The organism is Mesorhizobium subarcticum (assembly GCF_055456085.1).
The window spans coordinates 5369456-5478540 of record NZ_CM144237.1 but is presented as its reverse complement, the minus strand read 5'-3'; the positions used below and the strand labels follow the sequence as shown (position 1 = coordinate 5478540).

The window sequence follows — 109085 nt, the reverse complement described above, 5'->3', positions numbered from 1 at the left end:
CCGTCATGAACAGCGATGAAGGCCATCGAATTGCGCGCGTCGACCAGTTCACGCGTCTTGCGCAGGATAGCGTTGGACATCGGCCTGAAGATGAACAGCGCCACCAGCAGGATGACGCCGAGCGTGGCGTAGAACAGCGTGCGATGGAGGGAGAGCAGCTTTTCGGAGCGCTCATCGGCTTCGGCGGAGATGCGCTGGCCGAGCGCGGCATAGCCCGACAAGGTGGCATTGGCGACCGAGGCATCAAGGTTGACGCGTTCGGCGCCACCTTTGTAACCCTCATTGTCGAGATTGAGCCGCGATTCGAGGGCTGAGATCAGACGGTCGCCATTGGCGATCAGCCCAACCGAGAAATAGTCCAGATGGAAGGGCTTGGCGAAAAGCACGCTTTCGATCGACTGCGGATCGAGCTTGGCCGGAGATGCCGGATCCGCGCCGGTCTGCTTGAGCAGCAGATCGTAGTTGGTCTCGAACTCCGCAGTGGCCTGCTTCAGCGCGCTGGCCAGCGCCGGCTGCTTGTCGCGCGAGGCGGCACTCGTTTCACTGGCTAGGAAGACGATGCGTTGCGACAACGTCTTCTGCGTGCCGACGATGTCGAGCAAGGTATGGTTATGCTGCTGGGTGGCCATCGTCTGCTGCAGCAGGACGAAGGAGGCCGCGACCATGGCGGCAATGATTAGCAATGCCAGCCAGTAGCCGGCTTTGATCAGCAGTATGAGCTTGCCTGAAACGGTTTGCACCGGCTGCTGCGACATGTTCGGGGGCGGCCTCTCGCCAACGGATTCCTGTATGAGCATCATTGAACTGGAAACGTTAACAGGACCGGAAACCGATAGCCGGCCGGCAAGGGGGAGGCGTGGAAAGATCGCGAAATGGTTATCGGGTCCTTTCGCGGCCGGCCCGCATTTGAACTTTCGTAGCCCGCGTATTTCCGGGTAGTCGCCTGGGCGCTGCCCTTGGCGTCTCGTCTGATGCTGCCCCGCCACCCGATCCGGTCGCTTTTGCGATGGATTTTTTACGCAACCGGGACGACAGTCTGCCCACGTCAAACGGGACCTGATCATGACCGCAGCATTCCTCTCCCACATCGACAGCGAGCTTGCCGGGCTCAAAACGGCCGGCCTCTACAAGTCCGAGCGGGTGATTTCCTCGATGCAGTCGGCGCAGATCGAGGTCGGCGGCGAGAAAGTGCTGAATTTTTGCGCCAACAACTATCTCGGCCTCGCCGACAGCGCCGATTTGCGAGCGGCGGCCACCCAGGCGCTTGACCGTTATGGTTACGGCATGGCGTCAGTGCGCTTCATCTGCGGCACGCAGGAGGAACACAAGCAACTCGAGGCGACGATTTCATCCTTCCTCGGCCTGGAAGACACCATCCTCTACGGCTCCTGTTTCGACGCCAATGGCGGCCTGTTCGAGACGCTGCTTGGCGAGGAAGACGCGATCATCTCGGATGCGCTGAACCACGCCTCGATCATCGATGGCGTCAGGCTGTCTAAGGCCAAACGCTTCCGCTACGCCAACAACGACATGGCCGATCTCGAAGCACGGCTGAAGGAAGCTGGGGATTGCCGCTTCCGGCTGATCGCCACCGACGGCGTGTTCTCGATGGACGGCATCATCGCCAACCTGAAAGGCGTCTGCGACCTTGCCGAGAAATACGACGCCATGGTCATGGTCGATGACAGCCATGCGGTTGGCTTCGTCGGCAAGAATGGTCGCGGCTCGGCCGAGCATTGCGGCGTCGAGGGCAGGGTCGACATCATCACCGGCACGCTGGGCAAGGCGCTCGGCGGCGCTTCCGGCGGCTACACCTCGGGCAAAAGCCAAGTGGTCGACTGGCTGCGCCAGCGCTCGCGGCCCTATCTCTTTTCCAACACGCTGATGCCGGCAATCGCCGGCGCCTCGATCAAGGTGTTCGAGCTGATCCGCAATGGCGACGCCTTGCGCGAGCGCCTATATGCTAATGCGGCGCGTTTCAGATCTGAGATGGGCAAGCTCGGCTTCACATTGGCCGGAGCCGATCATCCGATCATCCCGGTGATGCTGGGCGATGCCAGCCTGGCGCAGGAGATGGCGGCACGCATGCTGAAGCGCGGCATCTATGTCATCGGTTTCTCGTTCCCGGTGGTGCCGAAAGGCCAGGCGCGCATCCGCACCCAGATGTCGGCGGCGCATTCCATTGCCGATATCGACCATGCGGTGGAGGCTTTCGCTGCGGTCGGCAGGGAGCTGGGCGTGGTTTCCTGAACGGCCGGCGCCTAAAAGCGATTCCGGATCAAGAGATTCAAGGGACAAAAGAATGTCGAACATGATGAAGGCGCTGGTGAAGGCCAAGGCCGAGCCGGGCATCTGGATGGAAGAGGTACCGGTGCCGGAGATCGGCCCCAACGACGTGCTGATCAAGATCAAGAAGACGGCGATCTGTGGCACCGACGTGCATATCTACAATTGGGACCAGTGGGCACAAAAGACCGTGCCGGTGCCGATGGTCACCGGCCATGAATTTGTCGGCACCGTCGCCGATTTCGGCGCGGCGGTCACCGAATATAAGGTCGGCCAGCGCGTGTCGGGCGAGGGCCACATCGTCTGCGGCCATTGCCGCAACTGCCGCGCCGGGCGAGGGCATCTCTGCCGCAACACACTCGGCGTCGGCGTCAACCGGCCCGGCGCCTTCGGCGAGTATCTGGCGATCCCCCAGCACAATGTCGTGCCGATCCCCGACGACGTGCCCGACGAGATCGCGGCGATCTTCGATCCCCTGGGCAATGCCGTCCACACGGCATTGTCCTTCGACCTGGTCGGCGAGGACGTTCTGGTCACCGGCGCCGGGCCGATCGGCATCATGGGTGCGCTGGTGGCACAATGCGTCGGCGCGCGAAAGGTGGTCATCACCGACATCAACCCGGTGCGGTTAGCGCTGGCGAAAAAGCTCGGCGTCCAGCATGTCGTCGATGCCTCGAAGGAAAAGCTGCGCGATGTCATGCCGGTGCTCGGCATGACCGAGGGTTTTGACGTCGGCCTCGAAATGTCGGGTGCCGCCCCCGCCTTCCGCGACATGATCGACACCATGAACAATGGCGGCAAGATCGCCATTCTGGGCATCGCGCCGACCGGCTTCGAAATCGACTGGAACAAGGTCATCTTCAAGATGCTGCATCTCAAGGGCATCTATGGCCGCGAGATGTTCGAGACCTGGTACAAGATGATCGCGCTGGTCCAGGGTCCGCTCAATGTGTCGGGACTGATCACGCATCGGATTGGCATCGACGATTATCAGGCCGGGTTCGATGCGATGCGCAGCGGCAGTTCGGGCAAGGTGGTGATGGACTGGTAGGCTGTCGCGCCGAAAGCTAGAGTAATTCCAGAAAAAGTGTGAGCGGTTTTGCCGGGAAAAGCGCATCGCGCTTTCCCTTGGGAATTGCGTAAAAACAAGGAGTTAGAGCAATTCGCCGTTTCGGTGAAACGGTGAAATGCCTAGGGTCGCCTGGCTTTCAACCATTGGACCTGTCGCCAAGCGCGTCGCAGCGCGGTTGCGGCGGCACCGATCGCGATGATGGCAAGCGCGAGCGTCAGGATCTGGTTGTGGCCATTCCAGAGGAACTCCACTGAAGACAGCAGGGCCGCAACGGTTGCAACCGCCATGCGATGTGGTTTGGCCATCGGGCCGGAGAAATCGCTCGGCGCTCCATTGGCCCGTCCTAGTTCCCGCACATAGGCGGTAAGGACCGAAAAACAGGCCGCGGCCCAGCCAAGGCCAGGCATGGCGGTGCCGTAGCCTATTCCGACCATGATGGCGATGTCGGCGATCCTGTCCGGGAACTCGTTCCAGAACGGCCCATCGGCCGATGCCTTGCCGCCTTCAACCGCGACCATGCCATCGAACAGATTGCATAGCAGGCGCAGCTGGCAAAACAACGCAGCGGCCAGCAACAGCAGCAAACGAGCCGTGCCGTCGCTCTGCCCGCCAAGCCAGAAGGCGGCGCCGGCCAGCGCGCCGGCGAGGATGCTGGCCTGCGAAATCTGGTTGGGGGTCACCGAGAGCACGGCGAGGCGTCTGGCCATCGCTTGTGCCCAGCGCGTGTCGCGGCTTGCAAGTGGTCTGCGGTCGCCTGTGTTCATCACTGCCTCATCCCGGCGACCAGAAGTAATGCGTGAGGTGGAAGAAGATCGGAGCGGAGAAAACCACCGAATCCAGCCGATCGATCAGGCCGCCATGGCCGTCGATCAGATTGCCCCAATCCTTCACGCCGCGGTCGCGCTTGATGGCGGACATTACGAGGCCGCCGAAAAACCCCATCAGCGTGATCAGAAACGCCATCGCGCCCGCCTGGAGGGGAGAGAACGGCGTGATCCACCACAGGCCGGCACCAATGAGGCTGGCGCTCGCAACGCCGCCGACGAAACCTTCAAGCGTCTTGGACGGCGAAAGTTTTGGTGCGATCTTCGTACGCCCGATCATCTTTCCCCAGACATATTGCAGCACGTCGCTCAACTGCACGACGATGACAAGGAAGGCTATCAGAAGCACATTGCGGCCCTCGTAGCCTGGAATGTGCAAGGTCAGAAGAGCCGGCACGTGCGAGGCGCAGAAGACACAGATCATCAGCGCCCATTGCACTTCGGCGATTCGGACGAGGAAGTGCTGGGTGTCGCCCCGCACGGCCGAGATGATGGGCATCAACAGGAAGGCGTAGACCGGAATGAAAACGGAGAAGATTTCATAGTCCTCGATCCAGAGCAGGGCATACTGCAACGGCAGCACGACGAAAAACGCGGTCGCCAACGCCCAGTGGTCGGCACGCCGCGTATTGGTCAGCGTCACGAATTCGCGAAGCGCTGCAAAGGAACAGAAGCCGAAGAGGAGCAGAACGCCGATGCGCCCGGCGATGAATGCTATGGCGATGAGAATCGCCATCACCCACCAGGCATTGATACGGGCGTTGAGGTTCTCGATGGCCGGGTTCGAACCGTCTGGCGACAAGCGTCGCTCCAGGACATGACCCACGAAAGAGGCCACGAGCAGGATTCCGAAGACGCCGAGCACGAGAACCATCATGTCGAATTGGGTCGGGCTCATTCCGCTGCCTTTTTCGGCGCCAGCGCGAGTAGCGCCTCCCGTGCCCGCTCGAGAAACATATCTTTGTCCTCGCCATCAGCCAGGTGCATCGGCTCGCCGAACATCACCGTGCAGATCAATGGGATCGGCACGAATTCCCCTTTCGGCATCACCCGGTTCAGATTGGCGATCCATACCGGCACCAATTCGAAATCCGGGTGTAATGCCGCCAGATGGAACAGCCCGGATTTGAATGGCTGCAAGGACGCATCGGACTGGTTGCGCGTGCCTTCCGGGAAGAGGATCAACGAAGAGCCTTCCTTCATCGCTTCCCCCATGCTCTCGACAGGATCCATCGTTCGTCCGTCGCGATTGCGATCGATCAGGACGGCATTGAAAACGTCGCGCCCGATGAAGGCTCGGAGTTTTGATTTTAGCCAGTAGTCGGCGCCCGCTACGGGGCGGACCCGCCGACGCAGGCGCGGCGGCAGAACAGCCCAGATCAGGATGAAATCCCCATGGCTGGAGTGGTTGGCAAAGAAGATCGAGCGACGGCGAGGCAGCCTGCCTTCATGCCAGAACGGCCGGACGGCGGTGATCGCCCGGGCAAACAGCAAGACGATCAAGGCCACCGGCCTCGCGATCAGCGACTTCATCCACCCCCCAATTCGTTCGTGGATCATTCATCAGCTGACATGCAGCGCGGAAGATCCCTACCGGACAGACATGGATCGCGAGACTCAAATCTGTTTGAACGCGTTACCCCTTCGCTGTGGCCGTCTTATGTCTCCTCCGGCAACGGCTGTTGTTTCCTACCCAATGCGATTTCCAGCGACAAGACGCCCTTGACGATGGAGGCCCGTTCGTTGGCGCTCAACTTGGCCAGCAACGCCTGCTCGAACGCCTTCGCCAACGGCACCATCTCACGATAGGCGGCAAGACCCGCTTTGGTAAGCGTCAAATGCTCGACGCGGCGATCGTTCTTATCAGCAGTTCGGATGAGCCAGCGCCGCCTCTCGAGCTCGGCAACGGCACGCGACACCTTGGTCTTGTGCATGGCCGACTGCTCGCCAAGCTCTGTCGCGGTCATCGTCCCATGCTGGCCAAGTCCGGAAAGCGTTCGCCATTCCGGTCGCGTCAGCCCGTGACTGTCCTTGTATATCCGCGAGAACTCGCGGCTGACGGCATCGGCCAGGCGATAGAGCCGGTAGGGCAGGAAGCGTTCGAGTTCCAGGCTCTCCGGTTCCATGGATCATTTTCCTTGCGCGCCATGGTGGCATTGATAGTTACATTTTCGATGGTTACAGATGAAACCAATCTGGTCAATGCGGGAGGAACCGATGGCCTTTTCCTACATGCCTGGCTTCGGCAACGATTTTGAGACCGAAACCTTGCCCGGCTCGCTGCCGCAAGGGCGGAATTCGCCTCAGCGGCCGGCTTACGGCCTCTATGCCGAGCAGCTTTCCGGCTCCCCCTTCACCGCGCCGCGCGGCACCAATGAGCGCTCCTGGCTCTACCGGATCCGGCCGAGCGTCAAGCACACTGGCCGCTTCAAGGCGGCGACCTATCCCCTGTGGAAGACTGCCCCCAATGTCGGCGATCATGAACTGGCGCTTGGCCAGTATCGCTGGAACCCGGTGCCGATGCCGAAGGCGCCGACCGATTTCATTGCCGGCATGCGCAGCATAACCACCGCCGGTGACGTGCTCGGGCAAAGCGGCATGGCTGCCCATGTCTATGTCGCCAACAAATCGATGGTCGACGATCATTTCTTCAACGCCGATGGTGAGTTGCTGGTCGTCCCACAGGTCGGCGCCTTGCGTTTCGTCACAGAGATGGGCGTCATCGAGCTCAGGCCCGGCGAGATCGCCGTTTTGCCGCGCGGCCTGGTCTTCAAGGTCGAACTCGTCGATGCCGAAGTGCGTGGCTATGTCTGCGAGAACTACGGCGCCAAGCTGACCTTGCCTGACCGCGGCCCGATCGGCGCCAATTGCCTGGCGAATCCGCGCGACTTCAAGACGCCTTGCGCCTGGTTCGAGGAGAAGGAGACACCTTGCCGGCTGACGGTGAAATGGTGCGCCAATTTCCATGTCACCGAGATCGGCCATTCGCCGCTCGACGTCGTTGCCTGGCATGGCAATTACGCGCCGTACAAATATGATCTGGCGACCTTTTCGCCGGTTGGCGCGCTGTTGTTCGACCATCCCGACCCGTCGATCTTCACGGTGCTGACCGCGCCGAGCGGCGAGGAAGGCACCGCCAACATCGACTTCGTCATCTTCCCGCCGCGCTGGCTGGTGGCCGAAGATACGTTCCGGCCGCCCTGGTATCACCGCAACATCATGAGCGAGTTCATGGGGCTGATCCACGGCCAGTACGATGCCAAGGAGGAAGGTTTTGTCCCCGGCGGCATCAGCCTGCACAATCTGATGCTGGCCCATGGGCCGGACGCCCCTGGCTTCGAAAAGGCCTCGCGTGCCGACCTGAAACCGGTCAAGCTCGACAACACCATGGCCTTCATGTTCGAGACCCGTTACCCGCAGATGCTGACCCGCTACGGCGCTGAACTCGAAACCCGGCAGGACAATTACATCGACTGCTGGTCCGATCTTAAGAAGCGCTTCAATGGCACGCCCGAGGGCGACTGGTCTTGAGATCAGTTCAATGAGTGATCGCCTTGTGCTTCTGGGCTCCAAGGGTGGTCCGGCGCTGCGGCCAGGCGGACCGTGGCCGAGTTCATCGCTGCTCGAGATCGGCGGTCGAACCATCGTTGTCGATTGCGGGCTTGGCGTGACGCGCGGTCTGGTCGACGCCAGCATCAGCCTGAAGGCGCTCGACCTGGTCTTCATCACGCATCTGCATTCCGACCATGTGCTGGAACTGGGGCCGTTGATCCACACCGCCTGGACAGCGGGGCTGACGACGCCGGTCAATGTGTTCGGCCCACCCGGCACCGGCCACTACTGGCGGCGTTTTTGCCAGGCGATGGAATTCGACATCGAGATCCGCATTGTTGATGAGGGCCGGCCCGATATCCGTGAGTTGGTATCGATCAGCGAGTTCGGCGAAGACCAGGTGGTCGAGCAGCGCGGCCTGAAAGTGACGGCACTGCGTGTCGACCATCCGCCGGTCACAGACTGCTTTGCTCTGCGCTTCGCGCATGGCGGGAAAAGCGTGGTCTTTTCCGCCGACACGGCTTTCTTTCCACCACTCGCCGATTTCGCCGAAGCTACTGACATTCTCGTCCATGAAGCCATGCTGGAAGAAGGTATCGAGCGGCTGGTCGCCAGAACCGGCAATGGCGCTCGGCTCAAGGAGCATCTGCTCGCCAGCCACAGTTTTGCCGAGGAGGCCGGGCGCATCGCCAGCGACGCCGGCGTGAAGAGACTGGTGCTCAACCACCTCATTCCCGCCGACGATCCCGAGATCGGCGAGGCCGACTGGACGGCGGCTGTCAGGAAAACATGGGCCGGCGACTTGACGATCGCCCGCGACGGCCTTGTTGTGGAGCTAGTATGATCCCGAACCGAAGGACCGCGTTCAGCGAAAAGTGGGAACCGGTTTTCGGAAAAGATCATGCGCAAGACAAAAAACCTAAGCAGCGGGAAAGCTGCACAAGGAGAGGAATCGCATGAAGCTTGCCACATTGAAGGACGGGACGCGTGACGGAAAACTCGTCGTCGTCTCGCGCGACCTGACGCAGTACACCGACGCCTCGTTCCTGGCGCGCACACTGCAGGCGGCTCTCGACGACTGGCGCAGGATTTCGCCGCATCTCGGCACAATCGCGGAATCACTGGAGAACAATGCGCTCCCCTCCGCCCGCTTTCATGAGCACGACGCCCATTCGCCGCTGCCGCGCGCCTATCAATGGGCTGACGGGTCGGCCTATGTGAACCATGTCGAACTGGTCCGCAAAGCACGTGGCGTCGAGATGCCGGCGAGCTTCTGGACCGACCCGCTGGTCTACCAGGGCGGTTCGGACTCCTTCATTGCGCCACGCGACCCGATCCGCATGGCTGACGAAGCTTTTGGCATCGACATGGAGGCGGAGGTCGCTGTCATCGTCGACGACGTGCCGATGGGCGCCAGCCTCGATGAAGCCCGCGCCGCGATCCGGCTGGTGATGCTGGTCAATGACGTCACGCTGCGCACGCTCACCGGGCCGGAATTGGCCAAGGGGTTTGGCTTCTTCCAGTCGAAACCGTCCTCGGCCTTTTCGCCGGTCGCGGTGACGCCGGATGAACTGGGCGATGCCTGGGATGGCGGCAAGGTCAGTCTGCCGCTGCTTGCCGATCTCAACGGCAAACCCTTTGGCCGCGCCGATGCCGGCGTCGACATGACCTTCGATTTTCCGGCGCTGATCGTGCACGCCGCCAGGACAAGGCCGCTGGTATCAGGCACCATCATCGGCTCGGGCACGGTCTCCAACAAGCTCGACGGCGGCCCGGGCAAGCCCGTCTCGGCCGGCGGCGCCGGCTATTCCTGCATTGCCGAACTGCGTATGATCGAGACCATCGAGGCGGGCGAGCCCAAGACGCCGTTCCTGCGCTTCGGCGACACGGTGCGCATCGAGATGAAGGACAAGACCGGACATTCGATCTTCGGCGCCATCGAGCAGAAGGTCGAGAAATACCAGGGGTAAGCAGGGGGCAATGGAATGACGGGGGAGGCGTTCTATCTTCTGGCCGGCGTCTGGGCGCTTGGGATTCTGGCGGTCTTCATCCTCGCGATCCGGTTGAGCTACCGCATCGAGGCGCGTTCGCCTGATCTCACCAACCGCAGCGGCTTTCCGCGCAAGGCGATGATGTTTCACACCATCACCAACATGAAGGTCGCTCGAGACGAAGAAACGCAAGCCATGCGCAGGCGCATGAACTGGTTGCTGCTGGTCGCTCTCGCCGGATTCGCGATCATGGGGGCAGGCCTGCATATGGTGCGGGCAGGGGGATGATCTCATGACCCTGCTGGATCATCTGCGCCGCATGGCGGGCAACAATCTCTGGTCGAACGACCGGCTCTATCGTGCCGTATTGGCTCTCGAGCCCGGCGAGTTCGAGGCTGAGCGCACCAGCTTTTTCCCGTCGATCAAGGCGACGCTCAACCACATGCTGGCGGTCGATCATCTCTATCTCGACTTTCTTGAAGAGGGAGGCGTTGGTGCCGCCGCCCATGATGATTTCATGCCTTTCGATGAGCCGCAGGCACTTTACGTCGCTCAGCTTGCGGCCGATCGGAGGCTGATCGCCTTCTGCAATGGCCTGTCGGAAGCCGATCTCGACCGCCGCGTCAGCACTGACCGGCGCGAGGACGGCATGATCTCCGAGCGCATCGGCGACATCCTCGCCCATGCCTTCCTGCACGACATCCACCACCGCGGCCAGGTGCACGCCATGCTGTCCGGCACCTCGGTCGAGCCGCCGCAACTCGACGAGTTCCTGCTCGATTACGATGTGAAGCTGAGGGAGAAAGAGGTCGAGCGGCTAGGATTGTGAGCCGGATCTTTCGTCTATCAGGCCAGAGCGACGCCGTACCGGGCGAAATGCGGGTCGGATGTCAAAATGGTCAGGTTCTCCACCTGTGCTTGCGCAATCAGCAGTCGGTCGAACGGATCACCATGGTGGTGGGGTAGGCCACTGACGGCGTTCGCATGCTGGAGGGTTACGGCGAGCGGATGAAATCGCATCCTTGGAAGCAGCGTTGGCAGATCGTCCGGCGCGTCGAGTTTTCCGATCGAACGTTTGATGGCAATTTCCCAAACACTTGCCGCGCTCGCAAACACCACCGCCTCCGAAACCAGGATAGCGCGGTGCTGCTCGCTGAGACGTCGGTCGTCCGAAATCGACCAGAGGATGATATGCGTGTCGGCGAGAAACGGGCCGACCGTCATTTTACGTACTCGTCCCATTCAGGACCGAGTTCATCAAAATCGTCCGCAATCCAGATCTTGCCTTTCAAGGCGCCGATACGCGGCAGAGGTTCGGCGGCCACCGGCGGTACAATGCGCGCGGCCACTTTGCCGTGGCGTGTAAGTATGATCTCCTCGCCGGCTTCCGCGCGGCTGACGAGTTCCGACAATTTGGCCTTGGCCTCGGCGATGGAAACATTCATAGCTCGATCCTTTATGACCATAATTTAGGTCATAATTGATCGCATCGCAAGAAGGCTGATTGGGTCGGTCCTACGCCGCCTTGCCGCCCATCTTGATCACGCCGCGCTTGATCTGGTCCTGCTCGATCGATTCGAACAGCGCGCGGAAATTGCCTTCACCAAAGCCTTCGTCACCCTTGCGCTGGATGAACTCGAAGAAGATCGGCCCGATCACGGTTTTGGAAAAGATCTGCAGCAGGATCTTGGTCATGCCGCCGTCCACCACGCCTTCGCCGTCGATGAGAATGCCGTGCTTCTTCATCCGCTCGATCGGCTCGTCATGGCCGTTCACCCTGGCATAGGACATGTCGTAATAGGTTTCCGGCGGGCCAGGCATGAACTTCAGCCCGTTGTCGGCGAGCTTGTCGGTGGCGGCGTAGATCTCGTCGGTGCCGACCGCAATGTGCTGGATGCCTTCGCCATTGTACTTCTTCAGGTACTCGGCGATCTGGCTGGTCTCGTCCTTGGATTCATTCAGCGGAATGCGAATCTTGCCGCAGGGCGAGGTAATCGCCCGGCTGACCAGGCCGGTGATCTTGCCGTCAATGTCGAAGAAATGGATCTGCTTGAAGCCGAACAGCTCGCGGTAGAAATCCCACCACTTGTCCATCTGGCCGCGATAGACATTATGGGTCAGGTGGTCGAGGAAATAAAAGCCAACACCCAGCGGCCGCGGATCGCGCGCGCCCAGCCACTCGAACTCGGCATCATAGGCCGAGCCCTTCTTGCCATAGGCTTCGATGAAATAGAGCAGCGAGCCGCCAATGCCGACGATTGCCGGCACGTCGAGCGCCTTGTCGTCGCCTTCATAGGGCGTGGCGCCTTTCGACACGGCATGGTCGAAGGCATGTTTTGCATCGACCACGCGCCAGGCCATCGAGGCAGCGCAGGGGCCGTGCTTGTCTACAAACTTCATCGCATGCGAGCCCGGCTCGGCATTGACGACATAGTTGATGTCGCCCTGGCGCCAGACGGTGATGTCTTTGGTGCGATCCTTGGCCACCGCCACATAGCCCATGCGGGTGAACAGTTCGGCCAGCTTCTGCGGCTCCGGATGCGCGAATTCGACGAACTCGAAACCGTCGGTGCCGGCAGGGTTGTCCTTGCTGATCGTGGCGGGCGGGGCGTCGTGCGGGAAGGGACCCATGGCATTCCTCCAAAAGCTGGCTTGGCCTGAAAAGGCCATCTGACGCCATCATAGCGCGGAGCCGGTGCATGGTGCTTGCATTCAAACGCTTGAAATGGTGATGTCATGCGTGAAACATGCATGATAAGAGACAAAACCATGGATGAGGCGCGCATTGACCAGTTTGACCGCAAGATAATGGCGCTCCTGCAGGGCGATGCGCGGCTGACCAATAGCGACCTTTCGGAGCGGGTGAACCTGTCGGCATCGCAATGCTCGCGCCGTCGCCAGCGGCTCGAGGAGGACGGCTATATCAAGGGCTATCGCGCCGTGCTCGACCGCGACAAGCTCGGCTTCTCGCTGGTCAACGTCATTTCCGTGACCTTGGCCACCCACAACCGCGACAACGCCCGGCGCTTCGGCGAACTGGTGGCGCGGCTGCCGGAAGTGCAGGAGGCGCACGCGCTGACCGGCGAGATGGATTATATCCTGAAAGTGGTGACGCCCGATCTCAAATCACTGTCGGAATTCGTCAACGGCGTGCTCCTGCCGCACGAATCCGTGCAGCATGTGAAGACGGCGATCGTGCTGGAGACGCTGAAGGAAACCGGCGCGCTGCCGATTTGAGTGTAAGCTATGTCCCACTTTCAGTTTGTCGGTATAATCTTTTTTGCCGTGGGGATGGTACCGCTCACCATCGGCGGCCTGATTCACATGGCGTATAATCCCAGGTCGTGGGACGGGCGCATTTCGGAAATGTCCCGGAGGTCTTGGAAGCCTAAAGCTCCAGTGTGGAACCTGAAGGCTTACGACTGGAGCATGTTCACCCATGCGAAGTCGCGCTGGTGGTGCCTCATCGGAGCTCCAGTCAGCATGGCAGGTTTCTTGCTGCTGGTGTTCAGCACGTTTAAGCTAGGCTTTCTCGCGCTGTTCGTTGGTTTGGCGGTAGTTTTCTTCCGCGTGCTCAGCTTGGTCGGCGACAAGCGCCGATGAGTTTAGCGGTGCGCGAACGTGAAGGCGACGTCCGGGCAGCGAAGGTTGTCAGCCCTTTGACTGCTGGATCAGCCCGTACAGATTGGTGCAGCGGGCGCCGGAGCGGCAATAGGCGAACACCGGGCCTTCGAGTGCATCGAGTGCCTCAGCCTGGTCCTCGACATTTTCGGCGGTGATCTGGCCGCTGATGACCGGGATGTAGCGGAAGGCGAGGCCCGCGGCCTCGACCGCCGATCCGATGCTTTTGGCCGAAGGCTGGCCAGGCTGCTCATCGTCAGGCCGGTTGCAGATGACGCTCTTGAAGCCGGCTTCCTTGATGGCGGCGACATCTTCGGCCTGGATCTGGCCAGAGACCGAATAGTCCTCGCTGATTTCGCGGTATTCCATGGCAGCATCCTCGCAATCTGATTTGCAGGGAGTCTTGCCACTCTCCAGCGGAACCGGCAACACCCGTCAGCTAAAATCCGGCCGGGCTTGTCTTGGGCCGACCGGATTGAATGATACCATCAACTGCCGAGGATCGCGCCTTTGATCTGACGGATGTTGTTGTGCATCATGTCGATATAGGTTGAGCCTGGGCCATCGGGCTGCGACAGCGCATCCGAATAGAGCGTGCCGCCCACCTTGATACCGGTCTCGCTGGCGATCTGTTCGATCAGGCGCGGGTTGGTGATGTTCTCGACGAAGATCGCCGAGGCCTTGTCCTGCTTCACCTGCTCGACCAGCCTGGCGACATCGGCGGCCGACGGTTCGGAATCGGTCGAGATGCCTTGCGGGGCAAGGAAGGTCAGGCCGTATTCGTGCTCGAAATAGCCGAAGGCATCATGCGAGGTGATGACGACGCGCTTGGCCTCGGGGATGGACTGGATCGCCGCCTTGACCTCGCCTTCCAGTGCATCGAGCTTCTTGGTGTAGGCGGCGGCATTGGTCTGGTAGCCGACGCAGCCATCGCTGTCGGCCGCGCAGAAGGCCTCGGCTATGTTCTTCACATAGATTTTCGCATTGGCAATCGACTGGAAGGCATGCGGGTCAGTGACGGTCTTGCCGCCGCCGGTGCCGGCACCTTCGGCCGCGTCCGCGTCGGCGAATTCGGGCTTGAAGTCGATCGGCGTCACGCCATTGGTCAAGGTGATAATCGAGGCCTTGGTGGCGCTGGCATCGACCAGCCGCTGCAAGAAACCTTCAAAGTGCAGGCCGTTGACCAGAACGATGTCGGCCCTGGCCATGGCGACCGCGTCGGCCGGGCTCGGCTCATAGACATGGGCATCGCCATCCGGCCCGACTATGGTGGTCAGATCGATGCGGTCGCCACCGACATTCCTGGCGAAATCGGCAATGACCGTGAAACTGGCGACCACTTTCAGCGGCGCGGCAAAGGCCGAGGACGCGCCAAAAGCGATTAATGTTATAACGCTCATCGCCAGAGCGGCACGGATGGATTTCAGCATGGAGGCTCCTTTCGAGGGGCGGGGGATCAGGCCGTTCTGTGACGGTGATGGATGATGCGGGCGCGCAGAATGCCGCGTGTGCCGAGCAGGATCGAGGCGAAATAGACGACGCCGGCCGACAGGATGATGGCCGGGCCGGACGGCAGCGAGGCGTGATAGGACAACAGCAGCCCGGCGATGCAGGAGGCAAAACCGATCAACACCGCCAGCACGCACATCGGCTCGACGCGTGCGGTCCAGAAGCGGGCGGCTGCCGCCGGCAACATCATCAGTCCGACCGATAGCAGCGTGCCGAGCGCCTGGAAGCCGCCGACGAGGTTGAGCACGACGAGGCCAAGGAAAATGAAGTGCACCGGGCTGCCCATCTTGCTGACCGAACGCAGGAACAGCGGATCGAGGCATTCGGCGACCAGGGCCCGCCAGAAGATGGCGAGGCTGACCAGCGTTATCGCGACAATGCCGCCGATCAGGATCAGTGCCTCGTTGTTGAGCGCCAGCACGGTGCCGAACAGCACATGCATGAGATCGACGCTGGAGCCGCGGATCGACACCATCAGCACGCCGATGGCGAGCGAGATCAGATAGAAGGCCGCCATCGAGGCGTCCTCGCGCTGGATTGTGAAGCGCGAGACAGCCCCAGCTCCAAGCGCTACGATGACGCCGGCAATCAGGCCGCCAATGGTCATCGGCAGGATTTCCAGCCCGTAGAACAGGAAGCCGGCGGCCGCACCGGGCAGGATCGCATGCGCCATGGCATCGCCCGACAGGCTCATGCGCCGCAGCATCAGGAAGACACCGATCGGGCAAGCGCCGAGCGACAGCATCAGCGAGCCGAACAGCGCCCGCTGCATGAAGCCAAAATCGGCAAAGGGTGCGATGAAAAGACCGTAGACCCAGTCCATCAGGCGGCCCCCGGGCCGGCGCCGTGATGATGGTCATGATCGTGCTCGTGAGCATGGTCATGATGGTCGTGCCCATGAGCGTTCTCATCGGGCTCGCACCATGGCGCGTTCTCTTCCCAGGCCTCATGAAAACGGCGGGCCCGTAACAGGTTTTCGGGCTTCAGCGTCTCCCGCGTCTCCCCCCAGGCGATCGGCTGGCGGGCCAAAAGCAGCGTCTCCGGAAAGTTCTGCCGCACCAGATCGAGATCATGGACAACGACCATGATGGTGCGTTCCTCGCCATGCCAGCGCTTGATCAGGGCGATCAGGTCGCCAACCGTCTTGGCATCGACGGCGTTGAATGGTTCGTCGAGCAGGATGAGGTCGGCATCCTGCAACAGCACGCGGGCAAACAGCGTGCGTTGCAGCTGGCCGCCCGACAGCGTGTCGATCGGTCGCTTCTCGAAGCCGCCGAGGCCGACCGCCATCAGCGCCTGGCTGACCGCGGCGCGATCCTCTGATGTGTAGCGGCCAAGCATGCCGCGCTTTGGCCAGAGGCCAAGCGAAACCAGATCGACGACGCGCGCCGGAAAGGAGCGGTCGAGTTCTGATTGCTGCGGAAGATAGGCTGCTCGTACGCCCGGGGCGCGAACAACCTCGCCGGCCATCGGCTTCAGCACGCCGACGATACCCTTCATCAGTGTCGATTTGCCGGAGCCGTTGGCACCGACCACGGCCGTCAGCGAACCCTTGCGGATCGTGCCGTCAAGGTGATGGATCGCCGGGTGGCTGCTGTAGCCCAGCGTCAGGTCACGGAATGTCAGGCAGGTCTGGGTCATGTCGTTCCGTGGGGCAGCGAAATCCGGCCGCGGGCAGGGGTCGATTGGATATGTGATGTTATTACATTAGTCAACAAGCCAATCGGGCGGAATTGCGACCGGCGGCTCAACTTGCCGTGACTTCTCGTCTCTCGCTGGTCCAAGGAGATTTGGCCCCGGCGGCCTTGCCCGAAGCCCACGCCAACTCTAAACAGGCGCGACCTCTCAAACGAAGGAAACTCCCATGAGCATTCGTCGCATCGATGTTGGCCCGCGCATGAGCCAGATCGTCATCCACGGCAACACCGTCTATCTGGCCGGCCAGGTCGGCGAGCCCGGCGGCAACGTCGCCTCGCAGACCCGTGATATCCTGGCGACCATCGACGAAATGCTGGCCAAGGCCGGCACCGACAAGACCAAGATCGTTCAGGCGATCATCTGGCTGGCCGACATGGGCACCTTCGCCGAGATGAATTCGGAATGGGACAAGTGGGTGCCGCAGGGCAACACGCCGGCCCGCGCCACAGGCGAAGCCAAGTTGGCTGGTCCGGAATATCTGGTCGAGATTATTATCACGGCGGCGATTTAAGCGGCGGCGCCGGAACTGCCAATCTCCCCCCTCGTGGGGGAGATCACTCATCCCTGCGACGGCGTGAACCTTGCCACCAGCGTGTGGCTTTCCGCCGGATAGACAAACCGTACTTGGGTGACCGGATGCTCGGCACTCCATGTCCGCCGCTCGACCACCAAACAGGGCGCGCCGGGATCAATGTCGAGCGCGTCGGCAACGGCCTCATCGGCGGCCATGGCACGGATGCGATGTTCGGCCTCGCTCCACGGCACGCGGCCGATCAGCCAGGGGCCGGCGGCGATTTCCCTGAACTCTTCGTCTTCGGCTTCCGGAACCGCCGAGAGATTGATCAGGCGCTGCTCGAGTGCGAATGGCCGTTCGCCGGCAAAATGCAGGCCCTCGACCCATAGCAATGACCCCGCGGCGGACAGGCCGAGCAGCGCTCTGTCGTCCGCGTTGCTGCGCCGCTTCAGGCGCTCCAGCCGCTCGTAGCGATAGGGTAGGCCAAGCGCTTCGACCTCGATCCTGATGTCGTGAAGTTCCAGCACCGCTGCCTGCGACTGCGGCTGGCGCACGAAGCTGCCTGAACGGCGGCGGCGTTCGATCAGCCCCGCCTTGGCGAGCTGCGAAAGCGCCTTGTTCACCGTCATGCGCGAGCAATTATACTCGGTCGTCAGCTCGTGCTCGAACGGGATGCGATGGCCGGGCGCCCAGGCACCGGACAGGATTTTTTCGCTGATGTCGGACAGAATGCGCTGGTGCAGCGAGCCGCCACTGTCGGCATCAACTGTCTCGACCGTGCTCATGCCGACAGCGCCGTCATCACATTGCGAAACCGCTCGGCGATGGCTTCACGCCTGGCATGCCGGCCGCCGCTGACCTGTTTTTGCCCATGCACCCAGACGCAGTCGACCTTGCTGCCATTGGCAAAGATCCAGGCGTCGAGGATCGCGTCGCCGGTCTTGCCGGCCAGCGAGGGGGTCTTGGCGTCGAGCGAGACGAGATCGGCGGCCGCACCGACGGCAATCCGCGCCGCGCCGGCGCCGAGCGCGACACTGCCGCCGTCGAGTGCCGCATCGAACAGCGCGCGCCCGGTCGAGCCGCCGGCCACCGCCAGCACATTGCGGGCGCGGTGCGCGAGGCGCTGTGAATATTCGAGCTGGCGCAATTCGTCGGGCAAGCCGATCAGCACGTTGGAATCGGAGCCGACACCGAAGCGGCCGCCATGCTCCCCGAACAATGGCGCGGCAAATGTGCCGTCGCCGAGATTGGCCTCGGTGATTGGGCAAAGGCCGGCAATAGCGCCGCTCCTGGCCATGCCGATGGTTTCCGCATCGGTCATATGGGTGGCGTGGATCAGGCACCAGCGCTGGTCGACCTCGGCGTTGGCCAGCAAGAGTTCGACCGGACGTGCGCCAGACCAGGCAAGGCAGTCCTCGACCTCCTTCACCTGCTCGGCGACGTGGATGTGGACCGGTCCGTGTGGCGCCAAAGCAGCGACCTGGGTCAGTTCCTCTGGTGTCGCTGCGCGCAAACTGTGCGGGGCGACACCAACGACGGCTTGATTCAACGCACGAACCGATCCGCGGCTTTTCTCAACAAGCCGGGAGAACCGATTCACATCGTTGATGAATCGACGCTGGCCTTCGTTCGGCGCGGCGCCCCCGAAAGAGGAATGCGCGTAAAACACCGGCAGCAGTGTCAGGCCGATGCCGGTTTCGCCGGCGGCCGCCGCGATGCGCTCGGCCATCTCAGCTATGTTGGCGTAGGGTTTCCCGTCACGGTCGTGATGCAGATAGTGGAATTCGCCGACACGGGAAAACCCGGCCTCCAGCATCTCGACATAGAGCTGTGCGGCCACCGCCTCGACCTGGTCGGGCGTCATCGACAGCGCGAAACGATACATCACTTCGCGCCAGCTCCAGAAACTGTCGGCGGAAGGGCCGCGAAGCTCGGCCAATCCCGCCATGCCGCGCTGGAAGGCGTGGCTGTGCAGATTGGGCATGCCGGGCACGAGAATCGCGTGGCGTTCGTCGCCGGCCTGCGGAGCTGCGCCCGCTTCGACGGTGGCGATGCGGCCGCCGTCGAGCGCGATCCTGACATTGCCTTGCCAGCCCTCGGGCAGCAGCGCCTGTTCCGCAAAGATCGCCGTCACGTCCGTCTCCAAATCTGCATGCTTGAGCGACGATACCACTTGCGTCGCGTTTCGATATGTATATACATAATCGTCATCCTTTCAAATGGAAAAGATGATGGTCGGAGCAAACGGGAAGAGCGGCCTTAGCCTGTGGCGCAATGCGCGGCTGGCGACCATGGTCGATGGCGCGGCTGGCCTCGGCGTCGTCGAGAAGGGCGCCGTTGCTGCCCGCGACGGGCTTATCGTCTATGCCGGCGCCGAGGCGGACATGCCGGCTTCGGCAGGGCAGGGCGCCGAGACCGTCGATTGCGAGGGCCGCTGGATCACGCCCGGCCTGATCGACTGCCACACGCATCTTGTCTATGCCGGCAACCGCGCCAACGAATTCGAGATGCGGCTGGCCGGCGCCACCTATGAAGAAGTGTCCCGCGCTGGTGGCGGTATTGTTTTCTCGGTCAAGTCGCTGCGCGCGGCAAACGAGGATGAGCTCGTCGCCCAGACGCTGCCACGCCTCGATGCGCTGATCGCCGAAGGCGTCACTACCGTTGAGGTGAAGTCGGGCTATGGCCTCGATCTCGACAATGAGAAGAAGTCGCTGCGTGCCGCCCGCCGGCTGGCCAATGAGCGTCCCGTCACCGTCCGTACGACTTGCCTTGCCGCACACGCGCTGCCGCCCGAAGCCAAGGGCGACAAGGACGCTTTTATCGATCTGGTTGCCAAGCAGATTGTTCCAGCGGTTGCCGCCGAAGGACTGGCCGATGCGGTGGACGGTTTTTGCGAGGGCATCGCCTTCTCGCCGGAGCAGATGGCGCGCGTTTTCGATGCCGCCAAGGCCTTGGGTCTGCCAGTCAAGCTTCACGCCGACCAGCTGTCCAACCTGCACGGCGCAGCACTTGCCGCCAGCTACGGCGCGCTGTCCGCCGATCATCTCGAATATACGGACGAGGCGGGCGCTGCCGCCATGGCGAAGGCCGGCACGGTGGCGACCATCCTGCCCGGCGCTTATTACTTCATCCGCGAAACGAAGAAGCCGCCTGTCGACTTGTTCCGCCGCCATGGTGTGAAGATGGCGGTGGCGACCGACAGCAATCCTGGCACCTCGCCGCTCACCTCGCTGTTGCTCACCATGAATATGGCCGCGACGCTCTTTGGCTTGACCGTCGATGAATGCCTCGCCGGCGTCACCCGCGAGGCCGCGCGTGCGCTTGGCCTTCTCGATAAGGCCGGCACACTGGAAGCCGGCAAATCCGCCGACCTGGCGATCTGGGACATAGAGCGCCCTGCCGAACTCGTTTACCGCATGGGCTTCAATCCGCTCCATGCCCGCATCTGGAGAGGACAATGACCGAACTGACCTTGAAGCCCGGCAATGCGACGCTGGCAGACTGGCGCGCCATCTACCGTGGCGCCGTGCCGAAACTCGATGATGCCTGCCGTCCGAAGATCAAGGCGAGCGCCGAGGCTGTCGCCAGGATCGTCGCCAAGGGCGAGCCGGTCTACGGCATCAACACCGGTTTCGGCAAGCTGGCCAGCGTGCGCATCCCGGCCGAGGATCTCGAGACCTTGCAGCGCAACATCGTGCTGTCGCATGCCGCCGGCGTCGGCGAGCCGATGCCGGTTGCCGTTGCCCGCCTGATGATGGCGCTGAAACTTGCCAGCCTGGCGCAGGGCGCCTCCGGTGTGCGCTCGCAAACCATCGAACTGCTCGAAGCGATGCTCGCCAACGACGTCATCCCCGTGGTGCCGGCGCAGGGCTCCGTTGGCGCTTCCGGCGACCTTGCCCCGCTGTCACATATGACGGCCGCGATGATCGGTGTTGGTGAATGTTTTACGCCGCATGGCCGCGTCCCGGCCAAGGTCGCGTTCGTTTCGCATGGCCTCGAGCCGGTGACGTTGGGCGCCAAGGAAGGCCTGGCGCTGCTCAATGGCACGCAGTTCTCGACCGCCTATGCGCTGGCCGCTTTGTTCGAGGCGGAAGTGCTCTATCAGTCGGCACTGGTTGCCGGTGCACTGTCGACCGATGCCGCCAAGGGTTCCGACGCGCCGTTCGACCCGCGCATTCATCTGCTGCGCAAGCACCGCGGTCAGATCGAGACGGCGGACGCGCTGCGCAATCTGATGGCCGGAAGCGCCATCCGTGAATCGCATCGCGTCGGTGACGAGCGCGTGCAGGACCCGTACTGCCTGCGCTGCCAGCCGCAGGTGATGGGCGCGGCACTCACCGTACTGCGCCAGGCGGCCGATACGCTCGGCACCGAAGCCAATGGCGTCACCGACAACCCGCTGATCTTCGCTGAGGACGACACCGCACTTTCCGGCGGCAATTTCCACGCCGAGCCGGTGGCTTTCGCCGCCGATATGATCGCGCTTGCGGTCTGCGAGATCGGCTCGCTGTCGGAACGCCGCATCGCCATGCTGGTCGACCCCGCGCTGTCAGGCATGCCGGCCTTCCTGACGCCGAAGCCCGGCCTGAATTCAGGCTTCATGATCCCGCAGGTGACGGCCGCCGCCCTTGTTTCGGAAAACAAGCAGAAGGCCTATCCGGCATCAGTCGATTCCATTCCGACCTCGGCCAACCAGGAAGACCATGTTTCGATGGCCGCGCATGGCGCGCGCCGGCTGATCGGCATGGTCGAGAATGCCACGGCGGTGATCGGCATCGAATTGCTGGCCGCGGCGCAAGGCTGTGATTTCCATCAACCGCTGGCGTCGAGCACAGCCCTTGAGGCGGTGCGCAAACTGGTCCGGGCCGAAGTGCCGCATCTCGACAATGACCGGCACTTTCATCCGGACATGGAGAAGGCGATCGCCATGGTGCGCAGTGGCGCAACCATCAAGGCCGCTGGTGCGGTAACACTGCCTTCGATTTCGGGAGCGGCGTGATGGCTGCGACACCTTGGCTCAGCGTTAGCCGAGGCACCGCACCGCTGCTGGTGTCGATCCCGCACACAGGCATCGATCTCGCCGGCTTCGAAAACCGACTGGTCTCGCCCTGGCTCGGCCGCCGCGATTGCGACTGGTGGATCGATAAACTCTATGACTTCGCCGGCAGCCTCGGCGCCACCGTCGTCCACACCGCGATCTCGCGCACCGTCATCGACGTCAACCGCGATCCTTCGGGGGCCTCGCTCTATCCCGGCCAGGCGACGACCGGCCTGTGCCCGACCGAGACCTTTGATGGCGATCCGCTCTACCGCGAAGGCGAAGAGCCGGGACCGTCGGAGGTCGACGAGCGTCGCGAAAAATTCTTCGTGCCGTACCATGCCGCCTTGCAGGCCGAGATCGGCCGGCTGCGTGGCCTGCATGACAAGATCGTCCTCTACGACTGCCACTCGATCCGTTCGGTGCTGCCGCGCCTGTTCGAAGGCACGCTGCCGGTGTTCAATCTCGGCACCAATGACGGCAAGAGCGCCGATCCGAATCTGCAGGCAATGGTCAGCCAGATCATGGTTGAAACCGGCGAAACCTCTGTCGTCAACGGCCGCTTCAAGGGCGGCTGGATCACACGCCATTTTGGCCAGCCGCAACAGGGTGTCCATGCCTTGCAGATGGAACTCTCCAACCGCGGATATATGCGTGAGCCCGAGGAAAAGGGGGAGCCGGACAATTGGCCGGTACCGTATGACGCCGATTTCGCAGCGCCGATCCGCGCAACGCTGGAGACCATTCTGAAAACCGCGATTGCCTGGGCGCACGGTTGAGCAGCAATTTTTCGGAGGAACGCAATGGCCGGACATGTCAGGACATTCCTTCTCGCCGCTGGGCTGCTTTCAGCTGCGATTGTTTCCGCAGCCGCCGCCGAGGTGGCGATGAAGGGTCCGGAAATTCTCGCCGATCTCAGGGGTGCCCATGTCCAGGGCGATGGCTGGTCACAGGACTTCGATGACGGTGGCGCGACCAGCTATACCAAAGGTGACAGCCACCAGATCGGCCGTTGGGACGTGCGTGGCGACCAATACTGCTCCCTGTGGCCGCCCTCCGATGCCTGGGCCTGCTACGCCATGACCATCGATTCCTCCAATCCTGCCCATGAGCAGGTCACCTGGATCAGCGCCGAAGGCTCTCGCAGCACCGCGCATCTCATTCGAAAGGGACAATGATGAACAATCCTCGCCACAACATTCGCGAAGTCCGCGCGCCGCGCGGTGACAAGCTCAACGCCCGCTACTGGACGACCGAGGCGCCGCTGCGCATGCTGATGAACAATCTCGATCCCGAGGTTGCCGAAAACCCCAATGAGTTGGTGGTTTATGGCGGCATTGGCCGGGCGGCGCGTACCTGGAACGATTTTGACAGCATCGTTGCCTCGCTGAAGACGCTTGGTGAGGACGAGACCCTTTTGGTGCAGTCCGGCAAGCCGGTCGGCGTGTTCCGGACGCACGCCGATGCGCCGCGCGTGCTGATCGCCAATTCCAACCTCGTGCCGCACTGGGCAAACTGGGATAAATTCAACGAGCTCGATAGAAAAGGCTTGATGATGTACGGCCAGATGACGGCCGGCTCGTGGATATACATCGGCACGCAAGGCATCGTGCAGGGCACTTACGAAACCTTCGTCGAGGCCGGCCGCCAGCATTATGGCGGCAACCTCAAGGGCAAGTGGATCCTGACCGGCGGCCTCGGCGGCATGGGCGGCGCCCAGCCGCTGGCCGCCGTCATGGCCGGCGCCTGCTGCCTGGCCATCGAGTGCAACCCGGACTCGATCGATTTCCGCTTGCGCACCCGCTATGTCGACGAAAAGGCAGAGACGCTCGACGAAGCGATGGAAATGATCGAGCGCTGGACCAAGGCCGGCGAGGCGAAGTCCGTCGGCCTGCTCGGCAATGCCGCCGAGATCGTGCCCGAAATGTTCAAGCGCGGTATCCGCCCTGATATGGTCACCGACCAGACCTCGGCTCACGACCCCATCAACGGCTACCTGCCGAAGGGCTGGACCATGGCCGAGTGGCGCGAGAAGCGCGTCTCCGATCCCAAGACGGTCGAGAAGGCGGCCCGCGCCTCGATGCGCGAACATGTGGAGGCGATGGTGGCGTTCTGGAACGCCGGCGTGCCGACGCTCGACTATGGCAACAACATCCGCCAAGTCGCCAAGGATGAAGGTTTCGAGAACGCCTTTGCTTTCCCGGGTTTCGTGCCAGCCTATATCCGTCCGCTGTTCTGCCGGGGCATCGGGCCGTTCCGCTGGGCTGCACTCTCCGGCGATCCCGAAGACATCTACAAGACCGACGCCAAGGTGCGCGAACTCACGCCCGGCAACACCCATCTGCACAATTGGCTCGACATGGCGCGCGAGCGCATAGCCTTCCAGGGGCTGCCGGCGCGCATCTGCTGGGTCGGTCTTGGCGATCGCCACCGGCTCGGGCTCGCATTCAACGAAATGGTGGCCAAGGGCGAACTCAAGGCGCCGGTCGTCATCGGCCGTGATCACCTCGATTCCGGCTCGGTCGCTTCGCCCAATCGCGAGACGGAATCAATGAAGGACGGTTCCGACGCCGTATCGGACTGGCCGTTGCTCAACGCACTGCTCAACACCGCTTCGGGCGCCACCTGGGTGTCGCTGCATCATGGCGGCGGCGTCGGTATGGGTTTTTCGCAGCATGCCGGCATGGTCATTGTCGCCGATGGCACGCCGGACGCCGCAAGGCGCCTCGAGCGCGTGCTGTGGAACGACCCGGCAACCGGCGTCATGCGTCACGCCGATGCCGGCTACGACATCGCCATTGAATGCGCCAAGGAGCACCAGCTCAACCTGCCCGGCATTTTAGGGTGATAGGCTAATCTCATGCGCATCCTTCGTGCCGCCGACTACCGTGTCATGCCTTGGAAGAACGGCGGCGGCACGACGACCGAAATCGCCGTCTCGCCTGATGGCGCCGGTCTCGACGAGTTCGACTGGCGAGTCTCGATGGCGCGTGTCGGGAGCAGCGGGCCGTTCTCCAGCTTTGCCGGGATCGAACGCACCCTGTCGGTGCTGGAAGGCGAGGGGATCGTGCTTGATATCGCCGGCCAGCCGCCGGCGCGGCTGACGCCGGCTTCGGCGCCTTTTGCCTTTCCAGCTGATTTGCCCACCAGTGCCGCCCTAATCGCCGGCCCGATCACCGACCTCAACGTCATGACCCGCCGTGGCCGCATGCTGCATTCGGTCGAGCGCCTGACGATCTCGTGGCCTGTGGACATCGCGACTGGGGCCGGTGCGACCCTCATCCTTTGTCACAAGGGCGAAACCGTTTTCCCGGAGGCCGGGCGCATTCGCCTCGGGCCGTTCGACACGCTGTTGCTCGGGCCGGGTGCTCCTGTGCTGTGGGTTGAACCCGCTCTGACCGCGACGCTGTTCGTGATCCGGATAACCATCTCGGCCTGAAGCCTTCGCGTCAACGGTTACCGCTTGTTTCCAAACATGATCGCAGTGCTGGCGAAATATAGCGTAAGCTCTTGCCGGCATCACGAAAAAGCCCGAATCCTCTCCGCCGATCGAACTCGACGGGAAGAGGGGCGCTCGTCTTGGAATTTTTGCCGAGAGATGACGCCCTGTCGCGGTGCGGAAACAAACTTTCGGCAAGTGGGATTATGCAACCAATTGCATTTGAACCGGTTTTAGGGCCATTGCCGTGGCGGTGACGCCGCTCTGTGCCCGCTTACGGAATTTTCAATGAATATTCAGACGAACCCAGCCCAGATCGAAAAGACCAGCGCGAGCTTCCCGGTCATCACGGAAGAGCCGATAAGGTCGACATTCCTGCCCGAGGAACGCCTGCGGCTGCTCGGCGAAAGCCTGGCAAAAGGCGATCTCACCGACCTGTTTGGGCTGACTCCGTTCGATTTCCAGGCTCGCATCCGCGACAGCGCCAAGAAGATCCTCGAAGTCTACCGTTCGACCAATGCGGCGCAGGCCAAGGGTGAAACGATCACACCCGCCGCGCAATGGCTGCTCGACAACAATTATCTGGTCGAGGAGACCATCTTCCAGGTCAAGCGCGACCTGCCGCGCCGCTTCTATCGCCAGCTGCCGACGCTGAAACTGCCCGGTGGCGGCACTGTGCCGCGCGCACTCGCGTTGGCCTGGACCTATGTGGCTCATTCCGACAGTTCCGTCTCCGCGACCATGTTCAAGTCCATCGTCCAGGGGTTTCAGTCTGTCGAGCCGCTGAAGATCGGTGAACTCTGGGCGCTGCCATCGCTTCTACGCTTCGTTCTGATCGAAAATCTCCGCCGGCTGGCCGTCAGGGTCAACCGCACCCGCCAGATGCGCCAGATCGCCAACGACGTGGCTGACAAGGTGCTGGCGACCGATGACAGCGCCGACCGGCAAGTGATCCTAGCCAATTTCGGCGCCCATGCCCAGGACACCACCTTCGCAACCCAACTGCTCTATCGTTTGCGCGATGGGTCGCAGAATGCCGGCAAGGCCCTGGAATGGCTGGAAGGTGAGCTCGAAAAGACCGGCTCCGATGCCGAGGAGATCATCATCTCCGAGCATCACACGCTGTCGAGCGGCAATGTGACGACCGGCAACATCATCCGCGGCCTGCGCGTCATCAACGATGTCGACTGGACGGTGTGGTTCGAAGGCGTCAGCCGCATCGACACAGTGCTGCGCGAGCGCACCGATTTCGCCGCCCTCGACTTCTTCTCGCGTGACCAATACCGCACCGCGATCGAGGAACTGGCGCGCCGCTCGAACCTGTCGGAATACCGTGTCGCCGAAAAGGCCAGTGAATTGGCCGGTCATGTTACCGGTGAGGCAGGGGCGGGCAGCAGTGAAGAGGGGGATGCGTCAACCGCGTCCGCTCACACCGATGTCGGTTTCTATCTCGTCGGCCCGCGCCGGCTGGAACTGGAAAAGGCGATCGGTTATCGGCCCACCATCAGCCAGACTGTCAAGCGGACCTTCGCCAAGACCGGATGGCTTGGCATCGTCCTGCCGGTGTTCGCGTTGACGGCCCTGCTTCTTGTCCTCACCGGCAATGCCTTGGCCAATCTCGGCCTGTCGGTAACCTCGATCGTCCTGATGCTGGCGCTGTTTGCGGTGCCCGCGAGCGAGGGCGCGCTCGCCTTCTTCAACACCGTGGTCTCGCTGTTCCTCAAGCCGACACGCCTGATCGGCTATGACTACCGGCACGGCGTGCCGCCGGAGGCGCGCACGCTGGTGGTTGTGCCGTCGCTGATCGGTTCGCGTGACGATGTCGAGGAAAACATCCGCAACATCGAAGTGCATTACCTTGCCAATCTGGTGGACGAGATCCATTTCGCCCTGCTTTCGGATTGGCCAGACAGCAAGATCGAGATCGATGCGGCCGACACCGAAATCCTTGAATATGCCCGCGCCGAGATCGCTCGTCTCAATGCCCGCTATCCCTCTGAAGGCGCGCCGCGCTTCTACATCCTGCACCGCCGCCGGCTCTTCAACGCAGCGCAAGGGTCCTGGATGGGCTGGGAGCGCAAGCGCGGCAAGCTGCATGAGCTCGACCTTTTGCTGCGTGGTGACAGCGACACCACCTTCCTGCCGCTCGACGTGCCGCTGCCGGAAAAAGTCGTCCATGTGATGACGCTCGACGCCGATACGCGCACCACCCGCGATGCCGTGGCGAGCCTCGTCGGCAAGCTATGCCATCCGCTCAACCGTCCGCATTTCGACGCCACCAAACGCGTCGTCACCGCCGGCTACACAATCCTGCAGCCGCGCATCACCGCGTCGCTGACATCAGGCGACGAAGCCTCGTTCTTCCAGCGCGTGTTCTCGGCCAATCGCGGCCTCGACCCCTATGTCTTCGCCGTGTCGGACCTCTATCAGGACGTCTTCAGCGACGGCTCCTTCACCGGCAAGGGTCTCTACCATGTCGATGCTTTCGAGGCCGCCCTGCAGGGTCGGATCGAGGAAAACACCATCCTCAGCCACGATCTGCTCGAAGGCGCGCTGGCGCGCGCAGCACTGGTCACCGACGTCGAACTGGTCGAGGACTATCCGACCCGCTATTCGGTCGACGCCTCGCGCCACCATCGCTGGGCGCGCGGCGACTGGCAGCTACTGGGCTACATCCTCGATCCTCGCTCCGGCGTTCCGGCCCTGTCGCGCTGGAAGATGGTCGACAATCTGCGCCGTTCGCTGACGCCGATCTTCTGGGTGATGGCGGCGATCGCCGGCTGGACCTTACTGCCGTTCACGCAGGCCGCCCAATGGCAGGCCCTGCTGATCCTCAGCCTGTTCATGGCGCCGACCTTCGACGTGGTCAACGCCATTCTGCCCAAGAGCGGCGACCAGACGCCGCGTGGCCATTTCTCCGCGCTGGCGCGCGATGTCGCCTTCGGCACCGCCATGGTGGCGCTGAAGATCGTGCTGATGGCGCATAATGCCTGGATGATGGGCGATGCCATTGTGCGTACGCTCTACCGGCTGTTCGTCAGCCGCCAGAACCTCCTGGAATGGCGCACCGCCTCGCAGGCGCACAAGGCCGGCGACAACGATGTCGGCTCCTATTACGGCATGATGTACGGCGCCGTTATCATCGGTTTCGTCGGTCTCGCCATTCCGGTGCTGGCCGATTCCACCGGCGCTTTTGTCGCCTTCTTCTTCGCGCTGTTCTGGATCGGATCGCCGGCGATCGCCAGCTGGATCAGCCGCTCGGCCGAAACCGAGGACCGGCTGCGCATATCGCAGGCCGATATCCATGCGCTGCGCACGGTGGCGCGGCGCACCTGGCATTATTTCGAGAGCTTCGTCACGGCGGAGCATCACAATCTGCCGCCTGACAATTTCCAGGAAAGCCCGGCACCGGTCGTGGCGCCGCGCACCTCGCCTACCAATGTCGGTGTCTACCTGCTGTCGGTTGTCTCGGCGCGCGATTTCGGCTGGATCAGCCTGTCGGATGCCATCACCCGCATCGACGCCACCATGACAACCATCGAGAGCATGCCGCGCCACCGCGGCCATCTCTTCAACTGGTACGACACCACGACGCTGAAGCCGCTCTATCCACTCTATATTTCGGCCGTCGACAGCGGCAATCTCGCCGGTCACCTGGTGGCGGTGGCGGCTGCCTGTGCCGAGTGGGCGGAAGCGCCTTCTGTTCACCTCCAGGGCGACTTCGAAGGCATTCTAGACACGGTGACCATCCTCAGCGAAAGCCTGGATGACTTACCTGATGATCGTCGCCAGTTGCGGCCCTTACGCCAGCGTCTCGTTGATCGCCTGGATGGCATGCGGCGCGCCGTCGAGACGATCAAGGCGCAGCCGGAGATGGCCTCGATCCGCACCATCAACCTCGCCGTGCTGGCGGGCGAGATCCGCAAGCTGGCCACGGCCATTCACACCGAGGCCGCCTCCGCTCCGAGCGATGTCATCGTCGACTGGGCGGCGAGGCTGGAAGCGACTTGCGAGGCGCATGTCCACGACGCCCACAGCGACGACAACGCCGTCGAGGCGTTGCGCGCCAAGCTTCTGACCTTGCGCGAGCGCACGCGCCGCTTCGCCTTCGAGATGGAGTTCTCCTTCCTGCTGCGGCCGGAACGCAAGCTGCTGTCGATCGGCTACCGGGTCGAAGAACACCAGCTCGATGAAAGCTGCTACGACCTTCTCGCCTCCGAGGCGCGGCTGACCAGCCTGTTCGCCATCGCCAAGGGCGACCTGCCGACCGAGCACTGGTTCCGGCTCGGCCGCCCGATCGTCGAGATCGGTTTCCAGGGCGCGCTGATGTCCTGGTCGGGCTCGATGTTCGAGTATCTGATGCCGCCGCTGGTGATGAAGGAGCCGCAAGGTTCGATCCTCAACCAGACCAGCAAGCTGATCATCAAGCGCCAGATCCAGTATGGCCGCCAGAAAAACGTGCCGTGGGGCATTTCGGAAGCGGCCTACAACGCGCGAGACCGGGAACTGACCTATCAGTACACCAATTTCGGCGTGCCTGGGCTTGGGCTGAAGCGCGGTCTTGGCCAGAATACGGTCATCGCGCCCTATGCCACCATCCTGGCGGCGCAGTTCAACCCGCGCGAAGCAGTGCAGAATCTGGCCCGGCTGCGCGAGGTCGGCGCGCTTGGCCCTCACGGCTACTACGATGCGGTCGATTTCACGCCGCAGCGCGTGCCTGAAGGCACCAACCACGCTGTCGTGCTGAATTACTATGCGCACCATTCGGGCATGTCGATCGCCGCGGTCGCCGACGCGATCTTCGAGGGTCGCCTGCGTGACCGTTTCCACAGCGATCCGGTCATTGAATCGGCTGAGCTGCTGCTGCAGGAAAGGGCGCCGCGCGACATTCCGACCGCGACCGTCAGGACCGAAGCAGACGAACGGGCCAAAGACGAAACCGAAACCGAGAGCCCCGACACCCGCATCGTGCTCGATCCCCTGCGGGCACTGCGTTCGACCAATGTGATGTCGAACGGCCGTTATTCGGTGATGGTGACCGCGACCGGATCCGGCTACAGCCGCTGGGGCGATCTGTCGGTCACCCGCTGGCAGCCGGATCCCACCGAGGACCGTCTGGGCTCCTACATATTCCTGCGTGACGTCAGCACGGGAGACTGGTGGTCGGCAACGGCGGAGCCGAAGCGCGCGGCCGAGGAAAAGGTGCAGACCCTCTTCTCCGATGACAAGGCGAGCTTCGTCAAATCGGTCGGCACATTGCGCTCCGAGGTCGAATGCATCGTCGTTTCCGAAGGCAATGGCGAAGGCCGTCGCATCACGCTCTACAACGAAAGCACATCCGATCGTCACATCGAGGTGACGTCCTTTGCCGAGCTGGTGCTGGGTACGGAGGCTTCCGACAACGCGCATCCGGCCTTCTCGAAGATGTTCGTGGAGACCGAAATCGCCGCCAACAACGGCGCGATCTTCGCCACGCGCCGCAAGCGGGATACCAGCGAGCCCGATATCACCCTGGCGCATTTCGTCACCGATCCGTCGGGACCTGCGCGCGACGCCGAGGCCGAGACCGACAAGCGCGCGTTCATCGGTCGTGGCCGCTCCATCGCCGATGCCGCCGCCTTTGATCCGGGCGCCAGGTTTGGCGGCCATTCCGGCTTCACGCTCGATCCCATCGCCTCGCTACGCCGCCAGGTGCGCGTGCCCGCCAACAAGAAGATATCGCTGACCTTCTGGACCGTGGTCGGGGCCAACCGCGCCGAGCTCGAAGATGCCATCAGCCGGCTCGACCATCAGGAGAGCTTTGCCCGCCAGGCCATGCTTGCCTGGACGCGCAGCCAGGTGCAGACCCGCCATATGGGTCTCAGCCTGACCGATGCCGCCAATGTGCAGAAACTGGCGCGCTATCTGATCTACCCCGACGCCTTCCTGCGCCTGCCGGCCGAATCCATTGCCTCGGGCCTGGGCAAGCAATCGAGCCTGTGGCCAACCAGCATTTCGGGTGATTTCCCGATCTTCCTGGTCAGGATCGGCGACGTCGCCGATCTGGAAATCGTCGCCCAGGCATTGCGCTTCCAGGAATATATGCGCACCCGCGGCATGATGATCGACTTCGTCGTTGTCAACGAGCAGGCCTCGTCCTACGTTCAGGACCTGCAGCGGGCGGTCGAGACGCTGTGCGAAAACAGCCGTCTGCGCGGCAAGGAACTCGGCCCTCGCCAGCACATTTTCGCGGTGCGCCGCGACCTGATGGAAGAGACCACCTACAAGACGCTGCTCGCGGTCGCGCGGGTGGTGCTGCATACGCGCAACGGCACCATCTTCGATCAGATCGAGCGGGCCGAGGCAGCCGCCTTGCAGGCGCGCGACGCGCTTGTGCCCGCCGGATTGCCGACGCTGCGTGAAATTTCGGCGCCGGCACCAATGACGCATGCATTTGCTTCGCAGGCCGTGGCGAATGTCAGCGCCGATGGCTCTGGTCTCAGCCAATGGAACGGCTTTGGCGGTTTCGACGGCGACGGACGGCACTATGTGGTGCGGCTGGCCGGCCGGCGCACCACGCCGCAGCCCTGGATCAATGTCGTCTCCAACGCCTCGTTCGGCTTCCACACCTCGGCCGAAGGGGCTGCCTTTACCTGGAGCCGCAACAGCCGCGACTACCAGCTGACGCCATGGTCGAATGATCCGGTCTCGAACCGGCCGGGCGAGGGGCTCTACATCTATGATCAGGCCAGCGGCAAGGCGTTCTCGCCCATAGCTGCCGTGGTGCGCGACCCTTCGATGACCTACGAAGCCTGGCATGGCCAAGGCTTCTCGACCTTCCGCGCCAAGCGTGGGCCGTTGTCGATGGACCTCACCCATGTCGTCGACCCGATCGATCCGGTGAAGATTTCGCGGCTGCGCATCCAGAATTCCGGCTCGGTGCCGGCGCGGCTGCGCGTCTATGCCTATGCCGAGTGGGTGCTCGGCGGGCATCGGTCGCGCACGGCGGCCACCATCGTCCCGTCCCGGGATACCGCCACCGGCGCATTGCTCGCGCAAAACCCCTACGGGCTCGATTTCAGTGAGCGCGTGGCCTTCCTCGCCGCCGATGCCAACGTCCATTCGGTGACTTCGGACCGCTCCGAGTTCCTCGGCCGGCATGGCTCCAGCGAGCTGCCGCAGGCGGTGCTGAGTGGGGCGGCCCTCTCGGGTCGCATCGAAGCCGGCGATGACCCTTGCGCGGCGATCGCCCGCGACGTCGAAATCCCGGCCGGCGGCGACGTCACCTTGCTCTGGCTGCTCGGCGACGCCGATTCCGCCGCGCAGGCGAGCGCGCTGGTGAAGGCCCACAGGGGCAAGGATTTCGACCAGCGCCTGGCCGACAATGAGCGCGAGTGGCGCGGTTTCCTCGACACCATCCAGGTCGAGACGCCCGACAAGGGGCTCGACGCCATGGTCAATCACTGGCTGCCCTATCAGAGCCTTGCCTGCCGCATCCGCGCCCGCTCGGCCTTCTATCAGGCCAGTGGTGCGTACGGCTTCCGCGACCAGCTGCAGGACACGCTTGCCTTGCTGGCGCATGACGCAACACTGGCGCGTGACCAGATCCTCAACGCCGCGCGGCGGCAGTTCCCGGAGGGCGACGTGCAGCATTGGTGGCTGCCGCGCACGGGAGCCGGCGTGCGCACCACGATTTCCGACGACGTGGTCTGGCTGGCCCACGCCACGGCGCGCTATCTCAGTGTGACCGGCGACGCCGCTATCTTGAAAGAGCAACTGCCCTTCATCGACGGGCAGGCTCTGGGCGAGGGCGAGCACGATGCCTTCTTCACCCCGGAAATCTCGAAGAAGACCGTGTCGCTCTACGAACATTGCGCGCGCGCGCTCGACCTTGCCATCAAGCGCAGCAGTCCCGCGGGCCTGCCGCTGATCCTTGGCGGCGACTGGAACGACGGCATGAACCGTGTCGGCGAGCACGGCAAGGGCGAGAGCGTGTGGCTGGGCTGGTTCCTGCTGAAGACGCTGGGCGACTTCGCCGCTATCGCCAAGAGCGAAGGCGACGCCAAGCGTGCGCAGGCCTGGGCAAAGCATGCCGAGGCGCTGAAGCGGGCGCTTGAAAGCACGGCATGGGACGGCGAATGGTACCGGCGCGGCAGTTTCGACGACGGCACGCCTCTGGGGTCACGCACATCCGAAGAGTGCAAGATCGACTCCATCGCCCAGTCCTGGAGCGTGCTTTCGGGCGAGGGCGACCCGGCGCGGTCGACTACGGCCATGCAGCATGCGACCAGCCTGCTCGTCGACGACAAGCTCAAGATCGTCAAGCTGTTCACGCCACCGTTCTCAAAAACCGACAAGGACCCCGGCTACATCAAGAGCTATCCGCCGGGCGTGCGCGAGAATGGCGGCCAGTACACCCACGCGTCGACATGGTTCGTCATAGCGCTGGCCGAAATGGGGCTGACCGACGAAGCCTATCGCTGTTTCTCGATGCTGAACCCGGTCAACCACGCATCCGACGAGGCCTCGGCCGAGCACTATCGCGTCGAACCATATGTGGTCGCGGCCGATATCTATGCCGGAGACGACAATTCCGGCAACAACAAGGGGGGACGCGGCGGCTGGACCTGGTACACCGGCTCGGCGGGCTGGCTCTACCGGGCGGCGGTCGAGGGTATCCTAGGCATCGAACGGCGCGGGAAGAAGATCACGTTCCGGCCGAGACTGCCGAGCCACTGGGATGGCTACGAAGCCTCGCTCAAGATGCTTGGCGCCGAGATCAAGGTTCATGTCATTCGCGACAAAAAGACCAAGACGATCTCGCTTGAAGTCGATGGTGCGAAAACAAAGTCGGCGTCCTTCGAGCCAAAAGCGGGTACCCGGACCGAGATCGTGGTCAGGATACCGGCGTAAAATCAATATATTAGGTTGTAGGTCGCGCGTCCTTCTGGGCGCGCGACACCGCGCCTTTGTTACTTGCGCAGGGTCCTTGGCGGCGCCTGCCAAGTGCCTGCGCAACAGGTCCCGCCAGCCTGTTGTGATTAAAAATGTGGCAGTGCTCGGCTGCTGCCATGATTTTGCCGCAACGCTGGCATTTCACCTTTTATCTCAACCCGTTAGGTGATCACGTCAGATTTCGTATCGTCGTCATGTTTTGTTCGCTAAATGGGAACGGAAGCGATAGACGGGCATTGTTTTGCGACGCATCTACCGTTACGTGTCAAGAAATGGTGCGGTGCACAATACTGGTATTGGGCACAATAGAGAGTTGGCGGAGTAGCTGAAGTGTCACTTCTGCAGATCTATTGGAGAGCGCTTGGTTATCTGGCGTCCGACAAAAAGCGCGTCGCGCTGATTTGCGGCGCCAATGTCGCGCTGGCTGCGATTGCGATCATTGAGTCGATCCTGTTCGGTCGGGTGATCGACGCCATCTCCAGCCACGGTCCGGTTTTTTCAATGCTCGCCCTTTGGGCCGCTCTCGGCGCCTTCAGTGTCATTGCCTTTGTGCTGGTGGCGCGCGGCGCCGATCGTTTTGCGCACGCCCGCCGCTCGGAAGTGCTCTGCGAGTCCTTCGAACGCGTGATTACCATGCCGCTCGCCTGGCACCATCAGCGCGGAACGTCCAACGCCTTGCACACGCTGTTGCGCGCCGTCGAGACGCTGTTCAGCCTGTGGCTCGAATTCATGCGCCAGCATTTGTCCACCGCCGTTACACTGGTCCTGTTGATCCCGACGGCTGTCAGCATGGACCTCCGGATGTCGATGGTGCTCTTGGTGCTCGGCGTACTCTATGTCGGTATCGGCCGGCTGGTGATGAAGCGCACCAAGGCAGGCCAGGCCGCCGTGGAGCGTCACTACCACAAGGTGTTCGCGCATGTGACCGACTCGGTCAGCAACGTCGCTGTACTTCAGAGCTACAATCGCCTTGGCCACGAGGCCGAGACGCTGCGCCGCTATGTCAGGAACCTGCTCGATGCGCAGAACCCCGTGCTCGACTGGTGGGCAATCGCCAATGCGCTGCAGCGCCTGTCCTCGACCATATCGATGATGGTCGTGCTGATCATCGGCGCTTATCTCGTCACCCATGGCCAGCTGCGCGTCGGCGACGTCGTTGCCTTCACCGGCTTCGCGACGCTGCTCATCTCGCGCCTCGACCAGCTGTCGGCTTTCGCAAACCAGATTTCGGAGGCCCGCGCCAAGCTCGAGGACTTCTACAAGCTTGAAGACTCGGCGGCCGAAGCCGCCGAGCCGGATGGCCTGCGCGATCTCACCAACGTCACCGGCCATGTCCGGTTCGAGGATGTCGGTTTCGAATTCGCCAATTCGGGGCAGGGCGTCAGTGACGTCTCCTTCGAGGTGCAGGCTGGACAGACCGTTGCCATCGTCGGCCCGACGGGCGCCGGCAAGACCACGCTCATCAATCTCCTGCAGCGCGTCTTCACGCCGTCCAGCGGCCGTATCCTGATCGACGGCATCGATACCCGCACGGTAAGCCGCAAGTCGCTGCGCCATTCGATCGCCACGGTGTTCCAGGACGCGGGGCTTCTCAACCGCTCGATCGAGGACAACATCCGTGTCGGCCGTGCCGATGCGAGCAATGACGAGATCCATGCCGCCGCCACCGCGGCTGCCGCGCAGGACTTCATCCTGGCCAAGAGCAATGGCTATGACACGGTGGTCGGCGAACGTGGCGGCCAGTTGTCGGGCGGCGAGCGCCAGCGCATCGCCATTGCCCGCGCCGTGCTGAAGGATGCGCCGATCCTGGTGCTGGACGAGGCGACCAGCGCGCTCGACGTCGAGACCGAGGATCGCGTCAAGGAAGCGATCGACGAGCTGCGGCGCGATCGCACCACCTTCATCATCGCCCACCGCCTGACCACCGTTCGCGACGCCGATCTGGTAGTGTTCATGGACAAGGGCAGGGTGGTCGAAATGGGAGGCTTTGCCGAACTGTCGCTGCGCAACGGCCGCTTCGCCAGCCTGCTGCGCGCCGGCGGCCTGCTCAACGACGAGGAAGTCCGCCGCCTCAGCCGTTCCGTACAGGGCGAGGCCGCCTGATCATCATTCTTTTACCTTCCCCTTGTGGGGAGGTCGGACCGAAGGTCCGGGTGGGGGCAGCGCCGCACGCAGCCTGCGACACCACCGCTCGATTGCCCCGATCGCGCCGGCGGTCTATGTAAAGTCGCATGAGCGACACGACTTCACGCCTGACCGGCTGGATGGACCTTGCCAACCCGACACGCTTCGTCGCGCTGGCGGACAGGCTCGTGCCGTGGCTGGCGGCGCTCGCCGCACTCATCCTTGCCGTCGGCCTCTATATGAGCTTCGCGGCGCCTGAGGATTTCCAGCAGGGCATCACCGTTCGCATCATGTACATCCACGTGCCTTTCGCCTGGCTCGCCATGATGTGCTACACGCTGATGGCGATCTCAGCCCTTGGCACGCTGGTCTGGCGCCATCCACTGGCCGATGTCGCACTGAAATCGGCGGCACCGATCGGCGCGGTCTTCACAGCCCTTGCGCTGATCACCGGTTCTATCTGGGGCAAGCCGATGTGGGGCACCTGGTGGGTGTGGGATGCACGTCTGACCTCTGTCTTCGTGCTGTTCCTGATGTATCTCGGCATCATCGCGCTGACCCGCGCGCTGGACGATGCCAGCCGCGCGGCCTGGGCCGCCGCCATCATCACGCTGGTCGGCTTCATCAACATCCCGATCATCAAATTCTCGGTCGACTGGTGGAACACGCTGCACCAGCCGGCCTCGGTGTTCCGGCTCGGCGGACCAACCATCGACCCCAGCCTGCTTTGGCCGCTGCTGGTCATGGCTGTCGGCTTCACGGTGCTATTCTTCGCCCTGCACCTGATGGCGATGCGCACCGAAATCCGCCGCCGCCGGGTGATCGCCATGCGGCGGGTGGCGGCGCGGCAGGCTAACTGACGAAAGCCGAGTTTCTTCCCGCCAAGGCTATAAGAAATTCTCTCACCCCATTTTCCCCCGCGCCGCCACCGGCAGCGTCTCCAGCACCGTCTCGCCGTCGATCAGATTGACTTCGTTGAAGAGATTGGTAACGACGCAGCAGTGGTCGGGTACCACGCGCACGCGCTCACCGATACGTAGCTTGGCGTCCCCGGAAAGCGTGACAGTGCCATGTTCTTCGCTAAGTCCTGTGACCCTTGCGTCGGGAGCGCCGAGCAGCTCACCGAAATCTTTTAACCCCAGCGTGTCGCTGGACAGCGCCTTGCTGCCGGCATCGAGAATGGCGCGGCTTGCCGTCGGATGGCTGACCACGGTCGACAGCACCGTCAGCGCGCAATCGTCGAGAGTGCCGACGCCTTTGGCGACCTGGTAGCGGTCGAGATAGATGTATGTGCCCGGGCGATATTCGGTGACGACGGAAGCATCGGCGGAGCGCCACATGTCAGGCGTGCCGCCGCTTGAGACGCGCTCGCAGGCAAGCCCCGAAGCGGCCAGCGCCTGCTTGGCAGCGGCAAGCCAGGCTTCGGCCTCGGCGGCGCGGCCGGCCGCCGGATAAGTCATCAGTCCGCCGAAGGTGAGGCCGCCAGCCTTGTCGATCAGCCTTGCCAGCGCCACCGCTTCATCAGCCGTCTGCACGCCGCAGCGACCCATGCCGGTATCGCATTCTACCAGCACAGACAAAGGATGGCCGGCATCGGTGAAAACCGCCGCGAGTCCTCCCAACGTGTCCATGCTGTCTGCGGTGACCGACAGGGTCACGCGGCCGTGCAGCGCTTTCAGCCGTTCCAGCTTGGCGCGCCCGAGAATGTTGTAGGGGAGAAAAATATCGGCCAGCCCGGCGTCGGCCATCACCTCGGCCTCGCCGATCTTCTGGCAAGTGATGCCGACAGCACCTGCCGCCACCTGTTTCTTGGCCCAATAGGGCAGCTTGTGCGTCTTGATGTGCGGCCTGAGCTTCAGCCCATTTTTGTCGGCATGGGCCTGTGCGCGGGCAATGTTGGCTTCGGCGCGTGCGGCGTCGATCAGGATCGACGGCGTATCAAGGTCGTGGATCGTCGGCATCTTCTATTCCTGTGAAAATTCGCAGGGGTTATGAGCCTGAAAGCCGGCGATGTCACGCAGCCAGCGCACCGGATCGGTGGGCCATCCGCTCGCCATCCAAGGCGCGGCAGGCGGCTGGATGGATCGACACCGAACCCGTGTTCGGGTATGCGATTTGCCAGCCAAATCCATACGAAGGGATCACGATCATGAAACGCTCCGCCATCAACGACATCATCCGCGAAGCCGACGCTTTCATCCGCTCGTTCGGCTACATCATGCCGCCCTTCGCCTACTGGTCACCCGAGGAAATGAAGGCGCGCCAGGTCGACTCCTCGGCTGTGCTGACCTCGCGGCTCGGCTGGGACATCACCGATTACGGCCAGGAGAAGTTCAAGGAACTCGGCCTGTTCCTGTTCACTGTTCGCAACGGCCGCTACGAGGACATGAAGAAGGGCATGGGCATGCTCTATGCGGAGAAGATCATGATCTCGCGCAAGGACCAGCTGTCGCCGATGCACCGCCACAACATCAAGGCCGAGGACATTATCAACCGCGGCGGCGGCAAGCTGGTGCTGGAGCTGTTCATGCACGATCGCGACGGCGGCATCGACCCCAAGGCCGAGGTCACGGTGCCAGTCGACGGCACTATCCACAGGCTGCCGGCGGGCGGGCTCCTGAAGCTCGACCCAGGCCAGAGCGTCACGCTGCTGCCGGGCGTCTGGCACGCCTTCTGGGCCGAGGGCAAGGATGTGCTGATCGGTGAGGTGTCGACCGTCAACGACGATCTTACCGACAATGTGTTCCGCGAGCCGATCGGCCGTTTTTCCAACATCGACGAGGATGTCGCGCCGCTGCACCTGCTGGTGTCCGACTATGAGAAGTGGGTGGGGTAGGGCAGGTTGGATTCGCTTTGGTCTTGCGCTACCGCGCGTGTTTGTCGGCCTTGCGATTCCCGAGCAGCAGCTTGCGCTCCAGATGCGCCCTGAGCTCGCCGTAATAGGCGGTGAGGAAGACCCCGGAATCGATCGGCTCGACCGCCATGCCGATCTTGCCCCCGATCGTCTCGGCAACGGCTTTCATCGCGAAGTAGTCATCGCGGCGCAGCACTTCTTCCAGCTTGTGCAGTTCGGCGATGCCATAGGCGTCGAGTTGCGCCGGGCTGAAATGGAAGCGCCTGGCGATGGGATCCTGCCGCAGTGAAAGATCCTCGACCAGCTTGAGTTTGGGGGATTCGACCACCCAGGTGCCAGCAAGCAGGTCGCCGATGCGCAGGCGGTCGCGGTTGAACAGCGGAAACAGCGAGAAGAGCAGCGCCCAGACCAGGCCGAAGATGGTCGACAGCGTGTCGGCAACGCCGGCGCCGCCACGCGCGGCGATGATCGACAGGGGCAGGAAAACCTCGATCTCGCGCATCAGATTGCGCGCGATGACCTGATCGATCGAGAGGCCCGCGCCACTGCGCGACGCGACCCGCACGCCGACGATCCGCTTGCCCGGCGTCGCTGCCCGCCGCCCCGCCTCGAAGGCGATGAAATAGACGTTGCGCAGCAGGAAGATGAAGATGATCCAGACGATGAAGAGCGGCTCCGCCTCCTTCGCGCCAAGGCCACCGAGGCCGAAGATGACGACAAGGCTCACCACGAGCGCGGCGGTGACGATGATCACCACATCGAGCAGGAAGGCCGCGGCCCGCGTGCCGGCGTCGGCCAGCTTGACCCTGAGATCGACACCCTCCGGCGTGACCAGGGGCCTGATCAGCGCGGCAGGGTTTCTAGCCGTTGCCATGCCGCACCATCCGCAACAGGTAGAAATAGGCGATCCACAGCGCCAGCATGCCGCCGCCAATGGCGTAGCGCGTCGCATCGCTGGTGATCGTCTGCCGGCCGATGCCTTCGAGCAGGCCGGCAAACAGAAGCATGATCATGACACCGACCATGGCGGTCGCCGCCACTCGCCTGGCCTGGGCCGCGGCGGCCATCCGCGTCAGTTCGCCCGGAAAGGCGATGCGCGTGCCGATCCGCATGCCCGCCGCGCCGGCGATCGCGATGGCGAACAATTCGGTGGTGCCGTGGATCGACAGCCAGCCGCCAAGCTCGAAACCCAGTCCCTTGGCCGCGTAGATCTGGAACAGCGCGCCCAGCATGCATCCGTTCATCAGGATGAGCAGCACGCTGGGCACCGCAAAGGCGAAGCCCAGCGCAAAGGCCAGGATCGCCACCTGTGTGTTGTGGGTAAAGAGATAGGCTGCAAAACCGGACAGGAAATGGCTGCTGCCGCTGTCATAGAGCACGCTGCGCAGCACCTCGGCGGATGAATCCGGATTGCGCCCCCCGGCCAGGCTGGGCGCGATGATGGCGTCGTACCAGCGCTTGTCGGAGGCGACCAGCCAGTAGGCAGCAATGGCGCCGATCACCGTCAGCCCGACCGACACCCAGGTCTCGCGCCACAGGTCGCGGATCGCCGCCGGCCAGTCGCGCAGGAAGAAATCGCCGACACGCTGTTTCAGCCCGCGCCGCGCGCCGTAGAGATAAAAATAGCCGCGCAGGCAAAGCGCTTCGAGATAGGCGACGAGCGCACTGTCGAGCGACGTCGCGCGCGCCACCGAGAGTGAGGACAGCGCCGAACGGTAGAGCAGCGGCAGCGACAGCAGCTCGTCCTCCGAAAGCGTGCGCGGCGCGCGTTTCTCGACACGCGCGAGCAGCGCCTCGAACGCCTTCCAGTCGGCTTCGCGCTCCTGGCGGAAGCTCGCCAGCGACTGGCGTATCGCATCGGTGCCGGCGGGCAGCGTCACAACAGGTTCTCCTCCTTGAGCTGGATGTAGCGCTCGACCAGCGCCGGGCCGAGCCGCCGATGTTCGGCCTCGATCACATGCGCGCCGAGCAGCCGCAGCCGGCCGATGACCACTTGCCTTTCCCTCAGCAGGCCACCGGCGATGACCGAGCGCGCGACATCCTCCGGCGTGACGGGCGGCATGTCGGCCAGCGTCTCCAGTTCGACATCCTTCATCAGCATGAACAGCACCAGATGCCGTTCGGTCAGCCGGCCGACGGTGCGCAGCATCAGCTCGGCGCTGATCGGGTCGACGAAATCGGTGAAGACGATCACCAGCGAGCGCCGGTCGAGCCTGGCTGCCAGCGTCGTGAGCGCCAGCGTGAAATTGGTCTCCTCGCTGGAATAGTCGATCTCGGCCGCACGCTTCTGGATCATCATGAAACTCGACGAGCCGCGCACCGCGCCGCTCGAGACGCGCGGCCGGGCGTCGAAGGAGAACAGGCTGACGAGGTCGCCGCCTTTCAGCGCAATGAAGGCCGACAACAATGCTGCCGTTACCGCCCGGTCGACTTTCGGCACGCCGTCGACCGGCTCGCACATCAGCCGCCCGCTGTCGATCGCCAGCACGATGTTGTTGTTCTCCTCGACTCTGAACTCGCGCGCCAGAAGCTTGCCATGGCGCGCGCTGCGCTTCCAGTCGATCATCCGCCGGCCCATGCCCGGCTGGTAATCCTTCAGCGACTCGAACTCGCGGCCCTGGCCGGCCCGCCTCTGCGCATGGCCGTCGGCGAGCGCGGAGCGTTGCAGCAAGGTGATCGCCTCCTCGCGCGCGCTGCTGACATCGGGCAGCACCGCCACTTTCCGCTCCATCGGCAGGACGACCTGGTTCCAGATCAGCCCGAATGGGCCGCGCCAACGCAGCCACAACCGGTCGAAACTGGCAATGCCGCGCCTCAGCGCATCGAATTCGAGGTCGAGCGTGCCGCCATTGGCGGGCAAGGTGCCGCCGGTGCCACCGACCGGCGCCAGCCGCTGATCATGGCCGACGCGCGCCTGCAACATGCGCGCCTGCCCGCCGAGGCTGGCCGCGACATGGAGGGTGAAACGCCCGCCGACACCCACGTGCGGCGGCGCTGAAAGACTGGCGGTGAGCGAGGCGCGTCCGCGCCCGGCGGCCGCATCGACCGCCAGGAAGGCGAGCAGAATGCAGATCCACAACAGGCCGAGATACCAGAAGGAGGGCAGCGCAAGCGCGATCAGGAAGGCGGGAATGGCACCCGCCGCCGCTGCCCAGACCGCTCTGCCGCTTGGGTAGATCAACGCGGCGCCGCCGTCTGGTCGACAAGGTCCGAGACGATCTGCTCCACCAGCCGCCCGTCGATCTGCGCCGCCGGCGACAGGATGACGCGGTGGCGCAGAGCCGGCACGGCCAGCGCCTTGACGTCGTCGGGAATGACATAGGCGCGGCCGTCGAGCGCGGCCTTAGCACGGGCGGCGCGGGCGAGCATAGCGCCGGCGCGCGGACTGGCGCCAACCTCGAGATCCGGGCTTTCGCGTGTGCCGCGCACAAGCGCCGCGATGTAGCCGACGACGTCGTCGACCAGCGTGACATCGCCGACGGTGGCAAGTGCTGCCTCCAGCGTCTTGCGGTCGGCCTGCGCCGTGATGCCATATTGCTTGATGTCGTGCGAGGCGGAGCCGCCGCCGTGATGCACGATAATGGCGCGTTCCTCCTGCGCGTTGGGATAGCTCACCCTGTGCTTGAACAGGAAGCGGTCGAGCTGCGCCTCGGGCAGGGGATAGACGCCCTGATGCTCGATCGGATTCTGCGTCGCCACCACCATGAAGTTTTGGCTGAGCGCATGCGTCGTGCCGTCGAAGGTGACGGCATGTTCCTGCATGGCTTCCAGCAGGGCGGCTTGCGTCTTCGGTGGCGTGCGGTTGATTTCGTCCGCAAGCAGAAGATCGCAGAAGATCGGACCGCGCGTCAGCGTGAACTGCCCGGTCTGGAAATTGTAGATGTTGGAGCCGACGATGTCGCCTGGCATCAGGTCGGGCGTGAACTGGATGCGCCCGTAGACGACACCGAGTGCCTGCGCGAAGCAGCGCGCGGTCATCGTCTTGGCTGTGCCCGGCGGCCCTTCGAGCAATATGTGCCCACCGGCGAACAATGCCGTCAGCATCAGATCGACCGTGTCATGCTGTCCGGTGATCGCTTTCGCCACCTCTTCCCTGATCGCGGTTGCCAGGGCCTTCACATCATCGACGTTCACCGAGCCTCCTTGTCGTCCAGTCATGCAGCTCCTGCGCTGCGTCATGCATTCCAGCCAAATTCCTGGAATCGTTTGCGGCGTTGAAGCGCGTGGTGAAGCCGTGGGCTTCGCCTTTGTCGCGCGAATCGAGCCAGCGGTCGAGCGCTTCGCCCTGCAGGCCCTGCGGCGCGCCGAGCAGTGCCGCGGCACGCGCACGCATCAGCACCGCATAACGGTCGCCGAGTTCCTGCAGCCGGCCAGCGCGCTTGAGCAGCATTGCCGTGGTGTCGACCAGCGCCTGCTTGCCGAAGGCAATCGCCCGGGCCTCGGTGCGCGGCGGCCCGAACCGGCCAAGTCCGTGCAGCAAGGCAAGGGCGGCCGCCGCCAGCACCGACAGCGTTAGCGCCAGGAAGGGGGGCTCGACCAGGAGTTTCGCCAGATCGTATTTCTGCCCCACGCCATGCAGCGTCAGATCGAACATCACCGCGCCCTTGCCGGGTTCCAGCATGGAGATCATGTCGAGTGCCGCCGCCGCCTTTTGCGGATCTTTCAGCGCCGCATTGTTGATGAGATCGGGATCAGTCAGGATGTAGAACGGCTCCTTGTCGAGCTCGGTGAGAACGGCTTTGCCGCCCCCCGCCGCGATCAAGGGGTGATCGTCGGCCACCCATTGCAGCTGGTCTGGCGCTGCGACCGTGCGGCCTTGGACATCAAGTTGTTCGACGGTGCTGTTGCCTTCGCCGAGCTTTGCCTTGGTGATGCGGCCCAGCCAGTCGTTGATGACTGTACCGGGCAGCCGTTCGATCTTCATCTCCCAGCCTTCATGGCCCTGCAGCGGCAAGGTGAACCATTTGGGCAGCACGAAAAGCGTGTCCTTGCCCGAACGCAATTTGACGATCCGCTCGAGTGCGGCCGGATCGCTGCCCGGTGCGATGGTGACGATCAGCAGAAAGCCGGACGCCGGGCCAACGCTCAGAGCCCTTTCGCTGCGCGCCATGGGCGGCGACTGTCCGTTGGCAAGCTTCAGCAATTCGACAAGCCCGGCATAGCCGGAGCCGCCCTTGGAGAGCGGCGTGCCGCCGCCTTCCGCCTGGCGGAAGTCAGGCGCGTAGGTCGACAGCAGGAAAAATCCCGCGGCCGCGAGCAGGCTGGCGAAAATGCCCCAGAACAGGGTTTTTCGGTTGAACGGTTCCTGTGCTGCCTCGATAGCCGGTGCGCTCATGCCCAGGCGTCCCGGAAGGCGAAGCGCTCATAGGCGCCGCGCGCCTGCTGCCATCCCTCGGCGCCCACCGGCCGGCGGGCAAACAGGGCAGCCTCGACGATGCGCGCGATCTCGCTGAAGGCATTGCGTGCCCGCGCCGGCAGCGATGGGGCCGTGGCAATGTCGCGCGACGTCAGCGACGGGCGCAGAAAATCGGGCAGCCGCCCGGCAATGTCGGCGACACTGCGCCGAAGCAGAAGATGCACCGCCTCGTCATAGTCGCCGCGCGCGGCGAGCGCGTCGGCCTCGGACAGCAGGATCTGCGCGGCACTCGCATCGGGCCGCCACGCCTCTTCTGCTTCCATCTCTTTGCTGCCGCGCCGCCACGGCAGCCGCCAGGCTACGCCCTTCGCTTCAAGGGCGACAAGAAGCGCGATCACCGCGACGCCGATGATCACCGCGCCCCAGAACAGGTATATCATGTAGGGGCCGATCTTCGCCAATGCCTCCAGAAAAGGCTTCAGCCATGCCGGCGGCGTGGGCTGCATCAGCGTCGGCAGGTCAAACTGGATCGAATCGTCCGACAGCAGCTGCTTGTGTAGCTTTGCCAGCCATTCGGCGTCCTGCGGCTGTGCTGTCACCCGCTCGCCCCTATGCATCTGCGGTTCGGCGCCGACACTGGCAATACGCCTGGACAATTGCAAGTCCACTGGACGAGGCCTTTTAATCTTGGCAGATTTACTGTCGAGGTCGGCCGTTGGGATGTGGCGGCGACTCGGGGAAAATACCATGACCACTGCGACATTGGGACAACCTGGCCGGTTCGAGATCGGCAGGGTGTTCAACAACACTTTTGCCGTCATTGGCCGCAACATCGGGCTCTGTCTTGGCCTTGCCGCACTGTTCGCCGGCGTGCCGACGCTGCTTATCCGGTTGTGGACCCAGCCGCAGATCGACGCGATGTTGCATGGCGATCCGGGCGCGATGGCGGATCCCCACGAGATGTGGCGCAATTCCTACCTCAGCATTCTCGCCGGGCTGGTTTCTTTCGTTTTCACCCTGCTGCTTCAGTCGTCCTTGGTTCGGGCGACCATCGAGGACCTGAACGGCAGGCGCCCGTCCTTTGGCGACTGCATTCAGATCGCGATCCGCTTTCTGTTGCCTACGCTCGCGATTGGCTTCCTCGTTGCCTTCGGTTCCGCCATTGCCATGCTGGCCCTGATCGTGCCCGGCGTCATCCTGTGGCTCGGATGGTCGATGTCGGTGCCGGTTCTCATCCAGGAGCGGCAGGGCGTGTTCGGTTCGATGTCGCACAGCCGTGCGCTGACCAAGGGCAATCGCTGGTCGCTGTTTGGCCTGTTTCTCATACTGATGATCATTGCGATGGTCATCCAATGGGGGATTTTGCTGATCTTCTTCCTCTTTGGCGGGATTCTGGCCGAGCTGGGCGCAGCCCTGGTGCAGACCGTGGTCTCCATGGTGCTGTCGATCGCCGCCGCAGTCAGCTATGTCGAGTTGCGCCAGGTCAAGGAAGGCGCCAGCATCGACGAACTGGCTGACATATTCTCGTAGAGAGAGCAGCAACCTGACGAGGGAGGCACGCCATGACGTCGGCGGTGATCGAACAGCGCGATCGGTTTCGTATCGGTCGGGTTCTCGGCGACAGCTTTGCGGTCATCGGTCGCAATTTTGTCCTGTGCTTCGGCCTGGCATTGGTCTTTCTAGGCCTGCCGCGTTTCTTGATTAAGTTCACGGCCTGGAAGTGGTTGGCCGGCGTCGAGCAGCATGCGCCTCAACGCATGATCTTTGCCGTCGCTGCTGGCTTGATCGCGATGGTACTTGCTGCCGTCCTGCAGGCGGCTCTGGTGCGTGTCGCCGTCGAGGATTTGAACGGCAAGCGGCCGGCGATCCGCGATTGCGTAGGCACCGCCATCTCTGTCCTGTTACCTGCGATAGGCATTTCACTGCTGGCTACTTTGGGTGCTGCCCTGGGTGTGCTTTTGCTCATCGTTCCTGGGATCATCCTGTTCCTTCGCTGGTCGGCCGCGGCTTCCGTGCTGGTGCAGGAGCGGCGCGGCGTGTTCGCCAGCATGGCGCGCAGCAGCGACCTGACCAAGGGAAGCCGCTGGGCCTTGTTAGGACTTTGGGTGATCGTGATCGTTGCCGCCAGCGCGATGGAACTGGCCATGGCCCGCATCCTTCCAGCCGTTGGCGCGATTGCAGCCCTCTCGCTCGACGCGCTCGACACCACGCTGATCTATATGCTGTCGTCAATTCTGCCGGCTGTGAGCTACGTCGAACTGCGCCGGGTCAAGGAAGGCGCCAGCGTCGATGAACTGGCGGAGATATTCTCCTGAGGGCAACGCCGCCATCATTTTAGTGGCAGCAGCTTGGACCCGATTGCACGCTTGTCCGGCACAGGCATGACGAGCTGATCGCCACATCCGCCTTGACCACCGCGACAGCAAGCTTGGCCTGCAGCCCCGGCAGCTCTTCGCTCTCGCCGCGCCGCCTCAAACATTCCACCAGTCCGTGCAGCGCCCAGACATTGTCCGGGTGCTGGGCGCAGCGCTGCACCTTGCCGCTGAGGCCGAGATCGTCGCGATAGACCTGCTCGGCTTCTTGCGCATGGCCCTGGTCGAGAAGCAGTGCCGCCAGGGCATGGCGCGGCGGATGCATCCACGCCCATGGCTCGGTGTAGGAAAGGTTGTCGTCCAGCTCGACCGCTTGCCGCAAATGGGCGTAGGCCTCGTCGTGGTTACCCTGGTGGTAGGCAAGCTCGCCGTCGAGCAAGGCGGCTCCGACAGCGAGCGAGGCGCGGGTCGGGTTGCTGAGAAAACGCCGCTCGATCGGAATGGTCTCCACGTGACGGTGGAACCGGTCGCGCTCGCGCTCGGCTTCAGCGAACTGCCTCAACGTCGCATGCGCGACACCTTTGGCGTAGTGCTGCAAGGCCGCCGTCAGCACATAGAGGCCGGGCTCTTCGACCGCCGGTTCATCGATGATCTCCTGCCAGCGGCCGAAGCGCACCTGCACATGCGACTTCATCGCATGATAGCCTTCCACGGTCTGGGTGAGCTTTGGCCGGTCAGGGATGGCGACCACGTCGCGCGTGACCAGGCCGCACACCTTGTCGGCGGCCCACAGCGCGGGCTTGTACTGACCAAGGAACATGCAGGTGAACATCATCAGATGCAGGTCGTGGCAGCAGCCTAGCAGGTAATAGGTCGGCTCATCGGCATAGGCGAGATAGAGGTCATTGGCGCGGACCGCCTTCTCGCTGGCGACCTTCGCCTTCTCATAGTCGCCGCACAGCACATGGATATGCCCCGGCATATGGTTCATGTGCCCGGCATCGGGGCACATTTCGCCGAGCAGGTCCGCTGAGCGCATACCGCGTTCCGGCATGGTGGACATCTCCAGGAGATGGATGTGCAGGTGAAGGATCGCCGGGTGTTGTGCCGCACCTGCCTCGTCGGCAAGCCGGATTGACCGCTCGCAAACCTCCAGAGCTTCAAGCACGTCCGAATTCGGCGCCGGTTCCCCTGTCTTGAGGTTCCACAGCCGCCGCACCGTGCGCATCATCAGCGCCTCGACCAGCAGGGCCATCACGTCATGGTCGTCGGGAAACTTTTCATAGACCCTCCGCATCGCGGCGGCATAGGCATCGTCCCACTGTTCGAATTCCTGCGGGCTCACCCGCTGCGGCTTCTGGAAGCGGTGGGCCAGCGCCTCGATCAACTGTCGTTCGACCTCGCTGGCGCCAGCCACATTGGCGCGCGCCAGCTGGACATGCTCGAAGCAGCGCTTCGTCGCGCTGTTGGCCTCGGCCTCGCCATGTTCCTTCCAGGTCAGATTGTAAAACGGTCCGGCGGCATAGGCGATGCCCCAGTGAACCATGGCGCAGCCGGGATCGGTCTCCAGCGCTTTCTCGAAGCACTTGATGCCTTCCTCATGGTTGAAGCCGTAGCACCAGTTGAGCCCGATATCGAACCAGTGCTGGGTCTCGGTGGAATGGGTAGAGATGGGGCGGCGGTAGCTGCCGAGGTTGAAGCGGTCCATGTCTTCCATTCAAAGTCTTGTCGGCCGCGAGCCAAGCCGTGGCCAGATTCTTTCGCCATCCATGTGTGCCGAAATCTCTGTGCATGGCAAATGCCATAAGTGGCACCGCCACTGTTTGACGAGGTAAGGCCCTGACAAGAAAAAGCCGCCCGGCCTAGGTAAGCGCGGACGGCTTTTGAAAATGGAGGTCTGAATGGGAATTGAACCCATTACGTCGGTTTTGCAGACCGATGCGTCACCGTCCCGCCCTCAGACCGCGCTGCTCTTATGGCCACCCCACCAGCACTCGTCAACCTGCCGTAGGTGGCGTCCCGTTGCGCCGTTAGGGCGGCGCTTCGTTTTGCCAACCGGCTAGCTCTGGCAGGTCGTCAAGCCAACTTTTCTCGCTCATCAAACTATCGCTGGCCCGCGGTGCAGCCTCCGTGGCGTTCTGAATGAGCCAGTCCATCCACTTCCGATAGGCAACCGGATCCAGTTGCGGCGGCAGCACCTTTGCCTTCAGCAGCATCCGCTTTCGGAAACTGGTTTGCCGGCGGAGCTTGGTCGTCGTGAATTTGATGACCTTGCCTTGGTAGTCAACCGTCCAGCGGTCGCTGCCCAGGCTGACAAGGCTGTCGATGGCGAAACCGGCATCAACCGGCCTATCCCGCCAGGGAAGCTCGACGGCATTCTTCCTCAGGTCGATGGCCCATCGCTTATAGTCTGCCCCGGCACGATGCGGCGGCAGCACACCGGCCTGTTCGAGCATCTTCCTGCGGAAGGTGGGCTGCTTCTTGAGCTGGCCGGTTGTGAATTCGATGCGATGCCCACGAAACTCGACGTGCCACCGGATTCGCCCATTGCCAAAATACTTCACCAGCCTGTCGATGACGAACTCGTCCTCGACAAGCGTCATGCAGCCTTGGCTGATGCTTTCGAGGATAAACTGGCTATCGGTGGGCATGGCGCGGTCTCGTGGAGTAACCTCAGGAAGCATGGCGATGCAAAATGAACCGAGGCTAAACTACCCACCAAACCATTATTCTTATTGTGGGATTTTGGCTGGGGAACCTGGATTCGAACCAGGACTAACGGAGTCAGAGTCCGTGGGTCTACCGTTAACCTATTCCCCAAAAAGCCTTTGAAATCAAGGCTTTGGCCGAACGAGCGAAAAGCGGTTAGACACTTTTCTTGCGCGGGTTAGCCAAAACCCGTTCTCGTTTCGGGCTGGCTTGTATCACATTCGCCATGTCGATCAAGACCCCTGACACGTCTGCGGACGAAGAATAATGCTCGGCCATCTCGATCGTCTCCTGGCCGAGGAAGTTCTTGATATCCTCCAGCTTGTAGCCGAGCGTCCGCAGTTCCGCTGCGACCGTGTGGCGAAGGCCGTGCATGGTCAGGCCTTCGCCGGCAATGCCTTTGTCGACGCATTTGGCGAAGAATTTCCGAATCGAGGCGGTGAAGCCCATCTCCGTCCAGGGCTGGCGGTCCGAATTGAGGCACAGCATCGTGACGTCGATCTCGGCGATCGGCCATGCGGCCAGCGCGTCATCGAGAATGCGCTTCAACTCGCCCAGCGCCGGCAGCTTCATCAGCTTGCCGTTCTTGCTCGCCCTGAACGAGATGTAGCCGTCGCGGTATGCCATGCGCGGCAAGCGCAGGATGTCGCCCCGGCGAATGCCGAGGAAACGGGCGAGGGCGAGGGGAACCTTATAATGCAGCGGTGCCGCAGCCAGCACGTCGACACGCTCCGCCTTCGTCCACGGCCGGTTTTCCTTGCGGCGGTCGGCCGGGATCTTGGCCTTCTCCAGTTCGAGGCACGGATTGGCGCTCACCAGCCCGTATTCCTTGCCGTGCCTGAAGGCCGACGACAGCATCGCCATCATATGGTTGGTGAAGGCGCCACGACGTGTCTTGACCGTCTTGTCGCGCAGCTTGGCCATGAAGGCGGAATCGATCAGCGAGAGCGGCGTCCCGGTGATCGGCTTCAGATGGTCCATGTATTTGAGGTAGTCGGACCGGGTCCGGGGCGCGAGGTCGGTGAATTTCGGCGACTTCTTGTAGCTTGCCAGCAGCCCGCCCAGCGTTCCGGCCTCGGGCTTTAGAGGCGCATGTAGCTTGTCGAGGCGATGGACCTCGGCGGCAAGAGCCTGGGCGGTCAATTTCGGGTCGATTGGCGTGCCGCTTTTGCGGTGATAGGCACGTTCGTTGCCCAGCCTGTCCTTGTAGCGTTTAACGCCCGTAATCTTCACTCGCATCGAGAAGCCCCAGCCAATCGTCGCCGCTCAACGGCAGCGAATCGTCCTTGCTATCCAACCACTTGTCAAGCGCCCGCACATCGTAGCGCACAAGGCTGCCGATCCGGACCGGCGCCACCTTGACGTGCGCTTTCAGCCATTCGATCGAAGCGCCGCCGCAATATTGCGCGGCCTCGGCCGGCGAGAGCATGCGCCTGGCGGGCAGGGGGACGGATCGTGACGTCATCGCGGCTCGCCGCTCAAGCCCGCACGGCAATGCCGAGATAGCGGTTCAGCCGTTCGACAAAGGCGAGCTCGGCCTTCATGGCTCCCCATGGCTCGATGGCGCCGGTGAGCCTGGGCGGTGGCAGGTCGTTGCGGACGAGGGGAATGCCTGTCCTGGAACCGTAAAGCGCGCGCGCTTCGGCCGTGCACATGCGCTCATCCATCTCGGCGACCAGCCTGGCGTAAACCGGCGCGATCGGCGGCAGCCGCGCCGCCTCGAGAATCGGGGCATCGAGCGCCGCCTTGGCCCGCCTGATGCCCTCGACCACAGCGCCATGGGCAAGCTCGGCCGGCACGCCCCGCTCGACCAGGTACGCGGCGGTGCGCAGATCGAATTCGATGACGACGGGGCGGCCGATATCGCCGAGAAGATATTCGTGGCCGTCATGCAGCAGAAAGTAACCGGCAAGGACGGCATCGCTGTTCTCGCGAAACAGAGCGTCGGCGCCCATGACGCAGTGCTGCGCGACCGACACGGCGGCGCCCCGATGCCGGCCATTGAAGCGGGAAGCCTTCGACAGGGTGCTGGCCAGATGGGCAAAGTCGATCTGCTCGGCGCGGATTTCGGCGAGGTCGGCGACCTGCGCATCGAACATGACGATGGGTGCCTTCGCCGGTGTTTCGGAAGAGCGTGCCGCCTGCTGAGCGGCGCGGCGTTCGTCTTTCGACAGGACTTTGGCGGGCTCGCTCATTGGCCGGCCTCCGGAAGACTTGTCTCGACCTTGCGGATCACGGTCTGGCGAATGGCCGGGAAGATCGGCAGCCGGTCCAGATAGGAGGCGAGTACCTCGAGGCAGCGTTCCCGCTGGCCAGCCCAGGGATCAAGGACCAGGGCCGCGCGCGCCGTGCAATAGCGCCCCCAGTACACGAGCAGGGCCTGGGTCTCCGACGTATCGCGCGGCAGAGGCGGTCTGTGCGGCAGGGGCGTGCAGGCCTTGGCGATGAGGTCCGGCACCATGTCGGGGCGGCTGCGAATGTCGCGCACGGAAGCGGCGTTGGCGCGCTTCGCGGCGGCGTCCCTGAACTCGACGATTTCGGCCCAGGTGAAACCGGCGCCGATCAGATCACGTGATCGCACGCCGCCGGCCGCAGCGAAGAGATCGCGCATGGTCTCGGCCATCTCGAGGCAACGGGGATGGGAATCCTCGGCGTCGTCGGGCAGCGCGGGCAAAGCGTCAGGCATGCCGTATTCAGCGTCAAACATGGGCGGTCTCCAGGTTGGGGGTAGGGAGGGCGTCACGGCACAAGGCCAAGCACGATCGCCAAGCAGAACAGGATGGCTGCCAACGCGGTGAGCGGGGGCAGTTCCCTGACGAGCCTGGCGTGGTAAAGCTCTGTATTCAGCAAGCGCGGGAGGCTTTGCGGATGAGGCGATGGCTGGTAGCGGCGCTGCTTGGCGCGATGGGGACGGAGCAGGCGTTCGCCTATTCCGACGAACAGATGAACGTTATGTCCCACATCGGCCAAGCCATCGCGGCAACAAGGATCTGCTCCAGGGTCAAGGTCCGCGACAGCGCCGCCGCAATCATGCTGGCGGCCTATGAGGTCAAGCTCGACGATCCCGTTGTCGCCGGCGTTGTGAAAAGCAAGATCGACGAGACGGTCGCTGCGTGGGCGGGCAAGAGCGAGGATCTGGCGTGTGCCGCCGTGCTCATGCTCTACGGCCCCGCCGGCTCCAACGTCCCCAATTTGCTTCTGGTCAAGGATTGAGTTCACCACACGCTCCGCGCGTTCAATGTGGCGGAACGTAAGTGTTACCTACCTATATCGTCAAGGCGCGGCATGGTAAGCTGTTCTTACATGAGGTGTGAACGAACCATCTCGCACTCGTCAATCGTGCTTGTTTTGTTCTCATTGCTGAGTCATGGTGACGCAGCCGTGAGTGGAGCGCTTGATGCTGACATACTTCGTAGTTCAGAGTTTTGAGAAGACAGCCAAAGGCGCCCTTGCGGCCGGCGCGCCCATTCAGGTCCAGGACGAACAGCATGCGATGCGGCTGGCTGAAAAACTGTCGAGGACGAACGCAGGGGTGATCGCGTTCAGCCGCTGCGGCGATCCGGCCAGCGGCGAATATGAGGATGCAAGGGTCCTTTGTTCCTACGGATCGTTGCCTGTTTTGGAAATCGAGACCGCGATTGCGTGTTAGCCGCATGCGCAGCGCAAGCGAGGTGCGCGTATTGATACCCGTCTGACTTTATTCATCTGCAACTGGAACCGCTCGTTTGTGGCGAAGTTCAACTCCTAGCAACAGGAGTGACGTGCCATGAACACCTTGAATACAGACGACCTTTCGGGATCAGGAATTGCCAACGAGAATGCCTGGCAGAGCAACGACGGCAAAGAGCGTGGCGCCGACAGCAAGGAAGCGATCGGCAAGTTGAGGACGAGTGCGGCAGAAACCGCGTCGCATCTGAAAAATGCCGCAGCCTCGGTGTCGAGCGATGCCAAGGACTATGCTGGATCTGTCGCATCCAATGCAGCCGGTGCCTTCAAGGACGCTGTTGAATCCAACAAGACCGCAGGTGCCGACGCTATCGCCAACATCGCCCACTCCGTGAAGGACGCGGCCGACGGCATCGAGAAGCAATCGCCTCAGGTCGCAAGCATGGTGCGTAGTGCCGCCGATGGCGTCGAACGGATCTCGACCGATATCAGGGACCGCAATGTCGGCGAATTGCTAGATTCCGTCACCAAGTTCGCGCAGCGCCAGCCGGCGGCCTTTTTCGGCGTCGGCATCCTCGCCGGCGTGGTGCTGACGCGGATCATGCGAAGCTCCGATCGGTCCTGAGAAGGATCAATCGCATGAATGACGGAATGGATCACCGGCCATTCGGGAGCGTGCTCAGCGAAGCGATAAGCCAATTCGCTTCGTTGATACGCCTCGACCTTCGCCTGCTCGAAGCCGAAATGCGAGCCAAGACGACAACTATTGTGTCGTCCGGCGCATGCGGCGTGGCTGCCGCCATGTTCTTTGTCTTGGCGGCGTTCGCCTTGGTCCAGTTCCTCATCCTTGCGATGATCCATTTCGGGGTCGGGGCGATGTTCGCCTGCCTGATCGTCGGCGCCGTTTTGATCGGCGCAGGGATGCTGTCGCTCTATCTGGCCAGGCGCGCTCTGATCGGATGGACCATCACGCCCGTCGAGACCGTCAATCAGGTTCGCACAGACCTCGCAGCCTTGAAGCAGGGGATACGCTATGGCTCAACCCAGCAATGAGATCCGGGATATCCTGGTGCAAAGCCGCGCTGAACGCCAGGCCCTGTTTGGGCCGGTCAGCGAGGTAGGCCGCCGGCTCCAACCCAGGCATCTGGTGCAAGTCTCGACGCACTACGCCAAGCAGAAGGTGATCGGCGTTCTTGGTGGCGTCACGGATGCCGTCAAGGAGAATGGTGGCACTGCGGCAGCTGTCACCCTGGGTGCCGTTGCTGTCTTCGATGCCGGAAGGAGAAGCGCTGGCGGTAGTGCCCCCGCCGGAATAGTGGGCGCCGACATTGATACACTCCCCAGCGGTGGGCATGCGGATGCCGGACCAGGTCGTTACCACACGGCTCAGAGAAGTGCCGTGTCAAACCTTGATCGGACAAAGGCGCTAGCCGGCTCCGCTGCGGGTCTTTTCATAGGTCATGCGATCGGACAGGCATTCCAGCCAACAGCCAAAGAGCAGGCGCTGTTCGGCAAGGCCGCCGACGAAGTCCGGGACGTGGCGGCGCAGTTTGTCAGCGAGCACAAGCGCGGTGCCAAAATTGCGGCCGCGGAGACCTTTGGCTTCGCGCGATATGGCGCCGCCTTCCTGGCCGTCCTGGCGTTGGCCAGCGACTATTTTGTCCGCAATGAAGAGGTGCGCAAGCCGCCCGACGCGTGATTGCAGGATGGCGTCATGCACCTTTTTTGCGCTCCGCCACATGACGCCGAGCCGAAACGCCTGGCACCGTCTAGGAGCGGGCGTAGCTTTCCGCCCCGAATGGTCAAGGTGCTGCCGTAGGCCGTGGCGCGGACGGTCCATTTCTTTTCGCGAATAATTTCGAGCGATCCCATGATTTCCTCCCACGGCCACCGATGAGGGGCAAAGAGATAGCGTCGCAAAAGTCGTTTGAACGTAAACAATTCGACACGGCCATGTCGTGATGTCTGAAGCAGTCGGCCCGCTAGCTTGCTCGCTACCTGTCCCTCCGTGCCAACTCGATTGGCGACCGAATTCAAGGTCACACATTCGTGGAACGAAAACGACCGCTTCGCGTTACATGCGTCGTTGCTAAAAGACTATTCGCCAAGGGAGGGTCGGCGATGCGGTTAAACGGTGGCGGCGAGAAGCTGACGGCACGTCTGGACGGACTCAGTGCGCTTTACGTGCTGACGGATCGTCTCTACCGGGCAAAGGCAAGCCACGAAGCTTTTGAAGCCGGCCTGGATGCCATTCGCGACGGCTTGGGATGCAAACGCGCGTCCATGCTGCTTTTTGACGAGGCAGGCGTGATGCGGTTTGTCGCCTGGCGCGGGCTATCAGAACGTTACAGAAAAGCTCTGGAAGGTCATTCGTCCTGGGTTGTCGGCGAACGCAATCCAGAGGCCATCCTTGTTTCACACATTGCCGAAACGGACGAACCTGCCGCCGTAAAAGAGATGATCGCCAGCGAAGGCATCGTTGGCCTGGCCTTCATACCATTGACGGTCCAGGGCGAGGTGGTGGGGAAATTCATGACCTATTATGAAAACCGGCATTCGTTTGCCAGCCATGAGCTCGATCTCGCCACAACGATTGCAAGGCAGATTGGTTTTTATCTCGAGCGGACGCGGGCGGAGAAGGCTCGAAGAGATGCCGAGGAAGAGTTGCGAGCATCCGAGCAACAATTTCGACTTATGTCGGAACACGCGCCGGTGATGATCTGGACGTGCGATGCCTTGGGCAAGTGCACAAACCTGAACATGATGCTTCGCGAGTTTTGGGGCGTCGACACCGATGATGTCCCGACGTTCAATTGGCACCCGACCATTCATCCGGATGACGCTGCCGAAATTGGGGCTCGGATGATGCAAGCCTTGGCCACACAGTCAGCCGTCTCGGTCCAGGGCCGCTACAGAAATTGCAAGGGGGAGTACCGCGTTCTGCTCACAACCGCTCGTCCCCACTTCTCCGCGAGTGGCATTTTCCGCGGGCTGATCGGGGTAAATGTCGACGTAACCGAACGCGATCAGGCAGAGATGGCGATGCGCCACAGCGAGGAAAGGTTTCGCTCAGCCGTGGAGGCGGCCCCGAGCGGAATGGTGATGACAGACGAGGACGGGCGCATCGTTCTCGTCAATCTTCATGCCGAAACCCTGTTTGGCTATGGGCGGGAGGAGATGGTCGGTCAAGGCATCGAGATGCTGGTTCCCGACCGCTCTCGTAGCTCGCACCCGGTTTTTCGCCAGGGGTATGGGAGGTTCCCACAGGCGCGCCCGATGGGCGCGGGCAGGGATCTCTACGCGCGGCGCAAAGATGGAAAAGAGGTGCCGGTCGAGATTGGGCTCAGTCCGATTCGGACGAGCGAAGGAATGATGGCGCTCGCCTCCGTCGTGGATATCAGCGAAAGACGCCGGTCGGAGGCCCAAAGGGAGCTGCTGATGGCCGAACTAAACCATCGTGTGAAGAACACTCTGGCGGTCGTACAGGGGATTGCGCATCAGACGTTCAGGGGAACGCAGGCCACCGATGCCCATGCCGCGTTCGAAGGCCGGCTCATGGCGCTTTCGGCTGCGCACGACATCCTGACGCAAACCAGTTGGGAACATGCATCTTTGGACCAGCTCGTCCGCGACAGCCTTCAGATAAGAGGCGCGTTCTCCAACCGGGTTTCGACAACCGGCCCTGCAATTCTGTTGCGGCCCAACCAGGCTCTTTCCCTGGCGCTTGCCTTCCATGAACTGATGACCAACGCGGTGAAGTACGGCGCCCTTTCAAACGAGGCCGGCAAAATTTCGGTCGAGTGGTTTCTAAGCGATATGCCCAAGCCGAGGCTCAAGCTGGTTTGGAGCGAACTCGGTGGGCCCACGGTTTCATCTCCGGCCAGGCGAGGCTTTGGCTCTCGCCTCCTCGAGCGAGGATTGGCCGCGGATCTCGAAGCCGAGGTCGCAATGGATTTCCAACCTCAGGGCCTCGTCTGCAGGATCGATGCCGCCTTGGCCGAGGGGAGGTTGCCACAATGACTACACTGTCAGGCCGGCGGGTACTCGTGGTAGAAGACGAATCCCTGATTGCCATGATGGCCGAGGATTTTCTGATTGAGCTTGGGGTCACCGTCATTGGACCCGCCACCACGATCGACGGCGCGATTGCGATGATCGAAACGGAAGAGATCGACGCGGCTGTCCTGGACATCAATATACGTGGGGAGCAAAGCGAGCGCGTTGCCGACGCCCTGCGGCTTCGGAGCATCCCGATTGTGTGCGCCACCGGATATGGCGAGGGCGCGTCAGACTTTGCCAAGGGATCGATGATTATCGCCAAACCGTATTCCAAGGAAAAACTGGAACAATCGTTGCGGTTCGCGCTCTTCGGATAAGACCGATCCCCTTGGTCGCGCCGTGGGCGCGATGTGGTCGTACGTTTCTGCGATGCCCGTGGGCGCAATGAGTTACCCCGATCAGTTCCAGCGTGCTGCGCGAATTACGTTTCCTCTTCCGTGTTCCGCGGTGCGCTTTCGTCCAGGGCCTCGGGCGTTGAGGGCTTGGGTCGCCGCTGGTGCGCGTCTGCCTCCAGCCCGGTCGAATAAATCTGCGTCAGCACCGCAGCGGCCGCACTTGCTCTATAGAACGTGCACCCCACCAGTTCACGTCCTCCGAGGCTGGCCGGTCTGTTGGTGACGCGATCCCATACCGTCCACTGCAAGTTGGCGTCTTTCTGGCAAATGAACCGAGAATTGGAATGGTCCGTTTTGCTGATAAGGGGGTCGGGTATTTCTTCATCCACTATGCCACCCCTGTAAAATGGAGCTGAATGTGGGATGAAATAGTGTCATTGCAGAATCATCGCCTTGACAGAGATCAAATGATTTCTGGCACCAAATTTTGTGCCAACACTATAAGGCCGCGAGAAAAAAACCTTGCGGCTTCGGTCGGCGGGTTTTCTTTGGTTCGATCAGTCGATTTCTTTTAAGTTAAGCCGGAACAGCCTATAGTCAGTGGAAATCAAGGGAGGCTTCAATGTCTGTCGACGAATTTTCTGGGTTGAATCTGGCCATGGTTGGCGACGGTGGTTGTGCAAGAGCCGGATTGGCTGGCGTCGCAGTCGGGGGCAACAGCTGCTACGTGGAAGCAAGGAACCTCGGCGTCGCCCACGCTCGCGATCATAGTTACGCGCTCACTGTTGATGGGGGGATCGCACACATTTCCGGCTACTACGGGTTTGCGCGTGCAACCAACGGCGTTGCCTACTGCGTTCATGGCGACCGAGCCCAAGCGGATTATCGCGGGTCCGCAATTGCTGGCAGTGGGGTCGCGTTGGCTTACAACTACGGCCTCGCGTCTTGTCGCCTCGGCGGCTTCGTCCAGACAGGAAAGGGTGGCGTGGCGATCGCCTGGAACCATCCAAACGATGACACCAACGACGGTGTAGATCCTTCGCTCGGGACGCTGAGCGGATCCTCGGGTGCGGTTTTGATTGCCTTTAAAGCCGACCCTATAACAGGCCGTCGTCAGCCGGTAATCGGGATCGTCGGCGATTTCTCGACAGAGCCCGTCGTGCAGTTGGGGTTGCGCGCGGGTGCATTCTATCGAGTCAGCCCGGAAATGGGTGTCTTTGAGGAAGTGATTGCCGAGTTGCCCCCGCCTCCAAAGAGCGCCATGGAAGCAGCCCGTCGATGTGACGCTGCCAACGCCGATTGAATATCGTGGTGGGAACGCGCCCCTGGCTTTTAATGAATGCGCCTCGCGCAATGCGGAGGAGCAAATGTAATTCACTCCGCAGAAGTGTCGTCCATGGGAATCAGTAGAGGGAAGCTTCGCTGGCCTGTTCGAATCCGCTGTCGAATTGGCTTCATCAGATTGAATGTCGTTGTGACCGCGTATAGAATTAGTCAGGGTTTATTGGGGAGGGAAATATGCGAGCTCTTTTGATGTGTCTGTGCGTGTCTATGGCTGGCGCGCCTGCTTTTGCGCAAACGTTGCCGATCTTCACAACCTTACCGGACATCGATTTCGCTCAAAGCAAATCGAGACTGCCTTGCCCCAGCAAATGACAGGGTGAAATTAAAAGAAGCCGCAAAACCTATTACTGATGACCGGCCGCTTAATTAGCGCTATGACTTAGCCAACGACCTGACCGTCGCAGTTTCCAAGCGAAGGGTTGAGAAAACGCCATGGCAGCCACCGGAAGCAAATCCGTCAAAGGCGGCTCTACCGCAGCTTTTTTGGAATGGACGAAGCCGTATCGCGAAATCATCGCAATTCTATGCACAATCGTTGTCACAGTATCTGGTGGAATTGCCTGGGTCGTGGCTAAAGTCGAAGCCACTTATGCTACTCAAGCTGAGATGCATTATCTTGACTGCCGAATCCAAACCGACATCAAAAACGCACTGGAGCCCATCCAGATGGGTGAATTTGCAACCAAAATCGATGATCGTAACAACCAAATCAAGATTTTAATATTACGCGGGGATACTTCGAAAGAAACATTCATTGCTATAAATGAACTAAACAATCAGATTAGTTCGCTGACAGAGCAGCAGCGGGTCGAGGACAAAAAACTGCAGGGTGAGATTGCAGGCTTGGATAGTAATTGTATTTCAGTAACTCCCAAGACGGGATCCAAGGAATCGCCATGATCCTACGCATGCTTTTTCTCTGCGCGATATCGCTATTCAGTACCCGATTAGTATGGGCCGTCTCATGCGACGTGCCCCTTGAGGTCCCTGACTGCGAACCCAAGCAGGATTGCACCCAGCCTCAAGACACACGCGACTGTATGAGATGCCTTGAAGCGGCATTTGGTCACTGTTTTGCTGAGATAGACGATCCTCAGTGTGAGGCGGCCAAGGACTTTCAAAATAAGGTCTACCAGAGCAACAGAGGCTCTTGTGAAGCTGATAAAGCTCGGCAGAAGGCACAGTGTGAGGCCAATAAGGTAGAATTGGCTAAGTTGCAGCACTTAATAGATACAACGTGCAAAAACGACGGGCCAAACTCGGTAAAGAATGGTATTGTCCCTCAGCCATAGAGCACTTGTTTGGGTCGTGACGCCTGTCTGGTAATATTGAGCTTGCACGGATTATGGATTGCCCGCGACGAGAAAAAATGCGGCCGCCGCTGCACTGTTAGGTGTTCGCGACAGCCCAACTCACCAATGATAGCCTGGAATGCTGCTCGTCTCCGCGATCGGCGGGTCGATTAGGTTGGTCGGCTTGAAACGTCTCTCCAAATCAGGCGATCCCGCGGAGGGGTTCTTCATTCGCACTCGATTGACGAGGGAAGTGCCAAGTCCCATTTCTAAGGCTGCGATTTCAGGATGGGGGCCACCAACATGCAGATTAACGACGACCGCGACTATGCACGCGAGAGGTTCCGGGACCACGACCGGAGAGCAGAGGCGATGGAAACCGCGTCCGTCGAATCCGCTAACCAAGCACTCAAGGCGCTGCTACTTCTAAACGGCGGCGCCTGCATAACGTTGCTCGGCTTCCTCGCCGGCACGTTCGACAAGCCCGGGCTATCAGCCCAAAATCTGGTTCTGCTCTCTGCCCTGCGGCTGTTTGGCTGGGGAGCGGCGGGAGCCGTTCTTGCGTCGGTCTTGGCCTATGTCTGCAATTCGGCATATGCACGCGGCCTGATGAGCTACAAGAAGATCTGGGAATGGCCGTACGTGGATCAAACGGACAGTTCTCGACGCAACTGGACCGCTGGCAAGGTATTTAACTCGATTGCAGTTCTCGCCGGGGCGGGGTCGCTTGGCGCGTTCATGTTCGGTCTCTACCGGCTCAATGGGCTCTATTGAGAAAAGCCGCAACATCGGCGTGCGAAGATGCTTTGGGAAATGCCGATGCCGATAGAGCGAGTGAAGAGAAAGCCGACTACGGCACGGCCAACATTCGCAACGCGCAATATGCTCATTGGCAGCAATATGTCGATGTCGAGAACCGTTGTGTTGTTCCCATTACAAGCTTTGCGGAGCCTATAGTCCAACGCCGAACGACAACTACCCCGAGGCTCGCTGTTCTAATCGTCACGCCAGACGGGGCTCTAAACGAGATGATCGTGCTCAATGGACACCTTCAATAGCGGCTCGATGCGCTGTCGGTCACGAAAAAAACCATCGACATGGGCTAGGGTGACGTGTTGGTCCATAAGGAGTGTAGGCGATGCCCGACAAATCGGAAATTGATGAAGTGGTTGCCGCCCTTTGGGAGGTGTACCGACTTCGCGATGCAGACCTTGGAAACAAGGAGCTAATAAAACGCGTTGTGGATGTTGCGAAGAAGCTGGCCGCTCCTGATGCAGGTGCCAGTAAGTTCGGCGGAATCCGGAAAACTGTGGCCGACGCGATCGCAAAAACCTATTTGATTAAACGACTAGATCAACTCTGATGCCGCTTACGTGCGGTTGCAGAAAGCGGTCAGCATTATGATTGCAATCATCGGGATTGGCTGCTTTTTTATGGCCTTCGTGTTTTTTGCCGTTGATCCCCTCGAATACAATCCGGACCCGGACTTACAGGCTCTTGTTTGGGTAGGCTTTGGCATCTGGTGCATTGTTACGGCTTGGCAACAACGCAACTGGCGTCCGCCACCAGACAAAAGTTAGAGCACTTGAACGCTCGGCCTACCGGATTACACAAATCGGCTCACCAACTTAGCTAGCGGCACGTTTATCCCTGGTATTACCCCGACTGCAATTTCAAATGCCGCCAAAGGACCAGAACGTATGTAAGTATATGATTTTGCTGGTGCACGCATCCGGATAAAGCAACTCGGTGAGTGCGGTCACCGCGCGTTATATTTCCCCACCACCCGATGGCACACCGGCCAATCAATCCGGCTCTCGCTGAACGTGCGGGCAGGGCGGTATTGCTCGAGCGTCCAGTCGCGGTCGTTGATGCCGACCAGCCGCTTGATGATGGCTTCCTCGTCGCCTTGCTCCTTGGGCGGAGTGTGGAAGAAGACGGCGTCGGTGTCGCGTGCGGGCTGCAAATGCGGGTTCACCAGCGCGGTGTCGCCCGGCCAGTAGGCGGGGATCATCGATTCGCCGCGCACCAATATGCCGTAGCCGCCCCTGACATTCTGGAGTACGGCCGGGCGCTTCACCCAGTCGATGGCCTCGAAGGTGACGATCATGTGGCCTTCGCCACCCATGGCGGCAGCGTAGATCGGCAGGTCGCGATTGCCGACCAGATCCTTGCCGGGAATGATCGGCGTCCTCGGCTGGCGCGGTTTTTCGACCTTTGGCGTCGGCGCCGGCGGGGTGCCTTGGCTGTTGAGCAGCCATTCCATGTCGGTGTTCAGCAGCGCCGCCAGCTGCGGCAGGCGGGTCAGCGCCGGCCGGGTCGTGTCTGATTCCCATTGCGTGACCGAGACCCGCTTGATGCCGAAGCGGGCGGCGACATCGTCCTGGGTGAGGCCTGCCGCCTCGCGCGCGCTGCGCAGCCTTTGGCCAAGTGTCGCGGTGTCCGGCGTCATTTTCGTCATGCTCGGGTTGTAACCATTACTTACATAATTGCACCTACGTAGGTGATTGACAAGTAGGTAGGTAACACCTACCGTCAGGCCATGATTTAGATTGTTGAACGCGGCGCCGCCCAAGTGGGCGGACTGGCGAAGCTCGCCTTCGCCTTGGGCATCCGGCACCAGGCCTTCTATTCGTGGAAGCGGGTGCCGGCCGAGCGGGTGCTGGCCTTCGAGAGGCTGACCGGCATTTCCCGGCATGAGCAGCGCCCCGACCTCTTCGGCCCACCTCCCGATGTCGCCGCGGCCGACATCGGCGCCGGCCCCGCTGCCTCCCAAGCCGGGGCCGGCCATCCTTCAACCGGAGCACGGAAATGAGTTTTGTCTCGCCGGCATTCGACCCCGGCCATGTCGACTTCGAGGTGTTCGCCCTGTTCCTCGAGGCGCGCCGCGTCCATCGCGGCAAGACCCCGGGGCGCGTTGCCAGGGAGGCGGAGGTCGCGCTCGATGCCGTCTTCCGCGCGGCGCGTGGGCGCAACCCCGGCGCCTTGGAATTCTTCGCTCTGTGCGACTGGATCGGCGAGGAGCCGGCGCTCTTCCTCAAGAAGGAGATCCGACATGGCTAGTTCATGCGCGCCTGCGCGGCTGGCGTCCTACGACTATCGAGAGCTGGGCAAGCTGCTGCGCGCCAGGTTGGAGGAGGACGGGCGCGGCTGGCGCGTCTGCGCCCCCGAGATCGGCGTCAGCGCCTCCGACCTGTCACGCATCTGCAATGGTCAGAGCGTCTCGGCACCGAAAATCATCGCCGTCTGCGACTGGCTGACCCTGTCGTTTCGCGCCTTCTACGACCCGCCGCCGCAATCGGTGACCGCGCGCGGATTGGCGAGACTGTTTCACGGGGAGAGCACTGAAACAGGAGCCGCCGGCGATGTCGAATGACTGCCGAACCTCATCCATGACGGGAACTCAAGCCATGACACGTGATACAAGGACCTGCTTCGGCGCACCCGGCGGTATCGATGCTGCGAGGCTGTTCAAGCTGCCTTTGCCGATGCAGGCGGAAGGCGTGCGGCTGCTGTTCGAGATGGGCCAGACGATGGAGCAGGTGAGGGCGCGTCTCGGCCTGTCGCCGGGACAGGTTCACGCGATCACCAGTGTCGAGGCCAAATTCTCGCGCCCGGGAGAAACCCTCGTGGCCGTGGAAGATGCCTAATGATCCGGCGCGAGAAAAACGCATCTAGCGCCTCGTGCCTACCACGGTTCTGCTATCGGGGTCAGCTCTCTGGGAGGTGTCGGGTTGGGTTTGGTGATTTCCACTCGAGCGGGATGGATGGCATAGGCCGAAGGGTAGCGCCTCATTGCAGCGTCAACGGTCGTGTCGTCGCACAGGATTTGATCGGTACCCTGGACCCGCTTGATCATCTGGCGGCGTGGCAGCGGCACGAGTTCACCCTTGGGCGGCAGGTTGATCCCGCCAGGGCTGATTGGCGGTATGCAGGCGTGCATCTTGGAGAGAATGGTTGTGCCGTAGATCGGGTCTTCTCCGGGCGGCCTCGGCTTGGCCGCCTCGGCCGCGTCACGGGCATACAGGACGCCATAGTCCGGATCGGTGCGATACGGCGGCGCGTCGGCCCAGAAATAAAGACTGGACAGCGCATTGTCTGGAAGGGAACCCAACCAGGGAATGATCGAGTTGCTTATGTTGGAACGCCTGATGTCAGGCCAACCCGCTCCAGGCACGATGTCGATTTTCGTGTTGGTCATCTCGGAGTAATCGATCAGGGTGCCATCGAAAGAGCCGTCAAGCAGAACTCTGTAAGTGTTCATATACAATATAAACGAGTCCCTAAAATCCGCTCCGTGGAAGAAAAGATTGCTTACTACAACGGTATTGAAATTGTCGCCGTGGAATTTGATATTGTAGATATGGGCGTCGGCTCCGTTGTAAAAAAGCCCGTTGAACGATGGCGGTTGGTTGCAACGGTAGCCCGCATCGTCAAAATTTCCAATCGCTTTGCAGGACAGATCCATCCCGTCAACATAGGTGCCCGAGTCAAGCAGTGCAGCAAAAGCGCGCGCCTTGCCGGTCTCGCCAGGAGCCCTCTGAAGCAGTCGATCAAGATTTCGGCTGATCCGCTCATCGTCACGGTCCTGAAGATCGACCATGATGGAGGTGTAGGTAAGGAGAATGGCGCCAAAGCCGATTGCCGCGACCACAAGACCTATCAGTTTTGCGCCATCACTATGCACGAGCAGGTGGACGGTAGGCTTCGCAATACCGGAAGGGACCATCAGTATTGCGATACAAACGCAGGCTATACAGAGATAGACCGCCCAATTGGGCATATCCAACGGCATGGTGAAACGACCCCCCGGCCTGCTCCTCACAATTCAACATCAACGGTCAATTCGTGTCTATCCTTTTCAGGAATCCGGCCGAGGCGACAACCATGACCTCCCCGGCAATAAGCTTCTTCATCGAAGATGCACGCTCCGTGTCGATAGAGGCGGCAGTGAAAATCCTGGGGCTCAAATTCAACCGGACCGGCGTCGACCACCCGCAACCTTGCCCGCATTGCGGCGGCACCGACACGTTCGCTTTCAACACGCGCAAGCAGAATTGGAACTGCCGAACAGGTGGTGCAGGCGGCAACGACGCCATTGGCATGGCGGCGCATTGCTTGGGGCTCGATGTCCATCGGCGCGACGGATTCCTTGAGGCTTGCTCGATCGTGCTCGCCCGGCCTGTGCCGGACCAAGGCGAGAGCAACGAGGTGCGCACAGCGCTTCTGGAGCGGATTGGGCAGCGCCGCCTGCTCAACCATGCCGAAGCCAGCGCGAAAGCGGAGAGGCAGGCTGGCTTCCGCGAACGCGAACGGGCGAGAGCGCTGGCGATATATGACGCCGCCGCACCGGTTGGTCGCTACGGCCGCACGGTTGCTGACTATCTCGAGGCGCGCGGCTGCGGCCGCATCAGTGGGTCGCGGTGGCTGCGCCATGCATCCGCACTGCCTTACTGGCATGGCCAGGATGGCGACGGCCGGCCACGGGAACTGCATCGCGGACCGGCCATGGTCGCGCCATTCATCGGGCCGGACCTCGTCACCATCGGCTCCCACATGACCTGGCTCGACCTGACGCGGGCACCAAAATACCGGCCGCTTCTCGTCGACCCGCCGACCGGCGATTTGCTGCCTACCAAGAAGATGCGCGGCTCGAAGAAGGGCGGTCTCATCCCGCTTTTCGGCGATCCGCGCGCGGCGCGATGGGTCGGCGGCGAGGGCATCGAGAACGGTGCCGCCTTCGCGGCCTGGGAAGGCTGGCGCGGCGACACCTTCTATTTCGCCGCCGGCGATCTCGGCAATCTCGCCGGTCCGGCCGATGCCTCGTCGCGCTTCGCGCACCCGACGCTAAGCAGGGTAGACAGCAAGGGCGTGGCCCGGCCGGTCATGGTGGCTGGGCCATTGCCGAAGGCCGACCGGGAGCGCGACGACGCCATGTGGGTGGCCGAGCATGTCGGCGAACTCGTGTTGTTGGCCGACGGTGATTCCGAGCGCGTGATGACGGCCGCTGCCATGGCGCGCGCCCGGGCGAGGCACGCCAGGCCGGGGCGCGTCATCCCGATCGTCTGGCCGCGCGACGGCTGCGACTTTGCCGGCATGGCGGCAGGGACGAGGTTTGAGTGACCAGGAAACAGAACGCCATGCCGCCGGAGGTCGCGGCACTGCTCGATGAAGCGACGCGCCAGGCGCAGGCGGCCGGCTTGCCCCGCACCCCGCCTGACGACGCTGTCGACGAGCCGCAGGATGGCGAACCGCGCCGTGGCGGCAAGGTCGATCTCGACATAGTCCGCGTCTGTGCGTCGCTCGATCATTCCGACACCGACAATGCGGAACGCCTGCTGGCGCATTTCGGCGAGGATCTGCTGGTGCGGGCGCAATCGAAAGCGCGCAGGGCGGCCTTCGCGGTGTGGACCGGCACGCATTGGGACATCGAGACCGGAGAGACGCGCGCTTTGGCCATCGCCCAGAATGTCGGCGGGCGGATAGCGCTGGAGGTCGACTATATCGAGCCGACGCCGGCCGAACGGCTAGCCATCGAGCGCGGCACCGAGGCGCTGAAAGTGCCGGAAGAGGAACGCACGCCGGCACAGAGGAAGCTTGCCAAGGTCGCAGAAGCCTCGCACGCCAATGTCGCCAGGCGCGTCAGCCGCCGCATGACGCACGCGGTGTCCTCCAAGAACAAGGGGCGGCTGGAAGCGATGCTTGCCTGCGCCGCGCCACATATCCAGCGCGGCCCCGACGAGTTCAACGCCGACCCGCTGAAGGTCGCGCTTGCTTCGCACACGCTTTGCTTTCGGCGCACGACGAGGCGGATCCGCAATCCCGCTTTCGACGATCCAGACGATTGCCGCGAGGACCTGCCCGAGTTTCTGCAGGTGGCGGACGCCGAACTCAAGATCGTCGACGGCCATCGCCGCCAGGACATGATCACCCAGCGTGTGCCCGTCGAGTATGACCCCAAAGCGAAATGTCCGAAATGGGACGAGTTCCTGCGCGACAAGCTGCCGATCGACGATGTGCGCCGCATGGTCCAAGTCGCCTCGGGGCTGGGGCTGGTCGGCATCACCGTCCAGAAGCTGTTTTTCCATTACGGCAAGGGGGCGAACGGCAAGTCGGTCTACATGGAGACGCTCTGCCGCCTGCTGGGCGAGGCGGCGGTGACGCTGCCATCGGAATCCTTCATCGGCGAGGGCAAGGCCGGCGGCGCCGCCAACCCCGACATGGCGCGGCTCTATGGCCGCCGCTTCCTGCGCGTCAAGGAACTGCCCGAGGGAGAGGACCTTCGCGAGAACCTGGTCAAGGATCTGACCGGCGGCGAGCATTTCACCGTGCGCGACCTGTTCGAGGGCTACTTCGATTTCAAGCCGGTGTTTACCGGCCACATGTCGGGCAATGGCTATCCGAAGATCACCGGCACCGACAACGGCATCTGGCGCCGCATGGCCGTCATCCATTGGTCGAAGATCATCGCCGAGGCCGACCAGCGCGAGTTCGAGGCGGTGATTGCCGAGTTCGTGCCGGAATATCCGGGCATCCTCAACTGGCTGGTCGAGGGGGTGATGATCTTCCTGCGCGAAGGCCTGGTCATTCCCGATGCGGTGCGGCTGAAGACGCAGGAATACCGCGACGAGATGGACCGCACCTCGGCCTTCTGCGCGCGCTGCGTCGTTGGCGATCCCGCGGGCGAGCTGACCGCCAAGCAATTCTACCAGGCCTATGTCGACTTCACCGTCGATGAAGGCGGCAGGCCGATTTCGCTGACCGCCTTCGGGCTGATCATGAAGAAGAAATACGACCGCGTGGATGGGCGCATCGTCGTCTATCGCGGCCTGCGGCTGGTCGATGTGCCGGCGACGCGACAGACCCTGGACCTGGAAAGCCAGTTCCGATGAGCCCCGCAACCCCGCTTTGGGCGCTGGCTGGGCCGCCGACTGGCACGACAGTCGCGGCAGTTGGCGACAGTCCGCGACAGTCTGAGAAGTGCGGATATACAAATGAAATCAGATGCTTGCGGGAGTTCGCACCAGTTTTCGGATGCGTTGACGGGGACGATGGGGCAGGGGCCGGGGAGGCATCTGGCATTCGCCCGGCAAGAACTGTCGCAACTCCCGCGCCGTCCAGCCAAGCCACGGGAATCCCTTAACAAAGCTCACTTTCAGACTGTCGCTTAAACTCTCGCAACCATCGAAAACTATCGCAGGGACAAGGATGAAAACGGTAACGATTGAAGAGCTGTTGACCTGGGCCTTCGTCCACGAATTGCCGAAGGGCGGCGGTGTGGACGGGCTGGACAATCCGAACTCGGCCTGGCGGACGCTGCAGACATCGTCATGGGGCAAGATCCTGAGTTTTGGCGAACTCGGCGCGTTGATCGATCGCGGCGCCAGGGATTATGACAATTACTGGATCGAGCAGGGCGAGCCGCATGACGATGCGGTGCTGGTTGGCCGCGCCGTGGCTGGGCTGGCGCAGTGCGATGTGGTCGTGCCTGAGGGCTGGAACGCTTTGGCGGATTGGCCCGACACCGAAGGCCTAGCGCAGGCGGCGGTCGATCGGGCCGTCGAGCGTTACAAAGCGAGGCCACGGCATCTGCGCGCCGAGGGCGTCGTCAGCACGGTCGTCGGCACCGCCATTCTCGGCCGCGAGCCGGATTATCAGGCGGAGCCCTCGAAGGTCAGGACGGTGGAACGGGGCGGCAGGCCGGCATGGTTCGTCCTGCAGCGGATACGCCATGAGGACGGCAAGACCTATGATCTCGAAGTCGACGGTTACAATGTCCGTTCCGGGCGGCCGATGAGCGGCGCCTATCGCAAGCATGAACTCTCGGCCGACCCTGCGGGTGACATCCTCGGCCGCCTCGACTACCAGATATGGGTGGCCGCGCTGCGCCGGCTGGAGCAGGAGATCGTCACCCAGCTGACCGGTCACAGCTTGGTCTTCTCGGACAGGTCGATGACGCCTTGGCTGGACAGCGACAAGCCGGGCGTGAGCGTCATCGATGGGGCGACGGAGTACCCCTGGAAAAAAACTGGCTTCGCGCGTTGACGCGCGGCGGAAACTTGACCTACACCTGAACACGGTAAATCAGATCACAGCCCGCCCGGCCGGCCGAGGCGGGTTTTTTGTTGGAACGAGCGGATGGCAATCGAGCTTCACGCCGACGCATCCGACTTCGCCCATCTGGCGCGCGGCATTGCCCGACTGCCGGAAGAGATCAAGGTCAAGGCCGCCAGCCGCGCGTTGCGGCGCATCATGCAAATGGCGCGCACGCGCATCGTCAAACGTTCAGCCGAACGGGTCGACCTGACACAGGCGCGGGTGCGGGCGCTGACTACCGTCCACATGAACGCCGGCGGCAACAGCGCCGACGTGGTCATGCGGTCGAACTGGATCGCACTGTTCAAACTTGGCGCGACACAAACCGCCAAGGGTGTGCGGGTGCGGATGCGCGGATCATATCGATCGGCGTTCATAGCCTCGATGGCTAGCGGCCACGAGGGTGTGTTCAAGCGACAGGGCAAGGCGCGTCTGCCAATACGCGAGCTGTTCGGCCCAAACCCTGCCCACGACATCACGGACAATCCCGATGTATTCCTGCAGGTCCTGGCCGTGCTTATCGAGGAGCGCCTGTTGCCTCGATATCTGCACGAGGTCGAGAACCTCCTGCCTCGCTGACCCGAAGCGTCCCCCCAGGCTTAGGGACCGTACCAGCAACCGTCTCACTTGCGGGCCCGGGGGACCCCCGAATTCCGCTAGTCGGACCATCGAAAAAGTCGGGTTGTCAGAGTTGTCAGCGGCCTAAAGGAAGTTGTCTGGATGCCGTCTGAAGAGATCGTGATGGCGACGCCGGCCGAGGTGGCCGCTCGTGATGGCGTGACTAAGCAGGCTGTGACGAAGCTGGTCCGGCGGCTTTTCGAGGAGCACTGGTTACCTGTCGAGCGCGACGGCCGGGACCGCATCACGCGGTTTTCGCTGGCGCACTACGACCACTATCGTGGCGAGTTCGCCAGCTCCGAGAAAGTGGCGGCCGCGCGCAAGGATGCGCCCTCGGCATCGCCGGCCAACTCCAGCACGTCGCGCGATGAAGCGCTTCGGCAGGAAGCCTGGCTCAAGGTCGGGCGCGAAAAGCTGCGCCGGCAGGAGCATGTGGGCCAGTTGGTCCGCGCCGATCGCATGCGCGAGGCCCTGACTGTCTGTGGCCGCGAGATCCAGTCGAGCATCGCGCGCCTTCAAAACAAGGCTGACGACATGGCGCTGGCGGTGTCGCGGGAGGGCTCGCACGGGCTGCGCGTCCTGCTGCGGAACATCGCTTTCGACCTGAACACCGAGATCGCCGACAAGCTGCGCGCCATCGTCGAGCATGCCGCCGAACTCGATGAAGTGCTCGAGGACGACGAGCTTTGAGCATCCATGTTGACGCCGGCCATCCAGGCGCGCTGCGCCTCGCCGGCATGGCCCTGGCCGATGCCATCAGACCACGCCCGCCGGCGCGCTTCCGCCACTGGCTGCCGAAGAACATCGTCCTGATCGACGGCCCGAAGAAAGGGGAACTCTGGGCGCTTGACGATGCGCCCTACCTTGGCGACATCGCCGACTGCCTGAGCATCGAACACCAGTGCAACCTGGTTACGGTGCGCAAGTCACAGCAGACCGGCGTGACGATCCTGGCGCTGGCCTGGTCGCTCTATATCGCCGACACCGCACCGGACAACACGATCTACGGCCTGCCTTCGATCGACTTCCTGCGCGACATGAACAGCCAGAAGCTGCAGCCGACGATCGAGGCGTGGCAGACCGAGACCGGCAAGCGGGTGATTTTCCCGGCTGTCGATCGCTCGGGCGCCGGCTCGACCATGTACGAGAAGCGGTTCGCGGGCGGATCGCTGATGCTGGCCAACGCCAATGTTGCGACGGACCTGTCGGGCAAGACAACACGATATGGCGTCAAGGACGAGGTCTCCAAATGGCAGACCCATATCAATGGCGACGATCCCGAAACGCTTTTCTTCGGCCGCTTCACGGCGTTCCGGCGGACAAAGTCTTTCAAGATATTCGAACTCTCGACGCCCGAAATTGATACCGGCGACGAGCTGGGGGATGCGCCAGGCCATTGCCGGATCGACCGATCCTTCCGGCGTTCGGATCAGCGCTTCTGGAACATCGCCTGTGTCGAGTGCGGGCACTGGTTCAAACAGGTCTATGAGGGCTTCCACCTCGACAGGCTACATCCGCACAAGAGCTTTTATGCCTGCCCCGATTGCGGGCACATCGTCAGTGAGGCCGAACGCGTCGTGGGTGTGAGAGCCGGGCGCTATGTCGCCACCGCCGAAGGACCGGACCGACACCCCGGCTTCCACGTCGACGCCTTCGATTCGCTCATGATGAGCTACGAAGCGATTGCCGAGGATGTCCTCAACCACACCAAGGCCGGCGGCCTCGGAGAAAAGGGCATCTTCAACCTGGTGCTCGGGTTGCCCGCCAAGGTGAAGGGCAACGCGCCGGAATACGAAAGGCTGATGGAGCGGCGCGAGCCTTTCGCGGAAATGAAAATCCCTGCCGACGGGCTGATCGTGGTCGGGGGTGCCGACGTCCAGCACAATGGAATATGGGCGCTGGTCATTGCCTTCGGCGAAGATCGGCAGAGCTGGGTTCTGGGCGTCCGTTTCTTCGAAGGCGCAACCGACAATGCCGCCGGTGGCGCATGGACGCAGCTCGATGCGTTCTTTGCCAAGCCGCTCGAAGACGCCTTCGGCAATATGCGGCGGATCGAGGCGCTCGCGGTTGACGGCGGCGACGGCGGCCGCACCAACTAGGTGCTGGAATGGTGTCGCCGCCGTGCCAACGCTTACGCCGTCAAGGGCGTCGGCGGGCGGGGCATCCCGGCCATCAGCGTGCCGGCGAAGAAGTCGGTCACCAAGCGCGGCAAACGCAAGCGCTTCGGCAGCGCCATGTTGTGGCCGGTCGGCACCTGGGGCTTGAAGGCCGAGCTTTTTGCCAACCTTCACAAGCTGGGGCTGCGCTCCGGCGAACCGTCCGATCCGTCGGGCTACGTGCATTTCGGCGAGTTCCTGCCGAAGGAATATTTCCTGCAGCTCACGGCCGAGGCTTTCGTCGCCGAGGTGGTGCGCGGGAAATTCCAGGAGGAATGGAAGCGCCTGCGGCGGGAAAATCACTGCCTGGACGCGCAGGTCTACGCCATGGCCATGGCCGAAATGCTCGGCCTGTCGACCAAGAGAGCGGACGATTGGGCGGACCTGCGCAAGCTTCTCCAACCGACTTCGGAACCGGATTTGCTTGATGCGCTGAGAGCAGCGCCAGCCACAACGGCCCCACCTGCGCCGGCGGAAGCACCGTCAGACCAGGCGTCGAAGGCCCGTCAACAGAAGTGGAAGAAGCGGTAATGACCGACAAGCCTCGCGTCCGGGTGAAGGCCGGCTCTGCGATCGCGCCGAGCCGGCCAGCGCCACAGGCCTCATACCTGCGCGACACGCGATCGAGGATCCTGTCGACACGCGGCGGCGGTATGCGCGACCATCGCGACGAGGTGCGCATCGCCTGGCGGCGTGCCGCAGGCCTTGCCATGGACATCATCCAGAATTCGGGCCGTTTGCGCGGCGCGGTGGATCAGGTCATCGCCGATACGGTCGGGGTCGAGCTTCTCCTCAACCCGATGCCCGATCTGTCCGGCCTGGGCTACGACCGCAAGGAAACGGACGACTTCATCAAGCTTCTGAAAACCGAGTGGAAGCACTGGGCTTGGAACGCCCGCGAATGCGACCTCAAGGGCAAGTTCACCGCCCCGCAGATGGTCGACATCGCGCTGCGCCACGATGTCGTGTACGGAGAGGCGCTGGCACTGATGGACTATATGTCCATCGCCGAGCGCCGCCGCTATGGCATCGCGTCCGGCACCAAGATGTGCCTGACCACGCCGACCGCTCTGGTGCAGGATACCAGCGAGTTCGAAGGGCTCTATCAGGGCGTCGTTCATGACGCGAATGGCCGGCCGGTCGCCTATCGCCTCTGCGAGAAGGAGACTGGCATTCAGGTCAAGCGCGATCATCTCGCCTATGACGCGCAGGGCCGGCAGATGGTCGCCCATGTCTTCGACCCGATGGACAGCAATGATGTACGCGGCATTTCACGGCTCGTCGCGGCGTTCCGCGATTACCTTCAGTGGGAAGTCCTTGTCGACACGACGATCCAGGCCAGCATCCTGCAGACCGTCTTCGCCCAGACGCTGACCAGCGAGAAGCCAACGGCCGAGGCCTTCGAGGCGCTGGAAGCCCTCGGCGAGGGGGCGGGTGACAAGGAGCTGCGCTCGCAGTACCGCGACTACTTTCTCGCTGTCATGGACAAGGCGGCGGAAAGCGAAATCTCGGTCGGCAGCGATCCGAAGATCTCTCACCTGGCCCCGGGTGAAAAACTCGACCTGATGTCGACAGGCATTCCCGGTCCGCAATTCCTGCCGGTGTCCAACGAGCTGCAGCGGGGCATGGCTCGAGCCATCGGCATCAGTGTCGCCAGCTACACCATGAATTACGAGGGCGCGACCTACTCGTCGACGCGCATGGAGGGTGCTTCCCTGCACCCGGTGGTCACCCGCCGGCGCGATCGCATCGCCTCGCCGATCTGCCAGATCGCTTACGAGCATCGTGTCGACGAGCTGATCGGCACGAGGCGCATACATTTCAAGGGCGGCTACGAGGCCTTCGCGGCGAACAGGGACAAGGTCCTCTGGGCCACCTGGCAAGGACCGGCCAAGGCCACCGCCGACGACCAGAAGAGCGCCAAGGCGGCGACCGAGCGGCTGCTCAACGGCACTTCTACGCCGGACATGGAATGCGCCGAGATCGGCGTCGACGCGGAGGAAGTCTTCGAGCGCCGGCTCTTCTGGCACAAGCGCTATCTCGCGGAAGGCATGCCGTCCCCGTTCGATCGCAATCCGGGGGCAGGAGCCCCGAAGGACGACCTGATCCCGGCCGAAAAGCCAGCGAGCAAGAAGGAAAACGCTTGATGGCCAACCAGGTCAAGATTGCCGGCGTCGAGGTCGACGCCGAGGATCCCTGCGCGCTCTATCAGGCGCTTTATGCGGCGAAGCTGAAGCTGCTCGCCGGAGAACGGGTCGAGGAGACCGAGGTTCGCTCGCCCGTAACGCACCAGCGTATTCGGGTTTCGGTGGCGAGCATGGCCGCTCTCGATTCCGAACTGATGCGCCTTGCCGAGGCCTGTTCGGCCAAGACCACCGGCCATCGTTCGCGCTACGCCAAGCGTATGCGTTTCACGGGGGGCGACAGATGCCTGTAGCGCTCGACCGCATCTGCGGCCAGGTCTTCGACCAGCCGCTGCTCTACCACCCGCGAAAGGCCGAGACTGTCGCCCGACTGCTTGGCCCTCGCCTCACCGGCTATCCCGTGTCCATCGTCAATGGCGAAGGCATGGTCGATCATACAGGCTTCGGCAATGGTCGCCCCTCGGCTGGCGTCATCGGCGATCGGCTCGGCACCGCCTATGATCGCAACAACCTGTCGCCCTTCTACGTGGTTGACAACGTTGCGATCATCCCGATCGAAGGCACGCTGGTCTACAAGGGCGCCTTCGTCGGCTCGTCTTCCGGCGAGACCTCTTACCAGGGCCTGCAGACGCAGATTGCCCGTGCGAAGAAGCGGACCGATATCAAGGGCGTCGTCTTCGAGGTCGACAGCTTTGGCGGACAGGGCAACGGCGCATTCGACACAGCGGATGCGATCCGTGATCTGTCGAAAGCCAAGCCGACCATCTCGATCCTGACCGATTTCGCGTACTCGTCAGGCTTTCTGCTCGCCAGCCAGGCGCGCCAGGTGGTCATGCCGGAGTTCGGCGGCGCCGGTTCGATCGGTGTCGTCATGCTGCATGCCGACTTCAGCGGAAACCTCGGTCGGGAGGGGATCAAGGTCACCATGATCCACGCCGGGAAGCACAAGGTCGACGGCAATCCCTACCAGCCGCTGCCCGACGAGCTCGCCGCGCGCTGGCTTGCCGAGTGTGAGGTGATGCGCGACCGCTTCGCAGCGACTGTCGCGGCCGGTCGTGGCAAGCGCTTCTCGAAGGCGGCGGCGCTGAAGACCGAGGCCGAATGCTTCAATGCCGGCGACGCGCTGCGCCTCGGCCTGGTCGACGCCGTCGGCAACAGCCACGAGGCGTTTTCCGCCTTCATCTCGGAAGTCAACCGAAAGGACTGAACCATGTCGAGCTTGCTCGCGACGGTGGGCGCGGCGATGCGCGCGCCGCTGGACGAAGATTCCCCGAGCCAAGGGGATAAGCCGGAGGCGAAGGCCTCCACTCAGAGCCCAACGGGCGAAAAGGAGACCGGAATGTCTGGAACTCAGACGCCCGCCGCGGCGGGCACCATCACCCAGGCCGATCATGACGCCGCCCTCATGTCGGCCGAGACCAAGGGTAATGCCGCCGGCGTGGCCGCTGCAAGCACTCGCCTTTCAGCCGCACTCGGCGCCGAAGGCGTCAAGGGCGACGGCGTTCGCATGGCCGCTGCCCTCGACCTGGCGAGCAAGTCGCCCGCCATGTCCGGCGAGGATGTCGCCGCCTTCGTCGTTGCCAATGTCGCCGCGTCGAAACCGGCAACCGGCGCCAATGCAACGGACTACGAAAACTCTCGGCTCGCAGGCCTCGCTCAGCCGGGGGCGCCCAAGACCGAAGGCGCCGCTGCATCTGCCGGCTGGAAGAAGGCGGCCGAAAGCATCAACAGGCGCAACGGCTGACCCGCCGGTCGCGCACCCAATCCCTCCATTCGTTGAAAGGCTGAAGCCATGACGACTTTTACCGAAGGCCGGCACGCCGGCGAGTTCCTGCTCAGCGAGGCGAATTTCCATCGCTCGCGTGAGAACGCCAGCATCGCCTTTTCGCAGACACTCCTCGCCGGCACCGTGCTTGCCAAGATCGCTGTTGTCGCGGGCGTTGTCGCAACTGCCGCTGCGGACGCTGGCGACACGGCTGGTTCCGGAGCGCTGACGCTCGCCAATCCCGCCGTGTCATCGAGGGTCAAGGACGGGGTTTACGTCATCACCTGCACCGAGCCGGCAGCCAATGGCGGCACGTTCGAGGTCTTCGACCCCTCGGGCAGGTCGATCGGCAAGGCGACCGTCGGCCAGGCGTTCAACAAGGAGATCAAGTTCACGATCGCCGACGCGACCGATTTCGTCGCCGGCGACCGGTTCACTGTCACCGTCGAGGCTGACGCCGAGGACCTCCAGTATGTCGCCCTCAACCCGGCCGGCACCGACGGATCGGAAGTGGCCGCCGCCATCGCGATCTACGGCGTGACCACGCCGGCAGACGCGACCGCCGCCATCGCGATCATCGCCCGCGACGCCGAGGTCAACGGTCACCAGATCGAGTGGCCGGTTGGCATTACTGCAGGGCAAAAGGCCGACGCCGCCCAGGCGCTCCAGGCGCGCGGCATCATCATCCGCAACTGACGGTTCGGCGGGTAACCGCCGGCCAGTTCTTGAGCCCGCGGCACGCCGCGCCATCATCGCTCCTGCCAGGCAGGATTTCCAAGGAAACGCAAATGGACAACATTCTCGACATCTTCAAAAACGATGCGTTCAGCTGCACCTCGCTGACCGACTTCGTCAATGACCTGAAATACCGGCCCGGCCGCATCGGCGAGATGGGGCTGTTTTCGACAAACCCGGTCAACACGACTTCGATCGCCATCGAACGCGTCGGCGATATCCTGCAGCTGGTCAAGCCGTCGCCCCGCGGCGGGCCTGGCGAAACGCGCGACATGCCCAAGCGCAAGATGACAAACTTCCAGGTGCCGCACTTCCAGCGTGACTGGGCCGTCTATGCCGACCAGGTGCAGGGCGTCCGCGCCAAGGGCACTTCGGACCAGCTTGCAACGGTGCAGCAGGTGGTCGGCGACGTGATCTCGGCCAACATGTCCGATTTCGACTTGACCGAAGAACACGCCCGCCTGGGCGCGGTCACCGGCATCATCACCTATGCCGATGGCACGACCCTCAATCTGTTCACCGAGTTCGGCATCAACCAGGTCGCCGAAGTCGATTTCGACCTCGACAATGCTAATCCTGTCGACGGTGCGCTTCGTCTTGCCTGCACCAAGGTCATCAGGGCGGAGAAGAAGGCCCTTGGCGGCGTGCCTTTTGCCTCCGTGCACGCTTTCGTCGGCGACACTTTCTTCGACCAGCTGCTGTCCCACAAGGAAGTCCGCGACACCTACAAGGGTTGGACGGATGCGCAGATCCTGCGCGATTCCTTTGTCGGCAAGAACCGCTCCTCCAACCCGATCTTCGAGTTCGGCGACATCGTCTGGGAAAACTATGGTGAGATCGATGGCGAGGGTGTCGGCATCGCCGCCACAAAGGCCCGCTTCTTCCCGGTCGGCGTGGCGAACCTGTTCAAGACGTATTTTGCGCCGGCTGATTACATCGAGACCGTCAACACCATGGGCGAGCGCCTCTATGCAAAGCAGTTCCCGATGCCCAACGACAAGGGCATCAATGGCGAGCTGCAGATGAATGCGCTCCAGCTCTGCACCCGGCCCGGCGCGCTGATGGGCGCCCGCAACACCTGACGTCAGCGTCCCTGCTGAAACTCCAGCCGCCGGGTTCTTCGGCGGCTGTGCCTTATAGGAAGCGGACCATGGTCGATTGGGAAAGCGCGCTCACCGCCCTGGAGGGCTCGATCGCGGATACCTTCGACACGAAGAGCTTCCATGTTTACCCGACCGCAAAGGGCCAGAGCGTCAATTCAAATCGCGTCAGCGATCCCGATCGCCCCGGCTTCGATTTCGATGGCTCCATTCATCTTGGTCCGGCTGCTCTTGTGCCAGGCTTTTCGCACCCGCCGACATTGATGACCGATCGTGACCGTGTTCGCGAAATGCCGAGCCATGAGGCCGTCATCACCGCTTTGTCGACGGATTGGCCGCATCCGATCAGGGTCGACGACATCGTCGGCCTGGGCGATGCCCGCTATATCGTCGCTGCCATCCCCGACGATGGCGGCCGCCGCAAGGCCATCTTCGTCAACCGGACAAAGGCTACCCTGTGACGATCGCTGCCGAGACGACCCGCCTGGCTGCGGTCGAGAGCCTTTCGCCGACCGGCGCCACTGCTTTCCCGACGCTTGCTCGCGAGCGCGTCTTCGACAGCCGCCGGCCGTCGCTCGATATCCTCGCCCCCGGCAAGGAATACACGCCGGTCCTGTCGCTCTTCACGCGCAAGTCGGAATCGGCGCGCCGCGGCGCCGGGCAGGGGAGTGTTCAGCGCAACGGCCGAACCATCCTAGAAGTGGTTGCCGAACTGGCGGTCGCTTCGAAGGACGAAGACGGCGCTTTCGTCGACGCTATGGCGGGAACGGACCCGAAAGCGCGGATCGTGCTCGCGGCCCTTTGCGCGCAGGTGCGCTTCACGCTGACCGCCGGGCCAACCGGCGCGCTGTTTCGCAAGGCGGTCATCGCGGTCGAGAGCATCGACGAGGAGGGCTTTGCCGTGCCGGAGTTGGGTCTGCGCTGGCAGCGTACAACGATGCTGTTCGACTGCCTGATACCGGACGACGAATTCACACCCTCCGGCGGCCTGCCGCAACCCGCCGCCGGGATCGCCGCAATGCTGCCCGACAATTCCTACGCCAAGGCAACACTCCTCGGCATGGCGGCGCAGTTCGGAGCCGCCGAACCGCTGCCGGTGGTCGACACCTTCGCCTTCGAGACCAGACGCAACGGCTTATCCGGCCAGGCAGGACCGTCCGCTGCCGTCGCGCCGCCCTTCGCCGATATTCCAGACGAGGATCAACCATGACCAATCTCGTTCACGCCCGGCTCGCCGATGCCTCGCATCGCATGCCGCATCCCTTCCGCCCCAACACCGATTTCCCGGCCGAGGGCCAGACCATCGATCGCGAAGATCCCGTCTGGCTGCAGTTGGTCAATGACGGTTCGTTGGTGGTTGAAGAGCCGATCCGGGCGAAGCCCGCAAGCCCGACCGGGCGTCGCGCCTGATGGCGCGCCCCGCCGGAGCCGCAGGCCGCGAAGCGGCCGGTGTGCGGCGTGAGGCATAACCAAAGAGGAGACATCCATGTCGATCCAGTTCAACAACATCCCCGGCGCTGGCCTGGTCGCGCCGCTGTTCGCGTTCGAAGTGACGTCGGGCGGCAGCTATCAATCGCAGTCGCGGCTGCTGCTGGTCGGCCACAAGAACACGGGTGCGGCAATTCCCGACAACACGCCGCAGGCTGTCGGCTCGGCGCAGGAAGCGGTGGCGCTTGCCGGCGCCGGCTCGATGCTGGCCGAAATGGCCCGCGTTGCCTTCCTTAACGCCCCGGTGCAGGAAACGTGGATTGTTTCGGCCGCCGCGACTGGCACGGCGGGCGTTGACACGATCAAGGTCAACTCGGCTCCGGCCAGCGGCGGCGCCGGCGTGATCGAGATCGCCGGCGAACCCGTGCAGGTCCAGATCGCGGCCGGCGACAGCGCCAACACCGTTGCGGCGGCACTCGCCGCCGCCATCAACGGCTATTTCAACAGCCTGACCGGCGCCTCCCTGCCGGTCACCGCCACCGTCGTGACGGACACCGTGACCGTCACCGCGCGCCATGCCGGCGCTATCTTCTCCGATCTCGATTTCTTCGTGCCGTCCACGGTCAACGCCAATGCCTTTGCCGGCGCGGTGCTGACGCTCACCAACACCGTGGTGCCGACCGGCGATCCCGACCTGTCCAGCGCACTGGCATCCCTTGGCGACGATCCCTATGACTGGATCGTGTCGCCCTTCGCCGACGCTACGAACATCGGCCGCTATGCCGCGTTGCTGAATGACACGTCCGGGCGCTGGGCTTACAGCCGCCAGGTCTACGGCCACGTCTTCGCGCCGTCGACTGGGTCGACCTCGGCGCTCACCACGCTCGGCCTGTCGCTCAATGATCGTCACCTGACCATCCTGCCGCGCATCGCCTCGGCCGGAAACGCCACACCGGCCTGGCTGTGGGCAACTGGCCTCGTCGCCCGTATCGTGCCCTGGCTGTCCGACGGCGTTACCGGCAACGTGTCGCGCAACCAGACCGGCCTGGTGGTCGAGGGCGTCAAGGCGCAGCGCAACCGCTCGACCGTGCCGACCTATGCCGGCCGCAACACGCTGCTGCGCTCTGGCGTTTCGAGCTTCCTGATCACCAGGGACGGCCGCGTGGCGATCGACAAGATCATCACCACCTACCAGAAGGACGCCAACGCGCAGCCCGACGAGACGTTTCGCGATATCCAGGCCATAGGCCAGCTGGTCGCCATCCTGCGCTTCTTCCGCGCGCAGCTCTCCTATGAGCACGGCCAGAAGGCGCTTGCCGACGAGAACCCCGGCGGCTTGGGATCGCTGTCGACGCCGAAGTCGATCAAGGCGACGCTGGTCCATGCCGCCGACACGCTGGAGCTTCAGGGCGTGCTCGAGAACGCGCGGGGTTTCGCCGATCGCCTGATCGTCCAGCGCAACACCGAGAATGCCAACCGCGTCGACATCATGGCCCCGATCGATCGCGTCAACGCGCTCGACGTGATCGCCGCCAACGCGCAGCTCTATAGTCAGTATCGCGCCATAGGCTAATTGTATCTCGATCCAAATGAGGAATTATTCATCACGGCGATCGGGTTTGTGGTCAGCTAACAGATAATTTCGCTCAATCCACCTATACAACTGATAAATGCTTGGACCTGGAGAACGAAAGTCGTCACGTATGGTAGTTATCTCTTTTATTCCGGACGTATCCATCGCTGTAATGCGGCCGTCTGCTTCCGAAAAAATTACATACTTCGACAATATTCTGTATATCTGTACGCGTCTTATTGATTTATCCTCCAGTTTTATTATATATGTTGGCGAAAATTTAGAGGACAATGTCTGAAAGTCACTCATTCCAGTGACAAAAGCGGTTATTATAAACCAAATTGATACGTGAAAGGCATAATATGAACGATATTTATTAACAATATTACTGCTAAAAGCCCAAGTTGTGACTCGGAAATAAATATATAAAAGAATTAGCATAGCTGCGATTGGCCGAGCATCAGTAAAAAGACATATTAATGTTAATAGTTTTGCTATGTAAGTGAATGATATCCAGGCTATTCTCAAATAGCGTTTTTCGTACGCCTTAAATGCGACATCAAATGTCGATGAAACAAGAGGTGGTATTTTACGGTCAGGTCGCCTGCTTGGATCAATTAACAGATTAATCGCGATGCCGACCAATGCAAACGGGACAATGCTGAGAGAAATAGATATCACGTCTGATAACGTATATAAGGTAAGAAACTTCAGATCAAAAAAGCAAAAAAACCCAAGCTCTCGAGATATTGATATAGCAATACTAAAAGCAGATACTATAGCAATAAAGGAAGGTGCGTCGTTGATATTTATATTCAAGCGGCCTTCCTCAAATTCAGCCACCGTTCCGCCCCCAAGCCAATATTCTCTGGGCAATTCAATAGCCCCAATTGGCAGGCATGCGCTAGTTGGTCGGGCATCAATTCGCTCACTAATTTCTAACGTGCAGAATCTGTCACATATCTAACCCTTCCGTCGCCTACGGGCGTTTTTTAAAGGAAAGACCGATGCAGAATTTCGGTGGCGAGATGACGTTCGCGATGTCGACAGGAGACCGCATCGTGGTGCGCGGGGCTGCAACGGTGAAGCCGTCCAACCTCAATTTTACCGGTGCGGCCAACCAGGACGGATCAGTCTACCGCACGGCCGAGCCGACCGGCTACGGCTTCGAACTGACCTTCGAAGACATGTCCGCGGACGACTGGAACAGCCTCATGCGTGCATCAGGGTTCAATGTCACGTTGAACGAGACGTTCAATGGCGCGCAGCACCTGTGGACGGAAGCCGCGTTCACCGGCCAGCCCTCGATCAATCGCGCGACCGGTGAGGTGTCCGGCGTCGCCGGGATCGCGCGGGCCTACAAGAAGATCTGATCGGGCGAAGCCCGCAAGGCCGACCGGCCGTCGCGCTCGATGGCGCGCCCGCCGGAGCCGCAGACCGCGCAGCGGTCGGTGCGCGGCGTGAGGCAAGGAGGAAAAAATGCCCGACAAGATCGTCCCGCTGTCGAAGCGCTATGAGGCGCACGACCAGATCTTCGACAGCGTCACCGTGCGCGAGCCGCGTTTCGAAGATCTGCTGGCCCTCGGCGAGCCCTATGAAGTCCAGAAGGCGGCCGGCAACAACGTGGTCATCGAGAACACGGCAACCGTCGCGGCCTATGTCAGGCGCTGCGTCGTGTCGCCTGATATTGGGCAGCTTGGCGTGCTCGGCCTTGCCGACGCGCGGCTTGTCCGCGAGGCGGTGATCGATTTTTTTATGCCATCCGCGCCAGCGGCCGGCAGCTAGACGAGATCATCGGCATCCAGGCCGATGACTTGATCTTCTACTTCGGCTGGCAGCCGGATGTCGTGTTGCCGCTGACCTTTTCCGAGATCGGCATGCTGCACCATCGCGGCATCGAATTCCTGAAACGAAGGCCAAGAAAATGAGCAACCGGACGATCGAGGCCATCCTGCGCCTGTCGGCGAAGCTTGGTCCAACGGCCGCGTTCGGCCAGCTTTCTGGCAAGCTCAACCAGGTCAACCAGAAGGCGCTGGCGTTCAACAAGACGCAGGGGCTGATGGCCCGCAACAGCGCGCTCGCGGCCTACGCCGTTCGCGGGCTTCTCGCCTACGGCGTCGTGCGCGGCACCTCGGCGCTTGTCACCAATTTCGCCAGCGCCGAACGCCGCCTGAACCGCATCGCCATCAATGCCGATGCCGGCAAGGACAAACTTGCCGAAATGTTCCGAACCGTCGACCGTGCGGCACTCGACTATTCGACGACGCAGGACAGCGTCACCGATGGCCTGGAAACACTGGTTGCCGCCGGCCGCAATCTTGACGATGCCTTGTCTTTCCTTCCGGCCGTGACAGCGACCGCGCAGGCGGCCGGCGCGGAAATCACCGACATCGCCACCACGGCCAATTCCATCGGCACGAACTTCGGCATTGCCGGCGGCCAGATGCAGCGCGCCTTCGACATCCTCGTCACCTCGGGCAAGCAGGGCAAGTTCGAGCTGAAGGATATGGCGCAGTATATCCCGAGCTTGGCGCCGGCTTTCGCCGCGCTCGGCTACAAGGGCGAGAAGGGCCTCGGCCGGCTGGCGTCGGCGTTGCAGACCATCCGCATCCGTGAAGGCGATGCATCCGAGGCTGCGACCGACCTGCAGAACGTCTTGCAGAAAATGGAAAGCCAGGAAACGGTCAAGAACTTCGCCAAATTCCACATCAATCTGCCGGAGGAACTGGCCAGGGCCCGCAAGGAAGGCAAGGATCTGCTCGACGTGATGATCGAGCTGACCGAGAAGGCGACCAAGGGCGACCTGTCGAAGATCCCGCGCCTTTTCACCGATCTCCAGGTCCAGAAGGGCATGCGCGCCTTGGTCCAGGGCAAGGACGCGTTTCACCAATTCGTCGCCGACCTCGATAATGTCGACGGTTCGACATTGCGCGACCTCGGCAAGATCCTCGATGACAACCAGTCGAAGATCGACCGCATGGGGGCGTCGTGGGAGCGTTTTACGCGTTCCGTGGGATCCAGCGTCGCCCCTGCCGCGACCGGCGCCATGGACTTCGTCAGTTCCAACATGGACAAGGCGCAGTTCATCAATGCGCAGCTGGACAAGGAAGGGATGAGCTTCTGGGAAAAGCGCATGTGGTGGCTGCGCAACGGCTTCGACAACCAGGACCAGGGCATGATGGCATTCAAGGCCGGCTGGCGTTCCCCGGAAGGCCTGCTAGCCGCCAAAGGGCCGATGAGCGCCAGCCCGGAATTGCCGTCGCGCCGGCAGGACCAGGCCAGCGCCATTCCCGTCCCGTCGCCGCGCCCGGTCGCGCCAAGCATGGCCGAACAATACCAGCTCTACGGAAGGGGCCATGCTGCCGCGGTGCGCAACGGGGCGTTCAGGCAGAAGGATGACCGCTCGATCGTTGCCATGACGGCCCCGAACGCACAGGAGATTGCCGCAAATGCCGCGGCGGCGGGTGCATTGAAACGAGCGGGGGTCGAGACGGCGTCGTCGATTTCCGATGGCGGCAAGCAAGCCGGCGACAGTATCAAGGAAGGCGCCGACAGCTTGTCGTCAGTCGCTGGCGAACTGAAGAGTGCCCTCGTCGCGGGCGCCAACAGTCTCGCGGCAGCCGCGCGCAGTGCCGCCGCTGACCTTTCACGGCCGATCGGCTCGCTCAAGCCGGTTCGTGCTGACACCGGCCGTTCCGATGCAGGCCGTGCCATGGGACCACGCTGATGCGCGACTGGTTGAAGGCCTTCCGTCCGGCATCCTTCCGGGGCGTGCCGTTCTTCGTCGAGGTCGAGAACGCCGAGGGCGGCCGGCGCGTTGCCGTCTCGCCGATCGCCTATTCCGACCTTCATGTCACCGAGGATATGGGCGGCGATGTCAGGCGTTTCAGCCTGTCGGCCTATGTCGCCAGCGATCTCGCCGATGCGGCTGCGCGCAACTTCACCGCCGCGCTCAATACGCCAGGCGCCGCGACCCTTGTCCTGCCGATGTCTGGGCCGGTCCTGGTGCGCGTGCCGCGCTGGAGCCTGTCGCGCGAGCGCGGCCGCGCCGGCTTTGTCGGCTTCGAAATCGACTTCGTCGCCGCCGGCCTCCCGTCTCTGCCGTTCGCGGCAGTGCCGGGCGCACTGGCCATCGCGTCGTTGATCTCGGCTGGCGCAGCACTTGTATCCGACGCCGCCGCATTCCGAATGCGCGATACCGCGACCGGGCAGGCCGCACCTTCGGCCCTGGCTATCGCGACCGCTGCCGGCAAGCTGTCATCCGTGGCAAGCGCCGCGGCTCTGCCGGATGCGAAGCAATCCGAAGTCGGCGATGCGATTGCCACGATAAACCGCTTGTCGAGCGAGCCTGTGGCGCAGGCGGCGGCCATTGCATCGGCCATCGTCTCGACCTGTGGGACGATTGCCGATGTCGGCGATCCCGCCCCCACGGTAGAGGCGTTCGCCCTGGCGGCCGTCCCCGCCGGTTCGGATGTCTTCGATCTGGCGGCGGCGGCGGCCTTTGCGGCCGGCTTCTGCCAGACGCTCGCGGCCGGCGACTATCTATCGCGCCAGGACGCCCGCCGCGCGCGCGACCGCATCGCGCCCGTGGTCGATCCGGTTCTTGACGCGCTCTCTGGCGGTCTCGACGTGTCGGTCAACGAATGGCTTTCCGACATCGCTGCCACCGCTGCATCCGACCTGAGCGCCACGGCGGCCAACCGCGCCCCGTTGGTCAACGTCCAGACGGAAATATCCCTGCCGGCGACGGCGCTTGCCTACGCGCTTTACGGCGATGCGGGCAGGGCGGGCGAACTGGTCTCGCGCAACAGCGTTGCAACGCCGGCCGCCATGCCGGTCCTGTTCGAGGCCATTGCGCCTTGACGAACAGATATGACTTTCATGAAATCTCGCGCAACCAGCCAACTCGATCCGGCGGCGTACTCAGGGCAGATACTTATCGAAATCGTCTCGTAGGATACCCCCAAGCGTCTGTCGCAGAGCCCGCAGAACATTCAACACAACCTCGTCCTTTTCGAAGTGGCGGCCGCTGCAGTCAGCCTGAATCGCCAAGCCGCCATCGTCTTCCAAGTTCGTAATGTTGAAATAGGCAATAGCATCGCCTTCCGGCACCGAGAGCAACCAAGGCTCGATTTGTCCGGGCAGGGTCGTGCTCAACGCGCGTCGCGCCTGCTGCTCGTCTGGCAGTTGTTCAAGGAAGTAGCTCTTCACAGTCGTCCTTTCTTGATTTGGCCGGCGTCGGAAATGGCGGGTTGATGGGACGCTAACAAACAGCCCTTCATTCCCATCTCAACTGGCTTGCATCGACGACATCGGCCCCCATGTGCTCGACAAAAAAGTCCCGGAGCCTCACACGGTGTCGATCCAGCATAGGAGACGGTCGATACGTTTGACCGCCATGTTCGGCGAGAAAAACCCATTCTACGAATTGGTCCGCTGTGACATCGCCGGACTGCGGAATGTAATCGGTCACGTGCATAAATCTGTCGCCGTGCAGTCCGCCACAATAGCCATGCCTGACGCACACCGCGTGCATCAGCGAGTGAAACCGAGTTTTTGCTTCCATTGAAAATGCGCGATGGTGAGGCGGAATACCTGCGCGCGCCGCGGCAAAGTACACGCGTTGGCGAGGGCTTGCAATGGTCGAGGCTTGTTCTGAATGCACTACATTCCGTGTCGGTCAGCGAGAGGTGAAAAATGCCGCTTGAGACCATTAGCGTGTCGGCGGGCGGCATCTTCCTGCCCTGGCATGACGTGTCGATTTCGATCTCGGCCGAAGAGGCTGTCCGCACCGCCGTGATCACCGGTCACATACCGCCGGGCGTATCGCCGCCATGGCCTGATGACGGGGCAACCCTGACCGCCAACGGCACGTTGCTGCTGACCGGCTACGTCCGCGACCTGCGCCCCGACCAGGGACCGGATGACTGGCAGGCAACGATCACGCTTGTCTCCCGCACGGTCGACGCGGTTGAAACATCGATCCTGCATAAGACCGGCCTGGTCGAGAACAAGGATATCAAGGGCATTGGTGATGCCTTCGACAATCTTGGCATCGGCATCGAGGCCAAAGGTTCCTTCGAGACCATCGCCAAGCACCAGATCGAGCCGGGGGAATCGCTCTACTCGACGCTGGAACCATTGGCGCGCGCCGAAGCGGCGATCATCCATGATACGCCCGAGGGCAAACTCGCCATCGTGAAGAAGCCCGAAGGTACGCATTCGGGCGGCCTAGCGGCGGGCGTCAACATCGTCTCGGCCAGCGCCGAATTCTCGGGCGAGGGCAAGTTCAACCCGACCATCGTGCGCGGCCAGCAATCGCGCGGGGTCAATGCCATGGCGCTGCGTCCCGAGGCGAAGGCGTCCGCCGCCGGCCGCAGCCGACCGAAGATCATCGTCCTCGACGGTGAGGCCACCGCCTCGCACATGAAGAACGCCGTCGAATGGGAAGCGCGCGCCGCAGCCGGGCTTGCTGTTGGCGCGACGATTTCCGTTGTCGGCTGGCGTGACCAGGGCGGCAAGATCTGGACGCCCAACTGGCTGGTCTACGTCAGACACCCCCGCATCTATCTCGACCAGATGATGGTCATCAAGTCCGTCGAACTGACACAGGACACCAAGTCCGAAAGCGACGGCACGCGCGCGACCCTGACGCTCGCCGATCCGCGCGCGCTGGGCGGCAGTTCATCCGGCTCGAAATCGGGCAAGGGCTGGTCGGCGCCGGAACCGAAAGCGGAGTATTCGGCGCAATGACTATCGAGCAACGCTCGCAAGCCCGACCGGGCGTCGCGCCTGATGGCGCGCCCCGCCGGAGGGCCAGCCGCGAAGCGGCGATGCGGCCCGCGAGGCAAAGATCATGAAGTCGTCTGCCCACCTCACGCGCTTCCAGATCGATAGCTCGCGTTTCGACAACGGCCAGCTGCTGATTTCCGGTCGTGGCCTGGCAGGCGAGACGTTCAAGGATCTCCTTTTCGTGCAGCCGCACGGTGCCGCCAGCCGCCCGCCCAAGGGCGCGATCGGCGTCGCCATGGTGATGCCTGGCCGGCGCACGCAGGCGATGCTGATGGGCATCGAGCATGCCGGGCATCGGCCCGACATTCCGGACGGGGCGTCGGCGCTTTACGACGCCAGCGGCAACATCATCAAACTGTTCGCCGGAGGGGTGACCATGGATTTCGGTTCGCGCACGATCACCTTGACCGGTGGCAACTGGAACCTGACCGGCAACCTCAACGTCACCGGCAACATTACCGCGACCGGCACCATCATGGATGCCGGCGGCAACAGCAACCACCATACGCACTGATGATCCGCATCGTACCGCTCACTGGCGACGGCGAACCGCTGCTGTCGCCCGATACCGTATGGGATGGCGTCAGCGGCGATTGGGCGCTGGCCGGCGACGACAGGGCCAATGCGGGTGGCCTGCGCGCGCGGGCAGAACTGGCGACCGCTGTCCTGCTCTGTCTGATGACCGATGCCCGCGTCGAGCCGGATGAGCTGCCGCCCGAGGAGCAGAACCGCGGCTGGCCCGGCGACAGTTTCGACCTGCGCACCGACCTCGGCGAAACGCCGATCGGCTCCAAGCTCTGGCTGTTGCGCCGCTCGACTGCCAGCGATGCCACCGCATTGCGGGCCGAGGACTATGCCCGAGCCGCGCTGCAGACGCTGGTCGACCAGCGCGCCGTCTCATCGGTCGACGTGGTCGCCACCGCCGATCCGGCGCAACGCCGCATCGACCTCGTCATCACCTTGAAGGACCGCGAAGGCGCGGTCGTGTTCGACCAGCGCTTCGGCGTCCTGTGGCAGCAGTTGCGCGCCTTGGATCGTCCTCTCGCCAACTGATGGAGCACGTGCGTGCAAACGGAACTCGCCAAGAGGTCGATCCTCAATCGGCCGCTAGGCCGCAAGGCCGACCGGCCGTCGGGCACGTTTGCCCGCCCCGCCGGAACGCCAGGCGGCGACGCCGCCGATGCGGCGCGTGAGGCATAGCCAATGCCCTGGACCGTCCTCTCGCCAACTGAGATCTCGACCCGGCTGCGCGGCTCCTTGCGCCGCTACCTGCCGGGCACTGATGCGCTGGTGTCGCCGAACAATCTGACGGCGATCGTCAAGACGGTCGCAGCCGGGCTTCACGACATGCACCTGCGCGCAGCCTGGCTTTACGAGCAGATCTTCGCCACGACAGCCAGCGTGCAGCACCTCGAGCGCCACGGTGCGCAATACGGCATCTATCGCCGTCCGAAGGCGCGTGCCGAAGGCTACGTCACGCTCAACGGCTATGCCGACACGATCTATCCGGCCGGCATCGGCTTCGTCTACAATGGCCGCCTCTACCGCTCGGCATCGGACGCCCGTTCCGACCTGGTCGGATTGGTGACGCTGTTGGTCCTGTCCGACGACTATGGCGTGGTCGCCAACATCGCGGCCGGCGAGACGGTGCAGCGTGCCGACCCTACGCAATTCCCCAATCTCGACCTCGACGCCACCGTGGCGGCGGGCGGCATTGGCGGCGGCGCCGACACCGAGACCGATGCCAGCCTGCGCGCCCGCATCCTCGATCGCAAGCGGCGGCCACCGCAGGGCGGCGCCTATTCCGACTATGAGCGCTTCGCCCGCGAAGTACCCGGCGTCAGCCAGGCCTGGGCCTTGCCCTTCGCCGATGCGCCGGGGACGGTCGGCGTCTGGTTTCTTTTCGATGGCCGCGTCAACGGCATTCCCGAGGCCGGCGATATCGCCATCGTGCAAGAGGCGCTTGAAGCGCGCCGCCTGATCCGTGCCGGCCTGTCGGTTTCGGCGCCGATACCCGTCAACCTCGATATCACCATCGCTGGCCTCGCCCTCGACACGGTGCAGACGCGTTCGGCCATTGCGGCCTCAATCGCGGCCATGTTGGTGTCGCGCGCAAGGCCTGGTGTCTCGACGCAGCCATTCACTTTGTCGAGATCGTGGGTGTCTGAAGCGGTCAGCAAGGCGGTCGGCGAGGATCGCCACGTTCTGATCTACCCCTCGGGCGACATCACCTATATCGACGGCAAGATGCCGGTTCTGGGCACGGTTTCCTATGTCTGATCCGGCCCCTATTGGTCCGGCAACACGCTGGCCGCGCTATCTCGGCGAGGACGAGCGGGCTTTCCTCCACTTTGCCCCGCAAGACACGTCCGTTGCCGTCCCCGACCAGTCCGACGTCCTGGCAGATCCCGACGACGAAACGTCTGGAGGTTTCCTGACGGGGCTGCTGCCGAGGGGAGCGGCGTGGGGCACGCCCGACAACCAGGCTCTTGACCCGATATCCGTGCTCGCCCGCTTCTGGCGCGCGATGGGTTCCGCCCTTGGCGACGCTTACCGCGCCCTCTTCGGCGTCGTTCTGGAATCGACGGCGGTCACCATCGTCAATTCGCTCGACGATTGGGAAATCGAATACGGACTGCCCGACCCATGCCTTGGTCCTGATCAGACCATCGACATGCGCATGCGCTCGCTGCTGCTTAAGATCCGCTCGGGCGGCACCATCACGCCCGCCGACTTCATCCAGCTTGCCGCCGATGCCGGCTACACGATCACGATCGAGGAACCCAAGCCGTTTTGCATGGGCGGTTCCGAAATGGGCGGCACTGATGAGTTGAGTGGCGGCGAGCCTGTCCAATATGTCTGGATCGTCAGCGTCCCCAATGTCCCGATCTACGACTTCCACATGGCCGAAGCCGAGATGGGCTTGACGCCTTTCGGCGACCTCGGCCTGCCCGCCGATCTCATCTGCCTGTTCAAGGCGATGAAACCGGCCTGGACGACCGTCATCTTCTCCGTCTGACCGGCCGCAGGGCGATTGCCCGTCGCGCCCGATGGCGCGCCCTGCCGGAGCCGCAGGCCGTGCAGCGGCCGATGCGCGGCGTGAGGTATAAACCAAAGGAGCCAACATGAAATTCGTCAATCCGGTCAACGCGCCGGCAAGCAACGTGCGCGTTCCCTATTGGGACGCCAATCGCACGGCCGGCCTCATCGGCGCCATCCCCCCGGCCAAGGTGGTCAACGATCTGCAGGATGAGATCCTGAAGGTCATCACCCAGGCGGGCCTTACGCCCGATCCGGCCGACCCGACGCAGCTTTGGCAAGCGCTTTCGGTTCTTCTGGCGCAAGTCGTTGCCGGTGTGTCGCCGCCCATCACGGTCGCGCCCGGCATCATCGCCATGCACGGATCGACGACGCCGCCGAACGGTTGGTTGAAATGTAATGGTCAAGCGGTTAGCCGCACCACCTTCGCGCCCCTGTTCACGGTGATCGGCACAACCTGGGGCGCAGGCGACGCGGTGACCACCTTCAACGTGCCCGACTTCCGCGGCGAGTTTGTGCGCGGTTTCGACGATGCTCGCGGCATCGACGCTGCCCGTGCATTCGCCAGTTTCCAGGACTGGGCCACCGCGGCACCGAAGACCACGGCGCCGACCCGCATCAATGGCGTTGGCACCGCCATCGGCATGACCAACGCCTCCAATCCGAGCAAAGTCGGCTTCGCCAGGCCTTCCAAGGCGGGGGAAAGCGTCACCAGCGAGGGTTACGATTCCGGAGGTTCCGGGAACGAACTGGACGGCCTCAACGTGGTCACCGGCGACGCCGAAACGCGGCCGCGCAACCTCGCGGCCATGTTCATCATCAAGACCTGATCGCCGCACTTTTCGGCCATCCCGCGCAAGGACTGAACCATGCCCGTGCCTGACCTGTTCGGCATATTCGATGCTGTCAAGAAGCTCACCGCGCCTGCGGGAATGGAGGCCGTCCATCAGGACGGCTTCTCCTGGCCCCGCAATGGCCTGACCTATGGCGATTCCACCAAACTGACGCCGGATGATTGGAGCCGCATCATCGGCAATCTGCGCGGCCTTCTGGTGGGCTCCGGTGTCGACCTCAACACGCTCGACCCGACATCGCCGCTCCTGCTGCGCACGGTGCTGGTCAACTACATCCTCGCCAAGCTGGCGGATGTCCTGCCCGGTTACATCAATTCGAATTCCACGAGCATCGCAGCCGGCGTTATCGCCGACCCGACCTTCGCAGGCATTCTCGGCTCGGCGCTTGGCGCGCTGTCCTTCAAGTTCGCCACGGCCACGGCCGATGCCAATCCCGGCCCCGGCAATTTTCGGCTGAACAACGCAGCTCCTGCCAGCGCGACGGCGGCCTATATCGATAACGCCGACGCCTATGGGGTCAGCGTTGCCGCAGCGCTGGACGGCTGGGATGACAGCACCAACACGATCCGCGGCACGCTCACGATCGGGCCGACCACCAATGCCGCAGTGCGCTATGTTTTCAACGTTACCGGTTCCGTGGTTGACGGCACGGGCTACCGCAAACTGACGCTCGCCTACGTTTCCGGCTCCGGCGCGATTGCCGCCGGCGCGTCGTGCTGGCTGGTGTTCAATCGCGCTGGCGACAAGGGCGACTTTGCAGGCGCGGCCGCGTCGGTTGCCGACAACCTCGTCAGCTTCAACGGCACCACCGGCAAGGTCGGCAAGGACAGCGGTCTCGCTGCGGGATCTGTCGCAACAGGCCCGGCATCGGCCGTCTCGGGCAACCTTCCGAGTTTCAATGGTGTGGGCGGCAAGACCCTGCAAGACAGCGGCGTTGCGGCCAGCAACGTGGCGAAGCTCAACGCGTCCAATACCTTCAGCACCACTCAAAATATCACGCTTGCGGCAGGCCAAGCCATAGGGGTCAGCGGCGGGCCGGCTGCGGGAACTGCGGCCTTCATGGTCAATGGCTTTACGGGTGTAGGCAATGCGGCCTTCATCTCGTTCAATCGGCAAGGTGCCTTCGCCGGCAACTTCGGCATTGATACTGACAACAACTGGAAGGTGGGCGGGTGGTCTCACGGGGCCAATGCATACAAGCTTATGCATGAGGGGTTGGCGTCCGGGACCTTCGCCGGAGCCTTTACATGGTCCGGTGCGCAGAGTTTCAGCAGCTCGATCACGCTGACCGGCGGCCAGATTGCGTTCCCTGCAACCGACGTTCCCAGCTCGAACGCTAACACGCTTGACGACTACGAGGAGGGGACCTTCACTGCGGTCCTAATCGGCCTAACCACGGCAGGCACAGGGACATATGCCGCCCAGACAGGGAAGTACACCAAGGTGGGAAACTTGGTCAGCTACTCTATCAACCTGGTGTGGTCGGCGCATACTGGCACAGGTTCCATGGCGATCAACGGCTTCCCTTTTACCGGAGCCGGCACGGGCGTGGTGGTCGCCCTCTATGTCAGCAACTTGACCTTCTCCGGCACACCCCAGGCCTACATGGGCGTCCCTAGCACGCAGCTCAACATCGAGTCTGTTGCCTCGGGCGGGGGAACAGGCGGCATCGCGATGGATACGGCCGCCACTATCCGGGCGTCTGGACAGTTTTTCACCGTTTAGTCACACCAGAAGGAGGCCTGTCGTGGTCACCAAAGTAGCCAAATTCCAAGACATCACCCTCGGTTTTGACGGGTCCGCCTCTGTCCGCTTCATGAAAGGGGTGGTGGACGATGATGGGTCTCCCTTGGGGGGCTCTGAGCCTCATAGGCTTACCATCCAGCCCAACGTGACGGACATCGCAGAGGCGGTGCAAGTCTCCAACGCAGCCATCCTCGATCAGCTTGGCTTCGAGGTCCCCAATGGGGACACCTTGGCCACCTACGTGCAGGGCATCGTCTTAGCCCACCGGGCAGATGCCACTATCGCGGCGAATACCAAGGCGTGGTGCGATGCGGTAGAAGCCGCGCGGTTGGCGCGTATCGTGGACGAGGAAGAGCGTGCGCGGCAACAGGCTGAAGCTGACGCTGCTCAAGAGCAGGCTGCGCAAGATGCGGCGACGGCGCGACAGGCTGAAGTACAAGCGATGATCGATACGGCTGTTACGGCAGCGCTTGCAGGTCAGAAAGACGCTACCTGAGCGGGCCGAACCATCTGGTTCCGAAGGCCGCCTCGATTATCGTGATCAGCGAGAAGATTGCGATAAACATGAAGACGCCGAAGCTGAACCATTTCAGAAGCATGAACTGAAATAGCTCCGGTTGCCATGTGTCATGCAGGCCATGCAGCAAGGCGAGTGACAGGAAGATGGCGGCCAAGCCGCCGCATATCGCAAAACCGCGTTCGGCCAGCCTTTTTAACATCGCAACCTGGCTCTGTAAGGATTTCCAACCAGAACTATAGCAGAACCGACACTCAGACAACCTGCCGCCATATCTTCCATGGCTGGCCGCAGACTGGTTAGTTCGGTTTACGCAGCGCGTTCATAATGACATCGGCATCGTGGCTGTCGCCGCTCGCCAGTACCTCCCATCGCCCCTCAACGCGCAGAAGATGCCCGCCATCGTAAGTATGGATTTCGCCAGCCGTGGCGGCGACTTCGTCGCGCAATCCCCGGCGTAGTTCGGACCACGGCTTGGGCAGCTTTACCCAACGCCCTCTGGGCTCGTCATACTTCATTCGGTCAGTCTCCTGGGCCGAACATAGCCAAGTGGCATTGGAAAAAAAGCCTACCGCTTCGACTTGCGCCAGCCGGCGGCCCGGGCTTCTGCCTCAGAGCAGAACCATCGTTCGCCGAACTCCGGCCGGATGATTGTTTCGTTGTAAAATTTCTGGCCGGGCAAGTGGTAAATCTCTTCGCCGGTGTTGATCGAGATGTTGCCCTTGATGTTGCATTTCGATCGAGCCGCGACGGCTGATGTTGCCGCCGCCGCCACATGCAAAAGGTCGTCAGCAAAATAGCCCGCGCCGCCTGCGGCGGCGAGAAGCAGAGCGGCTGAGACCATCGGTTTCATGCCGCTACTTTAGCCCCAGATCATCAATCCCCGGTTTCACCGGTCGATACAATTCAACCGATCATCTCCCGAAAGGAAAGCTCATGGCTGTTTCCCGTGAAAAGGAATCGCTTGCCCGCGTGCTCGCGCATGAAGGCGGTTATTCGAACCATCCCGCTGACCCTGGCGGCCCGACGATGAAGGGTGTCACGCAACGCGTCTATGACGGCTATCGCCGAGGCAAGGGCTTGGCGGTTCGCCCGGTCAAGGGCATAGCGTTCGATGAACTGAACGAGATTTATGACCGCCAGTATTGGGACGCCGTGAAGGGCGATCTGCTGCCGGCCGGCGTCGATTATGTGCTCTTTGACGGGGCGGTGAATTCCGGTCCCGGTCGCTCGATCATGTGGCTTCAGCAGGCATTGCGGCCCGCCTACACCGGCCGCATTGATGGCGTTATGGGCATGGGCACGCTCGCCGCGCTCAAAGCCGACACGAACAACGACGCCCTGATAGACCGCATCTGCAACGCGCGCATGGCCTTCCTGAAGCGGCTGGGTACCTTCGCCACCTTTGGCCGGGGTTGGTCCGCGCGCGTTGCCGAGGTTCGCTCCATCGGTCAGGCATGGGCAACTGGCCAGGTACCGCAGGCGGCCAACTTTTACGATGGTGGCCAGGCGAAGGCGTTTGTCGAGGATGCGACGGCTGCACCGTCCACCGCGCCGGCCGATGGCGCGATCGGCGCAGGTGCCGGCGGGCTCGGGGTCTCAGGCATGCTGCAAGATCTCCAGAATCAGCTTTCGCCGATGTCCTACGGCAGCGAATTCATCATGAAGGTCGTCGTGGTGCTGGCCATCGTCAGCGCCGTTCTGGTCTGCGGCGGCGCCTTGTATCGCTGGTATGCCAACCGGCAGGCCAAACGCCTCGCCGCGGCGCTCGGCACGGCGCCCGTATGAGCTTTCTCATCACAATGCTTGTCGGCCGGCTTGGCGTCTCGCGCCTGGCCGGCGGCATCATCGCCTGGGCGGTCATCGCCCTGGTCGCCTCGGGCGCTGCGCGCGGCGTCTACGAATTCATCAAGCACAAGGGCGCCGACGAGGTCCGCGCCAAAATCAAGGAGGACAACCAGGATGCGATACACAAGGGCATTGATGCCAGCCGGTCTTTTGACCACTGCAATTCTTCTGGCGGGCTGTGGGACTTCCGTCGTGAACGGTGTTCCAGCCCTGCGGGCGGCGATCGGTAGCAGCCTCGCCGGGGCAAAGGGCAAGACGGTCGAGGATCAGAACAAGATCGACCGTACCATGGCGCCCGGCTGCGCGATCATGCTCTACACGGCCGCCGAATGCGACCGTCATACCAAAGCCAGCGCTTCACGCCGCAGCGAATTGAAATGACGGAGCATAATGCAGCGGACCGGTTCGAACAGCTAGACGATAAGGTCAAGGAGATGCTCCGGAAACTCGAGCCGGAGGAAGTTGAAAGCCTGACCTATGTCGCCACGATCCCGCGCGATGAGCTGCGCGGCATGATGAAGATGTTTCGGGACGTGAAAGCGGTAAGCCGCTTCTTGCGGTGGCTGATCATCACCATCGTCGCCATCTTCGTCGGCACGGTCGCCGTCGGCGAGAACGCCATGAAGGTCATCGCCTGGCTGAAAGGGTCGCCGCATTGACCCCCACATTCTGGAAGTTCACCGGCGTTATGGTCTTTGTGCTGGCCGCCATAGGCTCTGCCAGCCTCGGTCTGGCTATTAGCGACCGCTCGCCACCCATCGTCTATGAGAATGCTCGCGCCTTGGAGCCAAGCGCGCCCCAAGGCGGATCACTGGAAGTCGAGTTCAAGGTGTTCCGCAGTCGGGTCTGTGACGTCACGGCGAAGCGCCGGGTTGCCGATGCCTCCGGCGACACACACTCGATACCGTCCTACACGGTCGGGCTGCAATATCTGGCGGGGCGAGAGACCTACCAGCGCTCCATCACCATTCCGACAGCCGCCTCGGTCGGGCCGGCTCAATACCAAGTCATGCTTACGTATGTCTGCAATGTGGTCCACCGGATCGGTTTTCCCATCATCGTGGAATCGCCACCGATCAATTTTGGGATCACGCCAGATCAAGGGATCGTGCCTTTTGCAGTCCCCAACGAAGGCTGACGCTTCAATTGTGGAGGGAGCAAGTTTCGTTGACAGCAGGAGATTTGTGCTGTTGATTTCGCTTGGGCTAGATGGGGATTGCGGGATGATGCGCTATGCTCGGATCATGGTCATTGCTTGCTTAAGTTTAGGCTTCGTCAGTGAGGCCAGCGCGCGGATCGTATTTTGTAACAACTATTCCCATCAGGTGTACTTCTCAATTGCGTATGAGCAATTTGCCGACAACGGCGATCCTGATAACTGGATGTCCCGTGGTTGGCTTAGTGTTGAAACTGGCAAGTGCTACGAGTTCGATAGTCAGCTATCCGTAAAAGAATTTTACTGGCATGGAGAAACCAACTTTTACAAAGAGGGTCATGGTCGCGCCATGGACACTTGGCCCAGTGGAAAAGTTGGCATGAAATTTTGGAAGACTGATCCCCCCTTTCAATTCTATCAGGCAGACCACATCAAACCTGACGTACGCTCGGCAACAATGGGCATATACGAGAAATCATTGCGCGCGAAGGACGGCCCGATATCTGAAACGATTACCATTTTGGAAAGTGGGGGGGTACTTTCAGAGGCGCACGTTCCTACGGAAGAATGAGCGCCAAGCCCGCAACCAACCCCTCCGCCGCTCGTTGACCTATGCTGGTTGATCCCAGCACTCCAGACCTTGGCCCGCTGCTCTCCCCTCAGAGCGGCGGGCTTTTTCATGCAAAAACCCCGGCTCGATGGCCGGGGCTTGCGCTTTTTCGACGCTGCTCAAATCACTTTGGGCAGTTCTGGGCTTCCTGCTTGGTTGTATCGCCTTCGGTCGTCGTGGCTGTGCCGCCGGCGCCGTTCTTGCACTTGTCCATAGCGCCAGATTGATCGGAACCGCTGGCATTGTTGGTGCCGGCATTGGTGTTGCCGCTGTTGGTGGCTCCGCCGTTGGCACCCGTGCCATTGCCGCCAGTCCCGTTACCCGATCCGCCGCCTGTTTGCGCCATTGCCCCGCCAACCAGGCCAAGGGTCAAGATTGCTGCTGCGAGAACTCTTACCATCTCTAAGTCTCCTACCGTCGCTTGATTGCGAACTGATAGGCCAACCTCGATTTTGCACGCATGTTCCCAAAATAAAGGTGCGAAACTCCTTGAAACTTTTGCCGCCGCTTGCCGTGTGCGAGCCGCGCGCCATCGCTGGCGGTTGACAGGTGACGCCGACGCAGGGCATGTGCGCCTTTGAGGGAAAAGCGGGGAATATCCTATGAAAAAGATCTATGTGAAGCCTGCACTGGTAAAGCGCGAGAAGCTCAGCGCGGTTGTCGCGGTTTGCGTATCGAACTGCTCTGCCACCTAGTTTTGTTGATAAATCAAAGACCGCTGGCTTCGGCCGGCGGGCTTTTGCGTTTCAGGCGCTGGTTCTGATAATCGGCGCCGGCGGCTTCACGGTCGTCTGCAGCTGCAGCCTCTCGACAGTGGCGACGATCGCGGCGGCCAGCGCTTCAGCCTCGTCGAGCAGGCCAGGGCCGTGGGTGCCGTTCACCGCTTCCTCGCTTGGCAGCACGCCCGGAGGGCAGTGCTCCTCAATCGTGGCCCTGATCAATTGCAATGCTGCTCGGCCTTCGGGATCGTTCTTCATGACCGATTCGAACCGCGTGCCAGGGTAAAAGTTCCGGAACTATTTCAGCGCAAGCTAATTGAGTCGCGTTTTCGTGAGTCAGTTTATGCGTTTAGCGTTCATCGAGCCTCTGCTGCCGACCCGCGTCGACAAGCCTCCCGAAGGCGACGACTGGATTCACGAGATCAAGTTCGACGGCTACCGTTCGCAGATCATCATCGACCATGACGTGCGCATCTTCACGCGCAACGGCCACGACTGGACGCTGAAATATCGCAACCTGGTAGACGCCGCGAAGCGGCTGGGGATACAGAACGCCATCATAGACGGCGAGATCGTGGTGTTGAACACGGCGGGCCTGTCTGACTTCGCAGCATTGCGCAAGGCGATCACGCGGCGCGAGCAGGATCTCTACTTCGTCGCCTTCGACTTGCTGCACCTCAATGGTCATGACCTGCGAGATATGGCTTTGGAGGATCGTCGCGAGATTCTTGAGGGGATCATCGAGCCGGGCGACCACATCCAGTTAAGCCAGGCGATGCCCGGTGAGGCGAAGGCCATATTCCACCTCATCGAGCAGGCCGGCATTGAAGGCATGGTCTCGAAGCAGCGCGACAGCAAATATCGCGGCGGCCGGTCGACCGCATGGTTGAAGATCAAGAGCTACGCGATCGAGGAATACGATCTGCTTGGCGTTGAACGCGAGGTGGGCAAGCCTGCCTTTGCGCTGATGGCTGACCGCAAGACGGGAAAGTATGTCGGCTCGGCCTTCATCAATTCCAAAGGTGCGATCCGCGACCGTCTATGGAAGCGTGTCCAGGAGCATGCCGGCCCGGCGCCAAAGGGAATGAAGCGGCCTGCCACACAGTGGGTGAAGCCCGGCTTGATTGGCCGGGTTAAGCACTTGCGTGGCGAGGAAGACTTGCGGCATGCTTCGCTCCAGGATTTCCGGGAGGAAAGCTATGCCAATTCAGAGAAGGGCGACTGAGGTCGGCATATTCGACGCAGCCGAACTGGCGCTGCTTGGAAGGGTCTTCGACAAGCTCACGTTGGATGGTCAACCTCCGGACGTGCGTGAAACGATCGCATCCCGAATTCTCGCCAACTACATGGCAGGCATTGTCGACGAGGTCGAACTCGCTTCGCATTCGAAGCAACCATTGGGGCGCTGACCATGGCTGTAGCTAAGAAGGATCAAGAGCGCGAAACCTACGCGTGGATGTACGGTGCCCAAGCCAGCAGAGACGGGCAACTGCGCGTCGTTCCCGACTATTGGCAGAGTTTCGCGGCAGCTTGGCTCCAAGGCTTCGACGGTGTTCCGCTCGATGGTGGCGTGAAGGCCAAGCCGGTAAGTGACCAGATGGAAGCTGAGGTAGATGACGAGGCTATCGGTAAGCGGCCTGCAAGCGACCGATTTCCAGACTGATCATGCCTTCTTTAATGGATTGCTGTCTTGTCTAAACTTAATTCCCGGCGCTCAGCCTCTCGGAAGACGAGCAGCAACATTACCATCTCCGCAGTACCAGGAGCCGGGCGCAAGGGCAGGTTTGTCCGTAGCGCGCGGAGAGTGAAGTTGTCCATCGAAGCTATATGCAGCTTCGCGGCATCGATTTGAGCGCCAATATGCGACAACAATTCGGCTGATTTCTGCATTGAATCTTCCTCTCCATCAGCGCCGGAAACTAACGACTAATTGATCCAAGCAATGATGCTCTCGTCGAGCGAAAATTTCTAGTGTCAGGCTTACGCGAAGCAATTGCTTCGGCCTAGTAGGATCTGCAAGGGCGGTGGGGCCTCACTGCGTTGACGCGTAAGCGAAGGTGCGACACAATCTCGCGGGATAGGGGACCAGTGCGATGAAAACCGCAGTTGTCGTGGCCTTGATGGTCTGCATGACGGTGACGCCGTGCTTCGCCGCGACTAAAGCCGATAAAGTAAGGAAGCAGATTTCGGAGGCGATGGACGGGCTGAATGGCTGCCCGACGCTATCCATCAATCTTCCGAGACTGCAGATGCTGCAGACGGAACTGGACAATGAGGGCAACATCAGTGCCGCGCTGAAGTCAAACGGCGACATGGCCATGGCCACAGCCGGCGGGCCGGGACCCGGCGGCCCGAAGCCGGAACCGCTTTCGCCGGTCTGCCAGAAGCTGGTCGACGACTACGGATATCAAGGTAAGAAGATCAAGCGGCTGATCAATGAGCCATGAAATATTAAGGCACTGAAAGAAGGCCGGCGCGCTTCTGCTGGGAGCTTGCCTGAATGGCGCCGGCCAGACGGTCCTCTTTCAGGTCCGCCGCACCTCAGACATAGCTGAGTCTTTCCGTTACGTCATGTGGTCGGCGCGTCCATGAGAACGAGTTACGTTTTCATTGTCCTACCATTGCCGGTCTTGTCGAAAGCGTCTTAAGTTCATCAGTCGTGAACTCAATCCGGTATCGGTACTGCGAACCATTTGCATAGATACCGTCAGCATTGATCGAAAGGACCACCGTTCCATCGGTTTCGGATCGGAAATCGACGCCCCCCAGCGGTCTATGGAAAATCGTTCGGGAAACGCCTTCTCGTTTAGCGGGTCCTACCAGTATCCGCATCGTCTACCTCCTGTTGCCGCGAAAATAGGAAGTAGCGCCCCCACGCCACAACAGAGCGCTCGGAGCAATTGCCGTGCCGAACCATGCGCCCCAATATGGGACAGGAGATCGATGAGGAGGTCCGATAGCCTATATCGAACGAGCCGCTGACTGGGCCGGCGCGCCCGCCAACGGCAGGGTAGCGAAGCGGGAAGGTTGAGCCGCAGCTAATATTGCAATAGCTTCAGCGTCGCGGGATGGCTGAGGCAACTTAATGAAGAATTACCGCGTGGAAGAAATGGACGGTGAGTCCATTCTTTCGACGTGCGACGCCGAAGGGCGAACCCCCTTCGAGGCGGCAGAGAAGGCGCTAGGACAAAGGTTTACCCTGCGAGGTAATTGCGCCAAGTGGATAAGAGTCACTGATCTTGTCGTGACGCTGCCAACCCGGTTTCGCCCACGCTATTTCGAATTCAGACTTAGGGATGGAGCTACGGCTGTGTAGAGCCAACGGAACCTTTCCTTATCGCGCCCCGATGCGTCGGTTGGAAAGGATTTCCAAATGATCGAACATTTTTGGGCGGCGACCTTGAAACTGCCCAAGGGTAAATGACTGACAAGCCGGCCACAACGTACATCGTGAGCGTCTTCGAGAAGCCGCGCTGGCGCACAGTGCTTACCACCGAGGACATGCGGGTGGCCTTCGGTATGGCCCAGGAGATCGGTGACAAGGTGCGCGTGCAGGCGATTACGCCGAAAGAGAAGCGGCGCTAGGATGAATGAGACGGATGGCGGTTGCGCACTCGTACGCGTCCACCGAATGTGACATTGTCGCCACCTGATTGGGCTAACGACACGCGAACGGAATAGTCGCTTGACGAGCAAGGCTGACTGCGACAGCGTTTGCCATCCGGGGGTAAGCGGCGCACGGCTCGTCGGGAGCTAGTAAAAAGGCGGGGGCCTTTCTCGACGAGCCTGCCGTGCCGACAGAATCCTGTAGCGCCAGATGCCGGCGAGCAGCGCAGCGGTGATCGCGGCGTCAAGAGGGTGCGCGCCTAGCAGCAGCAGAAGGTCCGCGAAATTCGTATTGAAGCCGTTGTGTCAAGTTGTGGGCGCCGCGTCCCATTTTGGCTTCATCTCTTTGCCCCACTTTTCCGGATCTTTTTCGTGCATTTCTGCCATCTTCTTAGCGACGTCCGGGTGCTTGTCCATAACGTGTTTGGTCATTTTCTTGACCATCTCGTCCCAGGTTTTCGCAGAAAGTTCCTGATCGCACTTCCCGCCGAGTTCTTTGCACGCCATCGTCTTCACGGCCATTCTCCGCTGTTGAGGCTCCCTCTGGCCTGAACGCTGTTGCCAACACTATGTTCCGCTAAGCCAATGAAACGAACGCGGCTATCCACACTCTTGTCACGGCGACCCCCCTCAAACCGGGCAGGTCGCCTTTCGTGTTCGGTGCTCAGTAGGAAAAAGGCCCGCAAATGTCCGACGGCAAGCTGGCACGCATGAAAAAGCGCTGCGCTGATGTCCTCAGCAGTGACGGGAACTATGTCTGCGACCTGCGGCAGCTCTGTCTGCTGATCGCACGTCGCTGAGCGAGAAAAGCCGACCTCGAGGCTTTGATAGCACTCTCCTGGCCCTCGGGGCCGGTGTGGAAAGCCCGCCACTTGGCGGGCTTTTCTTCGACCTGTTCGCTGGCAGGCCAATCATTCGCGCGAACGTCTGCGACAGTCTGTCCGCGCCCTCACCGAAACCATATAAGCGCCAAACCGTACACACTTAAACGATCAATGAGTACGAGTTTGGATGAGATGGACTTTTCAACGCCTGATCGATGCAGGCATGGAGCTCAGGGCCCATTGCGCTCGATGCGGTCACACAGTGAAGCTCGATTTAATTCAATGGCGCAACACCCACGGCCGTCGGCGATGGCATCTGACCTCGCGCCAACGGTTCGCTGCCCGAATTGCAGGGGCAAGTCGTTAGGGTTCAGCTACACACGGAAGGAATGAACGTAGCAAGTGCTTCAAATCATTCAGCAACGTGACACCTCAAACACACTGTGAACAGACGGCGAACAAAGATTGATTCCGCCTACAACGCTGCTAATGTTCGCGTCGGACCCGGATTGGAGTCCGCGACGTTGTGATCGACCGCGAGCACCAATCAATCTCGCAGCTTGAAATGGGGCTTCGGCTTGAATTTCGCTTCTTAGGAGCCGCTGCTGTTGAGCGTCGTGCCGATTTTCGTGAATTTCGCATTGATTGAATTTCCCAGCGCACCCGCGCCGGTGACGATGGCAAGCGCGATGAGGCCGGCGATCAAGCCATACTCGATGGCGGTCGCGCCAGAGTTGTCGCGAATGAAGCGAGCAAGTGCATTTTGCATGTATTAAACCCCTGCCTTATTGTCTAAGAAAACCCTAATATATCGCCGCGCGTTGCAGGTGCGTTAACAACTAAAGTGGGCGATCCGTTAATTTTTACCAGACATTTGAGACCTTTAGCTGGCGCGATCGGCAAGACGATCAAACGGAAGCGGAAGCAGATCAGGCCGCTGTCGCCGCCCCGAGCGCTGGAACCTAACTTTCGCATCGAACTTATCGCCGCATGAGCACACGCGGCACGGACTTCCTGCACCATTGGCTGAGCACCCACGTCCCCGAGACGGTAGACGCCGACATCATCTCGATCGACGACCTGACGAATCGGCTCGTCGCTGACAGCAAAGCCGCCGGCCTCACGCGCGATGACCTCGAGGACGACACCGAGAGCCTTTACCAGACGATCCTTGACGCCATCGTGCACCACGAGCCCGGTTTGCCCGAATGAGCGCTCGCGGCATCAACTTCCTGAACGAATGGCTGGACGGCAATTTGCTCGCAGCCAAGGTCGGCGATCGGATCGCAGCCAGCGACCTCGCGGATCAGATGATGAAGGCCGCCAACGAGGCCGGCATCGGTGCGGACGAGATCAATGAAGAGGTCTTCAGCGTCTTTGAAGTGATCTTCGAAGCGATGCATCATCGCAGTCAAATGACTCGGAGCTAGCGACACACGATCGGACATCAGCGCTCCTAAAGGTATTGCTCTCCATCGGCCTTGTGATCGAAGCAGAACCAGGTCGGCCGCTGGCGCGGCCGCGCAAAACCGAAGCCGGCATGCTGGGCGCATCCTTGATGCGCGCAGAAATGGCCCAGCACCCTGGTGCGGTCTCGCGGAGCCGGCGCCATGCCTTCGGCAAGCTTGATCGGTTCGTCGCTCATAGCGGATTGATCGGCCCGACCAGGGCAGGATGGTCGTTGGGCTCCTTGTTGACGACCGTCGAATTGACCTCGCGGCCGACGCGGTTGAACTGAAGCTGCCCGTCGAGGTCGTGGCCGAGGATGTCCTTGAGGCTATCCGTTGGCGTGGCCGGGTCGAGCCATAAGTCATAATAAGCCTGGTCGAGAATGACCGGTTGCCGATCATGCAAATTCTTCATCGGTTCGCCGGCGGGCTCGGTGATGATGGTGCAACTGGTGACGTCTAGATTCGAATTGTAAGCCCACAGGCCGGCGAACGAGAACGGCGCGTGGTCCGGCTGGTAGATGTGCCAGGGATCCTTCTTTCCGTCGGCCGGCGAGATCGTCCATTCATAGAAGCCGTCAGCCGGTATCAGGCACCGCTTTGATTTGAATGCGTCCCGAAAGGCTGGGGCCGTATCGACGCCTTCAATCCTGGCGTTGAACATGGCCGCCTTGGGCATCTCCTTTGCCCAGAATGGAACGAGCCACCAGCGTCCTTCGCGCAGGCGGTGATTACCGTCGTCGCCGGCGGTCACGAAAGGCACGTCCTGTGTCGGCGCGATGTTGTAGCGCGGCTCGTCGTTGCGGCCGGTCTCGGCCGGCGCCGTCAAGCGATAGAGCCGGTGGATTTCCGACCACGGCAGATATCGGGTGTAGCGACCACACATAGCTTTTTGTCCTGCTACGAAAGCTAGCCAACCGGCGTTTGCCGCATAACGCCACTCATGCGGCTATCCTGCCAGCAGTGAACGAAATGAGAACAAAATAGTCAAGCGGCTCTTGACCGCAGAGGAATATGTTCCTTATTTCAGAAGCCTCTAAGCAGGAAAGCCTATGGGAAAGCGCCAGAACGCGCCGGCCGGCGAAGCCATGTCGGAATTGGAGTTGGCGGCCCAGCAGGCGATCGCCGCGGCCGGCGGCGACGCCGTGGTCGCCTTGCTCCATGTGCTCGCCAGAAATTCCGTGCTCGAGCACGAGTTGGCGCTTTCGCGCGTGGCGGTTTCATCAGGCTTCTCGCGCGGCTGGCACAAGGCGCGGCCAACATGAGCACCCGCCATGAAGACAACTACCGCATCGAGGTTTGGGATAGCGAGGAGGAAAAGACGCTTCTCGAAACCATCAGCCGCTCGTCGGATTTTGCCGTCAGCATGGCTGCCTGGCACGCCGCGATGCGGCGCCGGCCCGGCATGCTGCTGATCCACTACAACAGCCGCCATGTCATGGAGAAGGTTCTGACGCCAGGCGAGGTCAAGCTCCCGCCGCAGACCATCATAGACGGAAGCGTTCACCCCGGACTGGATGTTGCCCTGGGCGATCTGCGCAGCTGGCACGTTCTGCGCGCCCACTGCATCAGCTGCTCGCACCGTGCCGAGGTGAAGCCCGAAGGGCTGATCCGGCGCTATGGCAAAAACGCTCTGTTCAGCACGGTCGAGCGCGCCCTTTTTTGCACGAGTTGCAACAAGGGTGGGCCGGTTCGGATGGAGATACATAGCCTCCCGAGAGGCTGAGGGTGGTGGCCGGGCGCTTGCGACCTGAAGGCGCCACCTCAGAAGACAAAATGCATGCGCCTTGGTCCGGTTTTGACTGGTTGGCTCGGCAAAGCTACCTGACCTGCTGGAATGTCCAGTATCGTTTGGAACCTTGCGAGCTGCTGCGGGAAATCCCGCGCAAGGTGTCTGACCACCCGCGCGTTTTCCATCACCCGGTCGAGATAGAGCCGCGCCGCGATCAACTCCAGCGCCCAGGTGCCACGAAGGCTGGCGCAGAAGAGAAATTCATCGTTCAGCAAATCAAATTCAGCTTCCATGATAGCCAGCTCGTCGGCTGTCACCCCGACAAACTTCTTCCTCGGCCTGTAGGGATCCACCAACTGCGACGCCGGAGTAAGCGTTGCGAGGAGTTGCGCATAGTGGAAGCTCACTCTCTTCAGGGCGATCATGAGCCTTGCCGCTTTGAGCTGCCTTTCCGGAACCATCTTGCGCAAGGACGCGAAGACCTGTGGCGGCACATTCCAATCCTGCAAAAGCTCGATCACCTCGGGAGAAACTCCATTGACCAGCGGCCTTGGCGCGGAACTCTCCGCGAGCAGGTCCAAAGTAGGCCCTTCGGTCAGGGCCTTCGGCACGGAGGCCAGGCATTCGACCGATAGCAGACGACGGTACGATTCCTGTTTGATCGGATGTCGAAATGCCTCGGTGATCGTCTCCACAAGATGCCGAGGGATAATCGCTTCTGCGATCATGTCCCGCGTTCTTTGGCATTCAACCTGATAGGTTTTGCACAGCCAGGGACCGGTGAACCACCTGTTGGGCTCGTGCATCTTTTCCAAAAGCGCAGCGTGCCTTGCGCGGTTATTCTGTAAAAGGCGGTCTGCGGCTTCCAAACCTAAAACCGTGCGGCGCACCGTCATGTTGCACTCCCGACGAACGTTCGCTCGGCCAGCGCAACGAGCGGATCAAGCGATCGGAAAACAAACGCATCCAGCTTCATTCCATTGTTGACATGGAAATCACCCTTGAACCCGACGATTTCATGCATCGGCGCGATCAGGTAATCGCGGATGATCAGATTGCCCGGCTGCATGCGGATCAAGACGAAAATATCCGCCATGGCCTCTCGCACGGCCCTCGAAGACCAGCGGGGATAGGCACAATGCGAAACGCGACACCTGGCGATTGCGAGCGCCACGGTCAACTCGCCATTGATGCGGATGCTCTCCGTTTCAGGGGCCTGGGAAGCGCGGCCGCCTGCCATGTCGATCGCGACGAGCAGGTCTTCCACAACGCGACGGCGGATGCCCCTGAGGCGCCTGTCAATCTCGATGAAATGAGACTTTCTGGGCGGCAGGCAACCGATCAGCTTGTATGCTCCGAGCAGACCTCCGAAATGCGCGCTATAGCGATAGGCCGAAGGGCATTCGGGCGCTGCGTTGATGATGTCGCCCGACAGTTTCCCATGCCGTTCGTAGAGCTTTCGTAGGGCTGCCAGCATCTCGTCATCGCTCATGTGAAGATAGAGCGATTTCAAAATTTGCTGGGCTTTGTCGAATAATTGGCGGCTGATGATAGGCTCAAAGGCGTTGTCCGCCCTGACCCATTGGTCCGGGGAATTGTACGCAACCTTGGTTTTCAGCTTGGTGCAGCGTCTATTCCAGACGTTGTTGCCGATATATTTCTCATTGGTCAGGACGCGGCGCACGCCATGGCTCTTCCAAGGCCTTCCGAAGTCGTTCAGGATCCCCCGATCATTCAGATATTTTGCGATTTGAGGTTCGCTTTTGCGTGACCTGACAAACAGGCGAAAGATCAATCGAACAGTGGCAATCTCGTCCGGTGGCCCCGGTACGATGATCACACGGTCTGTCGAGAAGTTCTTGTGTTCATAGCGGGCGAGGATGAGCTTGGGCTGTCCGGACTGGTCGACCATCAGGCGCCTTAGTCCGAGTCCCTGGATCCCGCCCACGTGGAAGCCCATGCGGGCCATCCTCACCTGGCCCAGAAAGACCCGCTGTGACAACATCCTGCTGTACTCCGCCGCCATGCTGCGCTTTATGGCCTTCAGGACATCGGATCCGACGGTGCCATCGTTCGCGAATTGCTCGGCGCAGAACTCGATCCTCACGCCCGCCAGCTGACATCGATATTCGTAGGAAGCGCTTTCATCGATGCTTTGGAACCGGCCCCATCTGCTCACGTCGTAGACGACGACCGTCTCGTAATCGGCGAGTCCGTGTTCAATGTCGAACAGCAGCTTCTTGAGGCCGGGCCGGCCTTCTATGTGCAGCCCGCTACGGCCGGGGTCTTCATAAGTGGCGACGATGTCGTACCCCATGACCTCGGCATAGCCGCGGATTGCATCCTTCTGATTCTCAAGGGAATAAGTCTGGTGCTCCGTCGACATCCGCACATACTGCGCAGCTCGGATCCTGGGCTTGGGCCGCGAGGCCTTCGAAAGGTCGGGATTTCTGTCCATGGTTGTGATCCCGCACAGTTCTGCGGCTGCCAAGGTACCGACCGTTAGCCTGTCTTTTCGTTACGGTTTCGTCGACAGTTTGTCTCGAATGAGCCGATTCCTTGCATAAGCGGGCATGCGGGGCCATCAACCGCCGAGAAACCATGTCTCATATCGTGAGAGTGCGTGCCCCCGTTCCGCCGCAATGCGGCCGCACGGGACGATTGATAGGGATTTCAGACGTTTAAGGGAGACTTCACATGACCATCCAGAAAGCCATAGGCGCCATATTGATGGTGGCTGCACTCGCCGGCTGCCAGTCACAGACCGAAGGCCAGCAACGGGCCACCACCGGCGCGCTCATCGGCGGCGCCGGCGGCGCACTCGTCGGCCAGGCTATCGGCGGAAACACCAAGAGCACAGTGATCGGCGCTGCGAGCGGCGCACTGCTGGGCGCCGTCGTCGGCTCGGCCACCACCCCCCAGCGTCGCGGCGATGAGATGTGCCGCTACCAGGAGCGCAGCGGCCGCATCTATGTCGCCCCTTGCGACGACCGCTACTACAACGGCAATTATTGATCGCCGGCACGATCAGCCCAAGACGCGTTGGCCAC

At 62.0% G+C, this 109085-nt stretch carries 124 protein-coding genes, 2 tRNA genes and 1 pseudogene (1 of these 127 cut by a window edge); 82 read left to right on the top strand and 45 right to left on the bottom strand.

From position 1 onward, the window contains the following. Positions 1 to 755: the start of a putative bifunctional diguanylate cyclase/phosphodiesterase gene (locus ACZYHG_RS26910; RefSeq protein ID WP_464611140.1), read on the bottom strand. 1315 nt of this gene lie to the left of the window's left edge; only the first 755 of its 2070 coding nucleotides appear in the window; its start codon is at positions 753 to 755; the stop codon falls past the left edge of the window. 307 nt (positions 756 to 1062) lie between these two features. Here ACZYHG_RS26910 and ACZYHG_RS26905 point away from each other — a divergent pair, with 307 nt between their 5' ends. Together ACZYHG_RS26905 and tdh are read left to right on the top strand one after the other, a co-directional pair. Then, on the top strand, positions 1063 to 2250 hold the full coding sequence (locus ACZYHG_RS26905; protein ID WP_464611139.1) for a glycine C-acetyltransferase: 1188 nt from the start codon (positions 1063 to 1065) through the stop codon (positions 2248 to 2250). Positions 2251 to 2302: 52 nt separating this feature from the next. Then, positions 2303 to 3337, top strand: coding sequence for an L-threonine 3-dehydrogenase (tdh, locus tag ACZYHG_RS26900; RefSeq protein ID WP_464611138.1), 1035 nt, complete (start codon positions 2303 to 2305; stop codon positions 3335 to 3337). A 140-nt stretch (positions 3338 to 3477) separates the two neighbouring features. Here tdh and ACZYHG_RS26895 read toward each other — a convergent pair whose 3' ends face one another. The 4 genes from ACZYHG_RS26895 to ACZYHG_RS26880 all read right to left on the bottom strand — a co-directional run bounded on the left by ACZYHG_RS26895 (position 3478) and on the right by ACZYHG_RS26880 (position 6308). Next, entirely contained in the window at positions 3478 to 4125 is a 648-nt protein-coding gene (locus ACZYHG_RS26895) for a CDP-alcohol phosphatidyltransferase family protein (RefSeq protein ID WP_464611137.1), read from the bottom strand. 4 nt (positions 4126 to 4129) lie between these two features. After that, positions 4130 to 5080 (bottom strand): phosphatidate cytidylyltransferase, encoded by a 951-nt coding sequence (locus ACZYHG_RS26890; protein WP_464611136.1) that lies wholly within the window; start codon positions 5078 to 5080, stop codon positions 4130 to 4132. After that, positions 5077 to 5715 (bottom strand): lysophospholipid acyltransferase family protein, encoded by a 639-nt coding sequence (locus tag ACZYHG_RS26885; RefSeq protein ID WP_464611135.1) that lies wholly within the window; start codon positions 5713 to 5715, stop codon positions 5077 to 5079. The genes ACZYHG_RS26890 and ACZYHG_RS26885 overlap by 4 nt, the downstream gene beginning before the upstream one ends. Positions 5716 to 5840: 125 nt before the next feature. Beyond that, a complete protein-coding gene (locus ACZYHG_RS26880) occupies positions 5841 to 6308 on the bottom strand; it encodes a MarR family winged helix-turn-helix transcriptional regulator (protein WP_464611134.1) in 468 nt (155 codons plus the stop codon). A 91-nt stretch (positions 6309 to 6399) separates the two neighbouring features. Between ACZYHG_RS26880 and hmgA the strand changes: the two genes are divergently transcribed. The 5 genes from hmgA to ACZYHG_RS26855 all read left to right on the top strand — a co-directional run bounded on the left by hmgA (position 6400) and on the right by ACZYHG_RS26855 (position 10554). Further along, positions 6400 to 7713: a homogentisate 1,2-dioxygenase gene (gene hmgA / locus ACZYHG_RS26875; RefSeq protein ID WP_464611133.1), complete on the top strand. Its 1314-nt coding sequence runs from the start codon at positions 6400 to 6402 to the stop codon at positions 7711 to 7713. A 10-nt stretch (positions 7714 to 7723) separates the two neighbouring features. Beyond that, complete coding sequence (locus ACZYHG_RS26870; protein WP_464611132.1) at positions 7724 to 8578, top strand: MBL fold metallo-hydrolase; 855 nt, start codon at positions 7724 to 7726, stop codon at positions 8576 to 8578. Positions 8579 to 8690: 112 nt separating this feature from the next. Next, complete coding sequence (locus ACZYHG_RS26865; protein WP_464611131.1) at positions 8691 to 9704, top strand: fumarylacetoacetate hydrolase family protein; 1014 nt, start codon at positions 8691 to 8693, stop codon at positions 9702 to 9704. A 15-nt stretch (positions 9705 to 9719) separates the two neighbouring features. Continuing rightward, complete coding sequence (locus ACZYHG_RS26860; protein ID WP_464611130.1) at positions 9720 to 10013, top strand: hypothetical protein; 294 nt, start codon at positions 9720 to 9722, stop codon at positions 10011 to 10013. Between the two features lie 4 nt (positions 10014 to 10017). Then, the gene (locus ACZYHG_RS26855) at positions 10018 to 10554 is read left to right on the top strand and encodes a DinB family protein (protein ID WP_464611129.1); all 537 of its coding nucleotides are present in this window, start codon (positions 10018 to 10020) and stop codon (positions 10552 to 10554) included. 17 nt (positions 10555 to 10571) lie between these two features. Here ACZYHG_RS26855 and ACZYHG_RS26850 read toward each other — a convergent pair whose 3' ends face one another. The 3 genes from ACZYHG_RS26850 to hppD all read right to left on the bottom strand — a co-directional run bounded on the left by ACZYHG_RS26850 (position 10572) and on the right by hppD (position 12356). Next, positions 10572 to 10949, bottom strand: coding sequence for a type II toxin-antitoxin system VapC family toxin (locus ACZYHG_RS26850; RefSeq protein WP_464611128.1), 378 nt, complete (start codon positions 10947 to 10949; stop codon positions 10572 to 10574). Beyond that, complete coding sequence (locus tag ACZYHG_RS26845; RefSeq protein WP_464611127.1) at positions 10946 to 11170, bottom strand: type II toxin-antitoxin system Phd/YefM family antitoxin; 225 nt, start codon at positions 11168 to 11170, stop codon at positions 10946 to 10948. Before ACZYHG_RS26845 ends, ACZYHG_RS26850 begins: the two co-directional genes overlap by 4 nt. A 70-nt stretch (positions 11171 to 11240) precedes the next feature. After that, positions 11241 to 12356, bottom strand: coding sequence for a 4-hydroxyphenylpyruvate dioxygenase (gene hppD, locus ACZYHG_RS26840; RefSeq protein ID WP_464611126.1), 1116 nt, complete (start codon positions 12354 to 12356; stop codon positions 11241 to 11243). A gap of 138 nt (positions 12357 to 12494) precedes the next feature. Here hppD and ACZYHG_RS26835 point away from each other — a divergent pair, with 138 nt between their 5' ends. Both ACZYHG_RS26835 and ACZYHG_RS26830 read left to right on the top strand, forming a co-directional pair. Next, complete coding sequence (locus ACZYHG_RS26835) at positions 12495 to 12962, top strand: Lrp/AsnC family transcriptional regulator (RefSeq protein WP_464614799.1); 468 nt, start codon at positions 12495 to 12497, stop codon at positions 12960 to 12962. A 9-nt stretch (positions 12963 to 12971) separates the two neighbouring features. After that, positions 12972 to 13328 carry a hypothetical protein gene (locus ACZYHG_RS26830; RefSeq protein ID WP_464611125.1) on the top strand — a complete coding sequence of 119 codons (357 nt, stop codon included), beginning with the start codon at positions 12972 to 12974 and terminating at the stop codon, positions 13326 to 13328. 48 nt (positions 13329 to 13376) lie between these two features. Here ACZYHG_RS26830 and ACZYHG_RS26825 read toward each other — a convergent pair whose 3' ends face one another. From ACZYHG_RS26825 to aztA, 4 genes are all read right to left on the bottom strand, one after another. Then, positions 13377 to 13715 carry a protein tyrosine phosphatase family protein gene (locus ACZYHG_RS26825; protein WP_027057435.1) on the bottom strand — a complete coding sequence of 113 codons (339 nt, stop codon included), beginning with the start codon at positions 13713 to 13715 and terminating at the stop codon, positions 13377 to 13379. A 119-nt stretch (positions 13716 to 13834) separates the two neighbouring features. Continuing rightward, positions 13835 to 14776 (bottom strand): zinc ABC transporter substrate-binding protein AztC, encoded by a 942-nt coding sequence (gene aztC, locus ACZYHG_RS26820; RefSeq protein ID WP_464611124.1) that lies wholly within the window; start codon positions 14774 to 14776, stop codon positions 13835 to 13837. 26 nt (positions 14777 to 14802) lie between these two features. Next, the gene (gene aztB, locus ACZYHG_RS26815) at positions 14803 to 15678 is read right to left on the bottom strand and encodes a zinc ABC transporter permease AztB (protein WP_027034704.1); all 876 of its coding nucleotides are present in this window, start codon (positions 15676 to 15678) and stop codon (positions 14803 to 14805) included. After that, positions 15678 to 16496 (bottom strand): zinc ABC transporter ATP-binding protein AztA, encoded by an 819-nt coding sequence (gene aztA / locus ACZYHG_RS26810; RefSeq protein WP_464611123.1) that lies wholly within the window; start codon positions 16494 to 16496, stop codon positions 15678 to 15680. Before aztA ends, aztB begins: the two co-directional genes overlap by 1 nt. 223 nt (positions 16497 to 16719) lie before the next feature. Here aztA and ACZYHG_RS26805 point away from each other — a divergent pair, with 223 nt between their 5' ends. Beyond that, positions 16720 to 17064 (top strand): RidA family protein, encoded by a 345-nt coding sequence (locus ACZYHG_RS26805; protein ID WP_464611122.1) that lies wholly within the window; start codon positions 16720 to 16722, stop codon positions 17062 to 17064. Between the two features lie 47 nt (positions 17065 to 17111). On the opposite strand, the gene hutC is transcribed toward ACZYHG_RS26805, so the two are convergent. Together hutC and ACZYHG_RS26795 are read right to left on the bottom strand one after the other, a co-directional pair. Then, complete coding sequence (hutC, locus tag ACZYHG_RS26800) at positions 17112 to 17852, bottom strand: histidine utilization repressor (RefSeq protein ID WP_464611121.1); 741 nt, start codon at positions 17850 to 17852, stop codon at positions 17112 to 17114. Then, complete coding sequence (locus tag ACZYHG_RS26795) at positions 17849 to 19201, bottom strand: formimidoylglutamate deiminase (protein WP_464611120.1); 1353 nt, start codon at positions 19199 to 19201, stop codon at positions 17849 to 17851. Before ACZYHG_RS26795 ends, hutC begins: the two co-directional genes overlap by 4 nt. A gap of 97 nt (positions 19202 to 19298) precedes the next feature. Here ACZYHG_RS26795 and hutI point away from each other — a divergent pair, with 97 nt between their 5' ends. From hutI to ACZYHG_RS26750, 9 genes are all read left to right on the top strand, one after another. Continuing rightward, complete coding sequence (gene hutI / locus ACZYHG_RS26790; RefSeq protein ID WP_464614798.1) at positions 19299 to 20528, top strand: imidazolonepropionase; 1230 nt, start codon at positions 19299 to 19301, stop codon at positions 20526 to 20528. Then, on the top strand, positions 20525 to 22066 hold the full coding sequence (gene hutH, locus ACZYHG_RS26785) for a histidine ammonia-lyase (protein ID WP_464611119.1): 1542 nt from the start codon (positions 20525 to 20527) through the stop codon (positions 22064 to 22066). The genes hutI and hutH overlap by 4 nt, the downstream gene beginning before the upstream one ends. Further along, on the top strand, positions 22066 to 22884 hold the full coding sequence (gene hutG, locus ACZYHG_RS26780) for an N-formylglutamate deformylase (RefSeq protein ID WP_464611118.1): 819 nt from the start codon (positions 22066 to 22068) through the stop codon (positions 22882 to 22884). Before hutH ends, hutG begins: the two co-directional genes overlap by 1 nt. Positions 22885 to 22908: 24 nt before the next feature. Then, the gene (locus ACZYHG_RS26775) at positions 22909 to 23283 is read left to right on the top strand and encodes a hypothetical protein (RefSeq protein WP_464611117.1); all 375 of its coding nucleotides are present in this window, start codon (positions 22909 to 22911) and stop codon (positions 23281 to 23283) included. After that, entirely contained in the window at positions 23283 to 24953 is a 1671-nt protein-coding gene (gene hutU, locus ACZYHG_RS26770; protein ID WP_464614797.1) for a urocanate hydratase, read from the top strand. Before ACZYHG_RS26775 ends, hutU begins: the two co-directional genes overlap by 1 nt. A 12-nt stretch (positions 24954 to 24965) precedes the next feature. Beyond that, positions 24966 to 25544 carry a HutD/Ves family protein gene (locus ACZYHG_RS26765; RefSeq protein WP_464611116.1) on the top strand — a complete coding sequence of 193 codons (579 nt, stop codon included), beginning with the start codon at positions 24966 to 24968 and terminating at the stop codon, positions 25542 to 25544. A 288-nt stretch (positions 25545 to 25832) separates the two neighbouring features. Then, the gene (locus ACZYHG_RS26760; protein WP_464611115.1) at positions 25833 to 34436 is read left to right on the top strand and encodes a glycoside hydrolase family 94 protein; all 8604 of its coding nucleotides are present in this window, start codon (positions 25833 to 25835) and stop codon (positions 34434 to 34436) included. 372 nt (positions 34437 to 34808) lie between these two features. Then, on the top strand, positions 34809 to 36581 hold the full coding sequence (locus ACZYHG_RS26755) for a glucan ABC transporter ATP-binding protein/ permease (RefSeq protein ID WP_464611114.1): 1773 nt from the start codon (positions 34809 to 34811) through the stop codon (positions 36579 to 36581). Between the two features lie 128 nt (positions 36582 to 36709). After that, complete coding sequence (locus ACZYHG_RS26750; RefSeq protein ID WP_464611113.1) at positions 36710 to 37462, top strand: heme ABC transporter permease; 753 nt, start codon at positions 36710 to 36712, stop codon at positions 37460 to 37462. A 42-nt stretch (positions 37463 to 37504) separates the two neighbouring features. Here ACZYHG_RS26750 and ACZYHG_RS26745 read toward each other — a convergent pair whose 3' ends face one another. Continuing rightward, the gene (locus ACZYHG_RS26745) at positions 37505 to 38563 is read right to left on the bottom strand and encodes a D-TA family PLP-dependent enzyme (RefSeq protein WP_464611112.1); all 1059 of its coding nucleotides are present in this window, start codon (positions 38561 to 38563) and stop codon (positions 37505 to 37507) included. A gap of 188 nt (positions 38564 to 38751) precedes the next feature. On the opposite strand from ACZYHG_RS26745, the gene ACZYHG_RS26740 reads away from it, so the two are divergent. Beyond that, a complete protein-coding gene (locus ACZYHG_RS26740; protein WP_464611111.1) occupies positions 38752 to 39438 on the top strand; it encodes a D-lyxose/D-mannose family sugar isomerase in 687 nt (228 codons plus the stop codon). 28 nt (positions 39439 to 39466) lie between these two features. Here ACZYHG_RS26740 and ACZYHG_RS26735 read toward each other — a convergent pair whose 3' ends face one another. From ACZYHG_RS26735 to ACZYHG_RS26710, 6 genes are read right to left on the bottom strand one after another with little or no spacing between them, the layout of a single operon-like run. Further along, positions 39467 to 40330, bottom strand: coding sequence for an RDD family protein (locus ACZYHG_RS26735; RefSeq protein ID WP_464611110.1), 864 nt, complete (start codon positions 40328 to 40330; stop codon positions 39467 to 39469). Further along, entirely contained in the window at positions 40317 to 41336 is a 1020-nt protein-coding gene (locus ACZYHG_RS26730; protein WP_464611109.1) for a stage II sporulation protein M, read from the bottom strand. The genes ACZYHG_RS26735 and ACZYHG_RS26730 overlap by 14 nt, the downstream gene beginning before the upstream one ends. Further along, a complete protein-coding gene (locus tag ACZYHG_RS26725) occupies positions 41333 to 42637 on the bottom strand; it encodes a DUF58 domain-containing protein (protein WP_464611108.1) in 1305 nt (434 codons plus the stop codon). Before ACZYHG_RS26725 ends, ACZYHG_RS26730 begins: the two co-directional genes overlap by 4 nt. Next, the gene (locus ACZYHG_RS26720) at positions 42634 to 43590 is read right to left on the bottom strand and encodes an AAA family ATPase (protein WP_464611107.1); all 957 of its coding nucleotides are present in this window, start codon (positions 43588 to 43590) and stop codon (positions 42634 to 42636) included. The genes ACZYHG_RS26725 and ACZYHG_RS26720 overlap by 4 nt, the downstream gene beginning before the upstream one ends. Continuing rightward, positions 43577 to 44791, bottom strand: coding sequence for a DUF4350 domain-containing protein (locus ACZYHG_RS26715; RefSeq protein ID WP_464611106.1), 1215 nt, complete (start codon positions 44789 to 44791; stop codon positions 43577 to 43579). Before ACZYHG_RS26715 ends, ACZYHG_RS26720 begins: the two co-directional genes overlap by 14 nt. Beyond that, the gene (locus ACZYHG_RS26710; RefSeq protein ID WP_464611105.1) at positions 44788 to 45468 is read right to left on the bottom strand and encodes a DUF4129 domain-containing protein; all 681 of its coding nucleotides are present in this window, start codon (positions 45466 to 45468) and stop codon (positions 44788 to 44790) included. The genes ACZYHG_RS26715 and ACZYHG_RS26710 overlap by 4 nt, the downstream gene beginning before the upstream one ends. A 91-nt stretch (positions 45469 to 45559) precedes the next feature. Here ACZYHG_RS26710 and ACZYHG_RS26705 point away from each other — a divergent pair, with 91 nt between their 5' ends. Both ACZYHG_RS26705 and ACZYHG_RS26700 read left to right on the top strand, forming a co-directional pair. Continuing rightward, a complete protein-coding gene (locus ACZYHG_RS26705) occupies positions 45560 to 46342 on the top strand; it encodes a YciC family protein (RefSeq protein ID WP_464611104.1) in 783 nt (260 codons plus the stop codon). Between the two features lie 32 nt (positions 46343 to 46374). Beyond that, a complete protein-coding gene (locus tag ACZYHG_RS26700; RefSeq protein ID WP_464611103.1) occupies positions 46375 to 47127 on the top strand; it encodes a hypothetical protein in 753 nt (250 codons plus the stop codon). Positions 47128 to 47146: 19 nt separating this feature from the next. On the opposite strand, the gene ACZYHG_RS26695 is transcribed toward ACZYHG_RS26700, so the two are convergent. The 8 genes from ACZYHG_RS26695 to ACZYHG_RS26660 all read right to left on the bottom strand — a co-directional run bounded on the left by ACZYHG_RS26695 (position 47147) and on the right by ACZYHG_RS26660 (position 52540). Then, positions 47147 to 48832: a hypothetical protein gene (locus tag ACZYHG_RS26695; RefSeq protein WP_464611102.1), complete on the bottom strand. Its 1686-nt coding sequence runs from the start codon at positions 48830 to 48832 to the stop codon at positions 47147 to 47149. 182 nt (positions 48833 to 49014) lie between these two features. After that, positions 49015 to 49088 (bottom strand) — tRNA-Cys (locus ACZYHG_RS26690). A gap of 66 nt (positions 49089 to 49154) precedes the next feature. After that, the gene (locus ACZYHG_RS26685) at positions 49155 to 49775 is read right to left on the bottom strand and encodes a hypothetical protein (RefSeq protein WP_464611101.1); all 621 of its coding nucleotides are present in this window, start codon (positions 49773 to 49775) and stop codon (positions 49155 to 49157) included. Positions 49776 to 49870: 95 nt separating this feature from the next. Beyond that, positions 49871 to 49944 (bottom strand) — tRNA-Gln (locus tag ACZYHG_RS26680). A 45-nt stretch (positions 49945 to 49989) separates the two neighbouring features. After that, the gene (locus tag ACZYHG_RS26675) at positions 49990 to 51072 is read right to left on the bottom strand and encodes a tyrosine-type recombinase/integrase (protein WP_464611100.1); all 1083 of its coding nucleotides are present in this window, start codon (positions 51070 to 51072) and stop codon (positions 49990 to 49992) included. Continuing rightward, positions 51047 to 51298 carry a hypothetical protein gene (locus ACZYHG_RS26670; protein ID WP_464611099.1) on the bottom strand — a complete coding sequence of 84 codons (252 nt, stop codon included), beginning with the start codon at positions 51296 to 51298 and terminating at the stop codon, positions 51047 to 51049. Before ACZYHG_RS26670 ends, ACZYHG_RS26675 begins: the two co-directional genes overlap by 26 nt. Positions 51299 to 51311: 13 nt before the next feature. Then, positions 51312 to 52028 carry a hypothetical protein gene (locus tag ACZYHG_RS26665; protein WP_464611098.1) on the bottom strand — a complete coding sequence of 239 codons (717 nt, stop codon included), beginning with the start codon at positions 52026 to 52028 and terminating at the stop codon, positions 51312 to 51314. Continuing rightward, complete coding sequence (locus tag ACZYHG_RS26660; RefSeq protein ID WP_464611097.1) at positions 52025 to 52540, bottom strand: hypothetical protein; 516 nt, start codon at positions 52538 to 52540, stop codon at positions 52025 to 52027. Before ACZYHG_RS26660 ends, ACZYHG_RS26665 begins: the two co-directional genes overlap by 4 nt. 161 nt (positions 52541 to 52701) lie before the next feature. Between ACZYHG_RS26660 and ACZYHG_RS26655 the strand changes: the two genes are divergently transcribed. The 11 genes from ACZYHG_RS26655 (at position 52702) to ACZYHG_RS26605 (ending at position 61892) form a co-directional block, all read left to right on the top strand. Next, a complete protein-coding gene (locus ACZYHG_RS26655) occupies positions 52702 to 53046 on the top strand; it encodes a hypothetical protein (protein WP_464611096.1) in 345 nt (114 codons plus the stop codon). Between the two features lie 184 nt (positions 53047 to 53230). After that, positions 53231 to 53482 carry a hypothetical protein gene (locus tag ACZYHG_RS26650; RefSeq protein ID WP_464611095.1) on the top strand — a complete coding sequence of 84 codons (252 nt, stop codon included), beginning with the start codon at positions 53231 to 53233 and terminating at the stop codon, positions 53480 to 53482. Between the two features lie 117 nt (positions 53483 to 53599). Further along, entirely contained in the window at positions 53600 to 54124 is a 525-nt protein-coding gene (locus ACZYHG_RS26645; RefSeq protein WP_464611094.1) for a hypothetical protein, read from the top strand. A gap of 50 nt (positions 54125 to 54174) precedes the next feature. After that, positions 54175 to 54552: a phage holin family protein gene (locus tag ACZYHG_RS26640; protein WP_464611093.1), complete on the top strand. Its 378-nt coding sequence runs from the start codon at positions 54175 to 54177 to the stop codon at positions 54550 to 54552. 94 nt (positions 54553 to 54646) lie between these two features. Beyond that, positions 54647 to 55198 carry a hypothetical protein gene (locus ACZYHG_RS26635; RefSeq protein WP_464611092.1) on the top strand — a complete coding sequence of 184 codons (552 nt, stop codon included), beginning with the start codon at positions 54647 to 54649 and terminating at the stop codon, positions 55196 to 55198. A gap of 422 nt (positions 55199 to 55620) precedes the next feature. Continuing rightward, positions 55621 to 57519 (top strand): PAS domain S-box protein, encoded by a 1899-nt coding sequence (locus ACZYHG_RS26630; protein WP_464611091.1) that lies wholly within the window; start codon positions 55621 to 55623, stop codon positions 57517 to 57519. After that, complete coding sequence (locus ACZYHG_RS26625) at positions 57516 to 57875, top strand: response regulator (RefSeq protein ID WP_464611090.1); 360 nt, start codon at positions 57516 to 57518, stop codon at positions 57873 to 57875. Before ACZYHG_RS26630 ends, ACZYHG_RS26625 begins: the two co-directional genes overlap by 4 nt. A 640-nt stretch (positions 57876 to 58515) precedes the next feature. Beyond that, complete coding sequence (locus ACZYHG_RS26620; protein WP_464611089.1) at positions 58516 to 59196, top strand: hypothetical protein; 681 nt, start codon at positions 58516 to 58518, stop codon at positions 59194 to 59196. A gap of 473 nt (positions 59197 to 59669) precedes the next feature. Then, complete coding sequence (locus ACZYHG_RS26615) at positions 59670 to 60137, top strand: hypothetical protein (RefSeq protein ID WP_464611088.1); 468 nt, start codon at positions 59670 to 59672, stop codon at positions 60135 to 60137. A 695-nt stretch (positions 60138 to 60832) separates the two neighbouring features. Beyond that, positions 60833 to 61303 (top strand): hypothetical protein, encoded by a 471-nt coding sequence (locus ACZYHG_RS26610; RefSeq protein ID WP_464611087.1) that lies wholly within the window; start codon positions 60833 to 60835, stop codon positions 61301 to 61303. A 364-nt stretch (positions 61304 to 61667) separates the two neighbouring features. Then, complete coding sequence (locus ACZYHG_RS26605; RefSeq protein ID WP_464611086.1) at positions 61668 to 61892, top strand: hypothetical protein; 225 nt, start codon at positions 61668 to 61670, stop codon at positions 61890 to 61892. Between the two features lie 396 nt (positions 61893 to 62288). Here ACZYHG_RS26605 and ACZYHG_RS26600 read toward each other — a convergent pair whose 3' ends face one another. After that, positions 62289 to 62981 (bottom strand): XRE family transcriptional regulator, encoded by a 693-nt coding sequence (locus ACZYHG_RS26600; RefSeq protein WP_464611085.1) that lies wholly within the window; start codon positions 62979 to 62981, stop codon positions 62289 to 62291. A gap of 123 nt (positions 62982 to 63104) precedes the next feature. On the opposite strand from ACZYHG_RS26600, the gene ACZYHG_RS26595 reads away from it, so the two are divergent. From ACZYHG_RS26595 to ACZYHG_RS26580, 4 genes are read left to right on the top strand one after another with little or no spacing between them, the layout of a single operon-like run. Next, positions 63105 to 63344, top strand: a complete 240-nt coding sequence (locus tag ACZYHG_RS26595) for a YdaS family helix-turn-helix protein (RefSeq protein WP_464611084.1) — start codon at positions 63105 to 63107, stop codon at positions 63342 to 63344. Then, positions 63341 to 63592, top strand: a complete 252-nt coding sequence (locus ACZYHG_RS26590) for a hypothetical protein (protein WP_464611083.1) — start codon at positions 63341 to 63343, stop codon at positions 63590 to 63592. The genes ACZYHG_RS26595 and ACZYHG_RS26590 overlap by 4 nt, the downstream gene beginning before the upstream one ends. Beyond that, entirely contained in the window at positions 63585 to 63905 is a 321-nt protein-coding gene (locus ACZYHG_RS26585) for a hypothetical protein (RefSeq protein WP_464611082.1), read from the top strand. Before ACZYHG_RS26590 ends, ACZYHG_RS26585 begins: the two co-directional genes overlap by 8 nt. A 34-nt stretch (positions 63906 to 63939) precedes the next feature. Continuing rightward, positions 63940 to 64179: a hypothetical protein gene (locus ACZYHG_RS26580; RefSeq protein WP_464611081.1), complete on the top strand. Its 240-nt coding sequence runs from the start codon at positions 63940 to 63942 to the stop codon at positions 64177 to 64179. A 38-nt stretch (positions 64180 to 64217) separates the two neighbouring features. On the opposite strand, the gene ACZYHG_RS26575 is transcribed toward ACZYHG_RS26580, so the two are convergent. Next, entirely contained in the window at positions 64218 to 65324 is a 1107-nt protein-coding gene (locus ACZYHG_RS26575; protein ID WP_464611080.1) for a hypothetical protein, read from the bottom strand. Positions 65325 to 65416: 92 nt separating this feature from the next. On the opposite strand from ACZYHG_RS26575, the gene ACZYHG_RS26570 reads away from it, so the two are divergent. From ACZYHG_RS26570 to ACZYHG_RS26495, 16 genes and pseudogenes are all read left to right on the top strand, one after another. Next, on the top strand, positions 65417 to 66652 hold the full coding sequence (locus ACZYHG_RS26570) for a DUF7146 domain-containing protein (protein WP_464611079.1): 1236 nt from the start codon (positions 65417 to 65419) through the stop codon (positions 66650 to 66652). Continuing rightward, entirely contained in the window at positions 66649 to 68421 is a 1773-nt protein-coding gene (locus ACZYHG_RS26565) for a DNA primase family protein (RefSeq protein WP_464611078.1), read from the top strand. Before ACZYHG_RS26570 ends, ACZYHG_RS26565 begins: the two co-directional genes overlap by 4 nt. 316 nt (positions 68422 to 68737) lie before the next feature. Next, entirely contained in the window at positions 68738 to 69574 is an 837-nt protein-coding gene (locus ACZYHG_RS26560; protein ID WP_464611077.1) for a hypothetical protein, read from the top strand. Between the two features lie 93 nt (positions 69575 to 69667). Further along, on the top strand, positions 69668 to 70204 hold the full coding sequence (locus ACZYHG_RS26555; protein ID WP_464611076.1) for a hypothetical protein: 537 nt from the start codon (positions 69668 to 69670) through the stop codon (positions 70202 to 70204). A gap of 141 nt (positions 70205 to 70345) precedes the next feature. Further along, entirely contained in the window at positions 70346 to 70933 is a 588-nt protein-coding gene (locus ACZYHG_RS26550; protein ID WP_464611075.1) for a hypothetical protein, read from the top strand. Between the two features lie 47 nt (positions 70934 to 70980). Further along, positions 70981 to 72930, top strand: a pseudogene (locus ACZYHG_RS26545) (terminase gpA endonuclease subunit). Next, positions 72930 to 74546, top strand: a complete 1617-nt coding sequence (locus ACZYHG_RS26540; protein WP_464611074.1) for a phage portal protein — start codon at positions 72930 to 72932, stop codon at positions 74544 to 74546. The pseudogene ACZYHG_RS26545 and the gene ACZYHG_RS26540 overlap by 1 nt, the downstream one beginning before the upstream one ends. After that, positions 74546 to 74836, top strand: coding sequence for a hypothetical protein (locus tag ACZYHG_RS26535; protein ID WP_464611073.1), 291 nt, complete (start codon positions 74546 to 74548; stop codon positions 74834 to 74836). The genes ACZYHG_RS26540 and ACZYHG_RS26535 overlap by 1 nt, the downstream gene beginning before the upstream one ends. Further along, on the top strand, positions 74827 to 75750 hold the full coding sequence (locus ACZYHG_RS26530; protein WP_464611072.1) for a S49 family peptidase: 924 nt from the start codon (positions 74827 to 74829) through the stop codon (positions 75748 to 75750). The genes ACZYHG_RS26535 and ACZYHG_RS26530 overlap by 10 nt, the downstream gene beginning before the upstream one ends. Before the next feature lie 132 nt (positions 75751 to 75882). Further along, complete coding sequence (locus ACZYHG_RS26525) at positions 75883 to 76287, top strand: hypothetical protein (protein ID WP_464611071.1); 405 nt, start codon at positions 75883 to 75885, stop codon at positions 76285 to 76287. 48 nt (positions 76288 to 76335) lie between these two features. Next, positions 76336 to 77004: a head decoration protein gene (locus tag ACZYHG_RS26520; protein ID WP_464611070.1), complete on the top strand. Its 669-nt coding sequence runs from the start codon at positions 76336 to 76338 to the stop codon at positions 77002 to 77004. A gap of 92 nt (positions 77005 to 77096) precedes the next feature. Continuing rightward, on the top strand, positions 77097 to 78125 hold the full coding sequence (locus tag ACZYHG_RS26515) for a major capsid protein (RefSeq protein ID WP_464611069.1): 1029 nt from the start codon (positions 77097 to 77099) through the stop codon (positions 78123 to 78125). A 68-nt stretch (positions 78126 to 78193) separates the two neighbouring features. Beyond that, a complete protein-coding gene (locus ACZYHG_RS26510) occupies positions 78194 to 78604 on the top strand; it encodes a hypothetical protein (protein WP_464611068.1) in 411 nt (136 codons plus the stop codon). After that, positions 78601 to 79353: a hypothetical protein gene (locus ACZYHG_RS26505; RefSeq protein WP_464611067.1), complete on the top strand. Its 753-nt coding sequence runs from the start codon at positions 78601 to 78603 to the stop codon at positions 79351 to 79353. The genes ACZYHG_RS26510 and ACZYHG_RS26505 overlap by 4 nt, the downstream gene beginning before the upstream one ends. Then, complete coding sequence (locus ACZYHG_RS26500) at positions 79350 to 79553, top strand: hypothetical protein (RefSeq protein ID WP_464611066.1); 204 nt, start codon at positions 79350 to 79352, stop codon at positions 79551 to 79553. Before ACZYHG_RS26505 ends, ACZYHG_RS26500 begins: the two co-directional genes overlap by 4 nt. A 76-nt stretch (positions 79554 to 79629) precedes the next feature. Continuing rightward, complete coding sequence (locus ACZYHG_RS26495) at positions 79630 to 81144, top strand: phage tail sheath subtilisin-like domain-containing protein (protein ID WP_464611065.1); 1515 nt, start codon at positions 79630 to 79632, stop codon at positions 81142 to 81144. A gap of 24 nt (positions 81145 to 81168) precedes the next feature. Here ACZYHG_RS26495 and ACZYHG_RS26490 read toward each other — a convergent pair whose 3' ends face one another. After that, positions 81169 to 82020 (bottom strand): hypothetical protein, encoded by an 852-nt coding sequence (locus ACZYHG_RS26490; RefSeq protein ID WP_464611064.1) that lies wholly within the window; start codon positions 82018 to 82020, stop codon positions 81169 to 81171. A gap of 131 nt (positions 82021 to 82151) precedes the next feature. On the opposite strand from ACZYHG_RS26490, the gene ACZYHG_RS26485 reads away from it, so the two are divergent. From ACZYHG_RS26485 to ACZYHG_RS26470, 4 genes are all read left to right on the top strand, one after another. Further along, on the top strand, positions 82152 to 82517 hold the full coding sequence (locus ACZYHG_RS26485) for a phage tail tube protein (RefSeq protein ID WP_464611063.1): 366 nt from the start codon (positions 82152 to 82154) through the stop codon (positions 82515 to 82517). A gap of 106 nt (positions 82518 to 82623) precedes the next feature. After that, positions 82624 to 82929 (top strand): hypothetical protein, encoded by a 306-nt coding sequence (locus ACZYHG_RS26480; RefSeq protein WP_464611062.1) that lies wholly within the window; start codon positions 82624 to 82626, stop codon positions 82927 to 82929. Between the two features lie 139 nt (positions 82930 to 83068). Further along, a complete protein-coding gene (locus ACZYHG_RS26475) occupies positions 83069 to 84871 on the top strand; it encodes a phage tail tape measure protein (protein WP_464611061.1) in 1803 nt (600 codons plus the stop codon). Further along, complete coding sequence (locus ACZYHG_RS26470) at positions 84871 to 86007, top strand: DNA circularization N-terminal domain-containing protein (RefSeq protein ID WP_464611060.1); 1137 nt, start codon at positions 84871 to 84873, stop codon at positions 86005 to 86007. Before ACZYHG_RS26475 ends, ACZYHG_RS26470 begins: the two co-directional genes overlap by 1 nt. 60 nt (positions 86008 to 86067) lie before the next feature. On the opposite strand, the gene ACZYHG_RS26465 is transcribed toward ACZYHG_RS26470, so the two are convergent. Then, positions 86068 to 86355: a hypothetical protein gene (locus ACZYHG_RS26465; protein ID WP_464611059.1), complete on the bottom strand. Its 288-nt coding sequence runs from the start codon at positions 86353 to 86355 to the stop codon at positions 86068 to 86070. 486 nt (positions 86356 to 86841) lie between these two features. Between ACZYHG_RS26465 and ACZYHG_RS26460 the strand changes: the two genes are divergently transcribed. The 9 genes from ACZYHG_RS26460 to ACZYHG_RS26420 all read left to right on the top strand — a co-directional run bounded on the left by ACZYHG_RS26460 (position 86842) and on the right by ACZYHG_RS26420 (position 94071). Further along, on the top strand, positions 86842 to 87897 hold the full coding sequence (locus tag ACZYHG_RS26460) for a phage baseplate assembly protein (RefSeq protein WP_464611058.1): 1056 nt from the start codon (positions 86842 to 86844) through the stop codon (positions 87895 to 87897). 103 nt (positions 87898 to 88000) lie between these two features. Then, entirely contained in the window at positions 88001 to 88450 is a 450-nt protein-coding gene (locus tag ACZYHG_RS26455) for a phage baseplate assembly protein domain-containing protein (protein ID WP_464611057.1), read from the top strand. After that, positions 88450 to 88989, top strand: a complete 540-nt coding sequence (locus tag ACZYHG_RS26450; RefSeq protein ID WP_464611056.1) for a phage GP46 family protein — start codon at positions 88450 to 88452, stop codon at positions 88987 to 88989. Before ACZYHG_RS26455 ends, ACZYHG_RS26450 begins: the two co-directional genes overlap by 1 nt. A 12-nt stretch (positions 88990 to 89001) precedes the next feature. Beyond that, positions 89002 to 89136 carry a hypothetical protein gene (locus ACZYHG_RS26445; RefSeq protein ID WP_464611055.1) on the top strand — a complete coding sequence of 45 codons (135 nt, stop codon included), beginning with the start codon at positions 89002 to 89004 and terminating at the stop codon, positions 89134 to 89136. 3 nt (positions 89137 to 89139) lie between these two features. Then, positions 89140 to 90216, top strand: coding sequence for a baseplate J/gp47 family protein (locus tag ACZYHG_RS26440; RefSeq protein ID WP_464611054.1), 1077 nt, complete (start codon positions 89140 to 89142; stop codon positions 90214 to 90216). Then, positions 90209 to 90955, top strand: a complete 747-nt coding sequence (locus ACZYHG_RS26435) for a putative phage tail protein (RefSeq protein ID WP_464611053.1) — start codon at positions 90209 to 90211, stop codon at positions 90953 to 90955. The genes ACZYHG_RS26440 and ACZYHG_RS26435 overlap by 8 nt, the downstream gene beginning before the upstream one ends. Before the next feature lie 106 nt (positions 90956 to 91061). Next, positions 91062 to 91805: a phage tail protein gene (locus ACZYHG_RS26430; protein ID WP_464611052.1), complete on the top strand. Its 744-nt coding sequence runs from the start codon at positions 91062 to 91064 to the stop codon at positions 91803 to 91805. Positions 91806 to 91844: 39 nt separating this feature from the next. Further along, complete coding sequence (locus tag ACZYHG_RS26425; protein ID WP_464611051.1) at positions 91845 to 93554, top strand: hypothetical protein; 1710 nt, start codon at positions 91845 to 91847, stop codon at positions 93552 to 93554. A gap of 22 nt (positions 93555 to 93576) precedes the next feature. Further along, positions 93577 to 94071, top strand: a complete 495-nt coding sequence (locus ACZYHG_RS26420; RefSeq protein WP_464611050.1) for a hypothetical protein — start codon at positions 93577 to 93579, stop codon at positions 94069 to 94071. Here ACZYHG_RS26420 and ACZYHG_RS26415 read toward each other — a convergent pair. The 3 genes from ACZYHG_RS26415 to ACZYHG_RS26405 all read right to left on the bottom strand — a co-directional run bounded on the left by ACZYHG_RS26415 (position 94064) and on the right by ACZYHG_RS26405 (position 94945). Beyond that, the gene (locus tag ACZYHG_RS26415; protein ID WP_464611049.1) at positions 94064 to 94249 is read right to left on the bottom strand and encodes a hypothetical protein; all 186 of its coding nucleotides are present in this window, start codon (positions 94247 to 94249) and stop codon (positions 94064 to 94066) included. The two genes, ACZYHG_RS26420 and ACZYHG_RS26415, sit on opposite strands and share 8 nt — an antisense overlap. 142 nt (positions 94250 to 94391) lie before the next feature. Continuing rightward, positions 94392 to 94610 carry a hypothetical protein gene (locus ACZYHG_RS26410; RefSeq protein ID WP_464611048.1) on the bottom strand — a complete coding sequence of 73 codons (219 nt, stop codon included), beginning with the start codon at positions 94608 to 94610 and terminating at the stop codon, positions 94392 to 94394. Positions 94611 to 94660: 50 nt separating this feature from the next. Then, positions 94661 to 94945, bottom strand: coding sequence for a sunset domain-containing protein (locus ACZYHG_RS26405; protein WP_464611047.1), 285 nt, complete (start codon positions 94943 to 94945; stop codon positions 94661 to 94663). An 83-nt stretch (positions 94946 to 95028) separates the two neighbouring features. On the opposite strand from ACZYHG_RS26405, the gene ACZYHG_RS26400 reads away from it, so the two are divergent. The 6 genes from ACZYHG_RS26400 (at position 95029) to ACZYHG_RS26375 (ending at position 97667) form a co-directional block, all read left to right on the top strand. After that, positions 95029 to 95880, top strand: coding sequence for a glycoside hydrolase family 108 protein (locus ACZYHG_RS26400; RefSeq protein ID WP_464611046.1), 852 nt, complete (start codon positions 95029 to 95031; stop codon positions 95878 to 95880). After that, on the top strand, positions 95877 to 96170 hold the full coding sequence (locus ACZYHG_RS26395; protein WP_464611045.1) for a hypothetical protein: 294 nt from the start codon (positions 95877 to 95879) through the stop codon (positions 96168 to 96170). Before ACZYHG_RS26400 ends, ACZYHG_RS26395 begins: the two co-directional genes overlap by 4 nt. Beyond that, positions 96133 to 96321 (top strand): hypothetical protein, encoded by a 189-nt coding sequence (locus tag ACZYHG_RS26390; RefSeq protein ID WP_464611044.1) that lies wholly within the window; start codon positions 96133 to 96135, stop codon positions 96319 to 96321. The genes ACZYHG_RS26395 and ACZYHG_RS26390 overlap by 38 nt, the downstream gene beginning before the upstream one ends. A 53-nt stretch (positions 96322 to 96374) precedes the next feature. Beyond that, positions 96375 to 96599 carry a hypothetical protein gene (locus ACZYHG_RS26385; protein WP_464611043.1) on the top strand — a complete coding sequence of 75 codons (225 nt, stop codon included), beginning with the start codon at positions 96375 to 96377 and terminating at the stop codon, positions 96597 to 96599. Next, positions 96596 to 97078 (top strand): hypothetical protein, encoded by a 483-nt coding sequence (locus ACZYHG_RS26380; protein ID WP_464611042.1) that lies wholly within the window; start codon positions 96596 to 96598, stop codon positions 97076 to 97078. Before ACZYHG_RS26385 ends, ACZYHG_RS26380 begins: the two co-directional genes overlap by 4 nt. 85 nt (positions 97079 to 97163) lie before the next feature. After that, positions 97164 to 97667 (top strand): DUF1036 domain-containing protein, encoded by a 504-nt coding sequence (locus ACZYHG_RS26375; protein WP_464611041.1) that lies wholly within the window; start codon positions 97164 to 97166, stop codon positions 97665 to 97667. Positions 97668 to 97830: 163 nt separating this feature from the next. Here the strand turns inward: ACZYHG_RS26375 and ACZYHG_RS26370 are convergent, their stop codons facing one another. Together ACZYHG_RS26370 and ACZYHG_RS26365 are read right to left on the bottom strand one after the other, a co-directional pair. Then, positions 97831 to 98106: a hypothetical protein gene (locus tag ACZYHG_RS26370; protein WP_464611040.1), complete on the bottom strand. Its 276-nt coding sequence runs from the start codon at positions 98104 to 98106 to the stop codon at positions 97831 to 97833. Between the two features lie 346 nt (positions 98107 to 98452). Continuing rightward, positions 98453 to 98683, bottom strand: a complete 231-nt coding sequence (locus ACZYHG_RS26365) for a hypothetical protein (protein ID WP_464611039.1) — start codon at positions 98681 to 98683, stop codon at positions 98453 to 98455. A gap of 85 nt (positions 98684 to 98768) precedes the next feature. On the opposite strand from ACZYHG_RS26365, the gene ACZYHG_RS26360 reads away from it, so the two are divergent. Genes ACZYHG_RS26360 through ACZYHG_RS26350 form a run of 3 tightly spaced genes read left to right on the top strand, consistent with a single transcriptional unit; the run spans position 98769 to position 100088 of the window. Next, the gene (locus ACZYHG_RS26360; RefSeq protein WP_464614796.1) at positions 98769 to 99650 is read left to right on the top strand and encodes an ATP-dependent DNA ligase; all 882 of its coding nucleotides are present in this window, start codon (positions 98769 to 98771) and stop codon (positions 99648 to 99650) included. Next, positions 99625 to 99834 carry a hypothetical protein gene (locus ACZYHG_RS26355; RefSeq protein ID WP_464611038.1) on the top strand — a complete coding sequence of 70 codons (210 nt, stop codon included), beginning with the start codon at positions 99625 to 99627 and terminating at the stop codon, positions 99832 to 99834. Before ACZYHG_RS26360 ends, ACZYHG_RS26355 begins: the two co-directional genes overlap by 26 nt. Positions 99835 to 99836: 2 nt before the next feature. Beyond that, positions 99837 to 100088, top strand: a complete 252-nt coding sequence (locus tag ACZYHG_RS26350) for a hypothetical protein (RefSeq protein WP_464611037.1) — start codon at positions 99837 to 99839, stop codon at positions 100086 to 100088. Between the two features lie 11 nt (positions 100089 to 100099). Here the strand turns inward: ACZYHG_RS26350 and ACZYHG_RS26345 are convergent, their stop codons facing one another. Continuing rightward, the gene (locus ACZYHG_RS26345) at positions 100100 to 100315 is read right to left on the bottom strand and encodes a hypothetical protein (protein ID WP_464611036.1); all 216 of its coding nucleotides are present in this window, start codon (positions 100313 to 100315) and stop codon (positions 100100 to 100102) included. Between the two features lie 203 nt (positions 100316 to 100518). Here ACZYHG_RS26345 and ACZYHG_RS26340 point away from each other — a divergent pair, with 203 nt between their 5' ends. After that, complete coding sequence (locus tag ACZYHG_RS26340) at positions 100519 to 100872, top strand: hypothetical protein (RefSeq protein WP_464611035.1); 354 nt, start codon at positions 100519 to 100521, stop codon at positions 100870 to 100872. Between the two features lie 973 nt (positions 100873 to 101845). After that, the gene (locus ACZYHG_RS26335; protein WP_464611034.1) at positions 101846 to 102010 is read left to right on the top strand and encodes a hypothetical protein; all 165 of its coding nucleotides are present in this window, start codon (positions 101846 to 101848) and stop codon (positions 102008 to 102010) included. Positions 102011 to 102337: 327 nt separating this feature from the next. Here the strand turns inward: ACZYHG_RS26335 and ACZYHG_RS26330 are convergent, their stop codons facing one another. Then, complete coding sequence (locus ACZYHG_RS26330) at positions 102338 to 102538, bottom strand: DUF1059 domain-containing protein (protein ID WP_464614795.1); 201 nt, start codon at positions 102536 to 102538, stop codon at positions 102338 to 102340. Between the two features lie 909 nt (positions 102539 to 103447). Next, entirely contained in the window at positions 103448 to 103624 is a 177-nt protein-coding gene (locus ACZYHG_RS26325) for a Flp family type IVb pilin (protein WP_464611033.1), read from the bottom strand. Between the two features lie 221 nt (positions 103625 to 103845). Here ACZYHG_RS26325 and ACZYHG_RS26320 point away from each other — a divergent pair, with 221 nt between their 5' ends. Next, a complete protein-coding gene (locus tag ACZYHG_RS26320) occupies positions 103846 to 104067 on the top strand; it encodes a DUF768 domain-containing protein (RefSeq protein ID WP_464611032.1) in 222 nt (73 codons plus the stop codon). Next, a complete protein-coding gene (locus ACZYHG_RS26315; protein WP_464611031.1) occupies positions 104064 to 104285 on the top strand; it encodes a hypothetical protein in 222 nt (73 codons plus the stop codon). The genes ACZYHG_RS26320 and ACZYHG_RS26315 overlap by 4 nt, the downstream gene beginning before the upstream one ends. A gap of 26 nt (positions 104286 to 104311) precedes the next feature. On the opposite strand, the gene ACZYHG_RS26310 is transcribed toward ACZYHG_RS26315, so the two are convergent. Further along, positions 104312 to 104500: a hypothetical protein gene (locus ACZYHG_RS26310; protein ID WP_464611030.1), complete on the bottom strand. Its 189-nt coding sequence runs from the start codon at positions 104498 to 104500 to the stop codon at positions 104312 to 104314. Continuing rightward, the gene (locus tag ACZYHG_RS26305; RefSeq protein ID WP_464611029.1) at positions 104497 to 105189 is read right to left on the bottom strand and encodes an SOS response-associated peptidase; all 693 of its coding nucleotides are present in this window, start codon (positions 105187 to 105189) and stop codon (positions 104497 to 104499) included. Before ACZYHG_RS26305 ends, ACZYHG_RS26310 begins: the two co-directional genes overlap by 4 nt. 166 nt (positions 105190 to 105355) lie before the next feature. On the opposite strand from ACZYHG_RS26305, the gene ACZYHG_RS26300 reads away from it, so the two are divergent. Beyond that, the gene (locus ACZYHG_RS26300; RefSeq protein WP_464611028.1) at positions 105356 to 105568 is read left to right on the top strand and encodes a hypothetical protein; all 213 of its coding nucleotides are present in this window, start codon (positions 105356 to 105358) and stop codon (positions 105566 to 105568) included. Then, positions 105565 to 106029, top strand: coding sequence for a hypothetical protein (locus ACZYHG_RS26295; protein ID WP_464611027.1), 465 nt, complete (start codon positions 105565 to 105567; stop codon positions 106027 to 106029). Before ACZYHG_RS26300 ends, ACZYHG_RS26295 begins: the two co-directional genes overlap by 4 nt. A 38-nt stretch (positions 106030 to 106067) precedes the next feature. Here ACZYHG_RS26295 and ACZYHG_RS26290 read toward each other — a convergent pair whose 3' ends face one another. Next, positions 106068 to 106931 carry a plasmid partitioning protein RepB C-terminal domain-containing protein gene (locus tag ACZYHG_RS26290; protein ID WP_464611026.1) on the bottom strand — a complete coding sequence of 288 codons (864 nt, stop codon included), beginning with the start codon at positions 106929 to 106931 and terminating at the stop codon, positions 106068 to 106070. After that, positions 106928 to 108493: a recombinase family protein gene (locus ACZYHG_RS26285; RefSeq protein WP_464611025.1), complete on the bottom strand. Its 1566-nt coding sequence runs from the start codon at positions 108491 to 108493 to the stop codon at positions 106928 to 106930. The genes ACZYHG_RS26290 and ACZYHG_RS26285 overlap by 4 nt, the downstream gene beginning before the upstream one ends. Positions 108494 to 108732: 239 nt before the next feature. Here ACZYHG_RS26285 and ACZYHG_RS26280 point away from each other — a divergent pair, with 239 nt between their 5' ends. After that, positions 108733 to 109050, top strand: a complete 318-nt coding sequence (locus tag ACZYHG_RS26280; RefSeq protein ID WP_464611024.1) for a YMGG-like glycine zipper-containing protein — start codon at positions 108733 to 108735, stop codon at positions 109048 to 109050. Positions 109051 to 109085 lie beyond the last annotated feature (35 nt).

Excerpts from the sequence above, each read along its gene's own strand:
- ACZYHG_RS26905 (WP_464611139.1), top strand. The coding sequence starts at position 1,063 with ATGACCGCAGCATTCCTCTCCCACATCGACAGCGAGCTTGCCGGGCTC.
- tdh (WP_464611138.1), top strand. The coding sequence starts at position 2,303 with ATGTCGAACATGATGAAGGCGCTGGTGAAGGCCAAGGCCGAGCCGGGC.
- ACZYHG_RS26890 (WP_464611136.1), bottom strand. The coding sequence starts at position 5,080 with ATGAGCCCGACCCAATTCGACATGATGGTTCTCGTGCTCGGCGTCTTC.
- ACZYHG_RS26885 (WP_464611135.1), bottom strand. The coding sequence starts at position 5,715 with ATGAAGTCGCTGATCGCGAGGCCGGTGGCCTTGATCGTCTTGCTGTTT.
- ACZYHG_RS26880 (WP_464611134.1), bottom strand. The coding sequence starts at position 6,308 with ATGGAACCGGAGAGCCTGGAACTCGAACGCTTCCTGCCCTACCGGCTC.
- hmgA (WP_464611133.1), top strand. The coding sequence starts at position 6,400 with ATGGCCTTTTCCTACATGCCTGGCTTCGGCAACGATTTTGAGACCGAA.
- ACZYHG_RS26870 (WP_464611132.1), top strand. The coding sequence starts at position 7,724 with ATGAGTGATCGCCTTGTGCTTCTGGGCTCCAAGGGTGGTCCGGCGCTG.
- ACZYHG_RS26865 (WP_464611131.1), top strand. The coding sequence starts at position 8,691 with ATGAAGCTTGCCACATTGAAGGACGGGACGCGTGACGGAAAACTCGTC.
- ACZYHG_RS26860 (WP_464611130.1), top strand. The coding sequence starts at position 9,720 with ATGACGGGGGAGGCGTTCTATCTTCTGGCCGGCGTCTGGGCGCTTGGG.
- ACZYHG_RS26855 (WP_464611129.1), top strand. The coding sequence starts at position 10,018 with ATGACCCTGCTGGATCATCTGCGCCGCATGGCGGGCAACAATCTCTGG.
- ACZYHG_RS26850 (WP_464611128.1), bottom strand. The coding sequence starts at position 10,949 with ATGACGGTCGGCCCGTTTCTCGCCGACACGCATATCATCCTCTGGTCG.
- ACZYHG_RS26845 (WP_464611127.1), bottom strand. The coding sequence starts at position 11,170 with ATGAATGTTTCCATCGCCGAGGCCAAGGCCAAATTGTCGGAACTCGTC.
- hppD (WP_464611126.1), bottom strand. The coding sequence starts at position 12,356 with ATGGGTCCCTTCCCGCACGACGCCCCGCCCGCCACGATCAGCAAGGAC.
- ACZYHG_RS26835 (WP_464614799.1), top strand. The coding sequence starts at position 12,495 with ATGGATGAGGCGCGCATTGACCAGTTTGACCGCAAGATAATGGCGCTC.
- ACZYHG_RS26830 (WP_464611125.1), top strand. The coding sequence starts at position 12,972 with ATGTCCCACTTTCAGTTTGTCGGTATAATCTTTTTTGCCGTGGGGATG.
- ACZYHG_RS26825 (WP_027057435.1), bottom strand. The coding sequence starts at position 13,715 with ATGGAATACCGCGAAATCAGCGAGGACTATTCGGTCTCTGGCCAGATC.
- aztC (WP_464611124.1), bottom strand. The coding sequence starts at position 14,776 with ATGCTGAAATCCATCCGTGCCGCTCTGGCGATGAGCGTTATAACATTA.
- aztB (WP_027034704.1), bottom strand. The coding sequence starts at position 15,678 with ATGGACTGGGTCTACGGTCTTTTCATCGCACCCTTTGCCGATTTTGGC.
- aztA (WP_464611123.1), bottom strand. The coding sequence starts at position 16,496 with ATGACCCAGACCTGCCTGACATTCCGTGACCTGACGCTGGGCTACAGC.
- ACZYHG_RS26805 (WP_464611122.1), top strand. The coding sequence starts at position 16,720 with ATGAGCATTCGTCGCATCGATGTTGGCCCGCGCATGAGCCAGATCGTC.
- hutC (WP_464611121.1), bottom strand. The coding sequence starts at position 17,852 with ATGAGCACGGTCGAGACAGTTGATGCCGACAGTGGCGGCTCGCTGCAC.
- hutI (WP_464614798.1), top strand. The coding sequence starts at position 19,299 with ATGGTCGGAGCAAACGGGAAGAGCGGCCTTAGCCTGTGGCGCAATGCG.
- hutH (WP_464611119.1), top strand. The coding sequence starts at position 20,525 with ATGACCGAACTGACCTTGAAGCCCGGCAATGCGACGCTGGCAGACTGG.
- hutG (WP_464611118.1), top strand. The coding sequence starts at position 22,066 with ATGGCTGCGACACCTTGGCTCAGCGTTAGCCGAGGCACCGCACCGCTG.
- ACZYHG_RS26775 (WP_464611117.1), top strand. The coding sequence starts at position 22,909 with ATGGCCGGACATGTCAGGACATTCCTTCTCGCCGCTGGGCTGCTTTCA.
- hutU (WP_464614797.1), top strand. The coding sequence starts at position 23,283 with ATGAACAATCCTCGCCACAACATTCGCGAAGTCCGCGCGCCGCGCGGT.
- ACZYHG_RS26765 (WP_464611116.1), top strand. The coding sequence starts at position 24,966 with ATGCGCATCCTTCGTGCCGCCGACTACCGTGTCATGCCTTGGAAGAAC.
- ACZYHG_RS26760 (WP_464611115.1), top strand. The coding sequence starts at position 25,833 with ATGAATATTCAGACGAACCCAGCCCAGATCGAAAAGACCAGCGCGAGC.
- ACZYHG_RS26750 (WP_464611113.1), top strand. The coding sequence starts at position 36,710 with ATGAGCGACACGACTTCACGCCTGACCGGCTGGATGGACCTTGCCAAC.
- ACZYHG_RS26745 (WP_464611112.1), bottom strand. The coding sequence starts at position 38,563 with ATGCCGACGATCCACGACCTTGATACGCCGTCGATCCTGATCGACGCC.
- ACZYHG_RS26740 (WP_464611111.1), top strand. The coding sequence starts at position 38,752 with ATGAAACGCTCCGCCATCAACGACATCATCCGCGAAGCCGACGCTTTC.
- ACZYHG_RS26735 (WP_464611110.1), bottom strand. The coding sequence starts at position 40,330 with ATGGCAACGGCTAGAAACCCTGCCGCGCTGATCAGGCCCCTGGTCACG.
- ACZYHG_RS26715 (WP_464611106.1), bottom strand. The coding sequence starts at position 44,791 with ATGAGCGCACCGGCTATCGAGGCAGCACAGGAACCGTTCAACCGAAAA.
- ACZYHG_RS26705 (WP_464611104.1), top strand. The coding sequence starts at position 45,560 with ATGACCACTGCGACATTGGGACAACCTGGCCGGTTCGAGATCGGCAGG.
- ACZYHG_RS26700 (WP_464611103.1), top strand. The coding sequence starts at position 46,375 with ATGACGTCGGCGGTGATCGAACAGCGCGATCGGTTTCGTATCGGTCGG.
- ACZYHG_RS26695 (WP_464611102.1), bottom strand. The coding sequence starts at position 48,832 with ATGGACCGCTTCAACCTCGGCAGCTACCGCCGCCCCATCTCTACCCAT.
- ACZYHG_RS26685 (WP_464611101.1), bottom strand. The coding sequence starts at position 49,775 with ATGCCCACCGATAGCCAGTTTATCCTCGAAAGCATCAGCCAAGGCTGC.
- ACZYHG_RS26675 (WP_464611100.1), bottom strand. The coding sequence starts at position 51,072 with ATGCGAGTGAAGATTACGGGCGTTAAACGCTACAAGGACAGGCTGGGC.
- ACZYHG_RS26670 (WP_464611099.1), bottom strand. The coding sequence starts at position 51,298 with ATGACGTCACGATCCGTCCCCCTGCCCGCCAGGCGCATGCTCTCGCCG.
- ACZYHG_RS26665 (WP_464611098.1), bottom strand. The coding sequence starts at position 52,028 with ATGAGCGAGCCCGCCAAAGTCCTGTCGAAAGACGAACGCCGCGCCGCT.
- ACZYHG_RS26660 (WP_464611097.1), bottom strand. The coding sequence starts at position 52,540 with ATGTTTGACGCTGAATACGGCATGCCTGACGCTTTGCCCGCGCTGCCC.
- ACZYHG_RS26655 (WP_464611096.1), top strand. The coding sequence starts at position 52,702 with ATGAGGCGATGGCTGGTAGCGGCGCTGCTTGGCGCGATGGGGACGGAG.
- ACZYHG_RS26650 (WP_464611095.1), top strand. The coding sequence starts at position 53,231 with ATGCTGACATACTTCGTAGTTCAGAGTTTTGAGAAGACAGCCAAAGGC.
- ACZYHG_RS26645 (WP_464611094.1), top strand. The coding sequence starts at position 53,600 with ATGAACACCTTGAATACAGACGACCTTTCGGGATCAGGAATTGCCAAC.
- ACZYHG_RS26630 (WP_464611091.1), top strand. The coding sequence starts at position 55,621 with ATGCGGTTAAACGGTGGCGGCGAGAAGCTGACGGCACGTCTGGACGGA.
- ACZYHG_RS26625 (WP_464611090.1), top strand. The coding sequence starts at position 57,516 with ATGACTACACTGTCAGGCCGGCGGGTACTCGTGGTAGAAGACGAATCC.
- ACZYHG_RS26620 (WP_464611089.1), top strand. The coding sequence starts at position 58,516 with ATGTCTGTCGACGAATTTTCTGGGTTGAATCTGGCCATGGTTGGCGAC.
- ACZYHG_RS26615 (WP_464611088.1), top strand. The coding sequence starts at position 59,670 with ATGGCAGCCACCGGAAGCAAATCCGTCAAAGGCGGCTCTACCGCAGCT.
- ACZYHG_RS26610 (WP_464611087.1), top strand. The coding sequence starts at position 60,833 with ATGCAGATTAACGACGACCGCGACTATGCACGCGAGAGGTTCCGGGAC.
- ACZYHG_RS26605 (WP_464611086.1), top strand. The coding sequence starts at position 61,668 with ATGCCCGACAAATCGGAAATTGATGAAGTGGTTGCCGCCCTTTGGGAG.
- ACZYHG_RS26600 (WP_464611085.1), bottom strand. The coding sequence starts at position 62,981 with ATGACGCCGGACACCGCGACACTTGGCCAAAGGCTGCGCAGCGCGCGC.
- ACZYHG_RS26590 (WP_464611083.1), top strand. The coding sequence starts at position 63,341 with ATGAGTTTTGTCTCGCCGGCATTCGACCCCGGCCATGTCGACTTCGAG.
- ACZYHG_RS26585 (WP_464611082.1), top strand. The coding sequence starts at position 63,585 with ATGGCTAGTTCATGCGCGCCTGCGCGGCTGGCGTCCTACGACTATCGA.
- ACZYHG_RS26580 (WP_464611081.1), top strand. The coding sequence starts at position 63,940 with ATGACACGTGATACAAGGACCTGCTTCGGCGCACCCGGCGGTATCGAT.
- ACZYHG_RS26575 (WP_464611080.1), bottom strand. The coding sequence starts at position 65,324 with ATGCCGTTGGATATGCCCAATTGGGCGGTCTATCTCTGTATAGCCTGC.
- ACZYHG_RS26570 (WP_464611079.1), top strand. The coding sequence starts at position 65,417 with ATGACCTCCCCGGCAATAAGCTTCTTCATCGAAGATGCACGCTCCGTG.
- ACZYHG_RS26560 (WP_464611077.1), top strand. The coding sequence starts at position 68,738 with ATGAAAACGGTAACGATTGAAGAGCTGTTGACCTGGGCCTTCGTCCAC.
- ACZYHG_RS26555 (WP_464611076.1), top strand. The coding sequence starts at position 69,668 with ATGGCAATCGAGCTTCACGCCGACGCATCCGACTTCGCCCATCTGGCG.
- ACZYHG_RS26550 (WP_464611075.1), top strand. The coding sequence starts at position 70,346 with ATGCCGTCTGAAGAGATCGTGATGGCGACGCCGGCCGAGGTGGCCGCT.
- ACZYHG_RS26540 (WP_464611074.1), top strand. The coding sequence starts at position 72,930 with ATGACCGACAAGCCTCGCGTCCGGGTGAAGGCCGGCTCTGCGATCGCG.
- ACZYHG_RS26535 (WP_464611073.1), top strand. The coding sequence starts at position 74,546 with ATGGCCAACCAGGTCAAGATTGCCGGCGTCGAGGTCGACGCCGAGGAT.
- ACZYHG_RS26530 (WP_464611072.1), top strand. The coding sequence starts at position 74,827 with ATGCCTGTAGCGCTCGACCGCATCTGCGGCCAGGTCTTCGACCAGCCG.
- ACZYHG_RS26525 (WP_464611071.1), top strand. The coding sequence starts at position 75,883 with ATGTCTGGAACTCAGACGCCCGCCGCGGCGGGCACCATCACCCAGGCC.
- ACZYHG_RS26520 (WP_464611070.1), top strand. The coding sequence starts at position 76,336 with ATGACGACTTTTACCGAAGGCCGGCACGCCGGCGAGTTCCTGCTCAGC.
- ACZYHG_RS26515 (WP_464611069.1), top strand. The coding sequence starts at position 77,097 with ATGGACAACATTCTCGACATCTTCAAAAACGATGCGTTCAGCTGCACC.
- ACZYHG_RS26510 (WP_464611068.1), top strand. The coding sequence starts at position 78,194 with ATGGTCGATTGGGAAAGCGCGCTCACCGCCCTGGAGGGCTCGATCGCG.
- ACZYHG_RS26500 (WP_464611066.1), top strand. The coding sequence starts at position 79,350 with ATGACCAATCTCGTTCACGCCCGGCTCGCCGATGCCTCGCATCGCATG.
- ACZYHG_RS26495 (WP_464611065.1), top strand. The coding sequence starts at position 79,630 with ATGTCGATCCAGTTCAACAACATCCCCGGCGCTGGCCTGGTCGCGCCG.
- ACZYHG_RS26485 (WP_464611063.1), top strand. The coding sequence starts at position 82,152 with ATGCAGAATTTCGGTGGCGAGATGACGTTCGCGATGTCGACAGGAGAC.
- ACZYHG_RS26480 (WP_464611062.1), top strand. The coding sequence starts at position 82,624 with ATGCCCGACAAGATCGTCCCGCTGTCGAAGCGCTATGAGGCGCACGAC.
- ACZYHG_RS26475 (WP_464611061.1), top strand. The coding sequence starts at position 83,069 with ATGAGCAACCGGACGATCGAGGCCATCCTGCGCCTGTCGGCGAAGCTT.
- ACZYHG_RS26470 (WP_464611060.1), top strand. The coding sequence starts at position 84,871 with ATGCGCGACTGGTTGAAGGCCTTCCGTCCGGCATCCTTCCGGGGCGTG.
- ACZYHG_RS26460 (WP_464611058.1), top strand. The coding sequence starts at position 86,842 with ATGCCGCTTGAGACCATTAGCGTGTCGGCGGGCGGCATCTTCCTGCCC.
- ACZYHG_RS26455 (WP_464611057.1), top strand. The coding sequence starts at position 88,001 with ATGAAGTCGTCTGCCCACCTCACGCGCTTCCAGATCGATAGCTCGCGT.
- ACZYHG_RS26450 (WP_464611056.1), top strand. The coding sequence starts at position 88,450 with ATGATCCGCATCGTACCGCTCACTGGCGACGGCGAACCGCTGCTGTCG.
- ACZYHG_RS26440 (WP_464611054.1), top strand. The coding sequence starts at position 89,140 with ATGCCCTGGACCGTCCTCTCGCCAACTGAGATCTCGACCCGGCTGCGC.
- ACZYHG_RS26435 (WP_464611053.1), top strand. The coding sequence starts at position 90,209 with ATGTCTGATCCGGCCCCTATTGGTCCGGCAACACGCTGGCCGCGCTAT.
- ACZYHG_RS26430 (WP_464611052.1), top strand. The coding sequence starts at position 91,062 with ATGAAATTCGTCAATCCGGTCAACGCGCCGGCAAGCAACGTGCGCGTT.
- ACZYHG_RS26425 (WP_464611051.1), top strand. The coding sequence starts at position 91,845 with ATGCCCGTGCCTGACCTGTTCGGCATATTCGATGCTGTCAAGAAGCTC.
- ACZYHG_RS26410 (WP_464611048.1), bottom strand. The coding sequence starts at position 94,610 with ATGAAGTATGACGAGCCCAGAGGGCGTTGGGTAAAGCTGCCCAAGCCG.
- ACZYHG_RS26405 (WP_464611047.1), bottom strand. The coding sequence starts at position 94,945 with ATGAAACCGATGGTCTCAGCCGCTCTGCTTCTCGCCGCCGCAGGCGGC.
- ACZYHG_RS26400 (WP_464611046.1), top strand. The coding sequence starts at position 95,029 with ATGGCTGTTTCCCGTGAAAAGGAATCGCTTGCCCGCGTGCTCGCGCAT.
- ACZYHG_RS26395 (WP_464611045.1), top strand. The coding sequence starts at position 95,877 with ATGAGCTTTCTCATCACAATGCTTGTCGGCCGGCTTGGCGTCTCGCGC.
- ACZYHG_RS26385 (WP_464611043.1), top strand. The coding sequence starts at position 96,375 with ATGCTCCGGAAACTCGAGCCGGAGGAAGTTGAAAGCCTGACCTATGTC.
- ACZYHG_RS26375 (WP_464611041.1), top strand. The coding sequence starts at position 97,164 with ATGATGCGCTATGCTCGGATCATGGTCATTGCTTGCTTAAGTTTAGGC.
- ACZYHG_RS26370 (WP_464611040.1), bottom strand. The coding sequence starts at position 98,106 with ATGGTAAGAGTTCTCGCAGCAGCAATCTTGACCCTTGGCCTGGTTGGC.
- ACZYHG_RS26365 (WP_464611039.1), bottom strand. The coding sequence starts at position 98,683 with ATGAAGAACGATCCCGAAGGCCGAGCAGCATTGCAATTGATCAGGGCC.
- ACZYHG_RS26360 (WP_464614796.1), top strand. The coding sequence starts at position 98,769 with ATGCGTTTAGCGTTCATCGAGCCTCTGCTGCCGACCCGCGTCGACAAG.
- ACZYHG_RS26355 (WP_464611038.1), top strand. The coding sequence starts at position 99,625 with ATGCCAATTCAGAGAAGGGCGACTGAGGTCGGCATATTCGACGCAGCC.
- ACZYHG_RS26350 (WP_464611037.1), top strand. The coding sequence starts at position 99,837 with ATGGCTGTAGCTAAGAAGGATCAAGAGCGCGAAACCTACGCGTGGATG.
- ACZYHG_RS26345 (WP_464611036.1), bottom strand. The coding sequence starts at position 100,315 with ATGCAGAAATCAGCCGAATTGTTGTCGCATATTGGCGCTCAAATCGAT.
- ACZYHG_RS26340 (WP_464611035.1), top strand. The coding sequence starts at position 100,519 with ATGAAAACCGCAGTTGTCGTGGCCTTGATGGTCTGCATGACGGTGACG.
- ACZYHG_RS26335 (WP_464611034.1), top strand. The coding sequence starts at position 101,846 with ATGACTGACAAGCCGGCCACAACGTACATCGTGAGCGTCTTCGAGAAG.
- ACZYHG_RS26330 (WP_464614795.1), bottom strand. The coding sequence starts at position 102,538 with ATGGCGTGCAAAGAACTCGGCGGGAAGTGCGATCAGGAACTTTCTGCG.
- ACZYHG_RS26325 (WP_464611033.1), bottom strand. The coding sequence starts at position 103,624 with ATGCAAAATGCACTTGCTCGCTTCATTCGCGACAACTCTGGCGCGACC.
- ACZYHG_RS26320 (WP_464611032.1), top strand. The coding sequence starts at position 103,846 with ATGAGCACACGCGGCACGGACTTCCTGCACCATTGGCTGAGCACCCAC.
- ACZYHG_RS26315 (WP_464611031.1), top strand. The coding sequence starts at position 104,064 with ATGAGCGCTCGCGGCATCAACTTCCTGAACGAATGGCTGGACGGCAAT.
- ACZYHG_RS26310 (WP_464611030.1), bottom strand. The coding sequence starts at position 104,500 with ATGAGCGACGAACCGATCAAGCTTGCCGAAGGCATGGCGCCGGCTCCG.
- ACZYHG_RS26305 (WP_464611029.1), bottom strand. The coding sequence starts at position 105,189 with ATGTGTGGTCGCTACACCCGATATCTGCCGTGGTCGGAAATCCACCGG.
- ACZYHG_RS26300 (WP_464611028.1), top strand. The coding sequence starts at position 105,356 with ATGGGAAAGCGCCAGAACGCGCCGGCCGGCGAAGCCATGTCGGAATTG.
- ACZYHG_RS26295 (WP_464611027.1), top strand. The coding sequence starts at position 105,565 with ATGAGCACCCGCCATGAAGACAACTACCGCATCGAGGTTTGGGATAGC.
- ACZYHG_RS26290 (WP_464611026.1), bottom strand. The coding sequence starts at position 106,931 with ATGACGGTGCGCCGCACGGTTTTAGGTTTGGAAGCCGCAGACCGCCTT.
- ACZYHG_RS26285 (WP_464611025.1), bottom strand. The coding sequence starts at position 108,493 with ATGGACAGAAATCCCGACCTTTCGAAGGCCTCGCGGCCCAAGCCCAGG.
- ACZYHG_RS26280 (WP_464611024.1), top strand. The coding sequence starts at position 108,733 with ATGACCATCCAGAAAGCCATAGGCGCCATATTGATGGTGGCTGCACTC.